This window comes from Streptomyces canarius (assembly GCF_014650735.1).
Taxonomy (GTDB): Bacteria; Actinomycetota; Actinomycetes; order Streptomycetales; family Streptomycetaceae; genus Streptomyces; species Streptomyces olivaceoviridis.
In genome coordinates this window covers 1-114,028 of record NZ_BMVN01000003.1, presented here as the reverse complement: position 1 = coordinate 114,028, position 114,028 = coordinate 1, and the positions used below count along the sequence as shown (strand labels likewise).

Genomic DNA, 114,028 nt, shown 5'->3' with positions numbered 1-114,028 from the left:
GGGTGCGCAGCACGATGCCGTCGTCGCGGAACAGACTCATGGCTCCATTCTCGCCCATGCCGGGGGCGGCACCGCCGCGCGTATTGGTGGCACCACTACTTTGCGTACGCACTTGTTACCGGCTGTCGGGGGGCCAAGGATGGACGCATGCCCTCGTCGACAGATTCCGTCAGCCGCGTCAGCAGCGTCAGCGGCGTCCGCCAGGTCAGCCAGGCCGGCCAGGTCAGCCAGGTCAGCCACGAGGAGTTCCGTGCCACGCTGGGCCGGTTCACCACCGGTGTCGTGGCGGTGACCGCGGTTCGCGCGGGCGATGCCGCGCCGGTCGGTCTCGCGGTGAATTCCTTCACCTCGGTGTCCCTCGATCCCGCACTCGTCCTCTTCTGCATCGCCCGGACGAGCACCAGCTGGCCGCGGGTGCGGGCCGCGGAGCGCTTCTGCGTCAACATCCTCGGCGCGGACCAGCGCGAGCTGAGCAGCCGCCTGGCCACGAGCGGCGCCGACAAGTTCCGGGGCGTCCGGTGGAGCACCACACCGGCCGGGACGCCCGTGCTGGACGGCGCCATCGGATGGCTGGAGTGCTCGGTGGAGGCCGAGTACCCGGCCGGGGACCACGACGTCGTCATCGCCCGTGTCCACCGGCTCAGCAGCCGTGAGGACGGGGCGCCGCTGGTCTTCTACCGCGGGTCGTACGAGCGGCTGGCCGCCTGACGCGGCGCGGCCCGATCATCCCTCCGGACCAACAGTTAGTGGGTTGACCCTTCATGACACAGAGCACCGGTTCCCCCCGGCCCCTCGGAGTCGGCATCGTCGGTCTCAGCGCCGACGGCGGCTGGGGTGCCCGCGGGCACCTGCCCGCGCTCGCCGCGGTGGAAGGATTCGAGCTGCGCGGTCTGACGGCGTCCTCGCCCGAGGCCGCGCGGCGCTCGGCCGAGAAGTACGGGGTGCCGCTGGCCTTCACCGACGTCGCCGAGCTGGCCGCCCACGACGACATCGACCTCGTCGTGGTCTCGGTCAAGGTGCCCCGGCACCGCGAGCTGATCGAGCCCGCGCTGGAGGCGGGCACGATGGTGCTGAGCGAGTGGCCGCTGGCCGTCGGGCCCGAGGAGGCGGAAGCGCTGGCCGCGCTCGCCGAGCGGCGCGGGGTGCGCACCGCGGTGGGCCTCCAGTCCCGTTCCGCCCCGGCCGTGCGGTACCTGCGGGACCTGGTGGCCCAGGGGTACGTGGGCGAGGTGCTGTCCACCACCCTGGTGGGCTCCGGCGGCGGCTGGGGGCCGGTGGTGGCCTCCCGCGGCGCGTACACGGCCGACCGGGCCAACGGGGCCACGCTGATGACGATCCCGTTCGGGCACACCCTGGACGCGCTGACGATGTGCCTGTCGGGCTTCGCCGGGCTCACGGCCACCACGGCCACGCGCCGCGGCAAGGTGCGGGTCGCGGAGACCGGGGAGTCGCTGCCGCAGACCGCGGAGGACCAGATCGCCGTGTCCGGTGTGCTGGAGAGCGGCGCGGTCGCCTCGCTGCACTACCGGGGCGGTTCCAGCCGGTCCACCAACCTGCTGTGGGAGATCAACGGCACCGAGGGCGACCTGGTGGTCACCGGGGACACCGGGCACCTCCAGTTCGGCCAGTTCACCCTGCGGGGCGCCCGTGGCGACGAGGAGCTGTCCGTGCTGCCCGTCCCCGACGCGTACGAGCTCGTGCCCGGGGTGAGCGGTCCGGCGTCGCCGGTCGCGCACGCCTACGCCCAGTTGCGCGCCGACATCGAGGAGGGCACCCGGACCGTGCCCGACTTCCGGCACGCGGTCGAGCACCACAGGCTCCTGGACCGGATCGCGCGCGCCGCCGAGACGGGCGTCCGTCAGTAGCGGCACCGCGCACAGGGAAGTCCCCCGGACCGTCCGGTCCGGGGGACCTCGCCGTGCGCCGGGGGGTCAGGGTGCCGCGCGGTCGCCGGCGAGCAGCGTCCGGCAGGCTCCGACCAGGCGCGCGGAGACGTCCTCGGCGTGGTCGAAGAGGTAGAAGTGCCCGCCGGGCCAGAGGTGACAGCCCATCGGCCGCCGGGTGTAGGCCGACCAGCGGCGGAGCAGGTGCGGGGGCGCCAGCGGGTCGTCCGCCCCGCCGAACACCGACAGGGCCGTCCGCAGCGGCGGGCCGTCGACGTACGCGTAGCTTCCGGCCACCTCCAGGTCCTGGCGCAGGGTCCGTGCCACGAGTTCGGCGAGGGCCGTGCGGTGGTCGGTGCCGGCGGGTGTGCCGCCCAGGCCGTGCAGGTACCGGAGCACGCGGTGGGCCGGCCAGCCGGCCGGGGCGGCGGCGCGGGCGCCGGCCTCGCCCGTGGGCGGCGGGACGGCCGACACCCCGAGCCAGCAGGGCCCGAGGGCCTCGGCCTCCAGCCGCCGTACCAGCTCGAACGCCAGCAGGGCCCCCATGCTGTGGCCGAAGACGGCGTAGGGGCCGGTGAGTTCGGGACGCAGCGCGTCGCACAGATGGTCCACGGCCTCGCCGGCGGTACGGCACCGGGAGCGGGCGCGGTCGAGCAGCCGGCCCGGCAGGTCCGCGCCGAGCACCCGCCACCGGCGCGGCAGATGGGGCAGGAGCGGCGCGAACCCCCGGGCGGAGCCGCCCGCGTGGTGCAGCAGCACCAGGGTGAAGGGCGGCTCGTGGCCGGACGGGGTGGTGACGTCGTAGACGGGCATCTCAGGCGACCAGCTCTCCGAGGAAGGTGTCCTGCTTGCCCAGGGGCATGGGTTTCTCCTTGTACAGGCAGTCCATGGGGAGCCAGTGCACCCGCAGCCGGGCGCCCGGGGGCTGGTCGCGGAGTGCGGCGGCGGCCGTGTGGCGGGGGCCGCAGGGCACGTCGTGGAGGGTCCACCGGGCGGGGTGCCGGCCGCTGTCGGCGCCGAGGTAGTCGGCGGACAGGTCCCGGGCGAGCCCGGTGCCGATGCCCTTGAGATAGGCCTCCTTGCGCGTCCACAGCTGCCCGAAGGCGACGGCGCCGACGCCGTCGGGGCGGGCGAGCAGCTCGCTCCGCTCGTCGGGGTGCAGCGCGGGGGTGCACACCCGGACGGTGTCACGGGAGGGGATCTTCTCGACGTCCACGCCGATGGGCACGGTGGACACACCGATGAGGGCCATGCCGGCGCTGTGGGACAGCGAGAAGTGCAGCGGGGACCGGGGGGCTTCGAGTACGGGCCTGCCGTGCGGTTCCCCGCAGCAGGGGCAGGGCGCCCGGCCGAAGCGCAGTTGTCGCGGTCCGGTGTCCAGGTAGGCGCCGAGCAGCCGGCGCAGCGCGATGTGCACCGACGAGTACAGGAGGCGGCCGGCCTCGCGGCGGCAGCTGCCCGCCCGCTGCCGTTCGGCCTCGTCGAGTTCGGTCAGGTCGAGTTCGCCGGTGCAGGTGCCGAGCCGGGGCTGGCGCAGCAGCCACAGGTCGGCGTCGCCCGCGGCGGGGAGGGACAGTTTCACGCTGACGGGGCTCCTGCCGTGGTCGCGCCGAGCAGGTCCACGAGACGCAGGGTCAGCACGTGGGTGTTCTCGGCTCGCAGGATCGTGGGGAGGTCCGGCGCGACGCCGAGGGCCGCCCGGATCCGCCGTCGCAGCTCCAGGCCGCTCATGGAGCCGACGCCGAGGTCGGTCATGGTCTGGTGCCGGTCGACCGTCGCTGCCGGGCAGTGCAGGACGCGGCCGATCTCCTGGCACAGGTAGTCGCCGATCAGGCGCTCCTGCCGGGCGGGGCTCGCGGCTGCCAGTTCGGTGCGGGTGGGCGGGGTCACGTCGGCCGGGAGGGCGTCGTCGTCGGGTGCGCCGGACTCGTCCGGGTCGCCGGGGGCGGTCCGGAACCAGTCGAGCAGTGTCTGATCCACTGTGCCGCAGCCTCCGTTTCGGGGTGTGGGTGAGCGGTGCGCCGCCGCGTCCGGGACGGACACGGCGGCGCATCCGGGGGGTCGGTGGCGCTGCGCGTCAGGCCGCGGTGGCGGCTGCCTGCGCGGGCAGTTCGTGGGCGAAGCCGCAGCGCAGCCGGACGCCGGCCAGGCCCGCCTTGATCTCGACGCTGCGCCAGATGCCGCCGCGCAGGGGCAGCAGCCGCTTGCCGGTGAGGGCGGCCTCGGCGACGGCCGGCGTGTCCGGTCCGCCGGGCACCGGGGAGCCGTCCCGCGGTGCCTCCAGGACCGTCTGCATCATCCACAGGGTGTTGCTCTCGGCCCGGCTGATCGAGTCCAGCTCGTACATCAGGACCTGGACGAGCTGGAGGTTGACCACGAAGGCGTCGATGAGGGAGACGGACGGCTGGGTGTCGCCCTCGATGCCCTCCCGGCCGGCGTCCGGCTCCGGCGCGAAGTGCACGTCGGCCCGGGCGGCGAGGGCGTCCAGGTCGACGCGGACGTCACGGATGAAGTGCCGCCGGTTCTTGAAGCCCTCGCCCCAGAAGCGTTCCGTGCCGGGGCCGAGCGCCTTCTCCAGGCTCTCGTGGCGTGCCTCCTCCACGGTGCGGGTGGCGATGTCGTGCTCGATCTCGCACCGCACGCGCAGATTGCCCACGGTGCAGTCGTGCACGGACAGGTGCCGGGCGGACCCGGGGAGCTCCTCGGTCCGCACCAGGCGGGCCGCGAGCGGAATGTCCGTCAGCTCCTCCTGGGGCGCGCCGCCGGCCCGCAGGACGACCTTGCGCAGCCGCATCCGGGTGCGGGCCGCGCCGTCGAGTCCGTAGCCGTGGGCGAGGTGGAGTTCGGCGAGCTGGACGCCGAGGACGAGCGCGTCGACGGTGCTCAGGTGGGGCCGCAGATCGGTGCCGTCCTTCTTGCGGGACCAGTCGGCGGGATAGGTGACGTCCACCGTGGCGCGCACGCCCGCGTCGGGTGCGTCGGCCGGGGTGACGACGACGTCCCTGACCCGGTATCCGGCGCGCTGGTAGCCACGGGAGAAGAAGCGGGTCTCGCTCGGGCCGAGGTAGTCGTCGATGGACGGGAGCGACAGCTGCTGGCCGGTTCCCACGACTCACACCCCCGCCGAGGCGGCGCGTATCGCCTCTTCGTAGACGTCGATCAGCTCGCCGACGGTGCGGACGTCGGTGATGGAGCGGTCCTCACCGAACGGGTCGACGCCGAGTTCGGCCTCCAGCTGGAGCAGCAGCTGGGCCAGCAGCAGGGAGTTGAGGCCGGCCGTCAGCAGCGGGTCGTCCAGGGAGTAGCCGGCGCCGCCCTCCTCGTCGAGCAGGACGCTGTCGATCTCGCGCTGGACGGCTGCCCTGATGCCGGACGTCCGCGTGTTGTTCAGCATGTGATGCCTCCATCGATGACAAGGGTGTGTCCGGTGATGAACCGGGCCTCGGGCGAGGCGAGGAAGAGGACCGCCTCGGCGATCTCGTCCACGGTTCCCAGGCGGCCCAGCGGGGTGCGGTGCTGGATCTTCTCGCGGTTGCGCGAGGTGACGTCCGCGGTCATGTCGCTGTCGAAGAAGCCGGGCGTGACGGTGTTGACCCGGATGCCCAGGGGGCCGAGTTCACGGGCCAGGGCGCGGCCGAGCCCTTCGAGGCCGGCCTTGGCCGCGGCGTACACGGCGACGCCCCGGTAGCCGCGGATGGCGTTGATGGACGAGACGTTGACGATGGTGCCGCCGCCGGTGCGCGTCATGACGCGGGCGCAGGCCTGGGCCAGGTGCATCGGCGCCAGGAGGTTCGCGCCGACGAGGTCGTTCATCCGGGCGGGGGCGCCGGTCAGGAAGAGCTCCTGGTGGAGCACGCCCGCGTTGTTGACCAGCAGGTCGATCCGGCCGAAGCGCCGTGCGCTGTCGCGGGCGAACTCCCGCAGCCCGGCGAAGTCCGTCAGGTCGGCGGCTGCCCAGTGGAAGGACTCCGGGTGCTTGCCGGCCATCGCCTCGGTGAACTCGTTGGGTCTCCGGCTGAAGGTGGCCACGCGCCGGCCGTCGGCGAGGAGCCGTTCGACCAGGACCCGGCCCAGTCCCCGGCTGCCGCCGCTGACGACGGCGACGGGCGCGCCGGGGGCGCCGGGCCCGTCGGGCGCGGGCCCGGCGGGGTGGGCGGCCGGGTTCACGCCGCGCTCCGGATCTTCTTGAAGCGGTCGGAGTGCTGGTCGTCGTCGGTGACCTCGACCAGCAGCGGCACCTTGTAGGCCTCCAGCCGCCGGGCGCAGTACGTGCGGACGCGGCGGGCCACCTCCCGGGGGTCGGCCGGCTCGGTGAGCTTCACCCTGGCCTGCACCACCTGGCCGGTGATGTGGCTGTGCCGGCCGGAGACCGTGGCGTCGGCGATGATGTCCATCTCCAGCAGGACGTTCTCGACCTCGCTGGGGTAGACCTTCTCCCCTGCCACGTTGATGATCTCGGACTTGCGGCCGAGGATGCGGACGTAGTCGCCGTCGGTCTCCACCGCGTCCTGGGTGTTGAAGTACCCCTCCTCGTCGAAGGGCGCGGGCGCGTTCAGGTAGCCGAGCATGGCCATGTCAGAGCGGATCCACAGGATGCCGTCGCGGATCCGGTAGTCGAAGCCTTCTCCGCCGAGCTTGACCCAGAGGCTGTCGTTGTCGCGGGACCGGGTGGACAGGATGCCCAGCTCGGACAGGCCGTAGGTCTGCTTCAGACGGACGCCCGGCAGCGTGGCGTCGAGCCGCTGGAGCACGCCGAGCGGCATGGGCTCGGTGCCGTAGGTGATCAGTTGCAGGGTGCTGAGGTCGTGGCGCGTGTAGGCGCGCGAGATGAGCAGCATGTTGAGGAACGTGGGCGTGGTGGGCAGCACCTGGATCCGGTGGGCGGCGATCGCGGCGCACACCGTGTCGGGGGTGCGGTCGTCGATGGTGACGAGCGCTCCGCCCTGGCTGAGCGTGTGCAGCAGGGTGTTGATGCCGCCGATGTGGTCCAGGTTCAGAAAGCCGAGGGTCCGCTTGGGCCTGCGGGCCTCGCCGTACTTGCCCAGCACCTTGGCGAAGTCCAGGACCGTCGCCTTGCTGCGGCCGGTGGTGCCGGAACTGAACAGCACCAGGCCGGGGGTCCGCGCCGCGCGCAGCCGGCCGTACAGGTCGTGGCCGGCCGTGCGGCCGGTGGCCTCGAACCGGTGCCGGCCGCCGAGGGCGTCGACGGTGATGACGGCTTCCACCTCGGCGATGTCCAGGAACTCGGACCGCTTGGCCGGGGGCAGCCGGGTCAGGGGTACGACGACGGTGCCGCGGTCGATCAGGGCGAGCAGCCCGGCGCAGGCCTCGACGCTGCTGGCGCCCTCCAGGGCGACCACCTGTCCGGGCCGCACCTGCCGCGCGTCGAGGAAGGTCTTCCACTGGTCGGTCAGTTCCAGCAACTGGGCGTAGCTGTGGCTCCGGCCGTCGAAGACGATCGCGTCGGCGTCACCGAAGCTGTGCATCCGTTCGAAGAACCAGGCAGTCATGCGGTCTCCGGCATCTCGTAGCGGGTGGGTGAGGTGGGGGCGAAGGACGAGTGAGAGGAGTGGAAGGCCGGGCGGGTACGGGCGGCGGCACCGGGGCCGGTCCGCGGCAGCGGCAGCGCGGGCGGGGGGAGGGTGCCGGGCAGCAGGGGCCACCCGTGGGCGCGCGCCGAGGTGCGCAGCCGCTCGTCGCCGCCGACGACCACGGCGGAGCCGACGGCCTTGAACATCGGCAGGTCAAAGACGTGGTCGCCGTACGCGACGCAGTCGTCCGGGGCGGCACCGCGCCGGGCGAGGACGGTCCGGACGGCCTCGGCCTTGGCGGCGCCGATCATCGGCGGCCCCTTGAGGTCACCGGTGTGGCGCCCGTGGACGATCTCCGGCTCGGTGCACCAGACTTCCTCGACGCCCAGGTCGGCGGCGATCGGCCGGAGCGGCGCCGGGAACGACCCGGACACCAGGACGACGTGGTCGCCCCGCTCCTGATGGCGGCGCAGCGCGGCCAGGGCCGGCTCGTGGTAGTAGCCGCCGGTGGACAGCTCGGCCGCGAACCACGCGTCCGCCACACCGGCGAGGACGGCGGCGTCCACACCCTGAAGACCGCTGAAGTAGGCCCGGTTGGTGGCCTCCCTCGGACAGCCGATCGCGGCCATGGCCTTCAGCTCGCGGCGCCGCTCCTCGTACACGCGCGGCGGGTGGCCCATGGCGGCGAGGTAGAAGGCGAGGAGACGGAACATGCTGCCGGACGTGGTCAGGGTGCCGTCCACGTCGAAGAAGGCGACTCGCGTGCGGTTCATGGGTCGGTACGCTCCTGAGGTCTGGGGGCGAATGGGCCGGCCGCGCGCCGAAATCTCCTCCACCCGATTTCCGGGGCTCCGCTCACATTTCCTTTGACGGGCCGGGTGTCCCCGGCCGGAGGGAATGCGGCCGACGGGCGGAAGAAGACGCCGTGGGCCGTTCCGGCCTGCTGCCGGGCGCGTCGGCCAGGGGTCCGCCGGTTCCATGAGCACCGCCCCGGGCGATGTTCCGGCGCATGTCAGGAATCATTTCACCGGCGGCCTCCCGGCCCCAGACTTCAATGTCACCGGCTTCCCCGACGCCATCACCGAAGATGCTGCCGCCCGCACCAACACGTTCGTCCCGCGGCACTTCACCACCGGCAGAACACGGAAAAGCGGGCCCGGCACGGGAATTCCCCCGTGCCGGGCCCGCCTTTCGGGCCGGAACGCGTTATGCGGTTTCTTCGGACAGCGGCTCCCAGCGCGTCCCGCCCTCGCCGTGCACGACGCGTCCGAGCTGTCCCCGCGCGAAGTGGTTGGCGAAGGCCAGGGTGTCCGGGCGCGTCAGCTCGGCCAGCATCTCCCGCCGCGTGCGCACCGCCTGCTCGGGCAGGGCGTCCATCGACACCCGCCAGTCGGGGCGGGCGAGTTGGGCGGGGCTGTGGAAGACGTCCCCGAACGCGATCACCCGCCGCCCGCCGGCCGAGACGACGTACGCCGTGTGGCCGCGCGTGTGTCCGGGGGCGGGCCATGCGGTGACGCCGGGGAAGATCTCCTGCCCCGGGGTCACCGGGAGACCGACGGTCTTCGGGGGTGCCGGCCAGTCGGCCCATTCGTCCGCGGAGGCCAGCAGCGTGGCCCGCGTGAACGGGGAGGGTCGGTCCGGGCCGGGCCGGAGCGCCCATCCGATGTGGTCGTCGTGCAGGTGCGTGAAGGCGACGGCCTCGATGTCGGCGGGGTCGCGGCCGGCCTGGGCGAGGGCGTCGGGGAGCCGTCCGCCGTGGAGGGCGCCGATGGTGTCGATGGTGTCCTCGGCCGGGATGTCGTGCGGCCCGAACCCGGCGTCGAGGAGCAGGGCCCGGCCGTCGTGCTCCACGAGCAGGCTCGCCACGGACGTCCCGAGGTAGCCCTGGTCGTCCAGGAGGCCGGCGTGGTCGCCCGCCCAGTCGCGGTCCGTCGAGTCGGGCAGCCAGCGCCGCGGGTGCAGTTGCACCGCGCCGTCGGGGACGACCGTGACGGTGTGGTCGCCCAGGCGCAGCGAACTCAGCGCGGCGGGTGAGGAGTTGAGCCCGGTGGGGAACGGCATGGTGATCCTTCGGTGGGTGACGTCTGCGGGGCCGCCCGGGGAGGCCGGAACCGGTGTCCGGCCTCCCCGGACGGACCGTCAGACCGCCTCGTTGGCCCGGACGGGGGTCTCGGCCGGTACCGGCGTCTCCTTGACGGCCGCGGCCGGCTTCGGCAGGGCCAGTGCCAGGCCGACGGTGAGCAGGATCAACACGGCCGAGGTGAAGGTGGCCGCCTGGAGCCCGTCGGACAGCTCGGCCGGGGCCGGGTCGGAGCCGCTGACCGCGTTGGAGACGGCGACCAGCACGGCCAGACCCACGGCGGCACCGACCTGCTGGCCGCTGGTGGCCAGGCCGGACGCCAGGCCCTGGAGCTTCTCCTCGACCCCCGTGGTCGCCGCGGAGAACATGGCGGTCCAGATGACGCCCTGCGCGATGCTGAAGATCACGATGCCGGGGACCATCTGCGCGTACGTCGAGCCGTTGCCGAGGAAGGCGGCGAAGACGGCCGTACCGACGGCGCCGACGAGCAGGCCGATGACCAGGGTGCTGCGCACGCCGATCGCGGTGGACATCCTGCCGCCGATCACGGTGCCGACCAGGATGCAGGCGCACGGCAGGATGAAGGCCAGACCGGTGGCCAGGGCGCTCCAGCCGCGCACGGTCTGGAGCGCGAGCGTGATGAAGTACGCGCTCGCCCCGAAGGTCGCCATGAACGCGAACGTGATCATGGAGCCGAGGCGCAGGCTGCGGAAGGAGAACACCCGCAGCGGCACCAGCGGGTCGGCGGTGCGCGACTCGATGACGACGAAGCCGACGATCAGCGCCGCCGCGGCGACGAAGCTGACCAGGGTGACGGGCGCGGCCCAGCCGATCTCCGGCCCCTGCACCAGACCGAAGACCAGCAGCAGGGCACCGCCGGTGACGGTGATGCCGCCGGGCAGGTCGAAGCCCTGACGGCGCTCGGTCGGCTGGTCGGCGGGGATCGCCTGGAGTCCGAGCAGGGCGACGCCCAGGGCGAGGGGGACGTTGACGAAGAACACCGCGGCCCAGCCGAACGCCTGCGTCAGCACACCGCCCAGCAGCGAGCCGACCACCATGCCGCTGCTGCCGGTGGCACCCCACACGCCCAGGGCGCGGTTGCGCTCGGGGCCCTCCTCGAAGTTGCTGGTGAGCAGGGACAGGGTGGCCGGCGCGAGGAAGGCGCCGCCGATGCCCTGCACCGCTCGGGCGGCGACCAGGACCCAGGGGTCCGAGGCCAGTCCTCCGAGCACGGAGGCGAGCGCGTAGAGCGCCAGGCCGGTCAGGAACATCCGGCGCCGGCCGAGCAGGTCGGACATGCGACCGCCGAGCAGCAGGAAGCCGCCGAACGCGACGGCGTACGCGCCGATCACCCACTGGAGCTGCTGGTCCGAGAAGCCCACGCCGGAACCGATGTCCGGAAGGGCGACGAACACGATGCTGTAGTCCAGGGCGATGATCAGCTGGGCCAGCGCCAGGGCCGCCAGGATGAGCCCTTTGTGACGCGCGGAACCAGACGAAGTCATGGCTCTGTGTACCTCTCTGAATAGAGCGGAAGGCAGGGAAGGGACGGGCCGGACCGGACGGCACATCCGTCCGGCGGGCCACCGAGCCAGCGATACTTCTAGCTCGGATACTACTAGCTCGAACTATCCGAGTCCGAAGCTAGGGCTTGGTGGGGAACTTCCGCAAGGGAAGATCTAGTTCGAATGTTTTCAACTCGCACGATCCGACCGGCCCGGTGTCCGAAGCCGCCGGGTACGATGGCGCCATGGCGCACTCGAACACACCCGGCCGGCTCGCAGACGGCGACGTGTGCAGCCTGGTCAACGCCCTGTCACAGGCGATCGAACGGCACACCCGGCAGGTCTCCGACCGGTTCGGCCTCACCTCGGCGCAGGCGGTCGCGCTGCGCGAGCTGCCCGAGCCGCGGACCCTGCGCGAGCTGGCCCGGCGGATGCACTGCGAGGCGTCGAACGCGACGTTCGTCGCGGACCGGCTGGAGGCCATGGGCCTGCTGGAGCGCCGGCCGCACCCGACCGACCGGCGCGCCAAGCTGCTGCACCTGACGCCCGAGGGGGCCGCGCTGCGCAGGAAGGTCGTCAGGCAACTCCAGGTCGACTCGCCGATCGGGCGGCTCACCGACGAGGAACAGACGACCCTGCGCGACCTGCTGGCCCGGGCGGCCGACTGAGCGACCCCGCACCGGTCCCGGGCGGGCGCCGCCGGCGGCAGCCGCCCGGGCGGCCGGTCAGGCAGGCACCGTCGACACGGTGAGGGCCGGCGACACCTCCCGGATCCAGTCGCCGATCCGTTCGGCGTCATCGCCCGAGTGCGGCCGGAGCAGGATCAGCTGACGACCGGGGCGACAGGACAGGTCGAGACAGACCTGGTGCAGGGACACCTGTCCCAGCCCCGGATGGCGCACCACCTGGGTGATGCCCGAGCCGTCGCTGATGCGGTGCTGGTCCCACAGGTCGGCGAAGAACGGGCTGCGTTCGCGCAGGCGGCCCACGAGCGAGGCGAGCCGGGGATCGCCGAGGAACTCACCGCTCCGCGTGCGGAACCGGGCCACCGCGTCGGCCGCGTCCCGCTCCCACAGGGGGAACCGGCTCCGGGCGCCCTGGTCGAGGAAGAGCATCTCCAAGTAGTTCGCGTGTCCCCCTTCGACGCCCAGCAGACGCTCGGCGGCGGTGTTGGCGGCCGTGATGTCCCAGTAGCGGTCGAGGAAGTACGCCGGGCCGGGCAGGAAGCCGTCGACGATCTCGGCGCCGAGCAGATCGTCGTCCTCCACGCCGGCCCGGGGGCGGCGCGGCGCGGTGTAGCCGGCCAGCCGCATCACATACAGACACTGCGCCTCGTCCAGCCGCAGAACACCGGCGATGGCCGCGAGGATCTCCGGGGAGACGTTCTTGGCCCTCCCCTGCTCGATCCACGCGTACCAGGACGCCCCGATACCCGCCAGCATGGCCACCTCCTCGCGGCGCAGACCGCTCAGCCGGCGGGATCCGCCGCCCGGCAGTCCGACCTGCTCCGGAGTGACCTCCGCACGCCGGGCCGCCAGGAAGCTGCCGAGTTCGGCGAACCTCAGGTCGGCCGGCTTGGCCGCCGCCGGCGCCTGGACGGCGTCCCGCCGCGGGGCGGGTACCGCCTCCCGGCGCTTGCGGCGGATCACTGACAACGCGACGCCGGCTGCCGGAGATCCAGTACCAGTCATCATGGTGCCCCTCCTCCGTGTACAACGTTCGCGCCCCCCGTCTCGGTGCGCTCACAACATAATAGGGACCGTTATTTTTTCAGAGGTATGAAGAGAGTAATATTTTTTATTTTTGCGCACCCTTGACCATCGATCAGGGGAGTCGGACCCGCTCGGTTCGCGCCACCGTGCTGACCTCGGGGTTGCGGGCGGACGCACGACGCATAAAGATAACGAGCGCTATCATTGTTCGACTGGTGTGCGGGTCTCCGCAGCCGCGGGAACAGCCCACCGAACGTGCGGAGGCCAGGGAGCATGGTCAGTCAGGAGCGGGCCGAGCGGACGCGAGGGCGTCTGCTGGAGGCCGCCGCCAGGGAGTTCTCCCTCCAGGGGTACAGCGGTACGTCGCTCCAGCGCGTCAGCAGGTCCGCGGGCGTCACCATGGGCGCCCTGACCTTCCACTTCCCCACCAAGCCGGCCCTGGCGGAAGCCGTGCACGCCCAGGGGTCCGAGATCACCCGCGAGGCGGTGGCCCGCACCGGCGCGCAGCCCGCGGAGGAGCCCGACCACCCGCTCCTGCAACGGGTCATCCGCATCGCGCACGCCGTGGCGGCCCTGCTGTGCGAGGAGCCGACCGTGCGGGCCGCCGGCCGGCTGACCCGGGAACGGGTGCCCGGGCCCGCGGACTGGACCGACTCCTGGCTGCCCGACGTACGCGGTCTGCTGGGCCAGGCGAGCCGGGAGAAGGAGCTGCGCACCGGCGTCGACCCCGAGATCGTGGCACTGCTCCTGCGGTACCTGGTCCTGGGCGTGCTGGACTCCCCCCAGCCCGCCGAGGACTGCGCCTCCCACCTGTCCCGGCTGAACGCGGTCTGGGCCGTCCTGCTGACCGGCCTGGTCGGCACCGCGGTGGACACGGCATCGGCGGAGGACGCGGCGGGCTGAACGACCCCGGCAGGCGCCCCGGACAGGATGCCGCCACGCCCACCCGCCGACCCGGTCGGCCGTCATGTCCGGGGACCGGCGCGGGCTGGGGGTGGCGGCGGGCCGAGTGTCCTGGTGGGCGGTGGCGACGGGGTCATCCGATCGGAGCCGGCCGGCCCGCCGCGCACGGCGCCGCCACGGACCCCGCCCGCCACAGCCATCACCCGGCACCCGCACCCCGGCCACCCGCCCAGCGCCACCACCGTTCGGACGACCCGCCGCGCACGACGGTCCGCCCGTCGACTGCCGCTCGGTGGGGACCCGTCGCAAGCCACCCGTGGGACGGGCCGGGGCCGGGCCCGTCAGACCGCGCTGCACCCTCCGTCCACCGGGACGGCCGCGCCGGTGACGAAGGACGACTGGTCGCTCAGGAGCCAGGCGGCGGCTCGGGCGATCTCCAGGGGGTCGGCCATGCGCCGCTGGATGGCCCGGGAGACGCCCGCGGTCTCCACCTCGGGGTGCCGCTCGATCACCGCCTCCATCAGTTCCGTCCGCGTGGTGCCGACGACCAGGGCGTTGATCCGGATGCCCTGGTCGCCGTACTCGGCCGCCGCCGCCCTCGTCAGACCGATCAGCGCGTGCTTGGCGGCGACGTACGGGGCCGCGGCCCCGGTGGCGAACTGCCCGGCCGTGCTGGAGGTGTTGAGGATGGTGCCGCCCTGGTGGGCCAGCATCGCCGGGATCTGGTAGCGCATGCAGTTCCACCCGCCGCGCACGTTGACGTCCATGATCTGGTCGTAGACGTCGTCGGTCAGCTCGTGCAGCCGCACGCCCGCCGTCCCCCAGCCGGCGTTGTTGAACGCCGCGTCCAGGGAACCGAACGAGGCGACGGCGGTGTCGACGACGCGGCGCACGTCCTGCGCCGATGTGACGTCCCCCGGGCACGGCAGCGCCCGGCCCCCCTCCGCACCGATCTCCGCCGCCAGCTTCTCCAGCTTCTCCTCGCGCCGCGCCATGAGGACGACCGCCGCCCCCTGCGCCGCGAGATGGCGGGCCGTCGCGGCGCCGATGCCGCTGGACGCCCCCGTGATCATGACCGTCTTGCCCGTGAACACGTTGTTCCCCTCCCCGTTGTTTCCGGACAACCGGTTCGGTCCCCGCCGAACCGGCCCCTCCCTGTCATGCCCGAGTCAGATGAACTCCCGGACGTGATCGGTGGCCCATTCCCCGAAGGTCCGCGGTCGCCCTCCGAGCAGCCGCGCCAGCGTGCCGTCGTCGCACGCGCCGGCCGCTCCCCCGGCCCGCCGCCGTGCGCCGGACACCAGCGCCTCGGCGATCCGCTCGCCGTAGCGGCGGCTCCAGCCGGCGCGGGCCTCCTCCTCCGCGACCTCCTCGAACACCAGGCGCCTGCCGAGGACTTCGGCGAGGACACCGGTCTGCTCGCGCGGCGACAGCGCCTCCGGGCCCGCCAACGCGTAGGTTCGGCCGGCATGCTGAGGGACCGTCAGCGCGGCCACCGCCGCCACGGCGACGTCCCTCGGGTCGACACAGGCCGTGCGTGCCGCCCCGCCGAAGGCCCGTACGACGCCCCGGTCACGGATGGACGGCGCCCAGGCGAGCGCGTTCGACATCGGCGTGCGGATGCGCAGTACGGTCCAGGACAGCCCGCCGGCGCGCAGCAGTTCCTCGCTCCGCCGGTTCCAGCGGGCGACCAGGTCGTCGGCGCCCGGGTCGGCGACACCGCACCAGGAGAGCTTCACGACGTGCCGCACCCCGCCGGCGCGGGCGGCGGCCAGGACGCGCTCGTCGTCCTCCGGGCGCAGCGGGTTCGCCGTGACCACGAAGACGGCGTCGGCGCCGTCGAGCGCGCGGCGCAGCGACTCCGGGTCCGTGTAGTCGCCCCGGACGGCCGGGCCGGGCAGTCCGAGCGCCGCGGCCTTGCCCGGGTCCCGTACGAACAGGCTGTGCCGTGTTCCCGCGCGCTCCGCGAGCAGCCGTGCCACATGACGTCCGACGGCTCCGGTGGCACCGGTGACGACGATCCCCGGGCCGGCGGTCCCGGTGGCGGGTCCGCCGGTGCGCGACGGGGCGGGCGCACCGGGCGTCGTCACGCGGACTTCCCGCGCGCCTCGTCGAGTCGCATGCGGTTCAGCGCGCTAGGGGTGGCGATGGTGGGCAGCAGCACGTTCCACATCTCCGTCACTCGCTGGGGCAGGTCGCGGCGACCGCTCTCCAGGTGGGCATGCATCTGTGCGCCGGTGCACGCGTTGACGACCAGGCGTGCCACCGCGTTCACGTCGACGTTGGCGCGAACTTCACGCTCCTTCTGGGCGAGGGCCAGGTCCTGCGCCATCACCTCGGTCCACTGCTGGTGCGAGTTCTCCTCCGGACCGATGAACAAGTCCTGCTCCATGACGAGGCGAGCTCCGGCCAGCAGGAAGGGATCGTCAAGCAGCTTGTGAGCCCATGTCAAGGTGATATCGATGGCGTGCTGGAGGCCGCGGGACTCGTACGGCGGCGTCACGCGGTCCGGCTGGCTGCGCACGATCTCCCGGGCCAGGGCCTCCTTGTTCTCGAAGTGGAAGTACATCGCCCCGAGCGTCAGACCGGCCCGCTGCGTGATCTTGGTGACGCTCGCGCCGGCGAACCCGCACTCCGCGAACACTTCGGCGGCGGCGCGCGCGACGAGCGCGCGGGTGCGCACCGCACGCTCCTGCTTGACCTCCCGTTTGCCCGTGAGTTCAGCCATCGACCAGCCCTCCGAAGTCACCCTCGACAAAAAAAAGAACTATCTCTATCTTACGACGTGGCTCCGGCCGGCACCACGCTGTCACCCACCTTTGCGCATCCTCGCGCCGACACCTTGTTCGGGGGACTCTGATGGCTACGCCCACCAGGCAGAGAATCGTCTCATCCCGCTCCTCTGCCTCCGATGTCAAGCAGTACGCAGGCAAGGTCGACCTCACCGAAGCACTGGTCACCGACTGGCACCCGGTGACCGATCGCACCCACGCGGTGACCGTCGAATGGCCCGCGCACCACCCCTTCTACACCACCACCCCGCAGCGGCACGGTCTGCTGTTCTTCATCGAGAGCGTCCGCCAGGCCCTGGCCGTGGCGAGCCATCTCGGACTCGGCGTGCCCCAGGGCTACCGCATGGGCTGGGAGAGGCTGACCTGCACGGCCTCGCCCGAGGCCCTGGCCACCGGCCCGGACCCGTCCGTCGTCCAGCTGACGATCACCCACGACGACGTCGTGCGGCGCAAGTCGGGCGTGTGCCGGCTCACCGCCCGGGTGCAGGCCACCCGGAACGGACTGCCGCTCGGCACCGCCCACATCGGCTACACCGCCTATCCGCCGGCCCTCTACGACCGACTGCGCGGCGCTCGCGCCGACGCCCAGGCGGCCTTCGCCCGCGCCCTGCCGCCGGGGCCCGCCGTCGAACCCGCGCTGGTGGGCCGTACCGACGCCCGCGACGTGACGCTCGCCCCGGACACGTCTGCCGGCCCGGACACCGCCGCCGGTCCGGGCGGCGCCCCGCGCCGGTGGGCCCTGCGGAGCGACACCGGTCACCGCATCCTCTTCGACCACCCCCACGACCACATACCCGGCATGGTCCTGCTGGAGGCCGTGATCCAGGCCGCCCACGCCGACGCGGCCCCGCGGGCGGCCGTCCCGGTGGAACTCGACACCGTCTTCCACCGCTACGTCGAGTTCGACCTGCCGTGCGCCATCGTCACGGACGACACCGGGACGGACGAGCCCGGCCGGCGGTGCCGAAGGATCAGCGGCGTCCAGGACGGGCAGACCGCCTTCACCACGCTGATCACCAGCATCGTCCCGGACCCGGCACCGCTCCCCCGCGCCCGGCGGGCCGGGACGGTCGCCGGCTGAACCCCGGCACAGCGCACCCGTACCCGGGAAGCCGCGGTGGCTCCACGCCACCGCGGCTTCCCCCGTTTTTTCACGGCTCCGCTCCGCGCCACAGCCGGCCCGGCTGCTTGTTGGTGACAGCAATCGTGTGTGTGGTGATGGGCTCGCCGACGCTGTTGAATTTGGAGTCTGGGTCATTCCGGCGGCTGTTGCCATGATTCTTCTGTCCCGCTCAGCCCGACCCGAATTCCCACGAGGAGACAGAGATGAATCTGTCCATTTCCGGTACCTATTCCGTCGGCAAAACGCTCACCAGCATGGCGCTCGCACACCTCACCGGCATTCCGCGCACCTCGGCCCCCACCATGCGCGAGCTGCTCCCCATATCGCTCCCCGGCAAGACCCTGGAGGAGTGCAACGGCGCCGAGCTGATCATGCTGATCACCCGGCGGATCCAGGGCCGGGCGGTCGCCGAGAGCCACCTGCCGAACGGATTCATCTCGGACGGGTCCGCCCTGCACGAGTGGTCCTACGCGACCGTGCGCGTCAAGGTCGGCATCAACCCGAACGAGTCGGTGGACCTGGACAACGTCGAGATGACCGACGAGGTCCGGTTCTACGCCGAGGTGATGAAGCAGATCGCCATTCCGGCGAAGCAGCACACCAAGCAGTCGTACGACGCATTCGTGCACCTGCCCATCGAATTCCCCATCGTCGAGGACGGCCACCGCCCGGTGAACGAGCGCTTCCGGCAGCTCGCGGAGGAACTCCTGCTGAAGACGCTGGAGGAACTGGAAATCCCGGTGCACGTGGTCGGCGGGACCATTCCGGAGCGGCTGGCCAAGATCGTCGACATCTTCGGGTTCACGCCCGTCATGAGCATCGAAGAGGCCATCGACCGGGCCGAGGACGAGTACTCCAAGATCGACACCCGCAACGAGCTGGAGCGGCTGGCCGACGTCGCCGCGTAAGCCGGACCGCAGAGCGCATCGAAGAACGCATCGCAGAGCGCATGCGAAGAACGCGTCGCAGAGCGCATCGCAGAAGAAGGAGAGAGACCACGTGAGAATCGCATTCGTCGGCGCCTACGGAAACGGCAAGACGACCCTCACCACCGAACTGTCCGAGCGGCTCGGTCTGGAGCGGGTCCACGGCAGCGCCATGCGCGACCCGGCCGGCGGCACCCCCAAGGCGCTGGAGGAGACCAACGAGCCCGAGCTGATCCAGCTCGCGGTGCGCCGCTTCACGGAGCGCGCCGTGGACGAGGCCCGGCTCCAGGACGGTTTCCTCTCGGACGGCTCGGTGCTGCACGAGTGGGTCTACAGCAAGGTGCGGCTCGCCGTGGGCCGTTACCCCGAGCCGTCGGTCACCCTCGCCGACGTGCACGCCTCGACCGGCCCCTACGAGGAGGTCGTGGACCAGCTCGCCCTGCTGGGCAAGGAGCACGCCACGGCGAACTACGACGTCGTCATCCACTGCCCGGTGGAGTTCCCGCTGCCGCAGGGCGTCGACCCGATCAGCGAGCGCTTCCGCACCCTGTCCGACGAACTGATGCTGGAGATCGTCAAGACGCTCGACGTCCCGCTGCACATCGTCACGGGAAGTCTTGAGGAGCGGATCGAGCAGGTCCTCAAGATCGCCGGCCTGCCGCAGACCGCGTAGCGGACCCGAGCGCCAGCAGGCCCACCGCCGGCGTCGTCCAGCTCCGTCCACCTCCGGGCGACGCCCTCATTCCCCCCTCCCCCCTTGGCTGCCCCCGTTCACGGCAAGGAGAGCACCGTGCACAGCGGAATCGGAGTGTTCCTTTCCCCCCTCCACGCCCCGGGTCAGGACCCCCACCTGACCATTCGGCGTGACCTCCAGCTCGTCGAGCACCTCGACGAGCTGAACTACGACGAGTGCTGGTTCGGCGAGCACCACTCCCTGGCCTGGCCGACGATCGGCGCCCCCGAGACGATCATCGCTGCCGCCGCCGAGCGGACCCGGCAGATCAAGCTGGCCAACGGCGTCGTGCCGCTGCCCTTCCACCACCCGTACAACGTCGCGACCCGTGCCCTGATGCTCGACCACCTCACCCGGGGCCGTTACATCCTCGGCGTCGGCCCCGGCGCCACCCCGAACGACTCGCACCAGTTCGGCGTGGCGCAGGACGACCTCAAGCGCATGGCGAGCGAGGCGATCCCCGTCGTCCGGGAACTGGTCAACGGCGAGGAGAGGGTGAGCGCCAAGACCGACTGGTTCGTGCTCCAGGACGCCAAGATGCAGCTGCCCCGCTACAGCAAGCCGGGCATCGAGATGGCCATCTCCAGCATCGGCACCCCCAACAGCCCCAAGGCGGCCGGGCAGTTCGGCCTGAGCCTGGTGTCCTGGGGCGCCCCGCCGCCCGGACTGCCGGCCGTGGACCTGGCCCAGCAGTGGCGCTACGCCGAGGAGTCCGCCGAGGAGCACGGCAACACCATGGACCGGGCCACGTGGCGCGTCGTCGTGCCGCTGTACATCGCCGAGACCCGCGAGCAGGCCTACCAGGACGTGCGGCAGGGCTTCTCCGAGTGGCTGTGGGGCTACTGGGGCAAGGCCGCCGGCTTCGACGTCGCCGCCGGCATGGAGGGCGTCAAGTCCTCGCAGGTGCTGGAGGCGGGGGTCGAGCAGGGCCTGGCGATCGTCGGCTCCCCCGAGGACGCCGTCGCCGCGATCGAGCGGCTCCAGGAGCAGACCGGCGGCTTCGGCACGTTCCTCGTCTACGCCATGAACTGGGCGTCCTTCGAGAAGACGAAGCAGAGCTACGCGCTGCTGGCCGAGCAGGTGGCCCCGCGCTTCTCGGGCTCCACCGCACGCGGTGACGAGTCCATCCAGTGGAGCGTCGACAACCGCCACGTCTTCCCCCACACCGAGGCCCGCCGCGCCCGGGAGGCCCGGGAGGCGCAGACGGTCTGACCGCCGAGCCGCTCCCCCACCCACCGCAGACCGACAGCCCCGTGGACGGGCGCTGTCGGTCTGCCGCGTCGTACCCCCAGGGCGCCGCGGACCCCCCAGGGGTGCGACCTCTGGCGCATCCGCCATTCGTGTGCGCCGTCTTGACCGCCCCCGGGGGCCCTCCTATGGTCGCGCTACCGACCGGACGTAGGACGTAGGACGTCGTACCTCACCTCCCACCCCTCCCCTCACCCGCTGGAGGACCCGTGCGCGACGACGACGTGAACCCCGGCGTACCGGCACCGCCGCGCCGGCAGTTCCTGAAGTACTCGGGCGCGCTCGGCGCGACCGCCGCCCTGTCCCCCGCCCTGGCCGCCTGTTCCGCCGGTCCGGAGTCGACGAACGACACCGGAGGCGGCGGCAGCGGCAAGGACCGGACGCTGACCGCCGTGATCGGGTACGGCAACGACGGCAGCTGGGACCCGACGCAGACCGCGTCGGCGTTCGCGATGGCCGCCAACAACCACGTCTACGAGGGGCTGCTGGACACGGACCCGATCACCCGGGAGCCGTATCCGGCACTGGCCACCGCGATCCCCGCCGACCCGTCGGCCACCACCTGGCGGTTCCCGCTCCGCTCCGGCGCCACCTTCCACGACGGCAAGCCCGTCACCGTAGACGACGTCGTGTTCGTCTTCGACCGGATACTCGATCCGGACACCCAGACGCTCGCCAAGGGGTTCTTCGCCCCCTGGCTGGACTCCGTGCGGAAGGCCGACGCCCGGACCGTCGAACTCGTCCTCAAGTTCCCCTTCCCGGACGGTCTGTCCCGGCTCACCCTCGCCAAGATCATGCCCCGGCACGTCTTCTCCCGGCCCGGCGCCTGGGACGACGCGATCAAGGGGCTGGCCGTGGGCTCGGGGCCGTACCGGCAGACCGCGCACCACCCGAAGTCGAACACCACCTTCGAGGCGTTCGCCGCCTACAACGGTCCCCGCAGGCCCGCGTTCCGGAAGATGAACTGGCTGACCATCGTGGACGCGGCACCACGCGTCGCGAAGATCTCCGGGACCGGCGCCGGCGCGCAGATCGCCGACAACATCCCCTACGCCAACATCCCCCGGCTGGAGCAGGGCGGGCTGAAGGTCGCCGGCGGTGCCGGGATGAACAACCTCTTCCTGATGTTCAACACCCGGCACGAGCCCTTCGACGACGTCCGCGTCCGCCAGGCGCTGCACTACGCCATCGACACCGAGAAGATGGTGCGGGTCGCTCTGAAGGGCCACGGCAGGCCCGCGTCCTCGTTCCTCAACGAGGACAATCCCGGCTACCGCCGGGCCAGGACCGTCTACGACCACGACCCCGACAAGGCCAAGGCCCTGCTGAGGGCCGCCGGGGTCACCGACCTCACGGTCGAGATCCTCGCCGTCAACGTCAGCTGGATCGTGGACTGCCTGCCGACCATCAAGTCCTCCTGGGACGCGATCGGCGTGCGGACCACCCTGGCGCCGCAGGAGACCACGGCCGTCTTCACCAAGATGGACCAGAAGCAGGACTACCAGGTGGTCGCGGCGGCCTCCAACCCGAACCAGTTCGGGCGCGACGCCGACCTGATCATGCACTACAACTACGGGCCCGAGAACCTGTGGATGCGGTACACGCGGTGGGCCGGCCACCCCGTCGCCCAGCGGCTGTTCAAGGACATGGACCGGGCGACCCGCGAGCCGGACCCCGCGAGGAAGAAGGCGATGATCCAGGACTACATCGACGTCGTCGCCGAGCAGGCCGTGCTCTACCCGGTCGTCCACAACGAGCTGATGACCGCCTGGGACCCGCGCGAGCTCAGCGGGATACGGGCCCAGCCGTACCCGGGGATCAACGTGCTCCAGGCCAAGTGGAGCTGACGGCATGACGGCCGTCGTACGGATCCTGCTGCGCCGGGTCGCCCTGCTCGTGCCCCTGCTCCTCGGCATCGTGCTCTTCGTGTTCCTGGTGATGCGCTTCTCGGACGTCGACCCGGCGTCCGCGTTCTTCCAGGGCGCCAACCCGACCCCCGGTCAGCTCCACGACTTCCGGGAGCGCAACGGGCTGCTGGACCCGCTGCCGCTGCGGTACGTCCACTTCGTCGGCGACCTGCTCCACGGCGACCTCGGCACCAGCGCCCTCACCCGCGCGCCCGTGGTCGACCAGGTCACCACCGCGCTGCCGCTCACCCTCCAGCTGACCTTCCTCGGTCTCGCGCTCGCGGTCGTGCTGGCGCTGGCGGGCGGGGTGACGGCGGCGGTGTACCGGGACCGGCCGGCGGACCAGGTCATCCGGGTGGTCTCCCTGGTCGGGGTGGCCGCGCCCGGCTTCTGGCTGGCGCTGCTGATGATCCAGTACCTGGCCGTGGACCGGGGCTGGTTCCCGACCGGCGGCTACGTCAACCCCGCCGACTCCCTCGCCGGCTGGCTGAGGACCATGGCCCTGCCCGCGTTCGCGCTGTCCCTGCCGGTCGCCGCCCAGCTCACCCGGATCGTGCGGACCTCCGTGGTGGAGGAGCTGGACAAGGACTACGTCCGGACGGCGATCGGGAGCGGGCTGCCGCCCCGGGTCGTCGTCGGCCGGAACGTGCTGCGCAACGCGCTCGTCAATCCCCTCACCGTGCTCGGGCTGCGGGTCGGCTACCTCCTCGGCGGTGCCGTCGTCATCGAGACCATCTTCTCGCTGCCCGGCATGGGGAAGCTGATGATCGACGCCGTGCAGAACGGCGATCCGGCCGTCGTGCAGGGGGTCGTGCTGACCACCGCCACCGGGTTCGTCGTCGTCAACCTCGTCATCGACATCCTGTATCTGCTGGTCAACCCACGCTTGAGGGCGGCCTGATGGTCACGCGCGCGAACCTCGGCAAACGGCTCTCCCGGCCCGGCGTCCGGCTGCGCGGCTGGCGCCGGCTGCCGCCGCTGTCCAGGGCCGCCGTCTGCTTCCTGGCCGTCGTCATCGTCGTCGCCGTCCTCGCCCCCGTCCTCGCCCCGCACGACCCGCTCGACCAGCAGGACCCGGTCGGCGGGGACGGGGCGCCGTCGGCCGCGCACTGGCTGGGGCAGGACAGCCTCGGCCGGGACGTCCTCAGCCGGCTGATGTACGGCGCCCGCTGGTCCCTCGCCATCGGGCTGGGCGCGACCGCGCTCGCGCTCGCCGTCGGTGCCCTCGTCGGGGCGCTGGCCGCCACCTCCCGCAAGGCGGTGGACGAGACGCTGATGCGCTGCCTGGACGTGGTGATGGCGTTCCCGGGCATCGCGCTCGCGGCCGTGCTGATGGCCGTGTTCGGCGGCGGGATCGGCGTGCTGATCTGTGCCATCGCGTTCCTGTTCACCCCGCCCGTGGCGCGGGTCGTACGGGCCAATGTGCTGGACCAGTACGGCGAGGACTACGTCACCGCGGAGCGGGTCGTCGGCGCCCGCACCCCGCACATCGTGCTGCGGCACGTGGCCGTCAACTGCGCCGCGCCGGTGCTGGTGTTCTGCACGGTCCAGGTCGCCGAGGCCATCGTGTTCGAGGCGTCGCTGTCCTTCATCGGCGCGGGCGTGCGGCCACCGGACCCGTCCTGGGGCAGTGTCATCGCCGACGGCAAGAACATGGTGCTGACCGGCGGCTGGTGGGCGACCGTCTTCCCCGGGCTGCTGATCCTGCTCACCGTGCTGGCGCTGAACATCCTCTCCGAGGGCGTCTCGGACGCGTGGGCGGCGCCCGCCCCCCGCGAGGTGGAGGCTCCCGCGCGGGGGGCGCTCCCGGCGGACCGGCTGGAGGTCCCGGAGCCCGGCACCGGCGAGGTGCTGCCGCTGCCCGGTCTCACGCAGGCCGCCCGGCGGCTGCGCTCCCGGGCCCGGCCGCTGCCGGACCGGAGCGGACAGCCGGTGCTCGCCGTGGAGCACCTCGCCATCGGCTTCCCGGACCGGCACCGGGGCGTGGACATCGTGGCCGGGGTCGGCTTCGCGGTGTACCCCGGTGAAGTGCTGGGGCTGGTGGGCGAGTCGGGCTGCGGGAAGTCGCTGACCGCGCTGACCGTCATGGGGCTCCAGCCCAGGGGCGCCCGGGTCGCCGGCCAGGTCCGGTTCGGGCAGCGGGACCTGCTGGCCGAGCCGGCGCGGGTGCGGCGGCGGCTCCTCGGCCACGAGATGGCCATGGTGTACCAGGACGCCCTGTCCTCCCTGAACCCGGCCATGACCGTCCGGGCCCAGCTGAAGCAGCTCGTCCGGCGCGGGGGCGGGCGCGGTCCGCGCGAGCTCATGGAGCTGGTCGGCCTGGACCCCGACCGCACCCTGCGCAGCTATCCGCACGAGCTGTCCGGCGGGCAGCGCCAGCGCGTGCTCATCGCCATGGCCCTCTCCCGCGACCCGAGGCTGATCGTCGCCGACGAGCCGACCACCGCCCTGGACGTCACCGTGCAGGCCCAGGTCATGGAGCTGCTGCTCCGGCTGCGGGCCGAGCTGGGCTTCGCGCTGATCCTGGTCTCGCACGATCTGGCGCTGGTCGCCGACATCACCGACCGGGTGGCGGTGATGTACGGCGGGCAGATCGTGGAGACCGGGGTGACCGCCGACGTGGTGGCGGCACCGGCCCACCACTACACGCGCGGGCTGCTCGGCAGCGTGCTCTCGCTGGAGTCGGCCGAGGAGCGGATGACCCAGATCAAGGGGGTCGTACCCGCCCCGGCCGACTTCCCGGCGGGCTGCCGGTTCGCCGACCGGTGCCCGCTCGCCACCGAGGTGTGCCACACCACCGCCCCGGTCCTCGCGGGCACCCCCGCCCACACGGCCGCCTGCCACCACCCGGCGGTGGAACTGGCGTCGGCACAGAGCGAGGAGGCCCTTCAGTGACCGCTGTCGTGGAGGTGCGGGACGCGCACGTCGTCCACCGGGCGCGCAGCGGCGGCCTGTTCCGGCGCGACCGGGTGTACGCCCTGACCGGCGCCGGTCTCTCGGTCGCGCCCGGTGAGACGGTGGGGGTGGTCGGCGAGTCGGGGTGCGGGAAGTCGACGCTGGCGAAGGTGCTGGTGGGCATCGAGCGGCCGGTGTCCGGGACGGTGGCGTTCCGGGGCCGGGACCTGTGGGCGATGCCGGCCGCCGAGCGCAGGAGCACGGTCGGCGCGGGCACCGGCATGATCTTCCAGGACCCGTCGACCGCGCTGAACCGCCGGCTGACGGTCCGCCGGATCCTGCGCGACCCGCTGGACGTCCACCGGCGCGGCACGCGGGCCGAACGGGAGGACAGGGTGCGGGAGCTGATGGCCCTCGTCGGCCTGCCCCGGGCGCTCGCCGACGCCCTGCCCGGGCAGCTCTCCGGCGGGCAGCGGCAGCGCGTCGCCATCGCCCGCGCGCTCGCCCTGGACCCGGACCTGGTCGTCGCCGACGAGCCGACCAGCGCCCTGGACGTCTCGGTCCGCGCGCAGATCCTCAACCTGCTGCTCGACCTGAAGGAGCGCCTCGGCCTCGCCCTGGTGTTCGTCTCGCACGACATCCAGACGGTACGGCGCATGAGCGACCGGGTGATCACCATGTACCTCGGCCGGATCGTGGAGGAGACCCCGGCGGGCCGGGTCACCGACGCGGCCCGGCACCCGTACACCCGCGCCCTGTTCTCGGCCACACCGGGCCTGCTGGACCCCGTCGACCCGATCCCGCTGACCGGGCCGGTCCCCTCGGCGACCCGCCCGCCGAGCGGCTGCCCGTTCCGCACCCGCTGCTGGAAGGCCGACGAGGTCTGCGCCGCGTCGATGCCGGACTTCTCGGGCGCGTCACGGCCCGGACACCGCTATCGGTGCCACCATCCTGTCCAGGAGGACCAGCCGACCCGTGACCTAGCGCGCCAGGAGCCGTGAATGACCCTTCCGACCCCGCTCACCGGTGTCGTCCCGCCCGTCTGCACGCCCCTGACGCCGGAGCGCGAGGTGGACGTGCCCTCACTGCTGCGCCTGGTGGACTTCCTGGTGGAGGCCGGGGTGCACGGGCTGTTCCTGCTGGGCTCGACCTCGGAGGCGGCCTTCCTGACGGACGCGCAGCGCGCGCGGGTGGTGGCGGCCGTGACCGCGCACGTGGGCGGTCAGCTGCCCGTGCTCGCCGGGGCCATCGACATGACCACCCCGCGTGTCCTGGAGCACGTCGCGGCGGTCACCTCGGCGGGCGCGCGGGCCGTCGTCGTCACCGCGCCCTTCTACGCCCGCACCCACCCGTCCGAGATCGTCCACCACTACCGCCGGATCGCCGCCGCCAGCCCGGTCCCGGTGATCGCCTACGACATCCCCGTCGCCGTGCACACCAAGCTCCCCGCCGACCTGCTGCTGGGCCTCGCCGGGGACGGCGTCCTGGCCGGGGTCAAGGACTCCAGCGGGGACCTGGCGGCCTTCCGGGAGGTGGTCGCCGGCGCCCGCGCCCACCCCGGGTTCAGCGTGCTGACCGGCTCGGAGCTGATCGCCGACGCCGCGCTGGCGCTGGGCGCCGACGGGGCCGTGCCGGGCCTGGCCAACGTCGACCCGCACGGCTATGTGCGCCTCTACCGCCAGTGCCGGGCGGGCGACGCGGAGGGGGCGCGCACCGAACAGGAGCGGCTGTGCGCGCTGTTCGGGATCACCGGCGTCGGGGACCCCGCGCGGATGGGCGGCAGTTCGGCGGCGCTGGGCGCGTTCAAGGCGGCACTGCACCTGCGCGGGATCATCGACTGCCCGGCGACCGCGGAGCCGCAGGTACCGCTGTCCGGCGCGGAGGTCGAACAGATCGGCAAGCTGCTGGCGGCGGCGGGCCTGCTCGGCCTCGACGGCTAGGCGGTCTCGCGGACCCCGCCACCGGGCCCCGGAGCACCCAGGCGGAGTCTGCGGAACTCCAGGGACTCGTACGGGCCCCGGACGCCGGTCTCGTAGAGGACGCCGATCGTGCCGGGGGCGAGCTGGACCAGGTCGGAGTAGGCGGCCGGGTGGTCGGAGAGGGTGAGCAGCCTGCGGAAGGTGCGGCCGGCGTCCGTGCTCGCCCAGAGGGCCGGGGCGCGCCGCGCGGTCGGCACGGAGGGCGCGGAGAACAGCAGGGGCGCGCCCGGGTCGCGCGGCTGGAGGACGCTGCCCTGGACCACCGGGACGGCGTTCAGGGCGGGCTGGACGGCGTAGGGGCGGTCCAGGGTCCGGCCGCCGTCGCCGGAGTAGGTGTCGAGGCGGTTCCCGGGGGCGGTGCCGTTCTGGTCGCGAGAGCTGAAGTAGACGCGCCCGTCGGGGAGTTGGGCGGCGCTGGTCTCGTTGGCGTTGGTCACGCCGTCGTGGCCCGCGTCCACGAACCCCAGGTGCCAGGTGCGGCCGGAGTCGTCGCTGTAGAGGGCGTGTCCGCCGTAGTACCTGGCCTCCTGGCCGGTGTCCCGGGAGCCGGCGGGCGGGGCCGTGGAGTGGTCGGCGGGGATCAGCAGACGGCCGGCGTGGGGGCCGCGGGTGAGGGCGACGGCGTGACCGGGGCCGGTGGCGTACCAGCGCCAGCCGGGCCGGGTCACCCGGGCCGTGATGTCCCGGGGGGCGGTGAAGCTGCGGCCGTCGTCCCGGCTGCGCTGCACGAAGACCCGGCGGCCCTGCTCCGGGGCGACCTCGCCGCGCATGATCCGCGCCTCCGTCACGGTCCCCGCGTTGGCGCAGGTGACCAGGACGACGGCGCCCGTGCGCGGGTCGACCACGGGTGCCGGGTTGCCCCGGGTGTGGCCCCGCCCGGCGGCCACCACGGTCAGCGGGCCCCAGGTGCAGCCGCCGTCGGCGGAGCGGCGCAGGACGACGTCGATGTCACCGGTGTCTCCCGCGCCGTCGCGCCGGCCCTCGGCGAAGGCCAGGACGGTACCGTGCCGGGTCTCCACCACGGCCGGGATGCGGTAGACGGCGTACCCGCCGCGCCCGGACACGTACGGCACCGAGGAGGCGCAGTCGGCGGGCGCCGCGTGGGCGGGCAGCCCGGCGGTGAGCGGGGCGAGGAGCGCCAGGCTGGTGAGGAGGGAGCGGCTGCGCGGGGTCACGCCCTGATGCTCCCCACGATCACCGGGACGGCCTTACTCCGTCCGGGTGATCAGGACGGGCGGCCGGGACGGGTGGTCGTCGGGACGCGTGGCCGGGACGGGTGGTCAGGACGGGGTCCGGGCCGCGGCCAGCAGCCGGGTCACGTCGTCGGAGCAGATGGTGAGGGCCGCTCCGACGGTGGCGAGGGCGTCGCGTTCGGCGGGCGTGTAGGGGCCGTCGGCGAGGGCGATGCGGGCGGCCTGGAGCAGCAGGGACTCGCGTCCGGCCGGGGCCAGGTGCGGGGCGAGCGGGTCCAGGGACTCGTGCAGCTCTATGGTCAGCCCGGCCCCGCACGGCTGCTCGAAGTACCGGCCGGTGTCGGCGGCGAGGGCGTCGACCAGGGCGGCCAGCTGGTCCTCGGTGCACTCGGCGAAGCCGGCCGCGCGGACCGTCGCGGCGGCCGTCTCCAGGGCCGTACGGGAAGAGGTGCCGCCCGCGGCGAGCACGGCGAGGGCGACGGTGTGCACGGCGTCACGGAGCATCACGGAGAACCGGCGGGTGGTGGGGTGGTCCAGCACCTCGGTGCCGAAGTGGTGCCCGCAGGCCGCGCACTCCACGACCGGTCCGGCCGTCCCGCGCGGCAGCACGGGCACGCCGAGCAGGGTGAGCCGGCGTCGTCCGGTGAGCCGCTGGTAGTTGCGGTCGCCGCCGCAGCCCGGGCAGAAGAACTCGCCGTCCCCCACGGGTGTCCATGCGGTGCGGGTGCCCAGGATGCGCGCAGCCTTGGCGGCACGGTCGTCTCGTCCCCGTACTGGCAGCACGTCGCACCTCCGTAACCGCACGGCAACATCGCCGCGCTGGCGTGATGTTAGCCACATCACCGAGGTGGAGTCAGTACCCCGTAAGAGACCTTTCTGTGACCTGGGGGGCGCGTTGGCCGGAAACAGACGATCCCCGCCCACCGGTGCACGGCGGGCGGGGACCTGTGAACGCCGGGCGGGGCAGCGTCCGGAAGGGGCGCGGGGAACGGCGCGACCGGCCACGACGGCGCCGCGCCCGCCCGACAGCCGATGCCCCCGGTCCGCTGCCCGGCGAAGCGCTAGCGTGTCGCGCGGTTCACCGCGGAGACGACCGCCTTCAGCGACGCACGCGTCGTGTTCGCGTCGATGCCGATGCCCCACAGGACCTTGTCGCCGATCGCGCACTCGATGTAGGAGGCGGCCTGCGCGGAGGCGCCCTCGCTCATCGTGTGCTCCTGGTAGTCCAGCAGGCGTACGTCGATGCCGATGGACTGGAGGGCGTCGAAGAAGGCCGAGATCGGACCGTTGCCGGAGCCGGTCAGGACCCGGTCCTCGCCGTCGACGGTGGCCTCGACGGTGAGGGTGTCCACACCGTCGGTGTCGGTGGTCGACTGGCCGGTCCTGACCTGGATGCGGCCCCACGGGTTCTCGGGGTTCGGCAGGTACTCGTCCTGGAAGACCGCCCAGATCTCCTTCGGCGTGATCTCGCCGCCCTCGGCGTCGGTCTTCGCCTGGATGATCTTCGAGAACTCGATCTGCATCCGGCGCGGCAGGTCGAGCTTGTGGTCGTTCTTCAGGACGTAGGAGATACCGCCCTTGCCGGACTGCGAGTTGACACGGATGACGGCCTCGTAGGAGCGGCCGACGTCCTTCGGGTCGATCGGCAGGTACGGCACCGCCCATTCGAGGTCGTCCACGGTGACCCCGCGAGCCGCCGCGTCGGCCTCCATGGCGTCGAAGCCCTTCTTGATGGCGTCCTGGTGGGAGCCGGAGAAGGACGTGTAGACCAGGTCGCCCACGTACGGGTGGCGCGGGTGGACCTCCATCTGGTTGCAGTACTCCCACGTACGACGGATCTCGTCGATGTCGGAGAAGTCGATCTGCGGGTCGACGCCCTGGGAGAACAGGTTCATGCCCAGGGTGACCAGGTCGACGTTGCCGGTGCGCTCGCCCTGGCCGAACAGGCAGCCCTCGACGCGGTCGGCGCCGGCCATCAGGGCCAGCTCGGCGGCGGCCACGGCGGTACCGCGGTCGTTGTGCGGGTGGACGGACAGGCAGACGTACTCGCGGCGGGAGAGGTTGCGGTGCATCCACTCGAAGCGGTCCGCGTGCGTGGACGGCGTCGAACGCTCCACGGTGGCGGGCAGGTTGAGGATGATCTCGCGGCCCGGACCCGGCTGGTAGACGTCCATCACCGCCTCGCAGACCTCCAGCGCGAAGTCCAGCTCGGTGTCGGTGAAGATCTCCGGGGAGTACTGGTAGCCGAACTCGGTCTCCGGGCCCAGCAGCTTCTCGGCGTACTCCATCACCAGGCGGGTGCCGTCGACGGCGATCTGCTTGATGTCGTCCTTGGAGCCGCGGAAGACGACCCGGCGGAAGACCGGGGCGGTGGCGTTGTACAGGTGGACGGTGGCCCTGCGCGCGCCCTTCAGGGACTCCACGGTCCGCTCGATCAGGTCCTCGCGGGCCTGGGTGAGGACGGAGATCGTCACGTCCTCGGGGATCGCGCCCTCTTCCTCGATGATCGAGCGCACGAAGTCGAAGTCGGTCTGGCCGGAGGCGGGGAAGCCGACCTCGATCTCCTTGTAGCCCATGGCGACCAGCTGGTCGAACATGCGCCGCTTGCGATCGGGCGACATGGGGTCGATCAGGGACTGGTTGCCGTCGCGCAGGTCGGTGGAGAGCCAGCGGGGGGCGGCGGTGATCCGCTTGTTCGGCCAGGTGCGGTCCGAAATGTCGACCTGCTCGTAGCGGCCGTACTTGTGGATCGGCATGGGGCTGGGCTGCTGGCGGTTGGCCATGATGGCGTGGGCTCCTCAGGATGTCCGGATATCCGAGTGGACGGCCGACGACGCAACGCCAAGCTCCGCGGGGAGGGAGTCGGCCTCGACTACAGGCCCTCGCCGCGGCAGCTAAGAAGAAGCAGCCAGAAATGCATGATGTTCCGCAGCCTAGCCGAGCCGTTCCGGGTACGCGGGCCTGTCCCAGTATGCGGGACCGCACGGCAAAACGGGACAAAAAGTGCGCTGCACCACATCGCTCTACCACACGGTCACGATCTGTTGCGCGTGGTGTCCTGGTATTTCACCAATCATGGTGGCAGGTAGTGACAGTGACGTCACACAGTGCAATGGTGCGGACATGACGACCAACGGGGGCTCCCAGCCCGTCTTCTGCACGATCGTGCCGCCGCACGTCCTCGACAGGCTCGCCCGCAACGAGGACCCCGCGCTCTCCGGCCCGGCCCGCCGGTCCCTGGAGCACGACGCCTACCAGCGCACCAAGCGCCGCCTGACCACGGTGCTCGGTGCCGCCATCGCCGCCCCGCCCGCGGGCGCCGCCGCCGACAAGCCGCACCGCACCGTCTACGACGCCGGGCACACCCAGGACCTGCCCGGCACCAAGGTCCGCGAGGAGGGCTCCGAGCCCGGCTCCGACGCCACGGTCAACCGCGCCTACGCGGGCCTCGGCGCCACCTTCGAGCTGTACCTCAAAGTTTACGGCCGGCACTCCATCGACGACGGCGGGATGCCGCTCGACGCCACCGTGCACTTCGGCGAGAACTACGACAACGCCTTCTGGAACGGCGAGCAGATGGTGTTCGGCGACGGTGACAACGAGATCTTCCTCGACTTCACCATCCCGGTCGACGTCATCGGGCACGAGCTGACCCACGGCGTCACCCAGCACACCGCGAACCTGGAGTACTACGGCCAGTCGGGCGCCCTGAACGAGTCGGTCTCGGACGTCTTCGGCTCGCTGATCAAGCAGTACACCCTCGGCCAGACCGCCGCCGAGGCCGACTGGCTGATCGGCGCGGGGCTCCTCGCGCCGCGCGTCACCGGCACCGCCCTGCGCTCGATGAAGGCCCCGGGCACCGCCTACGACGACGACGTCCTCGGCAAGGACCCGCAGCCGGCGAAGATGGAGGACTACGTCCGCACCGGCCGCGACAACGGCGGCGTGCACATCAACTCCGGCATCCCCAACCACGCCTTCTACCTGGCCGCCACCGCCCTCGGCGGCTACGCCTGGGAGAAGGCCGGGCAGATCTGGTACGACGTGCTGACCGGCGGCGAGCTGAAGGACGACGCCCTCTTCGCCGACTTCGCCACGCTGACGGTGAAGGCGGCCCGGGAGCGGTACGGCGCCGGGGACGAACTCCAGGCCGTGCAGAAGGCGTGGGAACAGGTCGGGGTGCGGACGCTGTAGTTCCGTACTACACAGAGACCCATGCGTATTCGAGTGCGGCGCACGGGCGGTTTCGCGGGCATCGAGCGCCGGGCCGAGGTGGACACCTCGGGCCGGCCCGACGCCCACGAGTGGCAGTCCCTGGCCGAACGCGCCCTCGCGTCCGGCCGGGGCACCCCTCCGGCGGGGGTCCCGGACGGCTTCAGCTACGAGATCACGGTGGACGGCCGCACGGTGTACGCGGCGGATCCCCGGCTGACCGAGGCACAGCGGGAGCTGGTCTCCCGGGTGCTGAAGGAGGGCGCGTAACGGCCGTGCGGCGCACGGGCGTTGACTTCCGTCACCGCCGGTACGGATGATCCGGCCATGGCGACTGACGCAGGCACGGCGATGCCCCGGTTCCCGCCCGGCTTCCTGTGGGGGGTGTCGACCTCCGCCCACCAGATCGAGGGCGCGGCCGAGGAGCGGGAGCCGTCCGTCTGGGACGTGTTCACGGCCGGGTCAGGGCGGGTGAAGGACGGCTCGACGGCGGCGGTGGCCTGCGACCACTACCACCGCTACCGCCAGGACGTGGCCCTCCTCGCCGGTCTCGGCGTCGGCGCCTACCGCTTCTCGGTCTCCTGGCCCCGGGTGAACTCCCCCGGCGGCGCGGACTTCTACGACCGCCTGGTGGACGAGCTGTGCGCGGCCGGCGTGCGGCCGGTCCCGACCCTCTTCCACTGGGACCTGCCGGCGGACCTGGACTGGCTGGACCGGGACACGGCGGCCCGGTTCGCCGACCACGTGTCGGTGGTGGCGGACCGGCTCGGCGACCGGGTACGGACGTGGATCACCCTCAACGAGCCCGCCGAACACACCCTCCTGGGGCACGCGATCGGCGCCCACGCCCCCGGCCGGCGGCTGCTCTTCGACGCCCTCCCGGTCGCCCACCACCAGCTCCTCGCCCACGGCCTCGCGGTACGGGCCCTGCGCGCGGCCGGCGCCACGGACATCGGCATCGCCAACTCCCACGGCCCGACCTGGCCCGCCTCCCGGGAACCGGCGGACCTGGAGGCGGCCGGCTTCTACGACCTGCTGCTCAACCGGCTGTTCGCCGAGCCGGTCATCCTGGGCGCGTACCCCGAGGGCATGGGCGAGCTCATGCCGGGGGACGTCGAGGCCGACCTCAAGGTGATCGCCGAGCCGGTCGACTGGTACGGCGTCAACTACTACGCCCCGACGCGGGTGGGCGCCCCGCAGGGCACCGACACCGAGTTCGGCGGGCTGACGGTGCCGGCCGGACTCCCCTTCTCCGTGCGGGAGATCGAGGGCCGGCCGGTGACCGACTTCGGCTGGCCGGTCGTACCGGAAGGACTGACGGAACTGCTCACCGGGTTCCGCGAGCGCTACGGCGACCGGCTCCCGCCCGTCGTCATCACCGAGAACGGCTGCTCCTACGAGGGCGTCGACGACCAGGACCGCATCGCCTACCTGGACGCCCACGTCCGGGCCCTGCACCGGGCGATCGAGGCCGGCGTCGACGTGCGCGGCTATTTCGTGTGGTCCCTCATGGACAACTTCGAGTGGGCCGAGGGCTACGCCCGCCGGTTCGGCCTGGTGCACGTGGACTTCGAGACGCTGGAGCGCACGCCCAAGTCCTCCTACCACTGGTTCCGGGAGCTGCTGCGGGCCCAGGGCTCGTCCTCATAGGGCTCCGGCGTCCCGCGCGGCCCACAGGGTCGGGAAGTAGGGCCGGTAGCCCAGCTCGCGGCGGATGCGGTCGGTGGAGGCGATGCCGTACCAGGGGTCGGGGTCGGGTCCGTCCGCCGGTGGTTCCGCGCCCAGGAGCTGGTGGATCTCCAGCACGGTGACCGGGGCGTCGTCGGCGATGTTGTAGACGCGGCTGTCGGCGCCGGGGGCGTACAACAGGCGCAGCAGGCCCTGGGCGGTGTCGGCGACGTGCACCAGGTGCTGCCGCTTGGTGGCCGGCTGGGTCGCGGTCCAGCGGGTGATGCCCGGCAGGTGCGGGTCGCCCTCGCCGTAGACGAAGCCGAGGCGGCCGATCCGGACGTCCAGCCCGTCCAGCGCCAGCAGCCCCCGCTCGGCCTCCAGCTTGGACTCCGGGTACGTCATCCACATCGGGCCGCCGGGCACGGTGGGGTCGTCCTCGACGTGCGGCCGGCCGCGGCCGGTGCCGTACACCAGGATGGTGCTGGCCTGGACGAACCGCCGTACCCCGCAGGCGACGGCCGCCCGGCCCAGCTCCACCGCGGCATCCCGGTTGACGGCCCGTATCTCCTCGTCCGGCACGCCCCGGAAGGAGGCCGCGATGTTCACGACGGCGTCCGCTCCGGTGAGCGCCTTGCCGAGGACGTCGGTGTCGCGCAGGTCGCCGACGACGACCTCGGCGCCGCGCTCGGCGAGGGCGGCGGCGCGGGTCTCGTCGCGGACGATCACCCGCACCCGCTCGCCGGGCCGGGCCTGGGCGAGCAGGCGGGGGACGAACCCGCGGCCCACCTGTCCGGTGGCGCCGGTGACCAGGGTCAGCATGGCGGTACTCCTTCTCGATCGCGTCTCGTTCGGTGCGCCCAGCCTCGGCGGCGGGCGGCGCCGACGAAAGAGACCTCCTGATCGGGGGATCGACAGTCCCTGGATAAGCCGGCCGGTCTGCCGCAGCCTGGAGGGGTGAACCGAGCCGAACTCGCCGACTTCCTGCGCCGTGGCCGCGCCCGACTGGAACCGTCCGACGTGGGCCTGGCGCCCGGCGCCCGCCGCCGCACCCCCGGGCTGCGCCGGGAGGAGGTGGCGGCGCTGGCCGGGATGTCGGTCGACTACTACACGCGCCTGGAGCAGTCCCGGGGCCCGCGCCCGTCCCGGCAGATGCTCACGGCGCTGGCGCGGGCGCTGCGGCTGACCGACGACGCACGCGACCACCTGTTCCACCTGGTGGGCGAGGAGCCGCCGCGCCGGGACGTGGCCTCGGCCCATGTCCGGCCGGGGCTGCTGCTGGTCCTGGACCGGCTGTACGACTCACCGGCGCAGGTGGTCACGGACCTCGGCACGGTGCTGGCGCAGAACGCGCTGGCCAAGGCGCTGGTCGGGGACGTGCTCGCCGGCCCGCCGCCCGAGCGGAATCTCACCCGCCGCTTCTTCCTGGACCCCACGGCTCGCGCGCTCTTCCCGCCGGAGGACCTTCCGGCACACGCCCGGGACCACGTGGCCGCCCTCCGGGCGGTGGCCGCGGCCCGCCCCGACGACCCGGAACCGGCCGCCCTGGTGGCCGAACTCCGCGCGAAGAGCGAGGAGTTCGCCCGGCTCTGGGAGGAGCACGAGGTGTCCCTGCGCCGCCCGGGTACGAAGCGCTTCCTGCACCCGGTGGTGGGCCTGCTGGAACTGGACTGCGAGGTCCTGCTGAGCCACCAGAGCCACCATCACCTCATCATCCACACGGCCCGGCCCGGCACCGAGTCCCGCGAGAGGCTGGAGCTGCTGCGGGTGGTGGGCACGCAGGACATGACCCCGACGGAGGCCGTCGGTTAGAAGCCCAGCCTGCGCAGCTGCTTGGGGTCGCGCTGCCAGTCCTTGGCCACCTTCACGTGCAGGTCCAGGAAGACCGGCGTCCCCAGCAGCGCCTCGATGTGCTTGCGGGACTTGATGCCGACCTCCTTCAGGCGCTTGCCCTTGGGCCCGATGATGATGCCCTTCTGGCTGGGGCGCTCGATGTAGACGTTGGCGTGGATGTCCAGCAGCGGACGGTCGGCGGGCCGGTCCTCGCGCGGCAGCATCTCCTCGACGACGACCGCGATGGAGTGCGGCAGCTCGTCCCGGACGCCCTCCAGCGCGGCCTCCCGGATCAGCTCGGCCACCATCACCTGCTCGGGCTCGTCCGTCAGGTCGCCCTCGGGATACAGGGCGGGCCCCTCCGGCAGCAGCGGGACCAGGAGGTCGGCCAGGAGGTCCACCTGCTTGGACCCGACCGCCGACACCGGCACGATCTCCGCCCACTCGATGCCCAGTTCCTTGCCGAGCTGGTCGATGGCGATGAGCTGTTCGGCGAGGGCCTTGGAGTCGACGAGGTCGGTCTTCGTCACGATGGCGACCTTCGGGGTCTTCCTGATCCCCGCCAGTTCCTTCGCGATGAACCGGTCGCCCGGACCGATCTTCTGGTCCGCCGGCAGGCAGAAGCCGATCACGTCCACCTCGGCCCAGGTGGTGCGGACCACGTCGTTGAGGCGTTCGCCGAGCAGCGTGCGCGGCTTGTGCAGGCCGGGGGTGTCGACCAGGATGAGCTGGGCGTCGGGCCGGTGCACGATGCCCCGGACCGTGTGCCGGGTGGTCTGGGGCCGGTTGGAGGTGATCGCCACCTTCTGCCCGACCAGAGCGTTCGTGAGGGTGGACTTGCCCGCGTTGGGGCGGCCCACGAAGCAGGCGAAGCCGGCGCGGTGGACGGTCTCGGCCGGCTGCTCGGAAGTCTGGGTACGCACGCTCATGCCGCCCATTCTCCCTGATCCACAGAGCGGCGCCGCACCACGGCCACCGCGCACCCCGGACGGTGAGCTCCCGGAAACCCGCACGCAACGAAACGTCACGGAAACACACCCGTACGCGACCGGAAACGCACACCGGTGACCCTCTGACGCAGCCCCCACCCGTTGGAGACGCCCGTGACCTTCGCCGCAGCCCATGTGAGCACCGGGGACACCGCCTGGCTGCTCGCCGCGACCGCCCTCGTCCTGCTCATGACCCCGGGCCTGGCCCTGTTCTACGGCGGCATGGTCCGCACGAAGAGCGTCCTCAACATGCTGATGATGAGCTTCGTGTCGATCGCCCTGGTCACGGTGGTGTGGCTGGCGGCCGGCTACTCCCTCGCCTTCGGGGACGACAGCGGCGGCGGGCTGATCGGCGGTCTCCACCAGGCCGGGATGCGCGGGCTCGGCCCGGACAGCGTGCACGGCACGGTCCCGGCCGTCCTGTTCGCCACCTTCCAGCTCACCTTCGCGATCGTCACGGCCGCCCTGGTCAGCGGCGCGGTCGCCGACCGCACGAAGTTCTCGGCGTGGCTGGTCTTCGTACCGCTGTGGACGCTCCTGGTATACGTTCCGGTCACTCACTGGGTGTGGGGTCCGGGTGGCTGGATCCTCGACAGGCTGGGCGCCCTGGACTTCGCGGGCGGTCTGCCCGTCGAGATCACCTCCGGCGCCTCCGGACTGGCGCTGTGCCTCGTCCTCGGCCCCCGCCTGGGCTTCAAGAAGGACGCCATGCGCCCGCACAACCTGCCCATGGTCGTCCTCGGCGCCGGGCTGCTCTGGTTCGGCTGGTTCGGCTTCAACGCCGGCTCCGCGCTCGGCGCGAACGGCCTGGCCGCCGCCGCGTTCCTCAACACGCTCGCCGCCGGCTGCACCGGCCTGCTCGGCTGGCTCTTCGTCGAGCAGCGGCGCGACGGCCACCCGACCACCCTGGGCGCCGCCTCCGGCGCGGTGGCCGGCCTGGTCGCCATCACCCCGTCCTGCGGCACGGTGTCCCTGCTCGGCGCCCTGGTCGTGGGCCTCGCCGCCGGTGTGGTCTGCTCCTACGCCGTGAGCTGGAAGTTCAAGCTGAACTACGACGACTCCCTGGACGTCGTCGGCGTCCACCTGGTCGGCGGCATCATCGGCACCCTGCTGATCGGCCTGTTCGCCGAGAAGGCGATGACCGGCGGGGCGGAGGGCCTGTTCTACGGCGGCGGGCTCGCCCCGCTCGGCAAGCAGCTCCTCGCCGTGGTCGTCGTCGCCGTGTACGCCTTCTCGGTGACGTACGGGCTGGGCAAGCTGCTCGACAAGGCGCTGGGCCTCCGGGCGAGCGAGGAGCAGGAGCACACCGGCCTCGACCTTACGGTGCACGCCGAGACCGCATACGATCACGGCGTCCTGGGCCACGGCGCCCCGGTCGGCGCTTCCGTCCGCTCCCCCTCCGCCCAGAAGGTCACGTACCAGGCATGAAGCTCATCACCGCGATCGTCAAGCCGTACCGGCTGGACGAGGTCAAGACCGCCTTGCAGGAGCTGGGGGTGCACGGGCTGACCGTGACCGAGGCGAGCGGCTACGGCCGGCAGCGCGGCCACACCGAGGTGTACCGGGGGGCCGAGTACCGCGTCGACCTGGTGCCGAAGGTGCGCATCGAGGTCGTCGTGGAGGACGCCGCCGCCGACGACGTGATCGACGCGATCGTCAGGGCCGCGCGGACGGGGAAGATCGGCGACGGGAAGGTGTGGGCCGTTCCCGTGGAGACGGTCGTCCGGGTGCGGACCGGCGAGCGCGGGCCCGACGCGCTCTGACCAGCAGCGCCCCGGTCAGCACACCGGCGGTGAACACCAGCCCCGCCAGGAGCCAGGGCAGCGCGAGGAAGGCGGCGCTCGCCGACTCCCGGGTGTCCTGGGCGCTCGCGGTGAGCGTGACGTCCCCCCGGTCGAACTGGGGTGCCCCGCGCCAGGTTTCGGTGAGCCGCACCCGCTGTCCCGGCAGCAGCTCGGCGGGCACCCGGGCCGACCGCCGGTCGAGCAGCGTACGGCCGAACAGCCCGCGCGCCTTCAGCTCCACCCTGGGGCTGAGGGTGACGTTCCCGGTGTTGCGCAGGGTGTAGGAGATGGTCGCCGTGCTCTCGCCGAGGCCCGGGACCAGCGGCTGACGGCGGCTGATCCGCAGGTGCTCGACCGAGAGCGCGGGCAGCGCGGGCCCGCCGACCCGCAGGTAGACCCGGGCGCCGACGGCCCGCCGCACCCCGAGCGCGAGCCTTCCGCCGCCGCGGTCGACGTGTTCGTCGAGGGCGACGATGGCACCCGGATGGTCTCCGGGCTCGGCACCGTCCGGGACGCGCAGGGTGAAGGGCACGGTGACGGTCCGGTGCGCCGGCACGGTGATCCGGGACTTCGCGGGCCTGGCCCAGGCGCCCACCCCGCGCATCCTCTCCTTCAGCGTCCGCACCGCGAACCCGCCGTCCCGGGCGGTGTTGTAGGCGTCGGCCGCGTACAGCCGGAAGGTGAGCGGCCGGCCGGTCCGGTTGCGGACGGCGACCTTGTCGGTGAGGGTCTGGCCGGGCTCGGCGGAGAGGGTGAAGTAGGGCCGCGCGGCGATCTTCGAGGCGACCGGGTAGACGGACCAGCCGCCGTTGTCGGCGGCACGGGCGGGCGCGGACTGCCATGCCAGCGTCAGGCCCAGGAGGAGGACGTACAGCTTGCGCATGGGTGCGGACCCCCACGGACGGGTGTGAGAGGGGAACGGGCGGGTGCGGACGCCCGCACGCTCAGGTGAGCGTCAGCGTGAGCACGCCGGAGTACGCGCCGGGAGGCGTGAACGCCGGTACGTCCAGGGACAGCCCGGCGTCGACGGTGAACTCACCGCCGGTGAGCGTGCCGTTGGGGGTCGACGCGAGGGTCGCCCCCGCGCTGCCCACGGTGCCCGCCGAACCGGCCTCGCAGGTGCTGGGGCTGCCCGCCTTGGCCGTGCAGGCAGGGGTCCAGCTCAGATGTCCGGCGTCGATCCTGGCGCCGGGCCCGGTGAAGTCGGTGACCTTGCCGGTCAGGGACCAGCCCGCGGGCCCGCCGCGGAAGTCCTTGACGGTCACCGTGTTCAGGCTGCCGGTCGAGGCCCCGCCCTGGCCGAAGTCGACCGCCGACAGGGCGACGGAGTCCCCGGCCTGGGACATGGACAGGGTGCCCGCCCTGACGGTGGTGGTCAGCTTCTGGCTGCCGGCCGGGACGGGCGTGGTGTCGTTGACGACGTAGGCGGCGGGTCCGGCGCCCTTGTCCGCGTTCCAGGAGCCGCCCTCGTAGGCCACGATCCCGGTCGTCGCCTTGTCGTTGACGACGAGGGAGCCGCTGAAGGAGCCCTGGGCGTTCGCGGTCACGGTCGCGGTGTCCGCGGTCTGCGTGTCACCGGCCCGCCCGGCCAGGGTGACGGTGGCGCCCGGCGTGAAGTCCGTCCCGCTGACGGTGACACCGGCCCCGGGGTCGCCGGAGGCGGAGCCCAGCGAGATCGCCCGGGTGTTGGCGGGCGTGCCGTCGGTCGCGGTGACGGTCTGCGACACCGGGGCGGGCGGGGTGATGACCGTGCAGGGGGTGTCCAGCTCCAGGATGTAGCTGGTGTGGATGTTGTAGCCGCCGGGCGAGAGGGTGATCTGCCCGGCCTTGGTGACGGTGAACGTGCCGGTCATGGAGAAGGACGGGAAGGCGGCCTTCCCCGGCACCGGCGGGTTCTTCTTCGGCCCGGCGACGGTGACGTCACCGCTCTGGGCGCCGCCGAGCGTCACCTTGCCGGTCGGGGTCATGATGTCGGCCGGCAGGGCCAGGTCGGTGGGGTTGCTGGCGGCGGCCGTGACCACGGTGTAGGTCACGGTGACCGTGTCGCCGACCTTGGGACTGGTCTTGTCCACCGACACGTTCGCGGTGGTGGTGCCGTCGATCGGCGGGATGCCGGCGATGTCCGGCGGGATGCAGTGCGTGGCGAAGTCCACGTTCGTGCCGGCGGCGCCGGCCGGACAGGCCAGCGCGCTGCCCGCGGTGACCGCGAGGGCGGTCGCCCCGAGCAGTGACGCCCAGCGCCACCGTCGGGCTCTTCGGGGTGTCGGACCCATGGGCCCCCTCCTGAGGGTTGCGGGCGCAGCGGCTCGTCTGCGCCGACAGGGGGCATTGATGTGGAGCCGGGGTGAGAAGTCAATGGAGATGCCGCAGAAATCTGACGGATCATCAGTTTCTGCGGCATCAGGGGTGGTATGGCACGATCCGGAACGGATCGCTCAGCCGGGGGTCAGCTGAAGACGAACGGGCCGGGTGACTGCTTGGCCGAGGCGGTACAGGTCACGGTGATGCCGAAGATGACCATCTTGAGCGAGCCGCCGTACGCCTCCAGGCTGTCACCGGAGGCCACGGTGCCGCTGAGCGGGCCGACGGTGACCGAAGCGCCGCTCGCCATGGCCGGGTTCTTCGTCCCGCTGAAGACGGTGGTGCCGCCGCTCGCCTTGACCATGGTGAGCGTGGAGGCGATCGAGTCCTGGGCCACCGCGACCGGCGTCTTGATCGCGGTGGAGGTGAGGGTGAGGGTGGCCGAGCCGCCGTTCTGGGTGGCGGTGAGCGTGGCCGCGCCACCGCCGAAGATGCCGCAGCTCGCGGTGATGGTCGCCGACTGGGGAGTGACGGCGGTCGCGGTGGGCGCGAAGGCGAGTCCGGTGACCGCGAGGGCCCCGGCCGCCAGTGCCGCACCTGTTGCCGTGCGCTTGCCTCTCATGGGGATCCGCTTCCCTTTCGTGTGGGGAGTGCCGTGGGGACGGCCGACGGACGAGAGGCCTCGGCAGGCGGGTGCGGGCACGCTGCACGGGGGTGCGGATCTGACGGTCCGTCGGATGGTACGGGCCCATTGACCCGCGCCCGGACGCCCGCAACAAGGCTGAATTCCAGCCGACCTGCTGTTCGGTCGGCGGCTTCCGCGCGGAGGGGGTCAGCCGGCGGAGACGGTGACCCACACGGTGCCGTCAGGGGAGGCCAGCAGCACCGGCGTCCCGGCACCGCCCAGGTCGGCGACAGCGGCCAGGTCCTCCGCCGGCACGGCCTCCGCCTCGCTCACCACGGCCGCCGCCTCCAGGGACGCGGCCCCCGACGCCACGGCCATGGCGACCGCCGTCCGCAAGGCGCTCAGCTTCAGCGAGGGGAGCCCCACCGACCCGGCGACGTACGTCCGCCCGGTGTCGTCCCGTACGGCCGCCCCCTCGGGCACACCGTTGCGGGCCCGCGCGGAACGGGCCAGGGTGACGATCTTGCGGTCCTCGGGATCAAGCGCGTTGCTCTCGGTCATGCCCCGAGCATACGAAGCCCGGAAGGGCCGCCCGGCACGGGTGCGCTCACGGGCGGTCGAGCCGCAGCCGCTCGGCCCGGGGCAGACCGGCCACCACCAGGTCGTACGAGTCCTCGATCAGCTCCCGGACCAGCCGGTCCGGGAGCCCACCGTCGACCGTCACGGTGTTCCAGTGCCGTTTGTTCATGTGCCAGCCGGGGACGATCAGCCCCTCGTGCTCGCCGCGCAGCCGGATCGCGTCCTCCGGGTCGCACTTGAGGTTGACCGTGAGGGGCCGCGCGTCCAGGTGGGTCAGGGCGAACATCCTGCCCAGCACCTTGAAGACCGAGGTCTGCGGGCCGAACGGGAAGTCCTCCACCGCCGCGTTGAAGGACAGGCAGAAGGCGCGCAGCTCCCCGGGCGTCACTCGGCCGTCTCCTCCTCGACGACGGGCACGGGCACCGGCTCCACCAGCACCGTCACGATCTTGTTCCGGCGGCCGGCCGCGGCCTCCGCCGTCAGCCGCAGGCTGCGCCCGTCGGGCAGTTCGACCCCGGCGGAGGCCCCGGCGATGGGCACCCGGCCGAGCGCCTTGGCGAGCAGCCCGCCGACGGTCTCCACGTCCTCGTCGTCGTACTCCTCCAGGCCGTACAGCTCGCCGAGGTCGGTGATGTCCAGGCGGGCGGTGACCCGGAAGCGGTCGTCGCCGAGGTCCTCCACGGGCGGGATTTCCCGGTCGTACTCGTCGGTGATCTCGCCGACGATCTCCTCCAGGATGTCCTCGATGGTGACGATCCCGGCGGTGCCGCCGTACTCGTCGATGACGACGGCGACGTGGTTGCGTTCCTTCTGCATCTCGCGCAGCAGGTCGCCGGCGTTCTTGGTGTCGGGCACGAACACGGCCGGGCGCATCGCCGTGGACACCAGGTCGCCCTCCGCGTCCCGGCTGATGTGCGTCTTGCGGACCAGGTCCTTGAGGTACACGATCCCGACGATGTCGTCCTCGCTCTCGCCGGTGACCGGGATGCGGGAGAAACCGGAGCGCAGCGCGAGGGTGAGGGCCTGCCGGATGGTCTTGAAGCGCTCGATGGTGACCAGGTCGGTCCGCGGCACCATGACCTCGCGCACCAGCGTGTCGCCCAGCTCGAAGACCGAGTGCACCATCCGGCGCTCGTCGTCCTCGATCAGCGACTCCTTCTCGGCGAGGTCGACCAGCGCCCGCAGCTCCGCCTCGGAGGCGAAGGGCCCGCGTCTGAAGCCCTTGCCGGGGGTGAGCGCGTTGCCGATGAGGATCAGCAGGGAGGGGATGGGGCCCATGATCCGGGCCAGCGGCAGCAGCACGTAGGCCGCCGCGGTCGCGGTGTTGACCGGGTGCTGGCGGCCGATCGTGCGCGGGGAGACCCCCACGGCGACGTAGGACACGAGGACCATGACCCCGATGGCGACCAGCAGCGCCTGCCAGGTGGCGGCGAACTCCTGGAGGCAGGCGTACGTCACCAGGGCCGCGGCGGCCATCTCGCAGGCCACGCGGACCAGCAGGGCCACGTTCAGATAGCGGGTGGGGTCGGAGGCGAGCTGGGCGAGCCGGGCGCTGCCCCGCCGGCCGGACTTCACGGCCTCCTCGGCGCGGAAGCTGGAGACGCGGGCGAGGCCCGCCTCCGCGCAGGCGGCGAGCCAGGCGACGACGACCAGCGCGATCGCGCCGATCACGATCTGCGGAGACATACGGCCCGCTTACGAGACGGTCGGTGCCGGGGACGGCCCGGTCAGACCGTGCTCGGCCCGCCATCCGTCCACGATGGCGGCCTGGAGCCCGAACATCTCCGCCTTCTCGTCGGGCTCCTCGTGGTCGTACCCGAGCAGGTGCAGCACGCCATGGACGGTGAGCAGCTGGAGCTCCTCGTCCATGGAGTGCCGCGTCGGGGCTTCCGCCCCCTGCTTCGCGGCGACCTCCGGGCACAGCACGATGTCGCCGAGCAGCCCCTGCGGCGGCTCGTCGTCGTCCTTGGACGGCGGGCGCAGCTCGTCCATCGGGAACGACATGACATCGGTGGGGCCCGGCAGGTCCATCCACTGGATGTGCAGCTGCTCCATGGCGTCGGCGTCCACGACGATCACCGAGAGCTCGGAGAGCGGGTGGATGCGCATCCGCGCGAGCGCGTAGCGGGCGATGTCGAGGATCGCCTGCTCGTCTACCTCGGTGCCGGACTCGTTGTTGACGTCGATCGACATGGTCGTGCTGGTCTACTTCCCCTTGGTGCCCTTGGCGCCGGACTTGCCACGGACGCCCTTGGGGGCGCCGTTCTCGGTGCCGTACTTGCTGTCGTACTTCTCGTACGCGTCGACGATACGGCCCACCAGCTTGTGCCGTACGACATCGTGGGAGGACAGCCGGGAGAAGTGGACGTCCTCGACGCCCTCCAGGATCTCCTGCACCTGCCTGAGGCCCGACTTCTGCCCGTTCGGCAGGTCGACCTGCGTCACGTCACCCGTGATCACGATCTTCGAGTCGAAGCCGAGGCGGGTGAGGAACATCTTCATCTGCTCGGGGCTCGTGTTCTGGGCCTCGTCCAGGATGATGAAGGCGTCGTTGAGCGTGCGACCGCGCATGTAGGCGAGCGGCGCGACCTCGATCGTCCCGGCCGCCATCAGCCGCGGGATCGAGTCCGGGTCGATCATGTCGTGCAGCGCGTCGTACAGCGGGCGCAGGTACGGGTCGATCTTCTCGTAGAGCGTGCCGGGCAGGAAGCCGAGCCGCTCGCCCGCCTCCACCGCCGGACGGGTCAGGATGATCCGGTTGACCTGCTTGGACTGGAGGGCCTGCACGGCCTTGGCCATGGCCAGGTAGGTCTTGCCGGTACCGGCGGGGCCGATGCCGAAGACGATCGTGTGCTTGTCGATCGCGTCGACGTACCGCTTCTGGTTGAGGGTCTTCGGGCGGATCGTACGGCCACGCGAGGACAGGATGTTCTGCGTCAGTACCTCGGCCGGGGTCTCCAGGCCGTCGCTCGTCCCTGCCTCGCTCGCCTTCAGCATGGCGATCGAGCGTTCCACTGCGTCCTCCGTCATCGGCTGCCCGGTGCGGAGCACCAGCATCATCTCTTCGAACACGCGCGAGATGAGGGCGACGTCGACCGGGTCGCCGACCGCGCTGATCTCATTGCCCCGGACGTGGATGTCGGCCGCCGGGAAGGCCCTCTCGATCACGCGCAGGAGGGAGTCGCCGGAACCCAGCACGGTCACCATGGGGTGCTGGGCGGGGACGGTGAACTGCGCTCTCGCCTGCTCCTGCGCGGGGGTATGAGCTGTGGGTGTCTGTGTCATGGGCCGGCTCTTAAGGCCTGCGCTTCCTCCTCGTCACGGCCGCGTAGCTGAGGGCGGCCTCGCACTGTCCAGGGTACGACGGGGGGCTGACAACACCGTAGGGCTTTTCATACGACCGTTTCCCGACGGGGTCCGGAAGGCGGAGCCCCCTGGTGCGTCAGCCGGACCGGCGGAACCCGATGGTCGGCACGGCCCGCCGCAACGGCCACGGCCGGTCCAGTTCCTCCGGCACCAGGCCCTCAAGGAACTCGTACCGCCGAAGCGCCGCGTGCGACTGCCCCGGCAGGGACTGCACGCGCCGCCACCACGCCCCGATCTCCGACCACCCCGGCGCCGACAGCGACCCGCCGAACTCCTGCACCGACAGCGCGGCCGTGAGCCCGGCGAAGGCCAGCCGGTCGGCCAGCGGCCACCCCGCCAGGGACCCGGTCACGAACCCGGCGACGAACACGTCCCCCGCCCCGGTCGGATCCAGCGCCTCCACCTCGATCGCCGGCACCTCCGCCGTCTCCCCGGTCCGCCGGTCCACCGCGTAGGCGCCGTCGGAGCCCAGCGTGACCACGGCGACCGGCACGTACGCGGTCAGGGCGTGCGCGGCGAGCCGCGGACAGTCGGTGCCGGTGTACCGCTTGGCCTCCTCCGCGTTGGGCAGGAAGGCCTCGCAGTGCTCCAGGTCGGCCAGCCCGGACAGGTCCCACGCGCCCGTCTCGTCCCAGCCGACGTCGGCGAAGATGCGGGTGCCCGCGCGGGCGGCCTGCGCGATCCAGGGCGCGCTGCGGCCGGGCGTGAGGGAGGCTACGGCGGCCCGCGCCCGGGGCGGCGGGGCGGTGGCGCCCTCCTGGAGGAGCGCGGCCTGTTCCGGCGGTTCGTGCCCGTGCGAGACCATGGTCCGCTCGCCCTCGTAGGCCATGGAGACGGTCACCGGCGAGTGCCAGCCGGGCACGGTCCGCGAGGCGGACAGGTCGATGCCCTCGCCCTGCTCCAGCGCGTCCCAGCAGTACTCGCCGTAGTGGTCGTCGCCGAAGGCCGCCGCGAGGGAGGTCCGCAGGCCGAGCCGGGCCAGGGCGGCGGCCATGTTGGCGACCCCGCCGGGGCTGGAGCCCATGCCCCGGGCCCAGGACTCGGTGCCGCGCACCGGCGCTGAGTCCAGGCCGGTGAAGACGATGTCGAGGAAGACCGTGCCGGTGAGGTGGACGTCCCAGGGCGGGTCACCGGGGGCGCGCAGCGCGGCCAGCGGATCGACCTGGATCTGGCAGCGCGCTGCCTGGGTGAGGTGTTCCGGTTCCTCTCCGGTGAAGATGTGCGACGGCGTCACGGTGCGCTCCCTGGCGTGGTGCGGTTCTGGCCAGTGTGCACCAGGTCACGCACCGGGATGCCGTGCGGCGCCGGGTCACCAGCGGGGCATCGCCGGTGTCCGCCAGTCCGGTTCGGCCGTGCGCATCGCCGCCGCGTCGTCGCGGTCGCGCAGCGAGCCGTCGTCCTCGGCCCACCTCCGGTGCAGCCGGGCCAGTTCGTCCCGGTCCAGTTCGACACCGAGGCCCGGCGCGTCGGACACCGCGACCCGGCCGCCGTCGAAGGCGATCCGTTCGGTGAGGACGTCCTCGGACTGCCAGGGGTAGTGGGAGTCGCAGGCGTGGTGCAGGTTGGGGACCGTGGCCGCCACCTGGGTCATCGCGGCGAGGCTGATACCGAGATGGGTGTTGGAGTGCATGGACACCCCGACCCCGAAGGCGGCGCAGATCGCGGCGAGGTGCTGGGTGTTGCGCAGTCCGCCCCAGTAGTGGTGGTCGGAGAGGACGACCTGCACGGCACCCTGCGTGAACGCCTCCTCGATCTCGCCGAAGGTGGTGACGCACATGTTGGTGGCGAGCGGCACGTCCGTGCCGCTCGCCACCCGGGCCATGCCGGGCGTGCCCAGCGTCGGGTCCTCCAGGTACTCCAGCACGTCGCCGAGTTCCTTCGCGACCTTCAGCGAAGTCTCCACCGACCAGGCGCCGTTGGGGTCGAGCCGCAGCGGGTGTCCGGGGAAGGCCGCGGCGAGGGCGCGGACGGCGGCGATCTCCTCGTCGGGCGGGAACACCCCACCCTTGAGCTTGAACGAGCCGAAGCCGTACCGCTCCCGGAGCCGGCGCGCCTGTTCCACCACACCGGCCGGGTCGAGCGCGGCACCCCACTCGTCCGGCTCGGCGGGGACCCCCGCCGGGTGCCGGTCCCACTTGTAGAAGAGGTAGGCGCTGTACTCGACCGCGTCCCGCACCTTGCCGCCGAGCAGCGCGTGCACGGGCAGGCCGAGCGCCTTGCCCTGGGCGTCGAGGCAGGCGACCTCGAAGGCGGACAGCACGGACAGCCGCAGTTTGTCGGCGGTCTGCACCCCGCGCAGCCCGCCCGCGTCCGTCTGGCCCTCGACCCGGGAGGCGTCCACGGCGAGGTCGATCCCGAACAGGCCGTTCACGTCCATGACCGACCGTCCGGGGAGCCGGTCGGCCAGCGGCCGGGCCAGCTCCAGGTACTTGGTGTCGCCGTAGGTCTCGCCGAGCCCGGTGGTCCCGTCGACGGTGACGATCTCCACGATCAGCCGGGGGGTGTACGGCTGGTGCACGCCCTGGGTGTTGAGCAGCGGCGGGTCGGCGACCAGGATCGGCGTCAGCCGCACCTCGGCGATGGTCAGGTCACGGGTCACGGGCGGGCTCCTACGGGGTCGGATCCGGCGGCGAGGAAGTCTCCAGACCGGCGAGGCCGGTGGGCGAGGGGTCGACCATCTTCCCTTGTGAATGACATCCACATATGAGAACAGAGGCTAGACACTCCTACCCTCGCGCACCACCCCCAAACGCAACCGTGGTCCGGATCACACCCACCGGGCTTCTTCCGGAACCGCGTGCTTGATACAACTTGCTCGCGCGTTCCTGTCCGTCGACGGCCGCAGCCCATCCCCCTTCTTCCGAGCCGCACTTCTCGCCTGCCCTGGGAACGCCCGTGTCCGCCCCCCGCACCCTGCCCTGGCCCCTCGTCGCCCTGTTCGCGGCCGGGTACCTCGCCCCCTACCTGCTGCCCACCACCGTCGGCAGACTCGACAGCGGACTCCCGCTCAGCGCGACCCAGGCGGGGGCCATCGGCAGTGCCCTGCTGCTGAGTTCGGCGACCGCCGGCTTCCTGCTGGCCTCCCGGGTCGACCGGACCGGCCCCCGCCTCCTCGCCCGCGCCGGCCTCGCGCTCGCCGCCCTCGGCTACGGCGGCGCCGCCCTCACCGGCGCCGTACCGGCCGTCGTCGCGGGCGCGGTCGTCGGCGGCCTGGGCTCCGGCACGGTCACGGCGGTGGCCGCGAGCGGCATCGCCGGGCAGCGTGACCCGCACCGGGTCACCACCCTCGGCCTGCTCGGCGTCTCCGCCCTCGCGGGCGCCCTGTACCTGACGATCCCTCACCTGGGCCCCGGCCACGGCCTCCCGTTCGCCGCCCTCGCGCTGGCCGCGCTCGCCGTCTGGCCGCTCACCGGCCGCCTGTCCGGTCGCACCGCCCCGGCCCGCACGGCCGTCGGGTACGACCGCCTCCCCCACCCGCGCGCCGGCCTGCTGCTGGCCGCCGCGATGCCCTGCTGGTCCCTCGCCCAGAACGCCCTGTGGGGCGTCAGCGGCCGGATCGGCCTCGACCAGGCCCACCTCACCGAGGTCACCGTCGGCGCGGTCTTCGCGGTCGCGCTCGGCGCCGGGCTCCTCGGCGTGGTGGGCGCGGGCGCGCTCGGCCCGCGGCTGGGCCGGGCCCTGCCCATCGGCGCCGGCAGCGCCCTCATCGCGGGGTGCGTCGCGCTCAGCGCGGCGGCCACGGACCTGCTCGCGTTCGCGGCGGGCGAGATCGCCTGGAACCTGCTCTACCCGGTCGTGCTGTCCTACGTCATCGCCCTGGCCGCGTCCCTGGACCCGCGGGGCCGCTGGACGGTCCTGGTCGGCTCGGCGTCCTCGCTGGGCACGGCGGCCGGGCCGCTCGCGGGCAGTGTGCTGGCGGCCGGGGCGGGCTTCCCGGCGATGGGGCGGGTGCTCGGCGCCGGGCTGCTGCTGATCGCCGTACCGATGACGGCGGTGGCGCTGCGCACGGGCAGGCGCTCCCTGCCGGCCGCCGACATCCCGGTCGTCGAAGTCCCGGTAGCCGAAGTCCCGGTCCTCGGAATCCCGGTCGTCGAGGTCCCGGTGGAGACGCCCGCCGTGCCCGCTCAGGGTGCCTACGAGACGGCGTCCCCGAACTCGTACGCGTCGACCTCGGCGAGATAGCGGGCCCTGCGCTCCTCGTCGTCCTCCAGGAAGGAGGCGAGGAACGAGTTGCGGGCCAGCTCGCGCAGCCGGTCCCGCGACAGCCCCAGGGCCTCGTGCACGGCCGCGACGTTGTCGCCCGCGTACCCGCCGAAGTACGCGGGGTCGTCGGAGTTGACCGTGCACAGCAGGCCCGCGTCGAGCATGGCGGGCAGGGGATGGTCGGCGAGGGTGTCGACGGTCCGGAGCCGGACGTTGGACAGCGGGCACAGCGTGAGCGGAATCCGCTCCCGCACCAGCCGCTCGACCAGCGCGGGGTCCTCCATGCAGCGCAGGCCGTGGTCGACGCGCTCCACGCCGAGCACGTCCAGCGCCTCGGTGATGTACTCCGGCGGCCCCTCCTCGCCGGCGTGCGCGACCCGGCGCAGCCCGAGCGCGGCGGCGGCCTCGTACACCTCCCGGAACTTCACCGGAGGGTGCCCGACCTCGGCGGAGTCCAGGCCGACCCCGGTGATCCGGTCCAGGTACGGCTCCGCGGCCTGAAGGGTGGCCAGCGCCGACTCGGCGGACTCGTCCCGCAGGAAGCACATGATCAGCCGGGTGGAGACACCGTGGTCGGCCTCGCTGCTGCCGAGCGCCCGCCACAGCCCCTCCACGACCGTGCCCATGGCCACGCCCCGGGCCAGGTGGGCCTGCGGGTCGAAGAAGACCTCCGCGTGCCGCACGCCCTGCGCGGCGGCCCGCGCGAGGTAGGCGTTCGCCAGGTCGGCGAAGTCCTGCTCGGTGCGCAGGACGGCCATCAGCTCGTAGTAGAGGTCCAGGAAGGACTGGAGGTCCTCGAACCGGTAGGCCTCGCGGAGGGCGTCGGTGTCCGTGTACGGGAGGGTCACGCCGTTGCGGGCCGCCAGCTCGAAGGCCAGCTCCGGCTCCAGCGTGCCTTCGATGTGGAGGTGCAGTTCTGCTTTCGGGAGGGGCATCAAAGCATCGTACGGGTGTTTTACCGCCGTTTCGGAACCGGCACCCGCAGCAGGTCGTAGGCCACGGTCAGCTCCCCCGCGAACCCGGCCGCCCGCGCCTGCCGCTCGAACTCCCCCGGGTCGGTGTAGCGCTGGCTGAAGTGGGTGAGCACGAGGTGCCGCACCCCGGCGTCCCGGGCCACGGCGGCGGCCTGCCCGGCCGTCAGATGCCCGTGTTCGATGGCGAGTTCCACGTCCTCGTCGAGGAAGGTGGACTCGATGACGAGCAGGTCGCAGCCCTCCGCGAGCGCGTGCACGCCGTCGCAGAGCCGGGTGTCCATGACGAACGCGAACCGCTGCCCGCGCCGCACCTCGCTGACGTCCTCCAGCGTCACGTCCCCGAGCCGGCCCTCGCGCTGGAGACGGCCCACGTCGGGGCCCCTGACACCGTGCGCGGCGAGCCGGTCGGGCAGCATGCGGCGGCCGTCGGGCTCGATCAGGCGGTAGCCGTAGGACTCGACCGGGTGCGAGAGCCTGCGGGCCTCCAGGGTGTACGACCGGGTCACCGCGAGGATGCCGTCGGCGGCGACCGGGGCCTCGGTGAGGCCGACGGTCTCACGGTAGGCGGTCGCGTAGCGCAGCCGGTCGAAGAAGCGCTGCCCCGAGCGCGGGTAGTGCGCGGTGACCTCGTGCGGCACCTGGTCGAGGTTGATCCGCTGGATGACCCCGGCGAGGCCGAGGGAGTGGTCACCGTGGAAGTGCGTGACGCAGATCCGGTTCAGGTCGTGGGCGGCCACCCCGGCGCGCAGCATCTGCCGCTGCGTGCCCTCGCCGGGGTCGAACAGGAGGCCCTCGCCGTCCCACCGCAGCAGGTAGCCGTTGTGGTTGCGGTGCCGGGTCGGGACCTGGCTGGCGGTGCCGAGGACCACCAGTTCACGGACGGACACGGCTGCCTATCCGGGCGGCCACTGGAGGCCACGGCCGCCGAGGACGTGGGCGTGGGCGTGCCAGACGGTCTGGCCGGCGCCGCTGCCCGTGTTGAAGACGAGGCGGTAGCTGTCGAGCTTCTCCTCGTCGGCGACGGCCTTGCTCTCGGCGAGCACGTCGGCCGCGATCCGCGGGGCGCCCGCGGCGAGCTCGGCCGCGTTCTCGTAGTGGGCCTTGGGGATCACCAGGATGTGGGTCGGAGCCTGCGGGTTTATGTCCCGGAAGGCTACGGTCGTCTCGGTCTCGCGGACGATCGTCGCCGGGATCTCGCCCGCGACGATCTTGCAGAACAGGCAGTCGTTCTGCGGCTCTCCGGCCATGGGTGTGCCTCCTGTGATCAATACGGTGGGCATCGTAGTCGGTCAGGTGGGCATGCCCGGCGGTGTTTTCGCGGGACTGCTCTCCAGCGCCTCCAGCGCGAGCCTGATCGCCTCGTCCAGTTGGGCATCGCGGCCCGCCGCCCAGTCCTGGGGCCTCTGGACGACCTCCACGTCCGGGTCCACCCCGTGGTTCTCCACGTCCCAGCCCACGCCCTCCAGCCACATCGCGTACTTCGGCTGGGTGACCAGGGTGCCGTCGAGCAGGTGGTAGCGGCTGTCGATGCCGATGACGCCGCCCCAGGTGCGGGTGCCGACGACCGGGCCGATGCCCAGGGCCCTGATCGCCGCGTTGACGATGTCGCCGTCGGAGCCGGAGAACTCGTTGGCGACGGCGACGACCGGGCCGCGCGGGGCGTCCAGCGGATAGCTGGTGGGGCGCATGCCGCGCGGGAGGTCCCAGCCGATGATGCGGCGGGCCAGCTTCTCGACCACGAGCTGGGAGGTGTGGCCGCCCCGGTTCTCGCGGACGTCGACCACGAGGCCTTCGCGGGCCACCTCGACGCGCAGGTCGCGGTGGATCTGGGCCCAGCCGGGGGCCTGCATGTCCGGGACGTGGAGGTAGCCGAGCCGGCCCGCGGAGGCCGCGTGGACATGGGCGCGGCGATCGGCGACCCAGGCGTGGTAGCGCAGGGGCTCCTCGTCGGCGATGGGGACGACGACCGTGTGCCGGGGTTCGCCGCCGCCGGCCGGGGAGACGGTCAGCTCCACCGGGTGGCCGGCCGTGCCGACGAGCAGCGGGCCCGGACCCGCCACCGGGTCGACCTGGTGGCCGGCGACCGCGATGATCGCGTCACCGGGACGGACCGCGGCGCCGGGCGCGGCGAGCGGGGAGCGGGCCTCCGGGTCGGAGGTCTCCGACGGCAGGATGCGGTCGATGCGCCAGCTGCCGTCCTCGTGGCGGGAGATGTCCGCGCCCAGCAGGCCGTGCCGGGCGCGGCGGCCGGAACCGCCGCGCGGGATGACGTAGGCGTGCGAGGTGCCCAGTTCGCCGTGCACCTCCCAGAGCAGGTCGACCAGGTCGCTGTGGGTGGCGAGGCGGGCCAGGAGCGGGCGGTAGCGGGCGAGGACGCCGTTCCAGTCGGTGCCGCCGAGGTCGGGGCGCCAGAAGTGGTCGCGCATCAGGCGGCCGGTCTCGTCGTACATCTGCCGCCACTCGGCGGCCGGGTCGACGGTCTGCCGGACCCGGGCGAGGTCGACGGTGACGCTGGTGTCGCCGTCGTCGTCGGTGCCGGTTCGGCGGTCGCTCGGTACGACCCGGAGCCGGCCGTCGGCCCACAGCAGGACGCGTTTGCCGTCGCCGCTGACCTCGAAGTGGTCGGCGTCGGAGGCGAGGTGCTCCAGGCGGCGCTGGGCGAGGTCGTAGCGCTCCAGCTCGGTGTGCGGGTCGGGGTCCTCGGGGTGGGCGCGGGAGGCGCCGAGGACACCCTGCACGGGGTGGCGCAGCCAGAGGACGCCGTCCTTGGCGGCCCGGAGCGTGGAGTAGCGGCCGGCCTCGACCGGGAAGGGGACGATGCGGTCGGCCAGGCCCTCCAGGTCGATGCGGGTGGTCGGTGTGCCCTCGCCGTCGGGGGTCTCGTCCTTGTCGGAGGTCTCGAAGGGGCGTCCGTGGCGCTGCGGGCCGAACGGCGAGGGGGTGGTGGCGGCCAGCGTGATCAGGTGCGGGCGGGCGCCGACCACGAACGCGAGGTCGAAGACGTGCTCGTCGTAGACCGGGTCGAAGGCGCGGTTGGAGAGGAACGCGAGGTGTTTGCCGTCCAGCGTGAAGGCGGGCGCGTAGTCCTGGAAGCGCAGCGGGGTCGCCTCGGTCACCGACAGGTCGGTGGTGTGGGCGACGCGCAGCTGGGACAGCGGCCGGGGGCCGGGGTGGGACCAGGCGAGCCAGGCGGAGTCGGGGGAGAAGGCGAGGCCGGAGACCTCGCCGTCGTCGCTGCGGTCGACCTCGCGGACCTCGCCGGTCTCCCGTTCGACCATCAGCAGTCTGCCGTCGTGCGCGGCCACGGCGGCCCGGCTGCCGTCGGGTGCCATGGCCAGCTCCAGGACCCGGCCGAGCTGTCCGGCGGCGAGCCGGCGCGGCGGGGCGCCGGGCACGGTGCCGGTCGCGGGCGCGAACTCCAGGGCGTCGTCGCCCTCGGCGTCCGTCACCCACACCACCCACTCCTCGCCGTCGGCGCGGAAGACGCGCGGCGTCCGGGCGCGCACGCCGGGGGTGGCGGCCAGGGCGCGGGCCGGGCCGGAGCGGTGGGTGACCCAGTGGATGCCGCCGCGCACGCAGACGGCGCTGCCGCGCGCGGTGTGGTCGGGGGCCGCCTCGCCGAACCAGCGGGAGGCGTTGACGGGGTACGGCCGCAGGTCGACGCGGGGTCCGCCGAGCCGTACGTCCAGCCGGCGCGGCTCGGCGCCCTCCAGGTCGTCCAGCAGCCAGAGTTCGCCGGCCGAGCTGTAGACGACGCGGGTGCCGTCACCGGCCGCGTGGCGGGCGTAGAAGCTGTCGAGCGGTGTGTGCCGGCGCAGGTCGGAGCCGTCGGCGAGGGAGGAGTAGAGCGCGCCGGTGCCCTCGTGGTCGGAGAGGAAGGCGATGCGGTCTCCGGCCCACACCGGGCACTCGATGTTCCCGTCGAGGTCCTCGTGCAGCCGGACGAACTCGCCGCTGCCGTCCCGGTCGATCCACAACTTGCCCGCCGTGCCGCCCCGGTAGCGCTTCCAGTGCGCGGCCTCACGGCCCATCGGCGCGGACAGCAGCACGGTGGCCGGGCCGAGGGCCACATCGCCGACGGGGCCGTACGGCAGGGTCTCGGCGGGGCCGCCGTCCAGCGGGACGGCGTGCGCCCAGGTGTGCCGGAAGCTGTGCCGGCCCTGCGCGCCGAGCGCGAGCACCCGCCCGTCCGGGGTCCAGCCGCGCACCTCGGTACGGCCGTTGCCCCAGTACGTCAGCCGCTCGGCGGGACCCCCGTCGACCGGGGCGACATGCACCTCGGGGGCGCCGTCCCGGGTGGAGGTCCAGGCGAGGTGCCGGCCGTCCGGCGATATCCGGGGCCGGGTCACCGGCATGTTGTCGGCACTGACCCGCCAGGCCCGGCCGCCGTCGACCGGCGCGAGCCAGACGTCGTCCTCGGCGACGAAGGTCACCAAGTCGCCGTGCGGATGGGGGAATCGGAGATAGGCGGAGTCTGCCGTGGTTCCCGTCGAAGCACCCTGAGTCACGCCGTCACTCTACGCAGCGACGGGTGCGCCCGCTCCCGGTTTCGGATCACTTGCCCGGCACGGGCCAGACGGTACGGGTGACGGTGACGGTCACGGTCGGCCGTCCTCCGGTGGGCGGCCGGTACGTCGGCACGGGCGGGGCGGAGCAGTTGCCGAGCCCGTTGACGCGGAACACCTGTCTGCCGTCGACCTTGGCGGTCAGGTCCCCGCGCACACAGGCACCGTCGACGGCCCTGGTCACCAGCCCGGTGACGACGATCTTCCGCCGGTCGTCCGTCTCGCCCTGGCAGTCGACGGAGACGACGGTGGTCTCGCTCGGCGCGGGCGAGCCGCCGCGGGCGCCGCCGTCATCGCGGTAACCGCCGGTGCACGTGAGCCAGCCGACGTTCACGTGCCGGTGCTCCAGCGCCGCGGTCGCGGTCTGATCGGTGGTGTAGGCGACGGTCGCCGACCCGAGCCCTCCACCGGGCTGACAGGCCACGACAGCCCCGCCGCCCACCACGACGAGTCCCGCCACGGCCACCACTCGCGCCCGACGCCGTATCCACCTCGAATCCCCCATACAGGGCAGCGTGCCACCGGCCCCCACCGCGGGGAAGCCCGGATACGGCCACTCACCCGTTCGGGGGGCCGGCCGTCTACGCCGGCCGCATGCGCAGTCATCACAGGCTCAGGCGGCTCGTGGTGGCGGACGGCACCGTCTACCGGTGGACCGTCCGGCACAAGCACGCGGACCGCGACGCCTGCCGGGAGGTGCTCTCGCTGTACCGGGACGGTGTCCCCACCCGGATCGTCTTCCGGGCCGGCGAGGTCGGCTCCGGCCGCTATGTCTCCGACGGCTACTGGTACGCGGGCTGCGTCCTGGACGGCCGCGGCAACCTGCTCAACCTGCGCGAACCCCGCGTCGTCCGGGCCGTCGTCGACGAAGTGGAGCGGCGAGGGCTGCTGGCGGGGCGCGGCGAGGTGGACGGCTGGGAGCTGTTCCGCCCGGTCGTCGAGGTCGTGGACGCCGTCGAAGGCGCCCGGGCCGCCACGGCGGCGGACGTCAGCCGCGCAGCAGCAGCCACTCCTGGAGTTCGACCAGGTTGCCCTCCGGGTCCTTGAGGTGGGCCACGCGCATCCGGTCGGTCATGGGGGCCGGCCCGTGCAGCAGGGCCGCGCCCCGGGCGGTGATCTCCGCGCAGTAGGCGTCGAGGTCGTCGACGCGCAGGACGACCAGGGACCGGTGGCCGGTGGCGGTGTCGCCCAGCTCGGCCAGGAGCCCGGCCATCATCGCGCGGTCCTGGAGCGCGATCCCGGCGGAACCGGCGTGCGGGCTGAACTTCTCGTACGGCCCCTCCGCCGCGCCGGACTGCGGCCTGAGGCCGAGGACGTCGGCGTAGAAGCGGTAGCAGGCGGCGAAGTCGGTGACCAGGAGCCGGACTTGGGCGAGTTCCACGGTGTCCCCAGGGCGTCAGGACCAGCGGCCGGTGCGGCCCAGCAGCAGGGCCGCGGCGGCGGTGCCGGCGGTGGAGGTGCGCAGGACGGTGGGGCCGAGGACACAGGCCTTCGCGCCCGCCTCCTCGAAGAGCGCCAACTCGTCCCGTGACACACCGCCTTCGGGACCCACGACCAGGACGATCTCGCCCTGGGCGGGGAGTTCGGCGGTGGCCAGGGGCTCGCTGACGTGGTCGAAGTCGGAGTGGAGCACGGCGGCGAAGTCCGCCGCGCCGAGCAGCGCGGCGACCTGCTTGGTGGCGGCCAGGTCCGCGACCTCCGGGAAGCGCAGCCGGCGGGACTGCTTGCCGGCCTCCCGCGCGGTGGCACGCCACTTGGCGAGCGCCTTCGCCCCCCGCTCGCCCTTCCACTGGGTGATGCAGCGCGCGGCCTGCCAGGGCACGATCGCGTCGACGCCGGTCTCCGTCATCGTCTCCACGGCCAGCTCGCCGCGGTCGCCCTTGGGCAGGGCCTGGACGACGGTGATACGGGGGCTGGGCTCGGGCTCCACCGGGAACTCGAACGGCTCGACCACCAGGTGGTCCTTCCCCGACACGCTGACGACGACCCCGGCCGCGCCCCGGCCCCTGCCGTCGGTGAGCACCACGTTCTCGCCCGGCTGCAACCGCCGTACGGAGACCGCGTGCCGTCCTTCCGGACCCTGGACGTCGACGACCGAGCCGGGGCCCACGCCCTCCAGCGAGTCGACGACGAACACCGGCGCGGTCATCGGGGACCACCCCCGGCCGACAACGCTGTCCGGGCCTCGGCGAGTTCGGCCGCCAGCACCTCCACCAGCCGGCCCGCGGGCAGTTCCCGGGCCATCCGGTGTCCCTGCCCGGCCCACATCGCCATGCCCTGCGCGTCCTCGGCCTTGGCGGCGGCCTTGCGCAGCGGCGCGGTGAGGTGGTTGACCTCGGGGTAGGCGGCGGGGGCGTACCGGCCGTGCTCGCGCAGGAAGCGGTTGACCAGCGCGCGGGCCGGGCGGCCGGTGAAGGCACGGGTCAGCTCGGTGCGCGGGAACAGCGGGTCGGTCAGCGCCCGCTTGTGCAGGGGGTGCGCGCCGGACTCGTGGGCGGCGACGAACGCGGTGCCCAGCTGGGCCGCGCCGGCGCCCGCCGCGAGGGCCGCGGCGATCTGGCCGCCGCGCATGATGCCGCCGGCGGCGACGACCGGGATGCGCACGGCCTCCCGGACCTGCGCCACCAGCGACAGCAGGCCGATGCCGGCGCCGTCGTTCTCCGGGAGGTCACGGTGGGTGCCCTGGTGTCCGCCGGCCTCCACGCCCTGCGCGATCACCGCGTCGGCCCCGGCCCGCTCGACCGCGCGTGCCTCCTCCGCGGTGGTGGCGGTGACCAGGGTGAAGGTGCCGACGCGGTGGAGCTTGTCGAACACCTCGCGGGGCGGCACGCCGAAGTGGAAGGAGACCACCGGTACCGGGTCGTCGAGCAGGACGGCTAGCTTGGCGTCGTAGCCGTCGTCCCGGCCGCTGTCCGGGTCGCCCAGCTCGGTCTCGTACCAGGCGGCCTCGCCGGCCAGCTGGTGCGCGTAGAGGTCGACCGCCCCGGACTCCGCGTGCTCGGGCTGCGGCACGAAGAGGTTCACGCCGAAGGGGCGGCTCGTGAGCCCGCGCATCTGCTTGATCTCCTGGTACATGCCGTCGGCGGTCTTGTACCCGGCGGCGAGGAACCCGAGGCCGCCGGCCTCGCAGACGGCGGCGGCGAGCTGCGGGACGGAGACACCGCCCGCCATGGGAGCCTGCACGATCGGGTGGGGGAAGAGATCGGTCAGCGCGGAGGACATGACCGCATGTTGTCACGTCCTTCGGACAAGTCCGAATCCGGGCATCCCCCGGCACACGCCAACGACGTACGGGGTACCGAAGCACCCCGTACGTCACCGATCAGCGCCCGTTGAACGCGTCCTTCAGGCGCGAGAACAGCCCCCGCTGCCCCGGCTGACCGTGCCTGCCCGGGGGACGACCCCCGGACCCCCGGCCACCCCGCAGCCCACGTCAGCGCCCGTTGAACGCGTCCTTCAACCGCGAGAACAGCCCCTGCTGCCCCGGCTGGAACTGGCCCTGCGGCCGTTCCTCGCCGCGCAGTTTGGCCAGCTCGCGCAGCAGCCGCTCCTGCTCGGGGTCCAGCTTGGTCGGCGTGGTCACCTCGACGTGCACGACCAGGTCGCCCCGGCCGCCGCCGCGCAGGTGCGTGACGCCCCGGCCGTGCAGCGGGATCGACTGGCCGGACTGGGTGCCGGGCCGGATGTCGACCTCCTCCAGGCCGTCCAGCGTCTCCAGCGGCACCTTCGTGCCGAGGGACGCCGCCGTCATCGGGATCGTGACCGTGCAGTGCAGGTCGTCGCCGCGCCGCTGGAACGTCGGGTGCGGCAGCTCGTGGATCTCGACGTACAGGTCGCCGGCCGGGCCGCCGCCGGGGCCGACCTCGCCCTCACCGGCGAGCTGGATCCGCGTGCCGTTGTCGACACCGGCCGGGATCTTCACGGTCAGCGTCCGGCGCGAGCGCACCCGGCCGTCGCCGGCGCACTCCGGGCACGGGGTCGGGACGACCGTGCCGAAGCCCTGGCACTGCGGGCACGGCCGCGAGGTCATGACCTGGCCCAGGAAGGACCGGGTGACCTGGGAGACCTCACCCCGGCCGCGGCACATGTCACACGTCTGGGCGGACGTGCCGGGCGCCGCGCCCTCGCCGTTGCAGGTGTTGCAGACGACGGCCGTGTCGACCTGGATGTCCTTGGTCGTCCCGAAGGCCGCCTCGTCCAGCTCGACCTCGATCCGGATCATCGCGTCCTGGCCGCGCCGGGTGCGCGAGCGCGGCCCGCGCTGCGACGCCGTACCGAAGAACGCGTCCATGATGTCGGAGAAGTTGCCGAAGCCGCCGGCCCCGAAGCCGCCCGCGCCCGCGCCGCCCGACTGGGAGAGCGGGTCGCCGCCGAGGTCGTAGACCTGCTTCTTCTGCGGGTCCGACAGCACCTCGTAAGCGGCGTTGATCTCCTTGAACCGCTCCTGGGTCTTCGGGTCCGGGTTGACGTCCGGGTGCAGCTCGCGCGCGAGCCGGCGGAACGCCTTCTTGATCTCATCCTGCGACGCGTCGCGGCGCACGCCGAGAACGGCGTAGTAGTCCGTGGCCACTTACGACTCCGCCAGGATCTGTCCGACGTACCGTGCCACTGCGCGTACCGCTCCCATCGTTCCCGGGTAGTCCATGCGGGTCGGTCCGACCACGCCGAGCTTGGCAACCGCCTCGCCGCCCGAACCGTAGCCGACCGACACGACGGAGGTGGAGTTGAGTCCCTCATGGGCGTTCTCGTGGCCGATGCGCACGGTCACACCCGGATCCTTCGCCTCGCCGAGGAGCTTGAGGAGCACGACCTGCTCCTCCAGGGCCTCCAGGACGGGCCGGATCGTGAGGGGGAAGTCATGTCCGAAGCGGGTCAGATTGGCGGTGCCGCCGATCATCAGCCGCTCCTCGTTCTCCTCCACGAGTGTCTCCAGAAGAGTGGAGAGCACCGTGGAGACCGTACCGCGGTCCTCCGGATCGAAGGCGTCCGGGAGGTCCTCGACCAGCTTCGGCACGTCCGTGAACCGGCGGCCGGCGACCCGGCTGTTGAGCCGCGCCCGCAGATCCGCCAGCGATGCCTCGCCGAACGGCGCCGGGCAGTCGACCATCCGCTGCTCGACCCGGCCGGTGTCCGTGATCAGCACGAGCATCACGCGCGCGGGAGCCAGCGACAGCAGCTCCACGTGCCGGACCGTGGACCGGGTCAGGGACGGGTACTGCACGACGGCGACCTGCCGGGTGAGCTGCGCGAGCAGCCGCACGGTCCGCGCCACGACGTCGTCGAGGTCGACGGCGCCCTCCAGGAAGTTCTGGATCGCCCGCCGCTCCGGCGCGGTCATCGGCTTCACGCCCGCGAGCTTGTCCACGAACAGCCGGTAGCCCTTGTCGGTGGGGATCCGCCCCGCACTGGTGTGCGGCTGGGCGATGTACCCCTCGTCCTCCAGGGCCGCCATGTCGTTGCGGACGGTCGCCGGGGAGACGCCGAGGCTGTGCCGCTCGGTGAGCGCCTTGGAACCGACCGGCTCCTCGGTGCCCACGTAGTCCTGGACGATGGCGCGCAGTACCTGAAGCCTGCGTTCACTCAGCATTCGCGCGCACCTCCAGCACGTCGTCCCCTCGTCCGTTCGGGTTCGCCCCTTTGGCACTCTTCCCGTGCGAGTGCCAGCGTTCCCCGGCCCAGTGTACGGCTGCCGGGTACACCCTGGGCAAGGTCGGGCCGCCGTACCGGCTCGTACCGCTAGCGTCGCGGGTATGACCGTGACTTGGGAAGAGCTGGGGTGGGAGCGGCTGGCCGCGGGGGTGGGCCGGTGCCGGCTGCCGGGCTGGGACTGCACGGCGGGGCTGGTCCTCGGGGAGGGTACGGCACTGCTCGTGGACGCCGGTTCGAGCCTCGCGGAGGGGGTCCGGCTGCGCGGCCAGGCCGAGGAGCTGGCGGGCGGCCGTGTGACCCATCTCGCGCTCACCCATCCCCACTTCGACCACGTCTTCGGCGCCGCCGTGTTCGCCGGGGCGGAGGTGTACGGGGCGGTGGGCCTGGACGCGGTGTTCGCGTACGAGCGCGCGGACCTGCGGCTGGACGCGGTCCGCAACGGGCTGCCGGTGGCCGACGCCGACGAGGCGGTGGACGCGCTGGCCCCGCCCCGCCACGCGGTCTCCGGCGAGTGGACGCTGGACCTCGGCGACGGCCGCCAGGCACTGCTGGCCAACGTGGGCCCCGGCCACACGGCGCACGACCTGGCCGTGCTGGTGCCGGGCGAGCCCGAGGTGGTGTTCTGCGGCGACCTGGTGGAGGAGTCCGGCGAACCCCAGGCGGGCCCCGACGCGGTCCCGTCCCGCTGGCCGGACGCGCTGGACAGGCTGCTGGCACTCGGCGGCGAGGACGCTCTGTACGTGCCCGGTCACGGCGCGGTGGTGGACGCGGGGTTCGTCCGCCGCCAACGGGACGCCCTGGCAACGCGGTTCGGCGTGATCTGAGCGGCTCCCGAGGGCTGGACCGGCGTGTCGTGAGCGTTCGGACCCGGCTTCTCCTATCGTCATCCGAATGCGCCCACCCGTCTCCCGCCACCGCCCTTCCAACGAGGGTCCTTCGGGCCCGCGCCCTCGTGTGTACTCCGCCGACCTCACCCCGCCGTGGAAGAAGCCCAAGCCCGTGCCGGAGGTGCCGGCCGAGCCGGGTCTGGTGGTGGAGGAGCCCGGCACCGGGTTCTGCGGCGCGGTGATCCGCTGCGAGGCGGGCACGGTGACCCTGGAGGACCGCTTCGGCAAGCACCGGGTGTTCCCGCTGGAGCCGCGCGGCTTCCTGCTGGAGGGGCGCGTGGTGACGCTCGTCCGCCCCGCCGCCTCGGCCCCGCGTCCCACCCGTACGGCGTCCGGCTCGGTCGCCGTCCCCCAGGCACGCGCGCGCGTGGCCCGTGCCGGACGCATCTACGTGGAGGGCCGGCACGACGCCGAGCTGGTCGAGAAGGTGTGGGGCGACGACCTGCGGATCGAGGGGGTGGTCGTGGAGTACCTGGAGGGCGTGGACGACCTCCCGTCGATCGTGGAGTCCTTCGCCCCGGGCCCGGACGCGCGGCTGGGCGTCCTGGTGGACCATCTGGTGCCGGGGACGAAGGAGTGGCGGATCGCGGAGTCGGTGACGAGCGAACACGCGCTGGTCGTCGGCCACCCGTTCATCGACGTCTGGCAGGCGGTGAAGCCGGCGTCGCTGGGCATCGAGGCGTGGCCGGCGGTGCCGAAGGGCCAGGACTGGAAGACGGGCGTGTGCCGGGCGCTGGGCTGGCCGGCGGAGAACACCGGCGCGGTGTGGCAGGCGATCCTGAAGCGGGTGGGCTCCTACAAGGACCTGGAGCCGGAGCTGCTGGGGCGCGTGGAGGAGCTGATCGACTTCGTCACGGGTAGCGGTGGGGCCTGACGTCCGGCAACGTCCCGAACTCGCTGGTGTCGAGTTCGAGCCCGAGAGCGTCCAACGGGACTGGATCCCCGAACTTGATGATCTCCTGGCTGAGATAGTCGGCGTCCTCCCCCTGGCCCGTCGGCTTCGTCAGCAGAACGCAGTGGGCCATGATCGGGTCGACGATGAGGTACGCGGGGATCTTCCCCGCCGCATAGATCGAGCGCTTGACCACGTAGTCCTGGTGGACGCTGTACTTGGAGACGACCTCCAGCACCATGGTGATCAGTTGGCTGGGCAACAGCCGCCCGGAGCTGGGCAGCACTTCGGGCGAGAGAACCACCAGGTCGGGCACCGGCTCGCTGGATTCACCGGCGATGTCGACGTCCTGTGTCTGAAGGGGATACCACCGCTCAAGGGGCATCTGCCGCTGCGTGTGCAGCACGATCAGGTTGTGCACCAGATCAGGGCCGGCCATCATCACGATGACTCCTCGGAGAAGCTCAGCCTTGACACCCTCGGGAGGCTCGAACTCGTCGAGGTACTTGGCCATTCCACGCTCGTCCACAGCGGTCATCTCCGTGGCCTCCACATCCGCCGCGTCCTGTCGGCGGCAGCCTACGAACCAGGTTAGGGACCGAACCGGCGTTCCGGGGGGATCCACCCGCCGGGGTGATCAGTCCACCAGGTCCCGCACCACCGCGTCCGCCAGCAGCCGCCCCCGCAGGGTCAGCGCGGCCCGCCCCTCCTGGTACGGCCCCTCCTGGAGGAGCCCGTCCGCCAGCGCGCGCCGGGACGCCGCGAGCCCCTCCTCCTTCAGCAGGGACAGCGGGACCCCTTCCCGCAGCCGCAGCTCCAGGAGGACGCGCTCCACGCGCCGGTCCTCGCCGGACAGCAGTTCCCGGCCCGCTCCCGGCGACTTCCCCGACGCCAGCGCCGCCGCGTACGCGCCCGGGTGCTTGACGTTCCACCAGCGGACCCCGCCCACGTGCGAGTGTGCGCCCGGCCCGGCGCCCCACCAGTCGGCGCCCCGCCAGTACAGCTCGTTGTGCAGGCAGCGGCCCGCCTCGGAGGTGGCCCAGTTGGAGACCTCGTACCAGTCGAAGCCCGCCTGGCCGAGCATCTCCTCGGCGATCAGGTACCGGTCGGCGTGGACGTCGTCGTCGGTCATCGGGATCTCGCCCCGGCGGATGCGGCGGGCGAGCTGGGTGCCCTCCTCCACGATGAGCGCGTAGGCGCTGATGTGGTCGGGTCCGGCGCCCAGGGCGGCCTCCAGGGACGCCCGCCAGTCGTCGTCGCTCTCCCCCGGCGTGCCGTAGATCAGGTCGAGGTTCACATGGTCGAAGCCCGCCGCCCTGGCCTCCGCCACGCACGCCTCCGGGCGGCCCGGGGTGTGCGTCCGGTCGAGCACGCGCAGCACGTGCCGCTTCGCGCTCTGCATGCCGAAGGAGATCCGGTTGAAGCCGCCCTCGCGGAGGGTGGCGAGGTACGCGGGGTCGACGGACTCCGGGTTCGCCTCCGTCGTGATCTCCGCGTCCGGCGCCAGCCCGAACTCGTCCCGGATCGCCCCCAGCATCCGTACGAGATCGTCGGCGGCCAGCAGCGTCGGCGTACCGCCGCCGACGAAGACCGTACGGACCTCGCGCGGGTCGTCGCCCAGCACCTTCCGGGCCAGCCGGATCTCGTCGGCCAGCGTGTCCGCGTAGTTGTCGCGGGAGGCCAGCACCCCGCCCGTGCCGCGCAGCTCGGTCGCGGTGTAGGTGTTGAAGTCGCAGTAGCCGCAGCGGGTCGCGCAGTACGGGACGTGCAGGTAGAAACCGAGCGGGCGGGCGGCGGCCCCGGCGAGCGCGTGCGCGGGCAGCGCGCCGTCGGCGGGGACGGGCTCGCCGTCGGGGAGTGCGGAAGGCATGCCTTCCATTGTCCAGCACCGTGGGCGTTACTCCGCCTGGAGCACCAGCAGGGCCAGGTCGTCCTCGGGCAGGCCGCCGCCGAAGTCGTGGACCAGGCGGCGGATCCTTTCAGCGATGAGCTCGGCGCCGAGCCCGGCGCAGCCGGACAGGGCGCGGGCGAGGCCGTCGCCGTCGTCGAACTGGCGGGTGCCGGAGCGCCGCTCGGTCACGCCGTCGGTGACGCAGAGCAGGCTGTCGCCGGGGCGCAGGTCCAGGGTCTCGCTGGTGTAGGTCTCGTCCTCGACCACACCGAGCAGGGTCTGCGGGCGGGCGGCGGTGCGCACGGTGCCGTCGGGGCTGAGGACGAGCGGCAGCGGGTGGCCGGCGGAGGCGAGGGTGCAGCGGACCCCGCCGTCGTACGGGGTCAGCTCGCCGTAGAGGAGGGAGAGGAAGCGGGTCTGCGGGCCCTCCCCGGTGGCCAGCGGCCGTCCGCCGACGGCGACCAGGGCGCGGGCGGCGGCGTCGGCGGCCTCGGTGGCGTCGTCCAGGAGGAGCTGGTTGAGGCGGTCCAGGACGTCCGCGACCCGGTAGCCCTCACGGGCCAGCAGGCGCAGCCAGGGGCGGGCGAGGCCGATCACCACGGCGGCCTCCGGGCCCTTGCCCTGGACGTCGCCGACCGCGAAGCACCAGCGGCCGTCGCCCGCCGGGAACAGGTCGTAGAAGTCGCCGCTGGGGCCGCCCTTGTCGCAGGGCTCGTAGACCAGCGCGCTGCGCACGCCGGGGATCTCGGCGACGGCGCCGGGCAGCAGACCGCGCTGGAGGACGGCGCTGATGGTGGCCTGGCGGGCGTACTGGCGGGCCGCGCCGATGGCCAGGGCCACCCTGCGGCTGAGGTCCTCCACCAGCCCGGTGATCTCGTGCGGGAAGCCCGTCGGCCCGCACCGGCCGATGACCAGCGTGCCGAGCGGCCGGCCGCCCGCGATGAGCCGGTACGACAGCGCCGTCCCGTCGGCGCCCTGCGGGCCGAGCGCGTGGCCGGGCCAGGGGTAGGCGTCGGGGCCGGAGCGCAGCCCGCCCGGCGGGCACGGCGGCTCCTTCTCCAGGGCGCACCGCAGCTCCTCGATGCGGGCCTCGCTGGCGTGCCAGACCCGGGCGGGTCCGCCGCCGGCACCGCCGCGGACGGTCGCCTCGTCCTCCAGCCAGACCGCGCACCAGTCGGCGAGCCGGGGCACGATCAGCTGGCCGGTGAGCGCGGCGACCAGGTTCTCGTCCAGTTGTCCGGCGAGCAGGTCGGAGGCCTCGGCGAGGAAGGACAGGGCGCCCCGGCCGAGCCAGTCCCGGTCGCCGTCGGCGCGGTGCGGCTGCGGGGCGAGGTCCTCGGCGACCTCCAGGGCGGGGTCGGGGGCGGGTCCGTCCAGGGCCTCGCTGCCGCCCGGTGGCAGACGCGCCCAGACGGTCTTGGCGCCGGTGCGGTAGGTGACGCCCCAGGACTCGGCGAGCGTGGCGACGAGGCGCAGGCCGCGCCCGTACTCGGGGGTGTCGTACGGCCCCTCGCCGCTCGTGGCGTCCCGCGGGGCGCGGGACGGGTGCTGGTCGCGCACCTCGACGACGAGCGCGCCGGTGTCCTCCAGCTGCCACTCGACCTGCACCTCGGTGCCGGCGTGCACGACGGCGTTGGTGACCAGCTCGCTGACGACGGCCATGGCGTCGTCGGCGAGCCGCGCGCAGACCCCGGGCATCCCGTCCAGCGCGGCCCGCACGAGCGCGCGGGCCGAGCCCGGGGCGAGGGGGCTCCCGGGCAGCGTGGCCCGCCCCCGCGTCTCACCGGGCTGGACGCCGCTCTCCCGTTGCGTGGGTATGGCCGCCATATCCATGCGGTCAGGGTGACAGACGGGGGGCGCCCATAAGCACCGAGTCACGGAAGTGACCAGAAGACGGAACGTTTCGGGCGCGGGTGAGCATGAAAAGGGGCGCGGAACGCGTCACTGTGCGGCTCCACCACGTGGGCGCGAACCACCACGCCGCACTCGCAGCCGCGGGCGGTCCCGAGCCACCCCTCCGAGACCGCGCTACGCCTCCCTGGCCCCCGTGTACATCTCCTCGATGAGGTGCTTGTACTCCCGCTCCACCACCGGCCGCTTCAGCTTCAGGCTCGGCGTGATCTCCCCGTGCTCCACGTCGAGGTCCCGCGGCAGCAGGCGGAACTTCTTGATGGTCTGCCAGCGCTGGAGCCCGGCGTTGAGCTCCCGCACATACCCGTCGACCATCTCCACCGTCTGCGGTGCGGCGACGATCTCGGCGTACGACTTCCCCTCCAGCCCGTTCTCCTTCGCCCACTCCTGGATCGCGATCTCGTCCAGGGCGATGAGGGCGGTGCAGTAGTTCCGGTCGGCGCCGTGCACGAGGATGTTGGAGACGTACGGGCACACCGCCTTGAACTGCCCCTCCACCTCCGCCGGGGCGACGTACTTGCCGCCGGACGTCTTGATGAGGTCCTTCTTGCGGTCGGTGATGCGCAGGTAGCCGTCGGGCGACAGCTCGCCGATGTCCCCGGTGTGGAACCAGCCGTCGGACTCCAGCACCTCGGCGGTCTTCTCGGGCAGCTTGTGGTAGCCCTCCATGACGCCGGGGCCGCGCAGCAGGATCTCGCCGTCGTCGGCGATGCGGACCTCGGTGCCGGGCAGCGGCTTGCCGACCGTGCCCGTGCGGTAGGCCTCGCCGGGGTTGACGAAGGAGGCCGCGGAGGTCTCGGTGAGGCCGTAGCCCTCCAGGATGTGGATGCCGGCGCCGGCGAAGAAGTAGCCGATCTCCGGGGAGAGCGCGGAGGCGCCGGAGACGCAGGCCCGCAGCCGGCCGCCGAAGGCCTCGCGGAGCTTGCCGTAGACGAGGCCGTCGGCGACCTTGTGCTTGGCGGCGAGCCCGAACGGCACGGAGGCGGTGCCGGTGCGCCGGAAGTTGTCCTGGCTGGCCTTGGCGTACTCGCGGGCGACCTCGGCCGCCCACTGGAAGATCTTGTACTTGGCCGCGCCGCCCTCGCGGGCCTTGGCCGCGACGCCGTTGTAGACCTTCTCGAAGATGCGCGGCACGGCCGCCATGTACGTCGGCCGCACCACCGGCAGGTTCTCGATGATCTTGTCGACCCGGCCGTCCACGGCGGTGACGTGCCCGACCTCGATCTGTCCGGAGGTGAGCACCTTGCCGAAGACGTGCGCGAGCGGCAGCCACAGGTACTGCACGTCGTCCATGGTCACCAGGCCGGTCGCGGCGATGGCCCTCGCCATGTAGGCCCAGTTGTCGTGCGGCAGCCGCACGCCCTTGGGGCGGCCGGTGGTGCCGGAGGTGTAGATGAGGGTGGCGAGCTGGTCCTTGGTGATCACGCCGACCCGCTCCTTGATCAACTGGGGGTGCTGCTCCAGACAGGCGGCGCCGCGCTGCTCCAGATCGGCGAGGGTGATCACCCAGTCGTCCGTCTCCACGCCGGCCGGGTCGAGGACGACGACCTTCGTCAGGTCCGGCAGCTCGGCGCGCTTCTCGGCGGCCTTGGCGAGCTGGGCCGCGTCCTCGGCGATCAGCACCCGGCTCTGGGAGTCGGAGAGGATGAACGCGGACTCGTCGGCGTTGGTCTGCGGGTAGACGGTGGTGGTGGCACCGCCGGCGCACATGATGCCGAGGTCGGCGAGGATCCACTCGACGCGGGTGGAGGAGGCGAGCGCCACCCGCTGCTCGGGCTCGACCCCCAGGTCGATGAGCCCGGCCGCGATCGCGTACACCCGGTCGGCCGCCTGCGCCCAGCTGAGTGACTGCCAGTCGTCGGGGCCCTGCCCGGCGGACGGCGGGACGGGGTAGCGGTAGGCCTCGGCGTCGGGTGTCGCCGCCACGCGCTCCAGGAAGAGGGCCGCCACGGACGGCGGACGGTTCTCGATCAGGGTCTGTGTGTCGCTCACGACATCCTCCGGGGCCCGCGACGGTGCGGCTGGCTCGGTGCGGCTGGGTTGACTCACGTGACTCGGTGCGGCTGGGTTAACTCACGGTGGGGTTCCGGGCTTGTTTAACTCACGAGTAACTATCGAGCAGGGATCAGGGTAAGGGGCGACCGCCCGCTGCGTAAGGGGCCCCGGCCTGTCACTTTCCACTCAGAGCGACGTTACGCACGCGTAGGGGCCCGCCGCACTTTCGCACGACGGGCCCCACATGCCCGGTTTACGGGCGTCACCGGTTGTTACCTCTGGTTACTTCTTGCCCTTGGCCGACCCCGCACTGTCATCGCTGGACAGCACGGCGATGAAGGCCTCCTGCGGAACTTCCACGGAACCCACCATCTTCATCCGCTTCTTGCCTTCCTTCTGCTTCTCCAGCAGCTTCCGCTTACGGGAGATGTCACCGCCGTAGCACTTGGCGAGGACGTCCTTGCGGATGGCGCGGATGGTCTCGCGGGCGATCACCCGGGAGCCGATGGCGGCCTGCACCGGCACCTCGAAGTTCTGCCGCGGGATCAGCTCCTTGAGCTTGGCGACGAGCCGCACGCCGTACGCGTACGCCTGGTCCTTGTGGGTGATCGCCGAGAACGCGTCCACCTTGTCGCCGTGCAGCAGGATGTCGACCTTGACGAGGCTGCTCGACTGCTCGCCCGTGGGCTCGTAGTCCAGCGAGGCGTACCCGCGCGTCTTGGACTTCAGCTGGTCGAAGAAGTCGAAGACGATCTCCGCGAGCGGGAGCGTGTAGCGGATCTCGACCCGGTCCTCGGAGAGGTAGTCCATGCCGAGCAGCGTGCCGCGCCGGGTCTGGCACAGCTCCATGATCGCGCCGATGAACTCGGTGGGCGCCAGGATCGTCGCCCGCACGACCGGCTCGTACACCTCGGCGATCTTCCCCTCGGGGAACTCGCTCGGGTTGGTGACGGTGGCCTCGGTGCCGTCCTCCATGATCACGCGGTAGACCACGTTGGGGGCGGTGGCGATCAGGTCGAGGCCGAACTCCCGCTCCAGCCGCTCCCGGATCACGTCCAGGTGCAGCAGGCCGAGGAAGCCGACGCGGAAACCGAAGCCGAGGGCGGCGGAGGTCTCCGGCTCGTAGACCAGCGCCGCGTCGTTGAGCTGGAGCTTGTCCAGCGCCTCGCGCAGCTCCGGGTAGTCGGAGCCGTCCAGCGGATACAGACCCGAGAAGACCATCGGCTTCGGGTCCTTGTAACCGCCGAGCGCCTCCGTCGCGCCCTTGTGCTGGCTGGTGACGGTGTCACCGACCTTCGACTGCCGGACGTCCTTCACACCGGTGATGAGGTAACCCACCTCACCCACGCCCAGGCCGTCCGCCGGCAGCATCTCCGGCGAGTTGACGCCGATCTCCAGCAGCTCGTGCGTGGCGCCGGTCGACATCATCCTGATGCGCTCGCGCCTGTTGAGCTGGCCGTCGATGACACGGACGTAGGTCACGACACCCCGGTAGGAGTCGTAGACCGAGTCGAAGATCATCGCGCGGGCGGGGGCGTCGGCGACCCCGACCGGTGCCGGGATCTCCTTGACGACCTTGTTCAGCAGCGCGTCCACGCCGAGCCCGGTCTTCGCGGAGACCTTGAGCACGTCCTCCGGGTCACAGCCGACGAGGTTCGCCAGTTCCTCGGCGAACTTCTCCGGCTGGGCGGCCGGCAGGTCGATCTTGTTCAGCACCGGGATGATCGTGAGGTCGTTCTCCATCGCCAGGTAGAGGTTGGCGAGGGTCTGCGCCTCGATGCCCTGGGCGGCGTCGACGAGGAGGATGGTCCCCTCGCAGGCGGCGAGCGACCGCGAGACCTCGTAGGTGAAGTCGACGTGCCCCGGGGTGTCGATCATGTTGAGGATGTGGGTCGTTCCCTGGTCGGGGCCCTCGGTCGGGGCCCAGGGCAGACGCACCGCCTGGGACTTGATCGTGATGCCGCGCTCGCGCTCGATGTCCATCCGGTCGAGGTACTGAGCACGCATCTGCCGCTGCTCGACCACACCGGTCAGCTGGAGCATCCGGTCGGCGAGAGTGGACTTGCCGTGGTCGATGTGCGCGATGATGCAGAAGTTGCGGATCAGAGCCGGGGCGGTACGGCTCGGCTCGGGCACATGGTTAGGGGTCGCGGGCACGCAGGGTCCTGTCTCTTGAGGCGCCTTATGCCTCGGGTCGGATCGTTACGTAGTCTCCATGGTCCCACGCGGAGGGACCGGGGGCCGTTTTGGGCCGTCCGGAGGGCCACTGGTACTGTAGATGGCTGTGCCTCATGCCCTCTCAGCGCGAGGCACGACAGGTAATTTTGGATCACCGGTACGGGACCCCCGCGGCCCCGCGCCTGAACCTGAAAAGGCTCCTTCGTGGCGAACATCAAGTCCCAGATCAAGCGGATCAAGACCAACGAGAAGGCTCGGCTGCGCAACAAGGCCGTCAAGTCCTCCCTGAAGACCGCGATCCGCAAGGCCCGTGAGGCCGCTGCCGCGGGTGACACCGAGAAGGCCACCGAGCTTCAGCGCGCTGCCGCGCGTGCGCTCGACAAGGCCGTCTCGAAGGGCGTCATCCACAAGAACCAGGCCGCCAACAAGAAGTCGGCGCTTGCTTCCAAGGTCGCGTCCATCAAGGGCTGAACCCCTTTCTGATCTGACCGCCGGAAGGACCCAGAGCGGGCCCTCTCTCATCCGCTCCCGTCCGGCATCCCGAGCCTGTTCGCGGCCTGCGTTCGCCACGCGGGAACGGGCTCACCAGCTTGAACCGAGGACCCCGGTCCCCTCGCCCTTCCCCAGGGCCGGGGCCGGGGTTTTCGCTTGCCTGGGAGTCGGCTTCTTGTGCCGGGGCGAGGTCGGCCCGGGGGGGGTCGGGTCGGTCGGGTGTTCAGGGCGTTGGTGTTCAGGGCGTTGATGTTCGGGGCGTTCGGGCGCCCGGGGCGTTCAGGGTGCAGCCCATGGGTTGGCTGTCCCTCCCCGCGCCCCCCTTCCCGGGCTCGGTCCCGGCGGTGTCTATCCGCGTCCGCGGGAGCGGGCGGCGCGGGCGATCGTCACGACCGCCTTCTCCAACGCGTACTCGGGATCGTCCCCGCCTCCCTTCACACCGGCGTCCGCCTCGGCGACCGCCCTGAGCGCCACCGCGACCCCGTCCGGCGTCCAGCCCCGCATCTGCTGCCGTACCCGGTCGATCTTCCACGGCGGCATGCCCAGCTCGCGCGCCAGATCGGCCGGCCGGCCGCCCCGGGCCGAGGACAGCTTCCCGATCGCCCGCACGCCCTGCGCCAGCGCACTGGTGATCATCACCGGCGCCACGCCCGTCGCCAGCGACCATCTGAGTGCCTCCAGCGCCTCCGCCGTCCGGCCCTCCACGGCCCGGTCGGCGACCGTGAAGCTGGACGCCTCGGCACGCCCGGTGTAGTACCGCCTGACGACCGCCTCGTCGATCGTCCCTTCCACGTCGGCGACCAACTGCGAGACCGCCGAGGCCAGCTCCCGCAGATCGCTCCCGATGGCGTCGCAGAGCGTCTGGCACGCCTCGGGCGTGGCCGACCGTCCCGACGAACGGAACTCCCCCCGCACGAAGGCCAGCCGGTCCGCAGGCTTGGTCATCTTCGGGCAGGCCACCTCCCGCGCCCCCGCCTTGCGCGCGGCGTCCAGCAGCCCTTTGCCCTTGGCGCCGCCGGCGTGCAGCAGCACCAGCGTGATCTCCTCGGCGGGCGAACCGAGGTACGCCTTCACGTCCTTGACCGTGTCGGCGGACAGGTCCTGCGCGTTGCGTACGACCACGACCTTGCGCTCGGCGAAGAGCGACGGGCTGGTCAGCTCGGCGAGTGTGCCGGGCTGTAGCTGGTCCGGGGTCAGGTCACGTACGTCCGTGTCGGCGTCGGCGGCCTTGGCGGCGGCCACCACCTCCTGCACGGCACGGTCGAGCAGGAGGTCCTCCTGGCCCACGGCGAGGGTCACCGGGGCGAGAGGGTCGTCATTCGCAGTCTTCCTGGCCATCGCTTACAGCATCCCACGCGGCACTGACACCGAAGCGCTCCCGGCACCCTGACCGGTCCCGGAGCGGACCCTGAGTGCGGCTCGGGGACCGGCCCCGACGCGAGCGCCGCGCCGGGCTCGCGGTCACGGCTCCTCGCGCCAGCCGTCCCACTCCCCCGCGAACGCGTCCAGCGCGGCGGGGTCGAGCCGCTCGCTCTCGTCCCGCAGCACCACCAGCCACTGGGCGTCCTCGGCGTCGTCCTCGCCGGCCAGGGCGTCCCGGACCAGCCGGGGCTCCTCGTCGATCCCGAACCGCTCCCCGAGCGCCTCGGCCGCCTCCTCGGCGGCGTCGCGGTCGGGCAGCACCAGCACATGTCTCACATCACTCACGGGGCCATTCTCCGGCACCGGGGGTGAGGCGAAGGGGCAGGTCAGTCCCGGGGAGCGAGACGTACGACGAGGCTTCAAAAGCACGTTCCATGCCTCGGCCACTCGGCCCCTCGGCACGTTCCGCACGTCAGCCCTTCGGCCCGATCCGCATGCCAGTCCCTCGGCCCGCCGCACCTCGGCTCCTCGGCCCGCTCCCCGCCTCGGTCCAGTCCGCATATCAGCCACACGGCCCGCTCCGCACCTCAGCCCTTCGGCACGATCTGCACGTCGAGGTCGACCCGGATGCTCGGTCCGACCACCGCGATGCCCCTGGCCAGCATGGACTGCCAGCTGACCGTGAAGTCGTCCCGGTGCAGCTCGGTGGTGGCCCGGCAGGCGGCCCGCACCTCGCCCTCCATGCCGTTGCCGAGCCCGAGGTACTCGGTGTCGAGCGTGACCGTGCGGGTCACACCGTGCAACGACAGCGCCCCCGTGACCGCCCACCGGCTGCCGCCCTTGTGCACGAACCGGTCACCGTAGAACTCCAGCGTGGGGAACCGCCGCACGTCCAGGAAGTCCCCCGACCGCAGATGGTCGTCGCGCATCCGGACCCCCGTGTCGATGGACGCCGCGTCGATCACGACGTGCATCGCCGACCGTTCCACCCGCTCGGCGATCCGGACCACCCCGGCGAACGAGTTGAACCGCCCGTGGATCCGGGCCAGCCCGATGTGCCGGGCGGTGAAGCCGATCGAGGAGTGCACGGGCTCGATCTCCCAGTCACCCGGCGCCGGCGGTTCCGGCGGATGGGCCACCTGCAAGGTCACATCGCCCAGCGAGGCGAGGGAGTTCTCGCCGACCAGCGCGATGGCCCGGTACGGCGCGTAGCCCTCCGCCGACACCGCCAGCCGGTACTCCCCTGCCGGCACCGTGGCCAGGAACGAACCGTAGGGGTCCGTACCACCGGTCACCACCCTGCGGCCCATGGGATCGCTGACCGCCAACTCGGCCCCTCCGACCGGCTCGTTGACCGGGTCGACCACCCGGCAGCTGAGCACTCCGGCCTCCGGCGGTGTCCGGACCGCCGCCAGGGGACTCATCCGTTGTATCCGGTTCGTCCGGTTACCCAGCCAGCGGCCGAACATCTACGACACCCCTGTACGCCTCGACATCATCTGTTGCCGAAGATCCATTCGATCACCGATGCGGCTTTCGAGGCAACACGGCCCACATCACGGGAATCCAGCACATGCGCCGGAACTGAGCGGAATCAGCCCTTCAGGCCGAAGTGCGCACCGTCGGCAGACAGCTCAACTCGATACCGAAACGCTCCCGGTAGAGCGTCAGCACCTCCTCGTCCGTCTCCAGCTCCCGTGTCTCCTGCGTGCCGTCCACGGTGGTCGTCCTCAGGCTGCGCCCGCTGAGCGTGATCCTCCCTCCGTCCTCCGTGAGCCGCGAACAGACCAGCGACCGGGTGAAGTGCGACCGCGGCGACGTGCTGTGCCACCAGGCGCCGGCCGCGAAGTCCCCGAGCGCCCTGGGGCGGGTCTCCAGCCGGTACTGCGGCTTGCCGTCCCGCACGACCTCCAGGTCCCCGGTGCCCGGCGCGGCACCACCACGCACCCCGGCCGGGTCCGGCCCCGCCTCCACCACCCGGAACCTGCCACCGGGGTCGTCCTGCTCCCCGCGTTCCGCATAGGCGAGCGGACAGTGGCTGTGCGCCCCGAACCCGACGTCGGCGAGCCAGGTGTCCCCGTCCGCCGCCCGCACCCGCAGCGCCAGGTGGTCGTACGGGATCCCGAGCCGCCCCTCGTCGCCGTACACGCGTCCCGCGAGCAGTTCGACCTCGTAACCGAGGGAGGTGAGCAACGTCCCGAACGCGCCGTTCAGTTCGTAGCAGAAGCCGCCCCGCCGGGCCTCGGTCACCTTGTCCAGCAGCCGCTTCTCCTCCAGGGTGATCTCCTCTCCGAGGTGGACCGACAGGTTCTCGAAGGGAACGGTCCGCAGATGGCGCAGGTGCAACTCGCGCAGCGCCTCGCTGGTGGGCCGCGGTGGGCGCGCGAGGCCGAGTCGGCGGAGATAGGCGTCGATCTGTACCGAGGTCATGGGCCCAGTCTGCTCCAGCCCTTACCCGCCCTCACCGGGCCGGGCTTCTCACCCTTCTCTCGCAGCCGGCCCTTCTCCTCCCCTTCTCTCTGGGCCGGCCCTTTCTCGTGCTCGCCGGCCGTCCCCGGTCGTCTCCGGCCTCTCCCGGCGTCTCCCTTCATCGTCAGTCCTCTCTCACCACCCCCATCCGTCCACCCCTCCCTCCGGCCCCGGTGACGGCGAGCGCCCCGTCCCGGTCGGTGCGCAGGACCACCGCGCCGCCGGCCCGCAGCGCGGCCGTGGTCGTCGGGGCCGGGTGACCATAGGGGTTGCCTGTACCGGCGGACACCAGCGCCACCCGGGGCGCCGCGAGGCGCAACAGCTCCGGCTCCTGATAGGCCGAGCCGTGATGGGCCACCTTCAGGACGTCCACTCCGGCCAGGTCCGCCGCCGCCGGGGACCGCACCAGCGCCTGCTGGGCCGGGGGTTCCAGATCCCCGAGCAACAGCAGCCGCAGCCCGCCCGTGCGCACGAGCAGTGCGACGCTGGCGTCGTTCGGACCCTCCGGCTCCCACCCGGTCCCCGCGCCCTGTCCTACCGGGGGCACGCGCGGGCTCCGTGACGGCGATGGCGCTTGCGATGGCGGCGGTAGCGATGGCGGTGGCGGTGGCCACAGCACCCGCCAGGTGAGCGGTCCGGTGCGCCGCTCCTCTCCCGCGACGGCGGTCGTGACCGGGATGTGCCGCTCGGCCGCCTCTCTTCGGACGAACTCCGCCTGATCCGCGGGCTCCGCGAACGCCGTGGTCTCGATCGCGGCCACCTCGCGGCCCCGCAGGACGCCGGGCAGGCCCGCCACATGGTCGGCGTGGAAGTGGGTGAGGACGAGGAGGGGAACACGAGTGACGCCCAGCCGTCGCAGGCAGTCGTCGACCAGTGCCGAATCGGGTCCGGCGTCCACCACCACGCCGGCACCCTCGCCCGCCGCCAACACGGTCGCGTCGCCCTGCCCGACATCGCACATCGCGAACCGCCAGCCCGGTGGCGGCCAGCCCGTGATCACCCGGGTCAGCGGCGCCGGCCGCGTGACCAGCAGCACGAGCAGCACCGCGAGCAGCCCGCACCACGCCGGGTGCCGCAGCAGTCTCCGGCCGGCCAGGACGACGGCCACGGTGACCACCGCCAGCGCCAGTGCGCCCCGCCAGTTCCCGGGCCAGTCCACTCCCGCGCCCGGCAGCGCCGCCCCGGTCCGGGCGACGCCGGCGATCCACCGCGCCGGCCAACTCGCGCACCAGGCCGACAGCTTGGCCACCGGCATCGCCACCGGCGCCGCCGCGAGCGCCGCGAACCCCAGGACCGTCGCCGGTGCCACCGCCACCTCGGCCAGCAGATTGCACGGCACCGCCACCAGGCTCACCCGGGCCGACAGCACCGCCACGACGGGCGCGCACACGGCCTGCGCTGCGGCGGCGGTCGCCAGTGCCTCGGCGAGCCGCGGGGGCACGCCACGCCGCCGCAACGCCTCGCTCCAGCCCGGCGCCAGCACCAGCAGCGCACCGGTGGCCAGCACGGACAGCAGGAAGCCGTAACTGCGGGCCAGCCACGGGTCGTACAGCACCAGCAGCAGGACGGCCGTGGCCAATGCCGGCACCAGTGATCTACGGCGTCCGGTGGCCAGGGCGAGCAGCGCGACCGCGCCGCAGGCGGCGGCCCGCAGCACACTGGGTTCGGGCCGGCAGACGACCACGAAGCCCAGTGTCAGCGCCCCCGCGAGCAGGGCCGTCGCCCGCAGGGAGAGCCCCAGGCGTGGCGCCAGGCCGCGACGCTCGGCCCGTTGGGCCAGGCCGGGCGGGCCGATGAGCAACGCGAGCAGGACGGTGAGGTTGCTGCCGGAGACGGCGAGCGTGTGCGCCAGGTCCGTCTCCTCGAAGGCGTGGTCCAGCTCGGGCGTGATCCGCGAGGTGTCCCCGACGACCAGCCCCGGCAGCAGCGCCCGCGCGTCTCCCGGCAGGTCTTCGGTCGCGTCCCGCAGGCCGGCTCGGAGCCGACCCGCCCAACGTTGTGGCCCGCTCGGCCCGGCCACGGTCCGCGGCTCCGGACGGCCGCGCACCCGTAGCACGGCCGCGATCCGGTCACCGCCCGTCAGTGCAGGCGCCAGCCGCCCGGCCACCCGCAGCCGCGTGGACGGCAGCAGCCCGAGCCAGGCGGCCCGCCCGGCCGGCACGCTCTGTCCGGCGCGGTCCGGTGGCGGCCCGGATCTCCGGCCTCCCGCGGCACTCTCCTCCGGTGCCGGGACATCCGGGTCGACGATCAACAGCACGGGCGTTCGCGTCCGCGCACGTCTTCCGTCGGCCTCCTCGACGTCGCGCACCTCGGCCCGGGCCAGCACCGCCGCGGGTGCGGCGTGATCACCGCGCACGTGTGGCCTGCTCAGCCAGGGATCGCCGCTCACCTCGACCTCGGCGGTCACGGTCGCGTACCGCCGGGCCAGCTCCGGCACCGGCCCACGACGCACATCGGCCCCGTGCAGCCCGGCGGAGGCGGCTGCCGCGGCGACACAGAGCAACACCGCGGCGACGGCGGCACGCGCCCATCCGAACCGGGCACGCACCCACCGGACCCGCTCCGCCCAGCAAGCCCTCTCCGCACAGCGGCCCTGCCCCGTCACCGCCGTCCCTGTCACCGCCGTCCCTGTCGACACCGTTCCCGTCGACGCCGTCCGCCGAGCAGCGACCGCGTCATCGGCCGGCGGACCCGTCTCAGTCCGTCCGGCCCCGCCCGCCCCTCCCGGCCGCCGCACCGACAGCAGGAGCACCCCGCCGACCAGGCAGACGGCGGCGGTCACCGCGGCCCAGGCCCCCGGCGCGTCCACGGTCAGGGCCGCCGTGGCCCAGGCCGCGAGTGCGGGCGGTACCAGACGCAGGTCCATGGGACCGCTCCGGTCGGTGCGCGGGGTGCCGTCCCGCTCGGGCTCGGAGCGCGGGCCGGTCCCGTCGAGCACGCGGCTCATGGCCGTACCAGATCGCGCAGATCGGTGAATCGGCGGTCGCCGATGCCGTTGACCTCGCGCAGTTCGTCCACCGAGCGGAAACCGCCGTGCTGGGTGCGGTAGTCGACGATGTGCTGGGCCAGTACCGGGCCGACCCCGGGCAGGGTGTCGAGCTGGTCCACCGTGGCCGTGTTCAGGGAGACCGGCGCCGGCGGGCCCGTGCCGGTGGATCCGGTGAGCGACCCTCCTGCCGGGGCGGGCGGAGCGGCGGCGCCGGCGGGGATGCCGACAACGACCTGTTCGCCGTCGACCAGGAAGCGGGCGCGGTTCAGTCCTTCCGTGCTCACGCCCGGCCGGACCCCGCCCGCCGCCCGCAGCGCGTCGGCCACCCGGGCGCCGGCCGGCAGCCGCCGGATTCCCGGCTCCCGGACCTTGCCGCTGATGTCCACGACGATCTCCGGGCCCGGTGTCGCCGACGTGCCCGTGGCCGGTCCGGCGGTCGCTCCCCCACCCTTCTTGGTGAAGGGCGCCTGGGCACGCACCACCTGAGGGGCGCTCACCTGCTGGGGCCGGCCTGCCCAGAAGTGCTGCACGGCGAACACAGCGGCGGCCACGAGCACCACGGCGAGCGCCACGGCTCCCCGCCGCTCCACTCCGTAGCGGGCCTGGAGCCACACCGGCATCCGCTCGCGCAGCGCCAGCCCCGCCCGCTCCCGCCGACCCGGCGCGGCCCCGGACTCCTCCGACACCGGCTTCGATTCCGACACCGATTCCGACACCGGCTCCGGCTCCGGCTCCGGCTCCGGCTCCGGCAACCGCACCCCACCACCCGGTTCAGGCGCGGCGACAGTCGCCGCCCGCTCCCGGTTCCCGCCCGACACCGACGTGGTCGCGGTCACCGTCCGCCTGGAACCCGAACGCGGACTCAGGGCGGGTGCCAGGCCCGTCACCGTTGCCGTCGGTGTGTCCCCGGAGCCGTCCCGGACCGGCGGCGCGTTCCCCGACTCCCGCCACTGCGCGGCCCGTTCCCCGAAGAGGAGTTCCGCTCGGCGGCGCAGTTCCTCCGCCGGTGCGGACGGGCGACGGCGGGCATGGCGGCGGCCGGTGGGGCGGCGCTGCCGGACGCGGCCGTCGGAGGCGGGGGCACGGCCGGGGCCGCTGGTCGCGGTAGCTGTGCGTGAGCGAGATCGAAGTGCCATGCGACGAGGATGGGGCATTCCGCCCGACCTCGATGATCTTGGTGAATTCCCGTGGACAACCGCCCGGTTGTGGACAACTCCGCCACTCACACGGGTGAAGCCGGACGGCCCTCGGCCTCACCGGGAACAGGCCGTACCCGGGACCACCGTTGTCAGCGGGGCGAGACGACCGCGCCCAGCAGTCCGGGCCCGGTGTGCGCTCCGATCACCGCTCCGACCTCGCTGACATGCAGGTCGGCCAGGCCCGGCAGGCGCGCGCGCAGCCGGTCGGCGAGGGCGGCGGCGCGGTCGGGGGCGGCGAGATGGTGGACGGCGATGTCGACCTCGGCGCTGCCCGCCCGCTCGGCGGCCAGTTCCTCCAGGCGCGCGATCGCCCTGGACGCCGTACGGACCTTTTCGAGCAGGTCGATGCGGCCGGCGTCCAGCTGGAGCAGGGGTTTGACCGCGAGCGCGGAGCCCAGCAGTGCCTGCGCGGCACCGATACGGCCACCGCGGCGCAGATAGTCGAGGGTGTCGACGTAGAAGAAGGCGGAGGTGCCGTCGGCGCGCTTCTCGGCGGCCGTGACGGCCTCGTCCACCGTGCCGCCCGCTTCCGCGACCTGGGCCGCGGCGAGCGCGCAGAAGCCGAGCGCCATCGCGACCATTCCGGTGTCCACCACCCGCACGGGCACCGGTGCCTCGCGCGCCGCGAGGACCGCCGCGTCGTAGGTGCCGGACAGTTCGGCGGACAGGTGCAGGGAGACGATGCCGCACGCGCCGGACTCGGCGACCTTGCGGTAGGTCTCCGCGAACACCTGGGGGCTGGGGCGGGAGGTGGTGACGGGGCGTCGCTTCTGAAGTGCCTGGGCCAGGGAGCGGGTCGAGATCTCGGTGCCCTCTTCCAGGGCCTGGTCGCCGAGGACCACGGTCAGCGGGACCGCGGTGATGCCGTGACGCTCCATCGCCCGGGGCGGCAGGTAGGCCGTGGAATCGGTGACGATCGCGACATGGCGGGACATGAGCTGGAGGTTACCTGGCGTAGTGCTCCCTCGGCAGCCCGGCCCCTGTCCCGCGGTCCGGGTGCGGCTCGCTCAGGTGGTGCTCTCGGGGCGGGGCTTCTTCTGCCACGGTGCGGTGGGGCGCCATGACGGCGGGGCGATCGCCTCGGGGGCGGGCTCCTCGGCGGCGGGGGCCCCGGGCGCCTTCGGCCAGGTCTGTTCGGCGGCCCGGCCGTCGGCGGTGGCGGGTGCGTCGGGCCACGGCGGGGGTGCCTGGCCGGGCTCGGCCCGCGTCCAGTGGCGCAGGGCGTCCGCTTCGATGTCGATCTGTGCGCTGAGGGTGCCCAGGTCGTCGTCGGCGAAGCGGCGGGCCCGGTCGCGGACGGCCCAGCGCAGGGAGTCCGCGGACTTGGTGATCCGCTCGGTGCGGCTGCGCAGTTCGGGCAGGCGCGCGGTGAGCGTGGCCCGGTCCGGCTCGGACTCCAGACGCTTGAGGTCGGCGTCCAGCTCGTGTCCGTGTGCGCTGAGCCGTTCGAAGAGGCCGAGGGACTCCTTCAGCGACTCGTCCTCTGCCACGCCCGCGTGCAGCGCGTCCTGGGTGGCGCGCATGGACGTGCGCAGCGCGAGCCGCAGCTGGGCGATCTCGCCGGCGGGTCCGATCTGTGCGAAGGACTTGGCGCGCAGGGTGTGGTCCTCGACGGTGCGGCGGGCCTGCGCGATGGTCCGGTCCACACCGCGCTTGGCGGCGCCGACCGCCTTGAGCGTGGCGTACGCGCCCAGGGCGACGAACAGCAGGAAGAGCAGGGCGAACACGGTCAGCACGACTTCCATGACGCTCCTCCTCCGGTCGGCACGGCACAAGCCGCTGTGCTCTCCACGGTAAACGCAACGGGCAGGCCCGGAGTTCCGCGAGAACCCCGAACCTGCCCGTAGGGGACTACCCCGAGCCGGTGAAAATCCTCCGGTTGTTACGCGGGGACGATGTTGACCAGCTTCGGCGCCCGCACGATCACCTTGCGGATGCCCGCGCCGTCCAGCGCCGCGACGACCTTCTCGTCGGCCAGCGCCACCTTCTCCAGCTCCTCCTCGGAGATGGTGGGCGGCACCTCCAGCCGGGCCTTGACCTTGCCCTTGATCTGCACCACACAGGTCACGGTCTCGTCCACGACGTAGGCCGGGTCGGCGACCGGGAAGTCCTGGTGGACGACCGAGTCGGTGTGGCCCAGCTTGCGCCACAGCTCCTCGGCGATGTGCGGGGCCAGCGGGGCAACCATCAGCACCAGCGGCTCGGCCACGGACCGCGGCACGGCGGCGCCGGCCTTGGTCAGGTGGTTGTTCAGCTCGGTGACCTTGGCGATGGCGGTGTTGAAGCGCAGGCCCTCCAGGTCCTGGCGCACGCCGTCGATCGCCTTGTGCAGGGCGCGCAGGGTCTCCTCGTCGGCCTCGGCGTCGGTGACGGTGACCTCGCCGGTGTTCTCGTCGACGATGTTGCGCCACAGCCGCTGCAACAGCCGGAACTGGCCGACCACCGCGCGCGTGTCCCACGGGCGGGAGACGTCCAGCGGGCCCATGGCCATCTCGTACAGGCGCAGCGTGTCGGCGCCGTACTCGGCGGCGATCTCGTCCGGAGTCACCGCGTTCTTCAGGGACTTGCCCATCTTGCCCAGCAGCCGGCTGACCTTCTGGCCCTGGTAGTAGTAGGCGCCGTCGCGCTCCTCCACCTCGGCGGCCGGCACCGCGATGCCACGGCTGTCGCGGTAGACGTAGGCCTGGATCATGCCCTGGTTGAACAGCTTGTGGAACGGCTCCGCGGAGGAGACGTGCCCCAGGTCGTACAGGACCTTGGACCAGAAGCGCGCGTACAGCAGGTGCAGCACGGCGTGCTCGGCGCCGCCGACGTACAGGTCGACGCCGCCGTGCGGCCGGCCCTCGCGCGGACCCATCCAGTACCGCTCGATCTCCGGGTCGACCAGCTTCTGGTCGTTGTGCGGGTCCAGGTAGCGGAATTCGTACCAGCAGGAACCGGCCCAGTTGGGCATGGTGTTGGTCTCGCGGCGGTACTTCTTGGGGCCGTCGCCCAGGTCCAGCGTGACGTTGACCCATTCCTCGTTGCGCGACAGCGGCGTCTCGGGCTTGGTGTCGGCGTCGTCCGGGTCGAAGGTGCGCGGGCTGTAGTCCTCGATCTCGGGCAGCTCCAGCGGCAGCATCGACTCGGGCAGCGCGTGGGCGGTGCCGTCCTCGTCGTAGACGATCGGGAAGGGCTCGCCCCAGTAGCGCTGGCGGCTGAACAGCCAGTCGCGCAGCCGGAAGTTGACGGTGCCCTCGCCGATGCCCTCGCGCTCCAGCCATTCGGTGATGCGCGTCTTGGCCTCGACCACGCCCAGGCCGTTCAGCCGTACGTCGTCGCTGTCGGAGTTGACGATCTTCGCGTCGTAGGAGACGAAGGCGTCGTCCCAGGTGGACGGGTCGGTGCCGCGGCCGTCGGTCGGCTCGACCACGCAGCGGATCGGCAGCTCGAAGGCGCGCGCGAAGGCGAAGTCGCGGCTGTCGTGCGCGGGGACGGCCATGATCGCGCCGGTGCCGTAGCCCATCAGGACGTAGTCGGCGATGAAGACCGGGACCTGCTCGCCGTTGACCGGGTTGGTCGCGAACGCGCCGGTGAAGACGCCGGTCTTGTCCTTGGCCTCGGCCTGGCGCTCGACGTCGGACTTCGAGGCGGCCTGCGCGCGGTAGGCGGCGACGGCCTCGGCCGGGGTGGCGTGGCCGCCGGTCCACACCTCGTGCGTGCCCTCGGGCCACGCCTCGGGGGTGAACTTCTCGACCAGCGGGTGCTCGGGGGCCAGCACCATGTAGGTCGCGCCGAACAGGGTGTCCGGGCGGGTGGTGAAGACCGTGATGCGCTCGCCGTCGATCGGGAAGTCGACGCGGGCGCCCTCGCTGCGGCCGATCCAGTTGCGCTGTTGCAGCTTGATGGCCTCGGGCCAGTCCAGCTCCTCCAGGTCCTCCAGCAGCCGGTCGGCGTAGGCGGTGATGCGCATGTTCCACTGGCGCAGCTTGGCCTTGAAGACCGGGAAGTTGCCGCGCTCGGAGCGGCCGTCGGCGGTGACCTCCTCGTTGGCCAGCACGGTACCCAGGCCCGGGCACCAGTTGACCGGCGCGTCGGAGGCGTAGGCCAGGCGGTACTCGCCCAGGATGTCGGCGCGCTCGGTGGCGGTCAGCTCGTTCCACGCGCGCGTGGAGCCCGGGATCGCCCGCTCACCGGACTCGAACTGGGCGATCAGCTCGGAGATGGGGCGGGCCTTGCGCGCCTTCTCGTCGTACCAGGAGTTGAAGATCCGCAGGAAGATCCACTGGGTCCACTTGTAGTAGTCCGGGTCGATCGTGGCGAACGACCGGCGCTTGTCGTGGCCCAGGCCCAGCCGGCGCAGCTGGGACTTCATGTTGTTGATGGCGGCCTCGGTGGTGATCCGCGGGTGCTCGCCGGTCGCGACGGCGTGCTGCTCGGCGGGCAGGCCGAAGGCGTCGAAGCCGAGGGTGTGCAGGACGTTGTGGCCGGTCATGCGCTGGAACCGGGCGTAGACGTCGGTGGCGATGTAGCCCAGCGGGTGGCCGACGTGCAGGCCCGCACCGGAGGGGTAGGGGAACATGTCCATGATGAACTTCTTGGGCTTGGCGACCAGCTCCGGGTCGCCCGCCAGGTCGCCCGTGGGGTTCGCCGCCGCGTAGGTGCCGTCCGCGTCCCAGAAGTCCTGCCAGCGTGCCTCGATCTCGGCAGCCATGGCGGCCGTGTAGCGGTGCGGCGCGGCCTCCGCCGACGCGGCGGTGGCAGCGGGGTTCGTCTCGCTCATGATCCTCAAAGCTCCATCGATCGTCTCTGCCTGCGGCTGTGACATCCAAAGAAACGAAAAAACCCCTCGCACAGGAGGGGACGCCGCGCCGATGCCGACCTCACGGGTGGACCGGGGTCGGTACTGATCAGCGCGGCCCGCTAAGCAGAAGGCGTACGGCACGCATGGCGTTAGGGTACCGCAGCCCTTGAGCAAGCTGCGAGGCGCTTCCGTATCCCTGGTGGACATGTCACGAAGCCCGCCGGAACCGAACGAAGGCCAACGATCACTTCGCGTTACGTCCCCTACGGGACACCTCCCCCAGTCGCATGGTCCGTTGATAACAGCGCAATAACTCAAACCCCGTACTGATCGGTATGGCGCCACTTAGAGTGCGGCAGCGGGACCGCTTTCCCGAAACTGCTCGGAGTTGCCCCCATGAACCCTCGTCGTAGTACCAGCTCGCTCCCCAAACCGGGCCGCTCGGCCTATGGGGTGGCGTCCGCTGTCGTCCTGCTGCTCATACCCGTGGTCGTGCTGGTCGGAGGCAGCCAGTTCCGCGAGTTCCTGAACTTCGGCGCGGGCGTGCTGTCCCTCGTCTCGCTGAGCTGCTCGGTGATCTGGGGCCTGTTCGCCCAGGACCGGATCTTCCTCAACACGCGGCAGCGGATCATCGGCCAGGCGGTGCACCGGACGACCGCGGTCGCCTCGATCGCGTTCCTGTTGCTGCACATCACCACGAAGATCGCGCTCGGTCACACGAAGCTGATCGCCGCGATCATTCCGTTCTCGCTCGGCGTCACCGGAATCGCCGGCCTGGTGGGACTGGGCTCGCTCGCGGGCCTGCTGATGATCTTCGTGGGCATCACCGGCGCCCTGCGCAGCAATTTCGCCACCCCGGCCCCGGTCGCCGCCCGCTGGCGGGCCATGCACATGCTGGCCTACCCGGCCTGGTGCGCGGCGCTGGTCCACGGCCTCTACGCGGGTCGCTCGGCCAAGCCGGTCTTCGTGATCCTCTACAGCCTGTCCCTGCTCGGCGTCATGGGCGCCCTCGCGCTGCGCGCCGCGCCGCGCCCGGTCAAGCGGAAGGTCGCCGACCGGCTGGTGGCCCTGTTCGGCAGCTCGGAGCGGCCCGGACTCGACGAGCTGGACGCGAGCCGCTCGCGGGTGGCCGAGTCGGCGCTGCCCGGCTTCGACAGCCGGCGCGATCCGCGCACGGCGACCGCCGAGACGGTGGCATCCCCGCTCTACCAGACCCCGGCCGCCCCCGCCGCCGGGCCCGACGCCGGCTTCGCGGCTGCCTACCGCGCGGTCTCCACGCCGGGCCGCCCCCAGCAGCCCTACCTGGCCGACCGGACCGCCCGCATGGACGTGCCGATGGATCTGCGGCCCACGGAGGCCGTCCCGCGCGTGGACGGCCCCTCCAGCACCTCCGGCAGCTGGCCGATCCCGTCCCCGCCACCGGTCGGCGAGGCCCCGCCGTCCGCGTACGACCCGCTCCAGGACACCGGATACACCATCCCGGTCTACGGCAATCCGGGCACGCCCGGATACGGCGGAAGTGACGTGTACGACACCGGTGAGACGAACGGCCTCTACGGCACGTACAACCCGACTGACACGTTCAACAGCGGTCCCGCCACCGAAACGCTGCCCGGCTCGTCCTACGAGACACCGGGCTCGGGCGAACCTTGGAACACGCCTTCCGGAGGCTTTAAGTGAACGAGGCCCTGCCCGACGTCCCCGAAGTCCGCGTGGTCGGGCTTCCCCAGCTCACGTCGGGCTTCGACCTTGTGGAGCGGCTCGATCTGCCCATGCACCTGAAGGTGCACGGGCCGCTCGACCCGCTGGGCGGCGAGCAGCTCGCCCAGCTTGCCGAAAGCATCAACCTCAAGGGCCGCGGCGGCGCCGGCTTCCCCTTCCACAGGAAGCTGCGCTCGGTCGCCGAGTCGGCGATCAAGCGCGGGGTGCGGCCGGTCGTCGTGGTCAACGGCAGCGAGGACGAACCGGCCTGCCGCAAGGACACGGTGCTGATCAACCGCGCCCCGCACCTCATCCTCGACGGCGCGCTGCTGTGCGCCGAGGCGCTCGGCGCGCGCACGCTCGTCATCGGCGTCACCCGGGAGTCCACGCAGCGCTCCATGGAGGCCGCGCTCGCCGAACGCGGGCTGAGCAACAGCCGCAGATCGGCGCTGCGCGCGTGGGTGCAGCGCAACCCGGTGCGCATGGTGACCGGCGCCGCCGCCTCGCTGATCCGCTCCGTCGACGGCGGCCCGGCGATCCCGCCCGGCCGCAAGATCAGCGCCTCGCAGAGCGGCGTGGGCGGCGCGCCCACGCTGCTGTCGAACGCGGAGACGTTCGCGCAGCTGGCCATCGCCGCCCGCATCGGCCCGGAGCGCTACGGCAACACCGGTCTGTACGACGAACCGGGCACCGTGATGCTGACGGTGTCCGGCGCGGTCGCCCGTCCCATGGTGATCGAGGTCCCCACGGGCGTACCGCTGCGCTACGTGCTGCAACTGGCCGGCGCCCCGCCGGTGCCGCAGGGCGTGCTGACCGGCGGCTACCACGGCAAGTGGATCGACGCGGCGACCGTCAACGAGGCGATCGTCTCCCGCAACTCGCTGGACGCGGTGGGCGGTTCGCTGGGCGCGGGCGCGATCCTGCCGATCAGCCAGGAGACGTGCCCGCTGGGCGAGTCGCTGCGGGTCGCGCAGTGGCTGGCCGAGGAGAGCGCGGGCCAGTGCGGGCCCTGCTACCTGGGGCTGCCCGCCGCCGCGCGCGGGATGGAGGACATCCTGAACGGCGGCGGACCGGCCGCCCTGGAGGCGCTGAAGCAGGTCGCGAAGAACGTGAAGCGGCGCGGGGCGTGTTCGCACCCGGACGGCTCGGCGATGTTCCTGGAGTCGACCATCAAGGCGTTCACCGACGACCTGGCCGCGCACATCCTCGGGAACGGCTGCGGACGGCCAGTGGAGGGCGTCCTGCCGCTCTTCGAGGGGGGCAGGGCCCCCACGGGCGTGCCGGGCGGCGCAGAGCCCGCGGAGAACGGAGCCAGCCGCCAGAAGATCTACGTCGACTGGACGCTCTGCCGGGGTCACGGGCTGTGCGCGGACATCCTGCCGGAGGTGTTCGAGCTCGGCGCCGACGGCTTCCCGACGGTGGCCCAGGCGCAGGTGCCGCGCTACGCGGAGGCCAAGGCGCTGCGCGCGGTGCGCCGCTGCCCGGCGCTGGCCCTGCGCATCGAGGAGGACACGCGCGGGCAGGCGCCGTCGCGCAACCTGCCGGTCCTCTCCCAGGGCCGCGGCCGGCGCGCGCTCGGCCGCTGAGCACACGCGAGGGGGCGGGTCGCCCGCACGGGTGGCCCGCCCCTTCCGCTCGGCCACGCCGTGCCGCAACACGCCGAAGGCGGACCATCCGTCGGGATGGTCCGCCTTCGACTTCTGTGGAGCTAAGGAGAATTGAACTCCTGACCTCCTGCATGCCATGCAGGCGCTCTACCAACTGAGCTATAGCCCCTTGTTCTGTTGTTTCGCCCGGTTCCCCCGGCGACGACGTAAACATTACAGGGCGGAGGGCGCAGCACAAAATCGGTTTCGGACCCGCACCGATACGCCCGCTAATGTCGGTTTTCATGGCCATGATCGCGTCGCCCTCAGTCCACCGCAGGGTCCCGGTCGCGCTGGGCGTGTGCCTGGTGTCCTTCGCGGCCTTCTGGGCAGCTCAGCGGGCCGCGCACGTGTCCATGATCGATCTGATGGTCTACCGCGCCGAGGGCGCCACCGTGCGCGCCGGCGGCGATCTGTACGCGTTGCGTGCGACGGCCGCCCGCCTGCCCACCACCTACCCGCCGTTCGCGGCCCTGCTGTTCACCCCGCTGCCCCTGCTGGACACCGCACTCCTGCGGGCGCTGGCGACGGCCGGGAACCTCGCGCTGCTGGTGGTGTTCGTCCGGCTGTCGCTGAAACTCGTCGGCCACGCGCGCGTGGAGACCGCGTGGTGGGTCGCGGCGCCGGCCGTGTGGTGCGAGCCGGTGTGGACGACCGTGCGCTACGGCCAGATCAACCTGCTGCTGGCCGTCCTGGTGCTGTGGGACCTGACCCGCCGTCCCGCGGGCGGGTCCGACCGCTGGACGGGGGTGGGCCTCGGGCTGGCCGCTGCCGTCAAGCTGACGCCCGCGCTGTTCCCGGTGTTCCTGCTGGCCACGGGCCTGGTGGCCCGCCTGAGGGGCGGTCACGGGGAGCCGTGGCTGCGGCACGCGCGCGGGGCGGCCGTCGCGTTCGCCGGGGCGACGCTGCTGGCGGCGGCCGTCCTGCCGTACGACTCCTGGCGGTTCTGGACGCAGACGCTGTTCCGCGCGAGCCGGGTCGGGCATGCCGAGGACACCGCCAACCAGGCCCTGCGCGGCGTCCTGGCCCGCCTTCTGCACACACCCGAGCCGGGAGCGCTCTGGACGGCCTGCGTGGCCGTGGTGGCCGTCCTGGGCCTCGCCGTGGCCGTCCGGGCGGAGTTGCGGGGGCAGCGGGCCTGGGCGGTGTGCGTCTGCGCGGTCACCGCCCTGCTGATCAGCCCGGTCTCCTGGACCCACCACTGGGTGTGGTGCGTGCCGCTGGTGCTGCTGCTGTGGACACGCGGGCGCCGGGCGGCGGCCCTGGGCACCCTGCTGGTGTTCTGCTCGTACGCCCCGTGGTGGGTGCCGCACGGGACCGGGCGGCCGGAACTGCACCAGTCGGGCGCGGAGTTGACGCTGTCGGCCGTCTACACGGGCGTCGGCGCGGTCTTCCTCGCGCTGGCCCGGACATCGTTGCCGAAGGCCGGGCCGGGCGGGGTCCGCGTCAAGCCGTGACGAACTGGTAGAACCTCTTGAGCGTGCAGTGCTCCTCCAGGAGGCGGCCGTAGATCGGCTCGCCCTCCAGTTCCCGGTATGTCTCGATCGGGTCGCCTTTTATGATCAGCGCCCGCGCGCATTCCTCGCACCAGTACTGGTAATCGGGATTGATCGGCTCCATGTCACGCACGATCGGGGTACCGCTCCCGCACCAGTCGCACTTCCGCCTGTGTGCACCCATCGATCAGCTCCAGCTGTGGCCGCAGGCCGTGCACACGTAGGAGATTCCGCCGTTGTCGCCGAGGACCTGCGCCACATGCGCGGAACCGCAGGAAGGGCAGCTCAGCCGGGTGGTCGTATCCCGTATCAACGCCGCACCGAGGAGGTGGCCGACCTCCTCAAGGATGCTCGCAGGCATCGCTACTCCCTCCCGTCGGGCCGCGCCCCCTTCCGGCCGTTTGATTCTGCCACGACCGGACCGATACGGTCAGCGACGCCTCAGTACCAGTCCGGACACGGCTCCCACCGCGGCCGTCCCGGCCGGCGCCCAGAAGCGCTCCGGGAACGCCTCCGCGGAGGAATACGGGCGCGGCGCCCCGAACGACTCAAGCCGCGGTCGGCGAACGTGCTGTGGACGCGCAGCCGGACGCAGAAGATCCCGCCCCCTGCGGGGACGGGATCCTCATCACCGATCTCTGACAACTCGACGGAGTGTCGATCAGTGGAGCTAAGGAGAATTGAACTCCTGACCTCCTGCATGCCATGCAGGCGCTCTACCAACTGAGCTATAGCCCCTTGCGTTCTTCCCGCTCGGCGGGGCGAACAAGAAGAACTTTAGCCTGTGACCTGCCAGAAAGTGAAATCCGGGGCCGGGGGGCTCGGGACGGTCAGACGTCGTCGCCGAGGACGGGCTCCGGGAGGGTGCCCGCGTTGTGCTCCAGCAGGCGCCAGCCGCGGGCGCCCTCGCCGAGCACGGACCAGCAGCAGTTGGAGAGCCCGCCGAGGCTCTCCCAGTGCAGGGCCTCCAGGCCGAGGAGCCGGCCGATGGTGGTGCGGATGGTGCCGCCGTGGCTGACGACGACGAGCGTGCCGTCCTCGGGCAGCTTCTCGGCGTGCCGCAGCACCACGGGGGCGGCGCGGTCGGCGACCTCGGTCTCCAGCTCGCCGCCGCCGCGGCGGACCGCCTCGCCGCGCTTCCAGGCGGCGTACTCCTCGCCGTGGCGGGTGATGATCTCCTCGTGCGTCAGCCCCTGCCAGACGCCCGCGTAGGTCTCGCGCAGCCCCTCGTCGCGGGTGACGTCGAGGCCGGTGAGGGCGGCCAGCTCGGCCGCCGTGTGCGCGGCCCGTCGCAGGTCCGAGGAGACGATCGCGTCGGGCCGCAGGGAGGCGAGCAGCCGGGCGGCGCGGCGGGCCTGGCCGATGCCCGTCTCGGTCAGCTCGACGTCCGTGGTGCCCTGGAAGCGGCGCTCCACGTTCCAGGAGGTCTGGCCGTGCCGCCACAGGATGATGCGGCGGCCCCGGCCCTTGCGGTCGGTCACCTCTCCGGTGGCGCTCATCACCACGCCCCGCCGGGTTCCTGGTCGGCCTCGGCGGCCTGCGCCCTGGCGTGCTCCTCCGCCTTGCCGCGGGTGGCCTTGGCGTCGGCGGGCAGCTCCAGCTCGGGGCAGTCCTTCCACAGCCGCTCCAGGGCGTAGAAGACCCGCTCCTCGCTGTGCTGGACGTGGACGACGATGTCGACGTAGTCGAGCAGGATCCAGCGGGACTCCCGGTCGCCCTCGCGGCGGACCGGCTTGGCCCCGAGGTCCTTCAGGAGGCGCTCCTCGATCTCGTCGACGATGGCCTTGACCTGGCGGTCGTTCGGCGCGGATGCCAGCAGGAAGGCGTCCGTGATCGACAGCACGTCGCTCACGTCGTAGGCGATGACGTCGTGGGCGAGCTTGTCGGCCGCCGCCTGGGCGGCGGTGTTGATGAGCTCAAGGGAACGATCGGTGGCGGTCACTACATGGCTTTCCGTCGGCGGTCTTTTGTCATCAAGGGTCTCACGGACCGCCCGGCGCACCCCACGTGATTACGGCATCACGTGGGGTGCCCCCGGCCGCGCGCCGGTGCGCGGGCGGCCCGGGGTCAGGAGGAGGACGGCTCGTAGTCGCCGCCGAGGATCACCGAGACATCGGCGCCGGAGGAGACGCTGCCCTTGGTCACGGAGCCGGCGGGCAGCCCGAGGGTCTTGGCGACCTCGGTGGCGTTCGCCTTGTCGGCGGCGTCCGCGTAGAGCACCTTCGAGGCGGTCTGGGTGCCGGAGGCGGTGCCGCCCTCCAGGAAGGTGAAGCCGCCGTTGAGGAGTACCACCCGGGCCTTGTCCGTGTCGTCCTTCACGCCGGTGGCGTTCTGGACGGAGACCCGGACCGAGGAGCCGGCGTCGGGGCTCTTGGCGGTGCCGCCGAGGATGTCCTTCACCACGCTGTCGCTGGTCTGCGCGGTGAGGGTGCCGTCGGACTGCACGGGCAGCAGGGCGGTCCTGTAGTCGCCGCTCTTGGCGAGGTCGGCGAGGTTGGCGAGGAAGCCGCCGAGGTCCTTGTCGGTGAGCGGCGGGTCCAGGATCTGCGCGAGGGTCTGCACGGTGGTGGTGGCGGACGACGGGTCGGAGGACATCTTGCGCAGCACGCCCTGCATGACCTGGCCGAACCGCTCAAGCTGGGCGTTCTGGGACTCGCCGGCGGCGCGGTAGGTGGCGTAGGCGACGGCCATCTTGCCGCTGAGGGTCTGGCCCTGGCCCTTGTGGACGAGCGGGGCGGTGCCCTTCTTCTTGGTGTCCGGGTCGGGCACGTCGGTGTTGGTGTCGATCTCGATGTTGCCGACGAGTTCGACGAGGTTCTCCAGGTAGGGGGTGTCGAGGCGCCAGGTGCCCTGGATGCTGGTGCCGAGGACCGTGTCGAGCTGGCCGCGGGTGCCGGAGGCGCCGTCGTCGTCCACGGACTTGGCGAGGGTCGTGGTGGAGCCGTCGTCGTCGGTCAGGGCGAGGGAGTTGGGCAGCAGGACCGTGGTGCCCTGCTTGGTGGTGGTGTTGTCGACCAGCAGCGCCGTGGAGGTGCCGCCCTTGCCCGTGTTGTGCAGGTGGACGACGATCACGTCGCGTTTCTGGGCGGTGACCGGCGTGGCGGTGCCGGTCTTGCCGTCGGACGAGGACAGGCCGGGCAGTTTCCCGGCGAACCAGAGGTAGCCGACACCGCCGACCACGACGAGGGCCAGGACGACGAGGAGGGCGATGATCCGGCTCCGGGCGCGGCGGCGGGCCTCCTCGCGGCGCTCGGTGCGGTTCTCGGTGAACTTCAGCCAGTCGATGACGTCCTCGGAGTCGCCGTCGGGCTCCTCGGCGAAGGCGAACTGCTCGGTGTGGTGGTCCTCTTCCGCCGTGGGGGGCTCGGTGTCCCCCGGCGTGAGGGTGTCCTGCGGGATCCGGGTGTCGTCCGGGACGCGGGTGTTCTCCGCGGGGCCGGCCTGGTGCGGGATGTAGGCGGTCTGCTCGGTGATCCGGGGCTGCTGTCCGCTGCTCGCCGCCTGCCCGTAGGGGTCGTAGCCCGTGGCCTCCTGGGTGCCGGTGGCGTACGGGTCGTACGGGGCCTGGGTGCCGTAGGGGTCGTAGGCGTCGTAGGCGTGCGGCTGTTGGACCGGGCCGTAGGAGGGCGCCTGCTGCGAGCCGGTGGCATAGGGGTCGTAGCCGTGGCCCTGCTGCTGGGCGTACGGGTCGTGGGCCGTCTGCTGGGACTGGGGAGCCTGCTGTGCCGGGACCTGCCCGTACACGGGCCGGCCGTACTCGTCGTAGCCGACGACTTCGTACGGGCCGCCGCCGTAGCCTGCGTCACCCGTGTCGTATCGGTCGTTCACCGGTGCCCCTCTCGGCTCACTCGCCGCGGTACAGCTCGCGCTTGTCGATATAGCGCACGACTCCGTCCGGCACCATGTACCAGATGGGGTCCCCCTTGGCGACTCTCGCACGGCAGTCTGTGGACGAGATGGCGAGCGCGGGCACCTCGACGAGCGAGACTCCGCCTTCCGGCAGGCCCGGGTCGGTGAGGTTGTGGCCGGGGCGGGTGACGCCGATGAAGTGCGCGAGGGAGAACAGTTCCTCCGAGTCGCGCCAGGTCAGCAGCTGGGCGAGGGCGTCGGCGCCGGTGATGAAGAAGAGGTCGGTGTCGGGGTTGAGGGCGCGCAGGTCGCGCAGGGTGTCGACGGTGTACGTGGGGCCGCCGCGGTCGATGTCGATGCGGCTGACGGAGAACTGGGGGTTCTCGGCGGTCGCGATGACCGTCATCAGGTAGCGGTCCTCGGCCGGGGAGACGTTGCGGTGGGACTTCTGCCACGGCTGGCCGGTGGGGACGAACACCACCTCGTCCAGGTGGAACTGCGCGGCGACCTCGCTGGCCGCCACGAGGTGCCCGTGGTGGATCGGGTCGAACGTTCCGCCCATGACGCCGAGGCGCCGTTTGCCCGTGTGGGCGGGGCCGTTGCCCGGTCCGCGCTGCGGGTGCTTCACCGTGTCGTCGGCGCTCTCGTGCGCCGGACCGGTAGGCATGTCCTGCTGTCCCATGCGTGCAGACCCTACCGGCCCGGCCTCGGACGTCCGGCCGGGGACGGGTTCCCCGCTCAGCGGTCGCGGTTGAAGCGCGTGGTGATCCACAGCAGGAGGAGCAGGATGAACAGGGCGCCGCCGCCGGTGAGGGCCGGGTTCAGGCTGTTGTGGTTTCCGCCGTGCTGCTCGCCCTCGGCGGCAAGGGTGACCAACTGGGCTGCTGCGCTGTGGAAGCTCATCTTCGGCAGGACCTATCGCGTGTGGGCGGAATAAAGATGTCGGCTCATCGTAAGCGGGCGGCCGTGCGGCGATCACGCCGACTCCGCCGTTGGGACCGCAGGACGCCGGCGGCCCACGCGTGGCGGGAGCGCTCGGTGCCCGGCGGCGGGGAACTTTCGCCGCTCGTCAGTCGTCCTTCCGCTTGTAGCCGCGCAGCAGGAACCAGGCGGTCAGTACACAGCCGAGGACCATCACGACCAGCACGACGCGGAGCAGGTTTCCCGACCCGTGCTGCTGGACGGCGCTCGCGGCGGCTTCGGTCAGCCAGGCGGCTGCGGGGTGGTGCTCCATGACGTGGACTCCTTCAGGGGTGTACTGCCCGTCCAAGGTATCTCCGCCTAGGCTGGGCCCCGCCTCGGGGGCACAGTGGGCACTCACACGCACATGGGGGAAGACATGTCCGACGACGGCCACCAGCACACGGGGCACGAGCGGGTGCCGGGCAGGCAGCGCAGGCGCTTCCCGGGGATCTCCACGCGCGCGTACGAGCACCCCGCCGACCGCTCGGCCCTGGTCGCGCTGCGCAAGCTGAGCGGGTTCGACACCGTTTTCAAGGCGCTCAGCGGGCTGCTGCCGGAGCGGAGCCTCAGGCTGCTGTTCCTGTCCGACTCGGTGCGGGTCTCCGAGCGCCAGTTCTCGCATCTGCACGACATGCTGCTGGACGCCTGTTACATCCTGGACCTGCACAAGGTCCCGCCGATGTACGTCACGCAGGACCCGCAGCCGAACGCGATGTGCATCGGCCTGGACGAGCCGATCATCGTGGTCAGCACGGGCCTGGTGGAGCTGCTCGACGAGGAGGAGATGCGGGCGGTCGTCGGGCACGAGGTGGGGCACGCGCTGTCCGGGCACTCGGTGTACCGCACCATCCTGCTGTTCCTGACGAGCCTCGCGCTGAAGGTCGCCTGGATCCCGCTGGGCAACCTGGCGATCATGGCGATCGTCACGGCGCTGCGGGAGTGGTTCCGCAAGTCGGAGCTGTCCGCCGACCGGGCGGGTCTGCTGGTGGGCCAGGACGTCCGGGCCTCGATGCGGGGGCTGATGAAGATCGCGGGCGGCAACCACCTGCACGAGATGAACGTGGACGCGTTCCTGGAGCAGGCCGACGAGTACGACTCCGGGGGCGATCTGCGCGACTCGGTGCTGAAGATCCTGAACGTGCTGCCCCGCTCGCACCCGTTCACCACCGTGCGGGCCGCCGAGCTGAAGAAGTGGGCCGAGTCCCGGGACTACCAGCGGATCATGGACGGGCACTACCCACGGCGCGGCGAGGACGGGGACGCCTCCGTCAGCGACTCCTTCCGCGAGTCGGCGGCCAGCTACGCGAGCGATGTGAAGACCTCCAAGGACCCGCTGATGAAGCTGGTCACGGACCTCGCGGGCGGCGCGGGCGATCTGGGCGGCCGGGTCCGGCGGGGCTTCGACGGCTTCCGGAGCCCGCCGCCGGCCAAGGGGGACGCCCCGGGTGGCGGCGAGGAGTAGGCGCCAGGCCCGGCAGGGGGGACTCCCGGCAGGGAGAACCACCGCTTCCGGCGCCGTCCCCCTCCGCGCCTCTCACACCTTCGGCTGGGCCGCCGTGGCCAGCGTCCCGCACAGGGCCGTGGCGCTGTCGGTCTCGTAGGGATTGGTGCCCGCGGGGCCGCCCGACCGGGCCGTCTGGCCGGCCAGGAGGGGACGGAGGTAGGCCGAGGCGTCCTCGGCGCAGGCGAGGGGGCCCGCCTGGACGTAGGACGTGACCAGCTGCACCTGGTGGGTGCGCAGGTCGTCGCGGTCGAAGCGGAAGGTCACCTCGCGGCGGACGGTGAAGAGGGAGGCGGGGGCGCCGGCGGCGGCGCCGGTGGGGCGCAGGGCGTAGACGAAGGTGTGGTCGGCGCTGACCTCCAGGGTCGCCGAGTCGGCTTCGGCGGCGTGCAGGCTGCCGAAGACGCGGATCCTGCCGTCGGCCAGCTGGGCGCGGGCGGGGTCGATGCGGACCACCCAGCCGGTGGCCGCGTGCCGGCCGTCCGCCGTCGGGTGGTCGAGGCTCTGGTCGAACTGGTCGAGCTGGTCGGAGTCGATCAGGGCCCGGGCGGGGCTGACCTCACGGCCGCTGAGCACCTCGGGGTAGAGCGAGGAGCGGACGATGTAGTCCTTGGCGGTGGTGAGGGCGGTGACCACCTGGCTGTCGGAGAAGTGGGCGGTGCCGCGTGAGGCGGGCAGGGGTATTCCCTCGGCGCCGGCCTCGTACGGGGCGGCGGGGCTGCGCGCGTAGAGCCTCTCGGGGTCCGCGGTGCCGGGCACCTTGCCCTGGGGGGCGAGCGGGATGACGGTCATCCGGAGGGATTCCACGGGCCGCCGGGTCTGCGGAGAGCCGTAGGGGTGGCGGACGCCCATGTAGATCGCGGTGGCGAAGGCGACGGCGATCAGCAGGACGAGGACGAGGACCTGCCGGGTGAGGCCCCGGTGCAGGGGCGGGCGGCGGCGGACGGCGGGGGCGTGGTCGGCCAACCGCTCCTCGGCGGAGAACTCCTGGAGGCGGGCAGCGCGGACGAACGATTCGTCGAAGACGACGGATCGGTATTCGTCCTCCGCACCGCCGGGGCCGCCCTCGGGTGTCCCCTCCGGTGGGTCTCCAGGCCCGCCCATACTTTCAGAGTAGGTCTCGTGAGCCCCGGGTAAACGCCTCGCTCCGCGACAACTTCTGACAGGTTCTCACCAAGCGCGGGCGGGGTGCTCAGGGAGAGGGCGGAATGGCCGAGACGGCCGGCCGGGAGCGGTCGGCGGCGGGGCCGGGGGCGGACGCGCTGCCCTGTTCGAGGCCGGTGGAGGCGGGGGCGGGAACGCGGTCGCGGGTGCCCGAGGAGCCTCCCCGGTAGACGGCGGCGAAGGCCAGGGCGACCATGCCGATGCCCATCACGACGGCGAGGACCCAGGCCACGGGCCGGTGCCAGCGGACCTGCTTGCCGTAGGCACCGAAGGGGCCCTGGTGATCGCCGAGGACGTAGGTGTCGTCCAGCTCGTCATCGTCGTGGTCTCGGCCGAACGCGCCCCCCTCGGGGCCGTAGCCGTCGTAGCGCTCGCCCCGGGCGCGGGCGCGTCGGGCCTCGGCCTCGGATGCCTCGGCTCTGGCCTGGGCCGCGGCCAGAAGGCGCTCCACGGCGGTGGGCTCGTGGAAGGTGGCCGCCTGTACGAAGGCCTCGTCGAGGACCACGGAGGCGAACTCTTCGTCCGACACCCCGTGGTCGTGGTCATCGTCGGGCTCCCAGCCGTCAGGGAACGGCGTGCCCCCCACGTCCTCCGGCACGTGTACAGAGTAGACCTGGGGGGTCAATTTGGGCAGACGGTACGGACATTCGTCTGCCTGGTGAGACGCCTCGGGGGCCGGGCCGCAGGACGGCTCGCCGGACGGGGTCCGGGACAGCGGGACCGCGGCCGGACGGGTGAACCTCAGCGGCGGACGTGTCCGTCGCCGGTGACGATGTACTTGGTGCTGGTCAGCTCCGGCAGGCCCATCGGGCCGCGGGCGTGCAGCTTCTGGGTGGAGATGCCGATCTCGGCGCCGAAGCCGAACTGGCCGCCGTCGGTGAAGCGGGTGGAGGCGTTCACGGCGACGGTGGTGGAGTCGACCAGCTGGGTGAAGCGGCGGGCGGCCTGCTGGGAGGTGGTGACGATGGCCTCGGTGTGGCCGGAGGTCCACAGCCGGATGTGCTCGACGGCCTTGTCCAGCGAATCCACCACCGCGGCGGCGATGTCGTACGACAGGTACTCCGTCTCCCAGTCCTCGGTGGTCGCCTCGACCACGGTGGCCTTGGAGTCCTTGGCGTGGGCCATGACCCGCTCGTCGGCGTGGACGGTGACGCCGGCCTCGGCGAGGGCGTCCAGGGCGCGCGGCAGGAACTCGGCGGCGATGTCCTGGTGGACCAGGAGGGTCTCGGCGGCGTTGCAGACGCTGACCCGCTGGGCCTTGGAGTTGATCAGGATCTCGACGGCCATGTCGATGTCGGCCTGGGCGTCGACGTAGACGTGGCAGTTGCCGGTGCCGGTCTCGATCACGGGGACCGTGGACTCGTTGACCACGGTCCGGATCAGGGAGGCGCCGCCGCGCGGGATGAGGACGTCGACCAGGCCGCGGGCGCGCATCAGCTCGCGGACGGAGTCGCGGCTCTCCCCGGGCACGAGCTGGACGGCGTCGGCGGGCAGCCCGGCCCCGCCGACGGCGTCGCGGAGCACCCGGACGAGGGCGGAGTTGGACTCGTAGGCGGAGGCCGAGCCACGCAGCAGGACGGCGTTGCCGGACTTGAGGCAGAGGGCGGCGGCGTCCACGGTGACGTTCGGGCGGGCCTCGTAGACGATGCCGACGACGCCGAGCGGGACGCGGACCTGGCGCAGGTCGATGCCGTTGGGGAGGGTGGAGCCCCGGACGACCTCGCCGACCGGGTCGGGCAGCTTCGCGACGTCACGGACGTCGGAGGCGATGGCGCGGACCCGCTCCGGGGTGAGGGTGAGCCGGTCGACGATGGCCTCGCTGGTGCCGTTCTCCCGGGCCTTGGCCACGTCCTTGGCGTTGGCCTCGACGATCTCGGCGGTCCGGACCTCCAGGGCGTCGGCGATGGCGAGCAGCGCGTCGTCCTTCACGGCGCGCGGGAGCGGCGCGAGGTCGGCGGCGGCGGCCTTGGCCCGGTAGGCGGCCTGGGTGACCGGGGACATCGAGTCGTACGGCGAGAGCGTGGTCATGAGGGCAGGGTAGTGCGCGGGGCGCGGCGGTTCAGCGGTCGTCCCACACCCCGAGACACCCCAAAAGGGGTGAACCTTCCTGGGCGGGGGAACGGCCGGCCGCTCGCTCCGGCCCGGCGCACCCGCTCGGCACCCGCTCACCCGAGCCCGGCTCGCCGCCCCGGCCCGCCCCGTCCCCGCTCAGAACGGGTGCACCCCCACCGGTGTCGCCGGGGCGGGGCCGTAGCCCTCGGCGATGCGGTGGTGGTAGGTCTCCCGGTCGATGACCTCCAGGCCGACGATCTCCCAGGGCGGCAGGCCCGCGCTCTGCCGGTGCTCGCCCCACAGGCGCAGCGCCACGGCGGCGGCGTCGTGCAGGTCGCGGGCCTCTTCCCAGTACCGGATCTCGGCGTGGTCGGTCGCGTATCTGCTGGTCAGCAGGAAGGGGTGGTCGTGGGCGAGCTGTTCCAGGGCCCGTCGCAGTTCGGGCAGGGGGACCTTCTCGCCGGAGACGCTGAGGGTGACGTGCCACAGCCTGGGCAGGTCCTTGGGCTCCTCATAGGTGTCCCCGGCCGCGACGCTCGTCAGAGCACCGCGGGACGCCGCCCCCGGGCGCGCTCGTCTCACGACGGCCTCCTTCACGCATGGCACGCACGGCTCGCACGGCTCATATGGCTCACACGGCTCGCATGCTCGTATGACTCGCTCGGCCCCTTGACGGAACCCGTCCCTTCAACATGTCCCCCAGACAAAGTTGAGCAGGCCGCAGGGCTCCGCGTGGTGGTTTTACGGAACGTCCCCCACCGGGGTCGCGCCGTACGCCCCGTTCTACGAGCGGTTCCGCGAGCTTCAGGTGTGCAGGAGGACCAGGTCGTCCCGGTGTACGACCTCGCGTTCGTACGCGGGGCCCAGCTCGCGTGCCAGCTCGCGGGTCGAACGCCCGATCAGCCGGGGGATCTCCTTGGCGTCGAAGTTGACGAGTCCCCGGGCCACCGCGTGGCCCGTGGTGTCCCGCAACTCGACGGGGTCGCCTGCGCTGAACTCGCCCTCGACGGCGGCGATCCCGGCGGGCAGCAGCGAGGTGCGCCGCTTGACGACCGCGTCCACCGCGCCGTCGTCCAGGATCAGGGCGCCCTGCGGGGTGGAGGCGTGCTGGAGCCAGAGGAGCCGCTCGGCGGAGCGCTTGCCGGTGGCGTGGAAGTAGGTGCCGGTGTCGCCGCCGGCCAGGGCCTCGGCCGCATGGACGGCGCTGGTCAGCACCACCGGGATGCCGGCGGCGGCGGCGATCCGGGCGGCCTCCACCTTGGTGACCATCCCGCCGGTGCCGACACCGGCCTTGCCCGCGCTGCCGATCTCGACGCCGGCGAGGTCCTGCGGGCCCTTCACCTCCGCGATCCGGGAGGTGCCGGGCCTGCTGGGGTCGCCGTCGTAGACGCCGTCGACGTCGGAGAGGAGGACCAGCAGGTCGGCGTGGACGAGGTGGGCGACGAGGGCGGCGAGGCGGTCGTTGTCGCCGAAGCGGATCTCGTCGGTGGCGACGGTGTCGTTCTCGTTGACGATCGGGAAGGCACCCATCGCGAGCAGCTGGTCCAGGGTGCGGGAGGCGTTGCGGTGGTGGGCGCGGCGGCTCATGTCGTCGCTGGTGAGCAGGACTTGGCCGACGCGGACGCCGTAGCGGGCGAAGGAGGCGGTGTAGCGGGCGACGAGCAGGCCCTGGCCGACGCTGGCGGCGGCCTGCTGGCGCGCGAGGTCCTTGGGCCGGCGGCGCAGACCGAGCGGGGCGAGGCCGGCGGCGATGGCGCCGGAGGAGACCAGCACGATCTCCTTCTCGCCACCGCTGCGGATCTTGGCGAGGACGTCGACCAGCGCGTCGACGCGGTCGGCGTCCAGGCCGCCCGCGGCGGTGGTCAGCGAGGAGGAGCCCACCTTGACGACGATCCTGCGGGCCTCGCCCACGGCCTGCCTTGCCCTTGCCACCTGCGGTCCGTCTCCTTCACGTGCGCGTTCCGGCACCGTGCTTCCCGGCGTCCTCAATCTACGGGAAGCCGGGCGCGGCGCGCCCGCGCTGCTCAGCCGTCGGACAGTCCCGGGCCCGGCCCGCCGGCGTCGTCCCGGCGACAGGTCCCCATGGACGGCCGCCGGGCCGGGATCGCCCCCGTCCTCGCCTCGGAGACGTCACGTCCGGCCGGTCCGGCGACGCCGTCGACGCCTTCGCGGGTGCCGTCGCGGCAGGGGACCGCCCTCGCCGATGGCGCCCATCTCCAGCCGGACGGCACCGCCTTCGTCCGGGCTCCCCGGGCCCACTCCCAACTGGTGGACCCGCGCGCCGGTTTCGGCCGGCGCCGGGCGGGGCGGTACGGCCGCGTTCGCGGCGGTCTGCGACCATGGACCCCATGCGCAGAAGAGGTTCGGCACGGGCAGGGTTGGGCGGGGTCCTCGGTGGGCTGCTGGTGATGTCGGTCGCGGCGTGCGGCAGTTCGGACCACGGGAGTGCGGCCTCACGGGACCGGTCCGACGACACGCAGCCGCACAGGACGGTCCTCAAGCGCGTACCCGGCGTCGGGGACCGGCTGTGGCGGCAGGTACCGGCCGACTCCCGCCAGGTGGTCGCGGTGTACGGCGCGGGGAAGGACTCCCCCGACTCCACCGTCGCCCTCTTCACCAAGCACGGCGCCGTCTGGAAGCAGGAACGCTCCTGGTCGGCGCACAACGGGCGGAAGGGCTGGACGGCGGACCATCACGAGGGTGATCTGCGCAGCCCCGTGGGGGTGTTCACGCTCAGCGACGCGGGCGGCGTCCTCGCCGCCCCGGGGGCCAAGCTGCCGTACACCCGGTCCTCGGCCTTCCAGGCGCCCCATTACTGGAAGAAGGCGTACTGGCACGACTTCGACTACGTCATAGCCATCGACTACAACCGCGTGAAGGGCACCGCGCCCAATGACCCGACGAGGCCGCAGGGCCAGTCGAAGGGCGGCAGCATCTGGCTGCACATGGACCACGGCAGCGGCACTTCGGCGTGCGTGAGCCAGTCCGAGTCGGCGATGCGGTACCTGCTGCGCACCCTCGATCCCCGGCTGCACCCCGTCGTGGTGATGGGCGACAAGGCCGAGCTGAAGGCCTGACGGGACCTCAGGGCGCGGCCGGTCCGCGCCCTGGGCGGGTCGGGGGAATCAGCGAGAGCCGGGTCGCGGCCTGCGCCCGGCTCCGCGGCCGGCCGCTCAGGCGTGCCGGTGACGCCACCCCAGCCACGCGGACTCGATCATGTCGTCCAGGCCGAGACGGGCCGTCCAGCCCAGTTCCGCGTGGATGCGCTCCGCCGAGGCGACCACCCTCGCCGGGTCTCCGGGGCGGCGGTCGGTCACCTCGGGCGTCAGCCGCTCGTTGCCGGTCACCTTCAGGATGCGGTCCACCATCTCCCGGACCGAGCTGCCCTCGCCCCGGCCGATGTTGAGGACGAGCGAGGTCCCCTCCGGGGCGTCCCGCAGACGTGCCGCGGCGGCCTGGTGGGCGGAGGCGATGTCCTGGACGTGAATGTAGTCACGCACGCAGGTGCCGTCCGGCGTGTCGTAGTCGTCGCCGAAGATCCGCGGTGCCTCGCCGGCCTCCAGCCGCTCGAACACCATGGGGATGAGGTTGAAGACACCCGCGTCGGACAGCTCGGGGGCGGCGGCTCCGGCCACGTTGAAATACCGCAGGGACACCGCCCGGATCCCGTGGGCCCTGGCCGCGGCGGCGATCAGCCACTCGCCGACCAGCTTGGTCTCGCCGTAGGGGCTCATGGGGAGGCAGGGGGTGTCCTCGGTCACGAGGTCGACGTCCGGCATGCCGTAGACGGCGGCGGACGAGGAGAAGACGATCCGGCCGACACCGGTGGCCGCCATCGCCTCCAGCAGGGTCTGGAGCCCGGTGACGTTCTCGCGGTAGTAGTGGAGGGGCCGCTCCACCGACTCCCCCACCTGCTTCTTGGCGGCGATGTGCACCACACCCGTCACGGCGTGGTCACGCATCGTCCGCTCCAGGAGGGCCTGGTCCAGCACGCTGCCCACGACCAGCGGGACATCGCCGGGCACCCGGTCGGCACTGCCGGTCGACAGGTCGTCGTAGACGACCACGTGCTCGCCGTTCTCCGTCATGGCGCGCACCACATGCGCACCGATGTACCCGGCGCCGCCCGTGACCAGCCAGCTCATTCCCGTGCCTCCTCGGTCTGTGTCGGTTAGGAGAGCAGACTCGTTCATGGCCTACGGAAAATCGAGTCGGGTAATTTCGGACAACTGCGGCAAAAACCCGGCGTGGTGAGGCGGGGTGAAGTTCCCCTACGATCCGGGTGGGACAATGTTCCGAGCAAGTAAAGGTCCGGCCTCCGCGGCTGTTCCGCGCCGCGACCGCCCCGCTACCTTGCTCACGGAAACATCAAGTGAATCCTTTACTCTGATGCGACGGCGCGCTGCGCCGCCGGCGGGCGGAGCGTGCTCTGGCCTCGGCCCCACGCTCTCGTGATCAGTCTCGGAACAGGTTGTAAGGATGCCCAGACTCTCTCTCGTCATCCCTGTCTACAAGGTGCAGGGCTACCTCGCCGAGTGCCTGGACTCGGTGCTCGGGCAGGACTACACGGACTTCGAGGTCATCGCGGTCGACGACTGCTCACCGGACGGTTCGGGCGCCATTCTCGATGAATACGCGGAGCGGGACGCGCGCATTCACGTGATTCACCTCACGGAGAACGTGGGGCTGGGGCGTGCGCGCAATGCGGGCATGGAGAAGGTTCAGGGCGATTACGTCCTCTTCCTGGACAGTGACGACACTTTGACCGGCGGCGCGCTGCGGGCGATAGCCGAGCGGCTGGAAGCCGCCGGGGACCCCGAGATCCTCGTCTACGACTACGCCCGCAGCTACTGGGACGGCCGGGTCCGCCCCAACCAGCGCGCCGAGCTGCTCCAGCCCGACGGGCCGGAGGCCTTCCCGCTCTCCGAGCGGCCGAAGCTGCTGGACCTGCTCCAGATCGTCTGGAACAAGGCCTACCGCCGGGACTTCGTCCTCCGTCACGAGCTGACCTTCCCGCCCGGCTACTACGAGGACGCCCCCTGGACGTTCTGCTCCATGATCAGCGCCGAGCGCATCGCGGTGCTGAACCGGGTCTGCGTGATGTACCGCCAGCGCCGTGAGGGCGGCAACATCCTCAAGACGGTCAGCCGCAAGCACTTCGACGTCTTCGACCAGTACCGCCGCGTCTTCGACTACCTGGACGCCCATCCCGAGTTCGCGCAGTGGCGCGGACCGCTGTTCCGCAAGATGGTCGACCACTTCCTCACCATCCTGGACCGGCCCGACCGGCTGCCGGCCGACGCGCGGGCGGAGTTCTTCCACCGCGCCTCCGCCGACTACCGCGCCCGGCTCCCCGAGGGCTTCCAGCGGCCGGGCGGCGGCCGTGGCCACAAGTACGCGCTGCTGGAGAAGGACGCGTACGCGGCGATGGCCGGTGCCACCGCCGCCGTGAAGCTCCGCAAGGCGGTCAGGACCCGCACCCGTACGGCCGTCAACCGGTCCAAGCGCAGCGCGATGGGCGTCTACTACCAGTCGCAGCTCCGGCTGCCGCTGGACGAGAACCTGGCGCTCTTCTCCGCCTACTGGAGCCGCAGCGTCTCCTGCAACCCGGCCGCCATCGACGCCGAACTGGCCCGGCTCGCCCCGCACGTCCGCCGGGTCTGGGCGGTCCGGCCGGACGCGGTGGACAAGGTGCCCGAGGGCGTGCGGTACGTCCGGGTCGGCTCCAAGGAGTACTGGGCCGCGCTCGCACGCGCCAAGTACCTGGTCAACAACGTGAACTTCGCCGACAGCGTGGTCAAGCGCGAGGGCCAGATCCACCTCCAGACCCACCACGGCACCCCGCTGAAGACCATGGGCCTGGACCAGCGCAAGTACCCCGCCTCGACGGACATGGACTTCGACAAGCTCCTGGAGCGCTGCGACCGCTGGGACTTCAGCGTCAGCTCCAACCGCTTCTCCACGGCCGTCTGGGAGCGGGTCTACCCGTGCTCCTACGTCTCGCTGGAGACCGGTTACCCCCGCAACGACGTCCTCGTCAACGGCACCTCGGACGACGTCCGCCGGGCCCGCGCGGCCCTCGGGCTCGCCGACGGCGCCCGGGCGCTGCTGTACATGCCCACGCACCGCGAGTACCAGCCCGGCTTCGTGCCGAGCCTCGACCTCGCCCGCCTCGCCGACGAGCTGGGCCCGGACGTGACCCTGCTGGTGCGCGGCCACTACTTCTACGGCGGCTCGGCCCACGTGGCCGAGCTGCGCCGCAGCGGGCGGATCGTCGACGTGTCGGGGCACTCCCGGGTGGAGGAGCTGTACCTCGCGGCCGACGCGCTGATCACGGACTACTCCTCCGCGATGTTCGACTACGCCGTCCTGGACCGGCCGGTCATCATCTACGCACCCGACTGGGACATCTACTCCGCCGTGCGCGGCACCTACTTCAACCTGCTCCAGGAGGCGCCGGGCGCGGTGGCCACCTCGCAGGCCGAGCTGATCCACCTGCTCGGCTCGGACGAGTACCGCGGGCCGGACGCGACCGCGCGCCGCGACGCCTTCCGCCGCCGGTTCTGCGAGTTCGACGACGGACGTGCCGCCGAGCGCGTGGTGCGCCGCGTCTTCCTCGGCGAGACGGAGCCGCTGCCCTTCGTGCCGTTCGCAGAGCGTTCCCACGCACCGGCCCCCGCCCAGGCGCTCGCAGCCGTCGAGCGGGCCTGACCCCCGAGAAGGAGATCGACAAGCATGGCCCCTCGGCTCAGTGTCATCGTCCCCATGTACGACGTCGAGCACTATCTGCCGGCCTGTCTCGACTCGCTGGCGGCGCAGACGTTCGAGGACTTCGAGGTCCTCATGGTGGACGACGGCTCACCCGACAGCTCGGCGGCGATAGCCGAGTCCTACGCGGAGCGTGACCCGCGGTTCCGGCTCATACGCAAGGAGAACGGAGGGCTGGGGGCCGCCCGCAACACCGGCATCGCCCACCTGTCCCCCGAGTCGGAGTTCCTGACGTTCGTCGACAGCGACGACCTCGTCCCGCCGGACGCCTACCGTCTGATGGTGGGCAGCCTCGACGAGACCGGCTCCGACTTCGCCACCGGCAACGTCTTCCACCTCAAGGGCGAGAAGACCTGGCAGGTCCCGCTGATGCGGATGCTCGCGGGCGAAGCACGCCAGCGCACCCACATCTCCGAGTACGCCAAGCTCGTCGCCGACCGCATCGCCTGCAACAAGGTGTTCCGCCGGACGTTCTGGGAGAAGCACGGCTTCGCCTTCCCCGAGGGCCGCCTGTACGAGGACACGCCCGTCACCATGCGGGCGCACTACCTCGCCGAGGCCGTCGACGTCATCTCCGAGCCCTGCTACTACTGGCGGCTGCGCGAGGGCGAGTCCGCCCCCTCCATCACGCAGCGCCGTACCGACCCGGCCGGTGTGCGCGACCGGGTCACCTCCGTCCTGGAGATCAGCGACTTCCTGGGCAGCCGGTCCGGCGAGACCTTCGCCCGCCTCAAGCTGGAGTACGACACCCGCGTCCTCGTGGACGACCTGCGGCTGTTCCTCAACGTGGTGCCCGACGGCGACGAGGAGTACCGCGCCGAGTTCCTGCGCTCGGCCAACCGCTTCCTGGACCACATCGACCCCAAGGTCGTCATGGCCCTGCCGACGCACCTGCGGGTGCAGTGGCTGCTGGTCCGCAAGCACCAGCTCGACGAGCTGATCACCCTGCTGGCGTCGCAGCGGCGCAAGGAGGCCATCGAGGTCACCGGCCTGGTCCGCAAGTACGCCTCCTTCCCGGCCCTGGCCGACGCCGACCTGGACGTCCCGCGCAAGGCGCTGCGCATCGACCGGGACCTGCGCATGCGCGCGCCGCTCCAGGACGTCCGCTGGTCCGAGGGCAAGCTGGTGCTGGGCGGACACGCCTGGATCGACAAGATCGACCTGCCCTCGAAGCGCTCCTCCGTCAAGGTCCTGCAACTGCGCAAGGACAAGTCCCGCCGCCGCATCGTGCTGCCCACCCGGAACGCGGAGTCCCCCGAGCGCACCACCGACTCCGGCCAGGACCGGTACAACTACGACTGGGCCGGCTGGGAGGTCACCATCGACCCGGCGAAGCTGCGCAAGGGCGGTGAGTGGCAGGAGGGCCTGTGGCACGTGGGCCTCGGCCTGTACGCCTCCGGCCTGGTGCGCCGGGCCGCCGTGCAGTCCAGCGGTGGCGCCGCCTGCAACTTCCCGCCGTACCGCTGGCTGGACACCGACTTCCGGATGCTGCCGTCGGTCGAGCGCGGTGCGCTCAAGCTGCGCATCGAGAAGGTCCGGGCGCTGATCACCGGCTGGACCATGGAGGGCGACCGGCTGCGGGTGACCGGCGACATCCGGGTCCCCCTGCACACCGGCGAGCGCGTGGCGCTGCGGGTGAAGAACCAGAAGGGCGCCGAGGTCCACGAGTACCCGGTCGACGTGACCGGGGAAGGCGGCGCGCACCGGTTCTCGGTCGAGATCCCGGTGGCCGACGTGGCGCTGGTCTTCCACGAGGGTGTCGACGCCCTGACCCGGCCCGAGAAGCGCATCTGGTCCACCGTGCTGGTGGCCACGGACCCCAAGGGCACCCAGCGCCAGTTCAGCACGGTCCTCCAGGAGGGTCTGGCCGACGGGCGGTACGACCTGCCGGCCTCGCTGGGTGAGCACGCCGACCAGGGCGAACTGGCCGTGATCGGCGGCCACAACGGGTACCTCAAGCTGGCCGGCCGCACCCGGCGGGCCGTGATCGACCGGGTCGCCCTGGAGGACGGCCGGATCACCATCTCCGCGCGCACCGACGCCCGGCTCACCGGCTCCCGGCTGCTGCTCAAGCCCCGGGCCCGGTTCGAGGAGCGCTTCGTGGAGCCGCGCTGGCTCGAGGACGGCCGTTTCGAGGTCGCCTTCGACCCGTCCACGCTCGGCGGCAACGGCGACGTGCCGCTGCGCGCGGGCCGCTGGAACCTCTTCCTGCGCCCGGCCGACGGTGAGGGTCCCGACGTACCGTTCGTCACCGACCGGCTCGCGGCGGCGCAGTTCCCGCTCCGTGCCGAACTCGGTGGCCGCCGCTACTGGCTCGAGAACCGCTGGGCCGACTTCCCCCAGCTGAACTGCCGTTCGGAGCTGGACGACCTGGAGCGCGGCCCGTACCGCCAGCGGCAGCTCCGCGAGGAGGTGTACGCGCCCCTGCGGCAGCAGCCCCTGAAGGACCAGGTCTTCTACCTCAGCTACAACGGCAAGCAGTTCTCCGACAGTCCGAAGGCGATGTACGAGGAGCTGGTCGCCCGCGGCTCGCAGCTGAAGCACCTGTGGGCCGTGCGCGACGGCCAGGTCCTCCTGCCGGAGGGTGTGGAGCGCGTCCGCATGTGGGGCCGCGAGTGGTACGAGGCGCTGGCCTCCAGCCGCTACATCGTCACCAACGGCCACCTGCCGGACTGGATCGAGCGGCGCCCCGGCCAGGTCATCGTCCAGACCTGGCACGGCACGATGCTGAAGAAGATCGGCCACGACATCGACACGCTGCACTTCGACCGCCGCTACCAGGAGAAGCTGGCGCTGGAGGCGAAGCAGTGGAGCCTGGTGGTGTCCTCCAACCGGTTCAGCACGCCGATCCTGAAGCGCGCCTTCTCCTACGACGGGGAGATCCTGGAGGCGGGCTATCCGCGCAACGACTACCTGTACTCGCCGGAGAAGGACGCCATCGCGGAGCGGGTGAAGAAGCAGCTCGGCCTGCCGAAGGGCAAGAAGGTCGTGCTGTACGCGCCGACCTGGCGGGACGACCAGGCGCACAGCCAGGGCCAGTACCTGTTCGACCTGCGGATCGACATCGAGGACGCGCAGCGACGGCTGGGTGACGACCACGTCCTGCTCATCCGCCGCCACTCCAACGTGGTGGACGCGGTGCCGGGTGCCGGCAACGGCTTCGTGTGGGACGTGTCGGAGTACCCGGACATCGCCGAGCTGTACCTGGCGGCCGACATCATGATCACGGACTACTCGTCGGTCATGTTCGACTACGCCCACCTGAAGCGGCCGATGCTCTTCTTCACCTACGACCTGGAGCACTACCGGGACACCCTGCGCGGCTTCTACTTCGACTTCGAGCAGGACTCGCCCGGTCCGCTGGTCTTCACCTCGAAGGAGCTGATCGACGCGCTCCTGGACATCGACGAGGTGTCCGCCGAGTACCGGGACCGCTTCGACCGCTTCCACCACCTGTTCTGCGACCTGGACGACGGCCACGCCTCGGCGCGGGTCGTGGACCGGATGCTGGAGCAGGCCAAGGAGCTCTGAGCGGGCACGGGAGAAGGGGCGGGGCCCGGAGGTTCGACCTCCGGGCCCCGCCCTGTGCCGTCCGGGAGGACGGCGGCCGGTCAACGCCCCCGGCGCAGACGCCGCTTGAGCGCCCTGAGCACACGGGCGGGGGCGTACCGGCTGCTTCCCCCGCTCCGTGCGGGCGCCGGCCCGGCGGCGCTCGCGGGCCGCTGCTGCGGCTTCGGCTCCGGCTTCGGCTCCGGCCTGGGGACCAGCGTGGTGAGGGCGGTGAGTTCCTCGACGAGCCCCTGGGAGATCAGCAGGCAGCGCAGCCGGGAGAGCGGCGGAAGCTGGTCCACGAGCGTCTGCGGCATGTACGCGCGCACCAGGTCCCCCGCCAGCTTCACGTGCAGGTCGCGGACTTCCTCGGGCAGGCCGGCGAAGCGCCCGTCGAAGCGGCCGAGGATCTCCAGGGTGAGCCAGCGGTACAGCAGCTTGTCGCGCCGGGCGCCCGGCGGGACGTGCGCCGCCACGATGGTCAGCACCTCACGCACGTTCGCGTAGAAGGGGGCGGGGTCCGGGACCTCCTGGGTCAGGTGCGGGAAGTCGTCCCGGCGGACCAGGTAGTAGCAGTCGTAGTCGGACACGACCGAGATCGACCGCGCGTGCAGGTAGGCGGGCACGACGAAGACCTGTTCCTCGGCCAGCCGCAGGCCCTCCGCGAACCGCAGTCCGTGCTCCTCGACCAGCGAGCGGCGGAACAGCTTGTGCGCGGTGAGGGACCAGACGCCCTTGGAGGTGAAGATGTCACCCCCGTCGACGTTCTCCCGGAACGGGGTGACCGGGGCCTTGCGCCCCACACCCTTGATCTTCCCCAGCACCACGTCGGAGTCGTTGCGCTCGGCGGCGGCGACCAGGCGTTCCAGCGCCTCGGTGCCCAGGTAGTCGTCGGGGTCGGCGAAGAACAGGAACTCGCCCCGGGCCATCCCGATGGCCCGGTTGCGGGGGCCGCCCGGTGCGCCGGAGTTCTCCTGGTGCACCACCCGGACCCGGCCGGGGTGGCGTTCGGCCCAGGTGTCGAGCAGATCACCGCTGCCGTCGGTGGAGCCGTCGTCCACCGCGACGATCTCGATCTGCTCGAACCCGATCGACTGACCGGCGATGGACTGCAAGCACTCCGGCAGATGGCCGACAGCGTTGTAGACAGGAATGATCACGGACACGACAGGACGGTCGGCGGGCGCGGAGCCCATATGTCTTCCCCCCACGGGACACGACGTACAAGCGGTGGGGAGCGCCGGTCAAACGCTCCCCCTCCGCAACGGTCATGTCACCGTAACGCCCGCCACACGTCGGCCCGATGTCACCCGTACGACGATCGGCGCGAAGTTGTGTAAAGGTGCTGTAACAGCCGAAGCACCCCTCCCGCGCGCCCGGGACGGCTCGCCTAGAAGGGCTCGAAGTCGTCGAACTCCTGCTCGGAGTCGTCCCGTTCGGCCTGCCGGTCCCTGCGGCGCTGTGCCGCGGGCCGGGGGGCGTCGAAGCGGTGGTCCTCGCCGCGGCGGCCGAGCATCTCCGCGCCGGCCATGGCCGTCGGCTCCCAGTCGAAGACGACCGCGTTCTCCTCCGGACCGATGGCGACGCCGTCACCCGCGCGGGCGCCCGCCTTCATCAACTGCTCCTCCACACCAAGGCGGTTGAGCCGGTCGGCGAGGTAGCCGACGGCCTCGTCGTTGTTGAAGTCGGTCTGGCGGACCCAGCGTTCGGGCTTCTCGCCACGCACCCGGAACAGCGGCTCGCCGCCGACCTCCTCACGGGTGACGGTGAAGCCCGCGTCGTCCACGGCCTTGGGCCGGATGACGATCCGGGTCGCCTCCTCCTTCGGCTTGGCGGCGCGCGCGCCCGCGACCAGCTCACCGAGGGCGAAGGTCAGCTCGCGCAGTCCGATGTGCGCCACCGCCGACACCTCGAAGACGCGGTAGCCGCGGGCCTCCAGGTCGGGGCGGACCATCTCGGCGAGGTCCTTGCCGTCCGGCACGTCCACCTTGTTCAGGACGACGATGCGGGGCCGGTCGCCCAGGCCGCCGTACTGCCGCAGTTCCTCCTCGATGACGTCGAGGTCGGAGGCGGGGTCGCGGTCGGACTCCAGGGTCGCGGTGTCCAGCACGTGCACCAGCACGCTGCACCGCTCCACGTGCCGCAGGAACTCCAGGCCCAGGCCGCGGCCCTGGCTGGCGCCGGGGATGAGACCGGGCACGTCCGCGATGGTGTAGACGGTGGAACCGGCGGTCACCACGCCCAGGTTCGGGACCAGCGTGGTGAACGGATAGTCGGCGATCTTCGGCTTGGCCGCGCTCAGCACGGAGATCAGCGAGGACTTGCCGGCGCTCGGATAGCCGACGAGGGCCACGTCCGCGACGGTCTTCAGCTCCAGGACGATGTCCTGGAGGTCGCCGGGCTCGCCGAGCAGCGCGAAGCCGGGCGCCTTGCGGCGGGCGGAGGCCAGCGCCGCGTTGCCGAGGCCGCCCCGGCCGCCCTGGGCGGCGATGTACGAGGTGCCGTGGCCGACCAGGTCGGCGAGCACGTTGCCCGCCTTGTCCAGGACGACCGTGCCGTCCGGCACCGGCAGGACCAGGTCCTGGCCGTCCTTGCCGGAGCGGTTGCCGCCCTCGCCGGGCTTGCCGTTGGTGGCCTTGCGGTGCGGGGAGTGGTGGTAGTCGAGCAGCGTCGTGACCGACTGGTCGACCGTCAGGATGACGTCACCGCCCCGGCCGCCGTTGCCGCCGTCGGGGCCGCCGAGCGGCTTGAACTTCTCACGGTGGACGGAGGCACAGCCGTGGCCCCCGTTACCCGCGGCGACGTGCAGTTCGACGCGGTCCACGAAGGTGGTCATGGTTCAGTGCCTCCAGAAGGAACGTCCGGGTATGTCTTTGGGGTAACACGCGAAAGGCGGACCCGCCTTCCCGACCGGGAAGTGAGGTCCGCCTCGCGAAAAGCTTCCGATCAGCCGTCTCAGGCGACCGGAACGATGTTCACGACCTTGCGGCCACGGTGGGTGCCGAACTGCACCGAACCGGCCTGGAGGGCGAACAGCGTGTCGTCGCCGCCGCGGCCGACACCGGCGCCCGGGTGGAAGTGGGTGCCACGCTGGCGGACCAGGATCTCACCCGCGTTGACGACCTGACCGCCGAAGCGCTTCACGCCGAGCCGCTGGGCATTGGAGTCGCGACCGTTCCGGGTGGACGATGCGCCCTTCTTGTGTGCCATTTCTCCTCAGTCCCTTACTTCGCAGCCGCGGGGATCTCAGTGACCTTGATCGCCGTGTACTGCTGGCGGTGGCCCTGACGACGGCGGTAGCCGGTCTTGTTCTTGTAGCGCAGAATGTCGATCTTCTGGCCCTTGTGGTGGTCCACGACCTCGGCCTGGACCTTGATGCCGGCCAGCACCCACGGGTCGCTGGTCACGGAGTCGCCGTCGACAACGAGCAGGGTCGAGAGCTCGACCGTGTCGCCAACCTTGGCAGTGGAAATCTTGTCAACCTCAACGATGTCGCCGACAGCAACCTTGTGCTGGCGACCACCGCTGCGCACGATGGCGTACACGCGGATCTCACTTTCGCTCGAAGAAACGGCACCCCCGCAGGCCAGTCGCCCGGGAAACCCACGGGCAACCTCTCCCGGCCAACCGTGTGCCCGGGAGGAAGAGGTTTACGGGGATGTGGCGTGTTCAGTGGACACGCCGACGGTCAAGGTTACGGGCCCTGACCGTAGGGGTCAAACCGGGCCCGGCTCAGCCGGCGACCGCGGCCACGTAGCCGGCGTACGCCTTCCTGATGCCCTCCGGGGACAGCTCCAGGTGCTCCAGGATCGTGTAACGGCCGGGCCGGGTCCGCGGCGCGTACTCCACGGCGCGGACGAACTCGTCGTCGCCGAACCCGATCTCCTCCGCCACCACCGGCAGCCCGTGCCGGCGCAGCACCTCGGCCATCAGCAGGGCGTGCTCGGTGTCGCCGCGCAGGTGCATGGCGAAGGCGGCGCCCAGTCCCACCTGCTCGCCGTGGCTCGCCGCCCGCTTGGGGTAGAGCAGGTCGAGCGCGTGGCTGATCTCGTGGCAGGCGCCGGAGGACGGGCGGGTGTGCCCGGCGATCGACATGGCGATGCCCGACAGCACCAGCCCCTCGGACAGCACGGTCAGGAACTCGTCCTCGCCGCACCCGCCCGGGTGCCGCAGCACGGCCTCGCCCGCCTGGCGGGCCATGGCGGCGGCCAGGCCGTCGATCTTCTCCCCGTTGACGCGGTTGGCCAGCTCCCAGTCCGCGACCGCGGAGATGTTGGACAGGGCGTCACCGATGCCGGAGCGCACGAACCGCATCGGCGCCTCACGGATCACGTCCAGATCGATGAGGAGGGCGATGGGGGTCGGTACCCCGTAGGAGCCACGGCCGGCGTCGTTGTCCAGGATGGAGACGGGCGAGCAGATCCCGTCGTGGGAGAGGTTGGTGGCGACGGCGACCATGGGCAGGCCGACGCGCGCAGCGGAGTACTTCGCGCAGTCGATGACCTTGCCGCCGCCGAGACCGACCACCGCGTCGTAGTGACCCGACTTCATCTCGTCGGCCAGCCGGACGGCGTCGTCCAGGGTGCCGCCGCCCACCTCGTACCAGACCGCCCCGGGCAGCGAGGGGGCGAGGCGCTCGCGCAGCCGCGCCCCGGAGCCGCCGCTGACGGCGACGGCGAGCCGCCCGGAGTGCGAGATCCGCTGATCGGCGAGAACACTCGCCAGGTCGTCGAGGGCACCCGCGCGGATGTCCACCACGACCGGCGAGGGAATCAGCCGGGTCAGTACTGGCACGCGATCACCCGTCCGCGCGCGAGGTCGTCGTGGTTGTCGATCTCGACCCAGCTGACGTCGCCGATCGGCGCCACGTCGACCTGGAAGCCGCGGTCGACCAGCTCCTGGTACCCGTCCTCGTAGTACAGCTGCGGGTCCCGCTCGAACGTCGCCCGCAGCGCGTCGGCCAGCTCCTCGGCCGCGTCGCCCTCGATCAGGGTGACGCCGATGTACTCACCGGTCGCCTCGGCCGGGTCCATCAGCTTGGTGATCCTCCGGACGCCCTTCTCGGGGTCCACGACGACCTTCATCTCCTCGTCGGCCAGGCTCTTCACCGTGTCCAGGGCGAGGATGATCTTC

104 protein-coding genes, 2 tRNA genes and 1 pseudogene (1 of these 107 cut by a window edge) are annotated in these 114,028 nt (G+C 72.2%); 31 read left to right on the top strand and 76 right to left on the bottom strand.

The window, feature by feature from the left end:
* Window positions 1–40, bottom strand: partial view of a DNA repair protein RecO gene (gene recO / locus IE294_RS05195; protein WP_014672589.1) — the start only. It extends 707 nt beyond the left edge of the window; 40 of the gene's 747 nt are visible here — the first part of the coding sequence; the start codon lies at window positions 38–40; its stop codon lies off the left edge, out of view.
* A gap of 107 nt (window positions 41–147) precedes the next feature.
* Between recO and IE294_RS05190 the strand changes: the two genes are divergently transcribed.
* Together IE294_RS05190 and IE294_RS05185 are read left to right on the top strand one after the other, a co-directional pair.
* Entirely contained in the window at window positions 148–708 is a 561-nt protein-coding gene (locus IE294_RS05190) for a flavin reductase family protein (RefSeq protein WP_189882708.1), read from the top strand.
* 53 nt (window positions 709–761) lie between these two features.
* Window positions 762–1,865 (top strand): Gfo/Idh/MocA family oxidoreductase, encoded by a 1,104-nt coding sequence (locus IE294_RS05185; RefSeq protein ID WP_189882706.1) that lies wholly within the window; start codon window positions 762–764, stop codon window positions 1,863–1,865.
* Between the two features lie 66 nt (window positions 1,866–1,931).
* Here the strand turns inward: IE294_RS05185 and IE294_RS05180 are convergent, their stop codons facing one another.
* The 10 genes from IE294_RS05180 to IE294_RS05135 all read right to left on the bottom strand — a co-directional run bounded on the left by IE294_RS05180 (window position 1,932) and on the right by IE294_RS05135 (window position 10,999).
* Complete coding sequence (locus IE294_RS05180) at window positions 1,932–2,696, bottom strand: thioesterase II family protein (protein ID WP_189882704.1); 765 nt, start codon at window positions 2,694–2,696, stop codon at window positions 1,932–1,934.
* Window position 2,697: 1 nt separating this feature from the next.
* The gene (locus IE294_RS05175) at window positions 2,698–3,465 is read right to left on the bottom strand and encodes a 4'-phosphopantetheinyl transferase family protein (protein ID WP_189882702.1); all 768 of its coding nucleotides are present in this window, start codon (window positions 3,463–3,465) and stop codon (window positions 2,698–2,700) included.
* Window positions 3,462–3,863 carry an acyl carrier protein gene (locus IE294_RS05170; RefSeq protein WP_189882700.1) on the bottom strand — a complete coding sequence of 134 codons (402 nt, stop codon included), beginning with the start codon at window positions 3,861–3,863 and terminating at the stop codon, window positions 3,462–3,464. Before IE294_RS05170 ends, IE294_RS05175 begins: the two co-directional genes overlap by 4 nt.
* A gap of 97 nt (window positions 3,864–3,960) precedes the next feature.
* Window positions 3,961–4,992, bottom strand: a complete 1,032-nt coding sequence (locus tag IE294_RS05165) for an AvrD family protein (protein ID WP_189882698.1) — start codon at window positions 4,990–4,992, stop codon at window positions 3,961–3,963.
* A gap of 3 nt (window positions 4,993–4,995) precedes the next feature.
* Window positions 4,996–5,277: a phosphopantetheine-binding protein gene (locus IE294_RS05160; protein WP_189882695.1), complete on the bottom strand. Its 282-nt coding sequence runs from the start codon at window positions 5,275–5,277 to the stop codon at window positions 4,996–4,998.
* Window positions 5,271–6,050 (bottom strand): SDR family NAD(P)-dependent oxidoreductase, encoded by a 780-nt coding sequence (locus IE294_RS05155; protein WP_189882693.1) that lies wholly within the window; start codon window positions 6,048–6,050, stop codon window positions 5,271–5,273. The genes IE294_RS05160 and IE294_RS05155 overlap by 7 nt, the downstream gene beginning before the upstream one ends.
* Window positions 6,047–7,393, bottom strand: coding sequence for a class I adenylate-forming enzyme family protein (locus IE294_RS05150; RefSeq protein ID WP_189882692.1), 1,347 nt, complete (start codon window positions 7,391–7,393; stop codon window positions 6,047–6,049). Before IE294_RS05150 ends, IE294_RS05155 begins: the two co-directional genes overlap by 4 nt.
* Window positions 7,390–8,187, bottom strand: coding sequence for an HAD family hydrolase (locus IE294_RS05145; RefSeq protein ID WP_189882690.1), 798 nt, complete (start codon window positions 8,185–8,187; stop codon window positions 7,390–7,392). The genes IE294_RS05150 and IE294_RS05145 overlap by 4 nt, the downstream gene beginning before the upstream one ends.
* Window positions 8,188–8,620: 433 nt before the next feature.
* Entirely contained in the window at window positions 8,621–9,475 is an 855-nt protein-coding gene (locus IE294_RS05140; protein ID WP_189882688.1) for an MBL fold metallo-hydrolase, read from the bottom strand.
* 78 nt (window positions 9,476–9,553) lie between these two features.
* The gene (locus IE294_RS05135) at window positions 9,554–10,999 is read right to left on the bottom strand and encodes an MFS transporter (protein ID WP_189882686.1); all 1,446 of its coding nucleotides are present in this window, start codon (window positions 10,997–10,999) and stop codon (window positions 9,554–9,556) included.
* A 245-nt stretch (window positions 11,000–11,244) separates the two neighbouring features.
* On the opposite strand from IE294_RS05135, the gene IE294_RS05130 reads away from it, so the two are divergent.
* On the top strand, window positions 11,245–11,667 hold the full coding sequence (locus IE294_RS05130) for a MarR family winged helix-turn-helix transcriptional regulator (RefSeq protein WP_189882684.1): 423 nt from the start codon (window positions 11,245–11,247) through the stop codon (window positions 11,665–11,667).
* 57 nt (window positions 11,668–11,724) lie between these two features.
* Here IE294_RS05130 and IE294_RS05125 read toward each other — a convergent pair whose 3' ends face one another.
* Window positions 11,725–12,693: a helix-turn-helix domain-containing protein gene (locus IE294_RS05125; protein ID WP_229917021.1), complete on the bottom strand. Its 969-nt coding sequence runs from the start codon at window positions 12,691–12,693 to the stop codon at window positions 11,725–11,727.
* 291 nt (window positions 12,694–12,984) lie between these two features.
* On the opposite strand from IE294_RS05125, the gene IE294_RS05120 reads away from it, so the two are divergent.
* On the top strand, window positions 12,985–13,614 hold the full coding sequence (locus IE294_RS05120; RefSeq protein ID WP_189882682.1) for a TetR family transcriptional regulator: 630 nt from the start codon (window positions 12,985–12,987) through the stop codon (window positions 13,612–13,614).
* A gap of 341 nt (window positions 13,615–13,955) precedes the next feature.
* Here IE294_RS05120 and IE294_RS05115 read toward each other — a convergent pair whose 3' ends face one another.
* The 3 genes from IE294_RS05115 to IE294_RS05105 all read right to left on the bottom strand — a co-directional run bounded on the left by IE294_RS05115 (window position 13,956) and on the right by IE294_RS05105 (window position 16,342).
* Window positions 13,956–14,708, bottom strand: a complete 753-nt coding sequence (locus IE294_RS05115; RefSeq protein WP_189883334.1) for an SDR family NAD(P)-dependent oxidoreductase — start codon at window positions 14,706–14,708, stop codon at window positions 13,956–13,958.
* Window positions 14,709–14,783: 75 nt separating this feature from the next.
* On the bottom strand, window positions 14,784–15,704 hold the full coding sequence (locus tag IE294_RS05110; protein WP_189882680.1) for an NAD(P)H-binding protein: 921 nt from the start codon (window positions 15,702–15,704) through the stop codon (window positions 14,784–14,786).
* Window positions 15,701–16,342 (bottom strand): ScbR family autoregulator-binding transcription factor, encoded by a 642-nt coding sequence (locus tag IE294_RS05105; protein WP_229917020.1) that lies wholly within the window; start codon window positions 16,340–16,342, stop codon window positions 15,701–15,703. Before IE294_RS05105 ends, IE294_RS05110 begins: the two co-directional genes overlap by 4 nt.
* Before the next feature lie 131 nt (window positions 16,343–16,473).
* Here IE294_RS05105 and IE294_RS05100 point away from each other — a divergent pair, with 131 nt between their 5' ends.
* From IE294_RS05100 to IE294_RS05060, 9 genes are all read left to right on the top strand, one after another.
* A complete protein-coding gene (locus IE294_RS05100) occupies window positions 16,474–17,487 on the top strand; it encodes a ScbA/BarX family gamma-butyrolactone biosynthesis protein (RefSeq protein ID WP_189882678.1) in 1,014 nt (337 codons plus the stop codon).
* Window positions 17,488–17,732: 245 nt separating this feature from the next.
* Window positions 17,733–18,437, top strand: coding sequence for an AAA family ATPase (locus IE294_RS05095; protein WP_014672609.1), 705 nt, complete (start codon window positions 17,733–17,735; stop codon window positions 18,435–18,437).
* A 91-nt stretch (window positions 18,438–18,528) separates the two neighbouring features.
* Window positions 18,529–19,128 (top strand): ATP/GTP-binding protein, encoded by a 600-nt coding sequence (locus IE294_RS05090; RefSeq protein WP_189882676.1) that lies wholly within the window; start codon window positions 18,529–18,531, stop codon window positions 19,126–19,128.
* A 117-nt stretch (window positions 19,129–19,245) separates the two neighbouring features.
* A complete protein-coding gene (locus tag IE294_RS05085; RefSeq protein ID WP_189882675.1) occupies window positions 19,246–20,400 on the top strand; it encodes an LLM class flavin-dependent oxidoreductase in 1,155 nt (384 codons plus the stop codon).
* 245 nt (window positions 20,401–20,645) lie between these two features.
* Entirely contained in the window at window positions 20,646–22,283 is a 1,638-nt protein-coding gene (locus tag IE294_RS05080; protein WP_189882673.1) for an ABC transporter substrate-binding protein, read from the top strand.
* Window positions 22,284–22,287: 4 nt separating this feature from the next.
* Window positions 22,288–23,244 carry an ABC transporter permease gene (locus IE294_RS05075; protein WP_189882671.1) on the top strand — a complete coding sequence of 319 codons (957 nt, stop codon included), beginning with the start codon at window positions 22,288–22,290 and terminating at the stop codon, window positions 23,242–23,244.
* Window positions 23,244–25,238: a dipeptide/oligopeptide/nickel ABC transporter permease/ATP-binding protein gene (locus tag IE294_RS05070; protein ID WP_189882669.1), complete on the top strand. Its 1,995-nt coding sequence runs from the start codon at window positions 23,244–23,246 to the stop codon at window positions 25,236–25,238. Before IE294_RS05075 ends, IE294_RS05070 begins: the two co-directional genes overlap by 1 nt.
* A complete protein-coding gene (locus IE294_RS05065; protein ID WP_189882667.1) occupies window positions 25,235–26,239 on the top strand; it encodes an oligopeptide/dipeptide ABC transporter ATP-binding protein in 1,005 nt (334 codons plus the stop codon). Before IE294_RS05070 ends, IE294_RS05065 begins: the two co-directional genes overlap by 4 nt.
* Window positions 26,240–27,178, top strand: coding sequence for a dihydrodipicolinate synthase family protein (locus tag IE294_RS05060; RefSeq protein WP_189882665.1), 939 nt, complete (start codon window positions 26,240–26,242; stop codon window positions 27,176–27,178).
* Here the strand turns inward: IE294_RS05060 and IE294_RS05055 are convergent.
* From IE294_RS05055 to leuA, 3 genes are all read right to left on the bottom strand, one after another.
* Window positions 27,175–28,392, bottom strand: coding sequence for a sialidase family protein (locus IE294_RS05055; protein ID WP_189882662.1), 1,218 nt, complete (start codon window positions 28,390–28,392; stop codon window positions 27,175–27,177). The genes IE294_RS05060 and IE294_RS05055 overlap by 4 nt on opposite strands.
* Before the next feature lie 105 nt (window positions 28,393–28,497).
* Window positions 28,498–29,193: a tellurite resistance TerB family protein gene (locus IE294_RS05050; protein ID WP_189882661.1), complete on the bottom strand. Its 696-nt coding sequence runs from the start codon at window positions 29,191–29,193 to the stop codon at window positions 28,498–28,500.
* Between the two features lie 278 nt (window positions 29,194–29,471).
* Window positions 29,472–31,193 carry a 2-isopropylmalate synthase gene (leuA, locus tag IE294_RS05045; RefSeq protein WP_189882659.1) on the bottom strand — a complete coding sequence of 574 codons (1,722 nt, stop codon included), beginning with the start codon at window positions 31,191–31,193 and terminating at the stop codon, window positions 29,472–29,474.
* A gap of 340 nt (window positions 31,194–31,533) precedes the next feature.
* Between leuA and IE294_RS05040 the strand changes: the two genes are divergently transcribed.
* Genes IE294_RS05040 through IE294_RS05030 form a run of 3 tightly spaced genes read left to right on the top strand, consistent with a single transcriptional unit; the run spans window position 31,534 to window position 34,272 of the window.
* Window positions 31,534–32,604, top strand: a complete 1,071-nt coding sequence (locus tag IE294_RS05040) for a M4 family metallopeptidase (RefSeq protein ID WP_189882657.1) — start codon at window positions 31,534–31,536, stop codon at window positions 32,602–32,604.
* 21 nt (window positions 32,605–32,625) lie between these two features.
* On the top strand, window positions 32,626–32,892 hold the full coding sequence (locus IE294_RS05035; RefSeq protein WP_189882655.1) for a protealysin inhibitor emfourin: 267 nt from the start codon (window positions 32,626–32,628) through the stop codon (window positions 32,890–32,892).
* A gap of 57 nt (window positions 32,893–32,949) precedes the next feature.
* Window positions 32,950–34,272, top strand: coding sequence for a GH1 family beta-glucosidase (locus IE294_RS05030; RefSeq protein ID WP_189882653.1), 1,323 nt, complete (start codon window positions 32,950–32,952; stop codon window positions 34,270–34,272).
* Here IE294_RS05030 and IE294_RS05025 read toward each other — a convergent pair.
* On the bottom strand, window positions 34,267–35,112 hold the full coding sequence (locus IE294_RS05025; RefSeq protein ID WP_189882651.1) for an NAD-dependent epimerase/dehydratase family protein: 846 nt from the start codon (window positions 35,110–35,112) through the stop codon (window positions 34,267–34,269). The genes IE294_RS05030 and IE294_RS05025 overlap by 6 nt on opposite strands.
* A gap of 135 nt (window positions 35,113–35,247) precedes the next feature.
* Here IE294_RS05025 and IE294_RS05020 point away from each other — a divergent pair, with 135 nt between their 5' ends.
* Window positions 35,248–36,102: a helix-turn-helix transcriptional regulator gene (locus IE294_RS05020; protein WP_189882649.1), complete on the top strand. Its 855-nt coding sequence runs from the start codon at window positions 35,248–35,250 to the stop codon at window positions 36,100–36,102.
* Here IE294_RS05020 and era read toward each other — a convergent pair.
* The gene (gene era / locus IE294_RS05015) at window positions 36,099–37,052 is read right to left on the bottom strand and encodes a GTPase Era (RefSeq protein WP_014672627.1); all 954 of its coding nucleotides are present in this window, start codon (window positions 37,050–37,052) and stop codon (window positions 36,099–36,101) included. The genes IE294_RS05020 and era overlap by 4 nt on opposite strands.
* Window positions 37,053–37,226: 174 nt before the next feature.
* Here era and IE294_RS05010 point away from each other — a divergent pair, with 174 nt between their 5' ends.
* Both IE294_RS05010 and IE294_RS05005 read left to right on the top strand, forming a co-directional pair.
* Window positions 37,227–38,540, top strand: coding sequence for an ammonium transporter (locus IE294_RS05010; protein ID WP_189882647.1), 1,314 nt, complete (start codon window positions 37,227–37,229; stop codon window positions 38,538–38,540).
* Window positions 38,537–38,875 carry a P-II family nitrogen regulator gene (locus tag IE294_RS05005; RefSeq protein WP_014672629.1) on the top strand — a complete coding sequence of 113 codons (339 nt, stop codon included), beginning with the start codon at window positions 38,537–38,539 and terminating at the stop codon, window positions 38,873–38,875. Before IE294_RS05010 ends, IE294_RS05005 begins: the two co-directional genes overlap by 4 nt.
* On the opposite strand, the gene IE294_RS05000 is transcribed toward IE294_RS05005, so the two are convergent.
* The 10 genes from IE294_RS05000 to IE294_RS04955 form a co-directional block, all read right to left on the bottom strand.
* Window positions 38,769–39,779, bottom strand: a complete 1,011-nt coding sequence (locus IE294_RS05000) for a WxL protein peptidoglycan domain-containing protein (RefSeq protein ID WP_189882645.1) — start codon at window positions 39,777–39,779, stop codon at window positions 38,769–38,771. The genes IE294_RS05005 and IE294_RS05000 overlap by 107 nt on opposite strands.
* 61 nt (window positions 39,780–39,840) lie before the next feature.
* Entirely contained in the window at window positions 39,841–41,169 is a 1,329-nt protein-coding gene (locus IE294_RS04995; RefSeq protein WP_189882643.1) for a WxL domain-containing protein, read from the bottom strand.
* A gap of 173 nt (window positions 41,170–41,342) precedes the next feature.
* Window positions 41,343–41,819, bottom strand: a complete 477-nt coding sequence (locus IE294_RS04990; RefSeq protein ID WP_189882641.1) for a hypothetical protein — start codon at window positions 41,817–41,819, stop codon at window positions 41,343–41,345.
* A gap of 210 nt (window positions 41,820–42,029) precedes the next feature.
* Window positions 42,030–42,383 carry a cytidine deaminase-like protein gene (locus IE294_RS04985; protein WP_189882639.1) on the bottom strand — a complete coding sequence of 118 codons (354 nt, stop codon included), beginning with the start codon at window positions 42,381–42,383 and terminating at the stop codon, window positions 42,030–42,032.
* A gap of 46 nt (window positions 42,384–42,429) precedes the next feature.
* Window positions 42,430–42,789: an MmcQ/YjbR family DNA-binding protein gene (locus IE294_RS04980; protein WP_189882637.1), complete on the bottom strand. Its 360-nt coding sequence runs from the start codon at window positions 42,787–42,789 to the stop codon at window positions 42,430–42,432.
* On the bottom strand, window positions 42,786–44,087 hold the full coding sequence (locus IE294_RS04975) for a hemolysin family protein (RefSeq protein ID WP_189882635.1): 1,302 nt from the start codon (window positions 44,085–44,087) through the stop codon (window positions 42,786–42,788). The genes IE294_RS04980 and IE294_RS04975 overlap by 4 nt, the downstream gene beginning before the upstream one ends.
* Before the next feature lie 9 nt (window positions 44,088–44,096).
* Entirely contained in the window at window positions 44,097–44,594 is a 498-nt protein-coding gene (gene ybeY, locus IE294_RS04970; protein ID WP_189882633.1) for an rRNA maturation RNase YbeY, read from the bottom strand.
* A gap of 12 nt (window positions 44,595–44,606) precedes the next feature.
* Entirely contained in the window at window positions 44,607–45,686 is a 1,080-nt protein-coding gene (locus tag IE294_RS04965; RefSeq protein ID WP_030657027.1) for a PhoH family protein, read from the bottom strand.
* 157 nt (window positions 45,687–45,843) lie between these two features.
* Entirely contained in the window at window positions 45,844–47,001 is a 1,158-nt protein-coding gene (locus IE294_RS04960) for a carbohydrate kinase family protein (RefSeq protein ID WP_373315784.1), read from the bottom strand.
* Between the two features lie 75 nt (window positions 47,002–47,076).
* Complete coding sequence (locus IE294_RS04955; protein WP_189882631.1) at window positions 47,077–48,366, bottom strand: glucarate dehydratase family protein; 1,290 nt, start codon at window positions 48,364–48,366, stop codon at window positions 47,077–47,079.
* Between the two features lie 296 nt (window positions 48,367–48,662).
* Here IE294_RS04955 and IE294_RS04950 point away from each other — a divergent pair, with 296 nt between their 5' ends.
* Window positions 48,663–49,949: an MFS transporter gene (locus tag IE294_RS04950; RefSeq protein WP_189882629.1), complete on the top strand. Its 1,287-nt coding sequence runs from the start codon at window positions 48,663–48,665 to the stop codon at window positions 49,947–49,949.
* Here IE294_RS04950 and IE294_RS04945 read toward each other — a convergent pair.
* From IE294_RS04945 to IE294_RS04925, 5 genes are read right to left on the bottom strand one after another with little or no spacing between them, the layout of a single operon-like run.
* Complete coding sequence (locus tag IE294_RS04945) at window positions 49,901–50,905, bottom strand: adenosine deaminase (RefSeq protein ID WP_189882627.1); 1,005 nt, start codon at window positions 50,903–50,905, stop codon at window positions 49,901–49,903. The genes IE294_RS04950 and IE294_RS04945 overlap by 49 nt on opposite strands.
* 20 nt (window positions 50,906–50,925) lie before the next feature.
* Window positions 50,926–51,831: a ribonuclease Z gene (locus IE294_RS04940; protein WP_189882625.1), complete on the bottom strand. Its 906-nt coding sequence runs from the start codon at window positions 51,829–51,831 to the stop codon at window positions 50,926–50,928.
* A gap of 6 nt (window positions 51,832–51,837) precedes the next feature.
* Entirely contained in the window at window positions 51,838–52,191 is a 354-nt protein-coding gene (locus IE294_RS04935; RefSeq protein ID WP_189882623.1) for a histidine triad nucleotide-binding protein, read from the bottom strand.
* 42 nt (window positions 52,192–52,233) lie between these two features.
* The gene (locus tag IE294_RS04930) at window positions 52,234–55,452 is read right to left on the bottom strand and encodes a S41 family peptidase (RefSeq protein WP_189882621.1); all 3,219 of its coding nucleotides are present in this window, start codon (window positions 55,450–55,452) and stop codon (window positions 52,234–52,236) included.
* Between the two features lie 46 nt (window positions 55,453–55,498).
* Window positions 55,499–56,014: a hypothetical protein gene (locus tag IE294_RS04925; RefSeq protein ID WP_229917019.1), complete on the bottom strand. Its 516-nt coding sequence runs from the start codon at window positions 56,012–56,014 to the stop codon at window positions 55,499–55,501.
* 89 nt (window positions 56,015–56,103) lie between these two features.
* Between IE294_RS04925 and IE294_RS04920 the strand changes: the two genes are divergently transcribed.
* The gene (locus IE294_RS04920; RefSeq protein ID WP_189882619.1) at window positions 56,104–56,556 is read left to right on the top strand and encodes a hypothetical protein; all 453 of its coding nucleotides are present in this window, start codon (window positions 56,104–56,106) and stop codon (window positions 56,554–56,556) included.
* On the opposite strand, the gene IE294_RS04915 is transcribed toward IE294_RS04920, so the two are convergent.
* The 5 genes from IE294_RS04915 to hrcA all read right to left on the bottom strand — a co-directional run bounded on the left by IE294_RS04915 (window position 56,498) and on the right by hrcA (window position 61,096).
* Window positions 56,498–56,890 (bottom strand): VOC family protein, encoded by a 393-nt coding sequence (locus IE294_RS04915; RefSeq protein WP_189813285.1) that lies wholly within the window; start codon window positions 56,888–56,890, stop codon window positions 56,498–56,500. The two genes, IE294_RS04920 and IE294_RS04915, sit on opposite strands and share 59 nt — an antisense overlap.
* A 15-nt stretch (window positions 56,891–56,905) precedes the next feature.
* The gene (locus IE294_RS04910; RefSeq protein ID WP_189882617.1) at window positions 56,906–57,658 is read right to left on the bottom strand and encodes a 16S rRNA (uracil(1498)-N(3))-methyltransferase; all 753 of its coding nucleotides are present in this window, start codon (window positions 57,656–57,658) and stop codon (window positions 56,906–56,908) included.
* On the bottom strand, window positions 57,655–58,731 hold the full coding sequence (locus IE294_RS04905) for a nitronate monooxygenase (protein ID WP_189882615.1): 1,077 nt from the start codon (window positions 58,729–58,731) through the stop codon (window positions 57,655–57,657). The genes IE294_RS04910 and IE294_RS04905 overlap by 4 nt, the downstream gene beginning before the upstream one ends.
* A 211-nt stretch (window positions 58,732–58,942) precedes the next feature.
* Window positions 58,943–60,079 (bottom strand): molecular chaperone DnaJ, encoded by a 1,137-nt coding sequence (gene dnaJ, locus IE294_RS04900; RefSeq protein ID WP_014672648.1) that lies wholly within the window; start codon window positions 60,077–60,079, stop codon window positions 58,943–58,945.
* Entirely contained in the window at window positions 60,080–61,096 is a 1,017-nt protein-coding gene (gene hrcA, locus IE294_RS04895; protein WP_189882613.1) for a heat-inducible transcriptional repressor HrcA, read from the bottom strand.
* Between the two features lie 163 nt (window positions 61,097–61,259).
* Here hrcA and IE294_RS04890 point away from each other — a divergent pair, with 163 nt between their 5' ends.
* Both IE294_RS04890 and IE294_RS04885 read left to right on the top strand, forming a co-directional pair.
* Window positions 61,260–61,982 (top strand): MBL fold metallo-hydrolase, encoded by a 723-nt coding sequence (locus IE294_RS04890; RefSeq protein ID WP_189882611.1) that lies wholly within the window; start codon window positions 61,260–61,262, stop codon window positions 61,980–61,982.
* A gap of 67 nt (window positions 61,983–62,049) precedes the next feature.
* Window positions 62,050–62,919: a DUF3097 domain-containing protein gene (locus tag IE294_RS04885; RefSeq protein WP_373315781.1), complete on the top strand. Its 870-nt coding sequence runs from the start codon at window positions 62,050–62,052 to the stop codon at window positions 62,917–62,919.
* Here IE294_RS04885 and IE294_RS04880 read toward each other — a convergent pair.
* The 5 genes from IE294_RS04880 to lepA all read right to left on the bottom strand — a co-directional run bounded on the left by IE294_RS04880 (window position 62,897) and on the right by lepA (window position 70,891).
* On the bottom strand, window positions 62,897–63,475 hold the full coding sequence (locus IE294_RS04880) for a Uma2 family endonuclease (protein WP_189882609.1): 579 nt from the start codon (window positions 63,473–63,475) through the stop codon (window positions 62,897–62,899). The genes IE294_RS04885 and IE294_RS04880 overlap by 23 nt on opposite strands.
* A 99-nt stretch (window positions 63,476–63,574) precedes the next feature.
* A complete protein-coding gene (gene hemW, locus IE294_RS04875; RefSeq protein WP_189882607.1) occupies window positions 63,575–64,807 on the bottom strand; it encodes a radical SAM family heme chaperone HemW in 1,233 nt (410 codons plus the stop codon).
* A 27-nt stretch (window positions 64,808–64,834) separates the two neighbouring features.
* Window positions 64,835–66,655 carry a SpoIIE family protein phosphatase gene (locus IE294_RS04870; protein WP_229917041.1) on the bottom strand — a complete coding sequence of 607 codons (1,821 nt, stop codon included), beginning with the start codon at window positions 66,653–66,655 and terminating at the stop codon, window positions 64,835–64,837.
* 201 nt (window positions 66,656–66,856) lie between these two features.
* Window positions 66,857–68,731, bottom strand: coding sequence for an AMP-dependent synthetase/ligase (locus tag IE294_RS04865; RefSeq protein ID WP_189882605.1), 1,875 nt, complete (start codon window positions 68,729–68,731; stop codon window positions 66,857–66,859).
* A 285-nt stretch (window positions 68,732–69,016) separates the two neighbouring features.
* Window positions 69,017–70,891, bottom strand: coding sequence for a translation elongation factor 4 (gene lepA / locus IE294_RS04860; RefSeq protein ID WP_189882603.1), 1,875 nt, complete (start codon window positions 70,889–70,891; stop codon window positions 69,017–69,019).
* A 225-nt stretch (window positions 70,892–71,116) separates the two neighbouring features.
* Between lepA and rpsT the strand changes: the two genes are divergently transcribed.
* Window positions 71,117–71,383 (top strand): 30S ribosomal protein S20, encoded by a 267-nt coding sequence (gene rpsT, locus IE294_RS04855; RefSeq protein ID WP_189813295.1) that lies wholly within the window; start codon window positions 71,117–71,119, stop codon window positions 71,381–71,383.
* A gap of 369 nt (window positions 71,384–71,752) precedes the next feature.
* Here the strand turns inward: rpsT and holA are convergent, their stop codons facing one another.
* From holA to leuS, 9 genes are all read right to left on the bottom strand, one after another.
* Complete coding sequence (holA, locus tag IE294_RS04850; RefSeq protein WP_059261617.1) at window positions 71,753–72,742, bottom strand: DNA polymerase III subunit delta; 990 nt, start codon at window positions 72,740–72,742, stop codon at window positions 71,753–71,755.
* A 123-nt stretch (window positions 72,743–72,865) separates the two neighbouring features.
* Window positions 72,866–73,111, bottom strand: coding sequence for a hypothetical protein (locus IE294_RS04845; protein WP_189882601.1), 246 nt, complete (start codon window positions 73,109–73,111; stop codon window positions 72,866–72,868).
* Window positions 73,112–73,353: 242 nt separating this feature from the next.
* Window positions 73,354–74,235: a YceI family protein gene (locus tag IE294_RS04840; protein WP_189882599.1), complete on the bottom strand. Its 882-nt coding sequence runs from the start codon at window positions 74,233–74,235 to the stop codon at window positions 73,354–73,356.
* 133 nt (window positions 74,236–74,368) lie between these two features.
* The gene (locus IE294_RS04835) at window positions 74,369–75,196 is read right to left on the bottom strand and encodes an arylamine N-acetyltransferase family protein (RefSeq protein ID WP_189882597.1); all 828 of its coding nucleotides are present in this window, start codon (window positions 75,194–75,196) and stop codon (window positions 74,369–74,371) included.
* Window positions 75,197–75,359: 163 nt separating this feature from the next.
* On the bottom strand, window positions 75,360–78,182 hold the full coding sequence (locus IE294_RS04830) for a ComEC/Rec2 family competence protein (protein ID WP_229917018.1): 2,823 nt from the start codon (window positions 78,180–78,182) through the stop codon (window positions 75,360–75,362).
* Complete coding sequence (locus IE294_RS04825) at window positions 78,179–79,360, bottom strand: ComEA family DNA-binding protein (RefSeq protein WP_189882595.1); 1,182 nt, start codon at window positions 79,358–79,360, stop codon at window positions 78,179–78,181. Before IE294_RS04825 ends, IE294_RS04830 begins: the two co-directional genes overlap by 4 nt.
* A 152-nt stretch (window positions 79,361–79,512) precedes the next feature.
* Entirely contained in the window at window positions 79,513–80,358 is an 846-nt protein-coding gene (locus IE294_RS04820; protein ID WP_189882593.1) for a DegV family protein, read from the bottom strand.
* 72 nt (window positions 80,359–80,430) lie between these two features.
* On the bottom strand, window positions 80,431–81,168 hold the full coding sequence (locus tag IE294_RS04815) for a hypothetical protein (RefSeq protein ID WP_189882591.1): 738 nt from the start codon (window positions 81,166–81,168) through the stop codon (window positions 80,431–80,433).
* 137 nt (window positions 81,169–81,305) lie between these two features.
* Window positions 81,306–84,185, bottom strand: a complete 2,880-nt coding sequence (gene leuS / locus IE294_RS04810) for a leucine--tRNA ligase (protein WP_189882589.1) — start codon at window positions 84,183–84,185, stop codon at window positions 81,306–81,308.
* Window positions 84,186–84,602: 417 nt separating this feature from the next.
* Between leuS and IE294_RS04805 the strand changes: the two genes are divergently transcribed.
* Window positions 84,603–85,886, top strand: coding sequence for a ferric reductase-like transmembrane domain-containing protein (locus IE294_RS04805; RefSeq protein ID WP_189882587.1), 1,284 nt, complete (start codon window positions 84,603–84,605; stop codon window positions 85,884–85,886).
* Window positions 85,883–87,493, top strand: coding sequence for an NADH-quinone oxidoreductase subunit NuoF family protein (locus IE294_RS04800; RefSeq protein ID WP_189882585.1), 1,611 nt, complete (start codon window positions 85,883–85,885; stop codon window positions 87,491–87,493). Before IE294_RS04805 ends, IE294_RS04800 begins: the two co-directional genes overlap by 4 nt.
* A 117-nt stretch (window positions 87,494–87,610) precedes the next feature.
* On the opposite strand, the gene IE294_RS04795 is transcribed toward IE294_RS04800, so the two are convergent.
* Window positions 87,611–87,683, bottom strand: a tRNA-Ala gene (locus IE294_RS04795).
* A 115-nt stretch (window positions 87,684–87,798) separates the two neighbouring features.
* Between IE294_RS04795 and IE294_RS04790 the strand changes: the two genes are divergently transcribed.
* Window positions 87,799–89,010 (top strand): glycosyltransferase 87 family protein, encoded by a 1,212-nt coding sequence (locus IE294_RS04790; protein ID WP_189882583.1) that lies wholly within the window; start codon window positions 87,799–87,801, stop codon window positions 89,008–89,010.
* On the opposite strand, the gene IE294_RS04785 is transcribed toward IE294_RS04790, so the two are convergent.
* From IE294_RS04785 to IE294_RS04745, 9 genes are all read right to left on the bottom strand, one after another.
* Window positions 89,000–89,233: a hypothetical protein gene (locus tag IE294_RS04785; RefSeq protein WP_030653820.1), complete on the bottom strand. Its 234-nt coding sequence runs from the start codon at window positions 89,231–89,233 to the stop codon at window positions 89,000–89,002. The genes IE294_RS04790 and IE294_RS04785 overlap by 11 nt on opposite strands.
* 3 nt (window positions 89,234–89,236) lie before the next feature.
* On the bottom strand, window positions 89,237–89,410 hold the full coding sequence (locus IE294_RS04780) for a hypothetical protein (protein ID WP_014672673.1): 174 nt from the start codon (window positions 89,408–89,410) through the stop codon (window positions 89,237–89,239).
* 304 nt (window positions 89,411–89,714) lie between these two features.
* Window positions 89,715–89,787: transfer RNA gene (locus IE294_RS04775), tRNA-Ala, on the bottom strand.
* A 92-nt stretch (window positions 89,788–89,879) separates the two neighbouring features.
* Window positions 89,880–90,548 carry a histidine phosphatase family protein gene (locus tag IE294_RS04770; RefSeq protein ID WP_189882581.1) on the bottom strand — a complete coding sequence of 223 codons (669 nt, stop codon included), beginning with the start codon at window positions 90,546–90,548 and terminating at the stop codon, window positions 89,880–89,882.
* Complete coding sequence (gene rsfS / locus IE294_RS04765) at window positions 90,548–90,991, bottom strand: ribosome silencing factor (RefSeq protein ID WP_014672675.1); 444 nt, start codon at window positions 90,989–90,991, stop codon at window positions 90,548–90,550. The genes IE294_RS04770 and rsfS overlap by 1 nt, the downstream gene beginning before the upstream one ends.
* Before the next feature lie 125 nt (window positions 90,992–91,116).
* Entirely contained in the window at window positions 91,117–92,877 is a 1,761-nt protein-coding gene (locus tag IE294_RS04760; protein ID WP_189882579.1) for an LCP family protein, read from the bottom strand.
* A 16-nt stretch (window positions 92,878–92,893) separates the two neighbouring features.
* Window positions 92,894–93,580, bottom strand: a complete 687-nt coding sequence (nadD, locus tag IE294_RS04755) for a nicotinate-nucleotide adenylyltransferase (protein WP_189813310.1) — start codon at window positions 93,578–93,580, stop codon at window positions 92,894–92,896.
* A gap of 56 nt (window positions 93,581–93,636) precedes the next feature.
* The gene (locus tag IE294_RS04750; protein WP_014672678.1) at window positions 93,637–93,801 is read right to left on the bottom strand and encodes a hypothetical protein; all 165 of its coding nucleotides are present in this window, start codon (window positions 93,799–93,801) and stop codon (window positions 93,637–93,639) included.
* Between the two features lie 166 nt (window positions 93,802–93,967).
* Window positions 93,968–94,132: a hypothetical protein gene (locus IE294_RS04745; protein ID WP_189882577.1), complete on the bottom strand. Its 165-nt coding sequence runs from the start codon at window positions 94,130–94,132 to the stop codon at window positions 93,968–93,970.
* Window positions 94,133–94,237: 105 nt separating this feature from the next.
* Between IE294_RS04745 and IE294_RS04740 the strand changes: the two genes are divergently transcribed.
* A complete protein-coding gene (locus tag IE294_RS04740) occupies window positions 94,238–95,323 on the top strand; it encodes a M48 family metallopeptidase (protein ID WP_189882575.1) in 1,086 nt (361 codons plus the stop codon).
* Between the two features lie 72 nt (window positions 95,324–95,395).
* On the opposite strand, the gene IE294_RS04735 is transcribed toward IE294_RS04740, so the two are convergent.
* The 5 genes from IE294_RS04735 to proB all read right to left on the bottom strand — a co-directional run bounded on the left by IE294_RS04735 (window position 95,396) and on the right by proB (window position 100,489).
* Window positions 95,396–96,466, bottom strand: coding sequence for an SCO2583 family membrane protein (locus IE294_RS04735; protein ID WP_189882573.1), 1,071 nt, complete (start codon window positions 96,464–96,466; stop codon window positions 95,396–95,398).
* Window positions 96,467–96,554: 88 nt separating this feature from the next.
* Entirely contained in the window at window positions 96,555–97,124 is a 570-nt protein-coding gene (locus tag IE294_RS04730; protein ID WP_444545310.1) for an SCO2584 family spore wall biosynthesis protein, read from the bottom strand.
* 143 nt (window positions 97,125–97,267) lie between these two features.
* Window positions 97,268–98,554: a glutamate-5-semialdehyde dehydrogenase gene (locus IE294_RS04725; protein WP_189882570.1), complete on the bottom strand. Its 1,287-nt coding sequence runs from the start codon at window positions 98,552–98,554 to the stop codon at window positions 97,268–97,270.
* A 180-nt stretch (window positions 98,555–98,734) separates the two neighbouring features.
* The gene (locus IE294_RS04720) at window positions 98,735–99,160 is read right to left on the bottom strand and encodes a DUF8830 family protein (RefSeq protein ID WP_189882568.1); all 426 of its coding nucleotides are present in this window, start codon (window positions 99,158–99,160) and stop codon (window positions 98,735–98,737) included.
* Between the two features lie 222 nt (window positions 99,161–99,382).
* Window positions 99,383–100,489 (bottom strand): glutamate 5-kinase, encoded by a 1,107-nt coding sequence (gene proB / locus IE294_RS04715; RefSeq protein WP_189883314.1) that lies wholly within the window; start codon window positions 100,487–100,489, stop codon window positions 99,383–99,385.
* A 437-nt stretch (window positions 100,490–100,926) separates the two neighbouring features.
* On the opposite strand from proB, the gene IE294_RS04710 reads away from it, so the two are divergent.
* On the top strand, window positions 100,927–101,655 hold the full coding sequence (locus IE294_RS04710; RefSeq protein ID WP_189882566.1) for a hypothetical protein: 729 nt from the start codon (window positions 100,927–100,929) through the stop codon (window positions 101,653–101,655).
* Window positions 101,656–101,751: 96 nt separating this feature from the next.
* On the opposite strand, the gene galE is transcribed toward IE294_RS04710, so the two are convergent.
* Entirely contained in the window at window positions 101,752–102,723 is a 972-nt protein-coding gene (gene galE / locus IE294_RS04705) for a UDP-glucose 4-epimerase GalE (protein WP_189813318.1), read from the bottom strand.
* Between the two features lie 334 nt (window positions 102,724–103,057).
* On the opposite strand from galE, the gene IE294_RS04700 reads away from it, so the two are divergent.
* Together IE294_RS04700 and IE294_RS04695 are read left to right on the top strand one after the other, a co-directional pair.
* Entirely contained in the window at window positions 103,058–105,289 is a 2,232-nt protein-coding gene (locus tag IE294_RS04700) for a bifunctional glycosyltransferase/CDP-glycerol:glycerophosphate glycerophosphotransferase (protein ID WP_189882564.1), read from the top strand.
* Window positions 105,290–105,313: 24 nt separating this feature from the next.
* On the top strand, window positions 105,314–108,877 hold the full coding sequence (locus IE294_RS04695) for a bifunctional glycosyltransferase/CDP-glycerol:glycerophosphate glycerophosphotransferase (RefSeq protein WP_189882562.1): 3,564 nt from the start codon (window positions 105,314–105,316) through the stop codon (window positions 108,875–108,877).
* An 80-nt stretch (window positions 108,878–108,957) separates the two neighbouring features.
* On the opposite strand, the gene IE294_RS04690 is transcribed toward IE294_RS04695, so the two are convergent.
* From IE294_RS04690 to IE294_RS04665, 6 genes and pseudogenes are all read right to left on the bottom strand, one after another.
* A complete protein-coding gene (locus tag IE294_RS04690) occupies window positions 108,958–110,061 on the bottom strand; it encodes a glycosyltransferase family 2 protein (RefSeq protein WP_229917017.1) in 1,104 nt (367 codons plus the stop codon).
* Between the two features lie 224 nt (window positions 110,062–110,285).
* Entirely contained in the window at window positions 110,286–111,731 is a 1,446-nt protein-coding gene (gene obgE / locus IE294_RS04685; protein WP_189882559.1) for a GTPase ObgE, read from the bottom strand.
* Between the two features lie 119 nt (window positions 111,732–111,850).
* Window positions 111,851–112,105: a 50S ribosomal protein L27 gene (gene rpmA, locus IE294_RS04680; protein ID WP_010041940.1), complete on the bottom strand. Its 255-nt coding sequence runs from the start codon at window positions 112,103–112,105 to the stop codon at window positions 111,851–111,853.
* 14 nt (window positions 112,106–112,119) lie between these two features.
* A complete protein-coding gene (rplU, locus tag IE294_RS04675) occupies window positions 112,120–112,440 on the bottom strand; it encodes a 50S ribosomal protein L21 (RefSeq protein WP_006132815.1) in 321 nt (106 codons plus the stop codon).
* Window positions 112,441–112,627: 187 nt separating this feature from the next.
* Window positions 112,628–113,689: an iron-containing alcohol dehydrogenase family protein gene (locus IE294_RS04670; protein ID WP_189882557.1), complete on the bottom strand. Its 1,062-nt coding sequence runs from the start codon at window positions 113,687–113,689 to the stop codon at window positions 112,628–112,630.
* Window positions 113,677–114,028, bottom strand: a pseudogene (locus IE294_RS04665) (phosphocholine cytidylyltransferase family protein); the annotation flags it as partial. The gene IE294_RS04670 and the pseudogene IE294_RS04665, both read right to left, overlap by 13 nt.

Coding starts and splice junctions, on each gene's coding strand:
- IE294_RS05190 (WP_189882708.1), top strand. CDS start 148: ATGCCCTCGTCGACAGATTCCGTCAGCCGCGTCAGCAGCGTCAGCGGC.
- IE294_RS05185 (WP_189882706.1), top strand. CDS start 762: ATGACACAGAGCACCGGTTCCCCCCGGCCCCTCGGAGTCGGCATCGTC.
- IE294_RS05180 (WP_189882704.1), bottom strand. CDS start 2,696: ATGCCCGTCTACGACGTCACCACCCCGTCCGGCCACGAGCCGCCCTTC.
- IE294_RS05160 (WP_189882695.1), bottom strand. CDS start 5,277: ATGCTGAACAACACGCGGACGTCCGGCATCAGGGCAGCCGTCCAGCGC.
- IE294_RS05150 (WP_189882692.1), bottom strand. CDS start 7,393: ATGACTGCCTGGTTCTTCGAACGGATGCACAGCTTCGGTGACGCCGAC.
- IE294_RS05145 (WP_189882690.1), bottom strand. CDS start 8,187: ATGAACCGCACGCGAGTCGCCTTCTTCGACGTGGACGGCACCCTGACC.
- IE294_RS05140 (WP_189882688.1), bottom strand. CDS start 9,475: ATGCCGTTCCCCACCGGGCTCAACTCCTCACCCGCCGCGCTGAGTTCG.
- IE294_RS05135 (WP_189882686.1), bottom strand. CDS start 10,999: ATGACTTCGTCTGGTTCCGCGCGTCACAAAGGGCTCATCCTGGCGGCC.
- IE294_RS05130 (WP_189882684.1), top strand. CDS start 11,245: ATGGCGCACTCGAACACACCCGGCCGGCTCGCAGACGGCGACGTGTGC.
- IE294_RS05125 (WP_229917021.1), bottom strand. CDS start 12,693: ATGATGACTGGTACTGGATCTCCGGCAGCCGGCGTCGCGTTGTCAGTG.
- IE294_RS05120 (WP_189882682.1), top strand. CDS start 12,985: ATGGTCAGTCAGGAGCGGGCCGAGCGGACGCGAGGGCGTCTGCTGGAG.
- IE294_RS05105 (WP_229917020.1), bottom strand. CDS start 16,342: ATGGCTGAACTCACGGGCAAACGGGAGGTCAAGCAGGAGCGTGCGGTG.
- IE294_RS05100 (WP_189882678.1), top strand. CDS start 16,474: ATGGCTACGCCCACCAGGCAGAGAATCGTCTCATCCCGCTCCTCTGCC.
- IE294_RS05095 (WP_014672609.1), top strand. CDS start 17,733: ATGAATCTGTCCATTTCCGGTACCTATTCCGTCGGCAAAACGCTCACC.
- IE294_RS05075 (WP_189882671.1), top strand. CDS start 22,288: ATGACGGCCGTCGTACGGATCCTGCTGCGCCGGGTCGCCCTGCTCGTG.
- IE294_RS05070 (WP_189882669.1), top strand. CDS start 23,244: ATGGTCACGCGCGCGAACCTCGGCAAACGGCTCTCCCGGCCCGGCGTC.
- IE294_RS05060 (WP_189882665.1), top strand. CDS start 26,240: ATGACCCTTCCGACCCCGCTCACCGGTGTCGTCCCGCCCGTCTGCACG.
- leuA (WP_189882659.1), bottom strand. CDS start 31,193: ATGGCCAACCGCCAGCAGCCCAGCCCCATGCCGATCCACAAGTACGGC.
- IE294_RS05040 (WP_189882657.1), top strand. CDS start 31,534: ATGACGACCAACGGGGGCTCCCAGCCCGTCTTCTGCACGATCGTGCCG.
- IE294_RS05035 (WP_189882655.1), top strand. CDS start 32,626: ATGCGTATTCGAGTGCGGCGCACGGGCGGTTTCGCGGGCATCGAGCGC.
- IE294_RS05030 (WP_189882653.1), top strand. CDS start 32,950: ATGGCGACTGACGCAGGCACGGCGATGCCCCGGTTCCCGCCCGGCTTC.
- IE294_RS05025 (WP_189882651.1), bottom strand. CDS start 35,112: ATGCTGACCCTGGTCACCGGCGCCACCGGACAGGTGGGCCGCGGGTTC.
- era (WP_014672627.1), bottom strand. CDS start 37,052: ATGAGCGTGCGTACCCAGACTTCCGAGCAGCCGGCCGAGACCGTCCAC.
- IE294_RS05005 (WP_014672629.1), top strand. CDS start 38,537: ATGAAGCTCATCACCGCGATCGTCAAGCCGTACCGGCTGGACGAGGTC.
- IE294_RS05000 (WP_189882645.1), bottom strand. CDS start 39,779: ATGCGCAAGCTGTACGTCCTCCTCCTGGGCCTGACGCTGGCATGGCAG.
- IE294_RS04995 (WP_189882643.1), bottom strand. CDS start 41,169: ATGGGTCCGACACCCCGAAGAGCCCGACGGTGGCGCTGGGCGTCACTG.
- IE294_RS04990 (WP_189882641.1), bottom strand. CDS start 41,819: ATGAGAGGCAAGCGCACGGCAACAGGTGCGGCACTGGCGGCCGGGGCC.
- IE294_RS04985 (WP_189882639.1), bottom strand. CDS start 42,383: ATGACCGAGAGCAACGCGCTTGATCCCGAGGACCGCAAGATCGTCACC.
- IE294_RS04975 (WP_189882635.1), bottom strand. CDS start 44,087: ATGTCTCCGCAGATCGTGATCGGCGCGATCGCGCTGGTCGTCGTCGCC.
- ybeY (WP_189882633.1), bottom strand. CDS start 44,594: ATGTCGATCGACGTCAACAACGAGTCCGGCACCGAGGTAGACGAGCAG.
- IE294_RS04965 (WP_030657027.1), bottom strand. CDS start 45,686: ATGACACAGACACCCACAGCTCATACCCCCGCGCAGGAGCAGGCGAGA.
- IE294_RS04945 (WP_189882627.1), bottom strand. CDS start 50,905: ATGCCCCTCCCGAAAGCAGAACTGCACCTCCACATCGAAGGCACGCTG.
- IE294_RS04935 (WP_189882623.1), bottom strand. CDS start 52,191: ATGGCCGGAGAGCCGCAGAACGACTGCCTGTTCTGCAAGATCGTCGCG.
- IE294_RS04925 (WP_229917019.1), bottom strand. CDS start 56,014: ATGGGGGATTCGAGGTGGATACGGCGTCGGGCGCGAGTGGTGGCCGTG.
- IE294_RS04920 (WP_189882619.1), top strand. CDS start 56,104: ATGCGCAGTCATCACAGGCTCAGGCGGCTCGTGGTGGCGGACGGCACC.
- IE294_RS04910 (WP_189882617.1), bottom strand. CDS start 57,658: ATGACCGCGCCGGTGTTCGTCGTCGACTCGCTGGAGGGCGTGGGCCCC.
- IE294_RS04905 (WP_189882615.1), bottom strand. CDS start 58,731: ATGTCCTCCGCGCTGACCGATCTCTTCCCCCACCCGATCGTGCAGGCT.
- hrcA (WP_189882613.1), bottom strand. CDS start 61,096: ATGCTGAGTGAACGCAGGCTTCAGGTACTGCGCGCCATCGTCCAGGAC.
- IE294_RS04890 (WP_189882611.1), top strand. CDS start 61,260: ATGACCGTGACTTGGGAAGAGCTGGGGTGGGAGCGGCTGGCCGCGGGG.
- IE294_RS04885 (WP_373315781.1), top strand. CDS start 62,050: ATGCGCCCACCCGTCTCCCGCCACCGCCCTTCCAACGAGGGTCCTTCG.
- IE294_RS04880 (WP_189882609.1), bottom strand. CDS start 63,475: ATGACCGCTGTGGACGAGCGTGGAATGGCCAAGTACCTCGACGAGTTC.
- hemW (WP_189882607.1), bottom strand. CDS start 64,807: ATGCCTTCCGCACTCCCCGACGGCGAGCCCGTCCCCGCCGACGGCGCG.
- IE294_RS04870 (WP_229917041.1), bottom strand. CDS start 66,655: ATGGCGGCCATACCCACGCAACGGGAGAGCGGCGTCCAGCCCGGTGAG.
- holA (WP_059261617.1), bottom strand. CDS start 72,742: ATGGCCAGGAAGACTGCGAATGACGACCCTCTCGCCCCGGTGACCCTC.
- IE294_RS04840 (WP_189882599.1), bottom strand. CDS start 74,235: ATGTTCGGCCGCTGGCTGGGTAACCGGACGAACCGGATACAACGGATG.
- IE294_RS04835 (WP_189882597.1), bottom strand. CDS start 75,196: ATGACCTCGGTACAGATCGACGCCTATCTCCGCCGACTCGGCCTCGCG.
- IE294_RS04830 (WP_229917018.1), bottom strand. CDS start 78,182: ATGAGCCGCGTGCTCGACGGGACCGGCCCGCGCTCCGAGCCCGAGCGG.
- IE294_RS04825 (WP_189882595.1), bottom strand. CDS start 79,360: ATGGCACTTCGATCTCGCTCACGCACAGCTACCGCGACCAGCGGCCCC.
- IE294_RS04820 (WP_189882593.1), bottom strand. CDS start 80,358: ATGTCCCGCCATGTCGCGATCGTCACCGATTCCACGGCCTACCTGCCG.
- IE294_RS04815 (WP_189882591.1), bottom strand. CDS start 81,168: ATGGAAGTCGTGCTGACCGTGTTCGCCCTGCTCTTCCTGCTGTTCGTC.
- leuS (WP_189882589.1), bottom strand. CDS start 84,185: ATGAGCGAGACGAACCCCGCTGCCACCGCCGCGTCGGCGGAGGCCGCG.
- IE294_RS04805 (WP_189882587.1), top strand. CDS start 84,603: ATGAACCCTCGTCGTAGTACCAGCTCGCTCCCCAAACCGGGCCGCTCG.
- IE294_RS04790 (WP_189882583.1), top strand. CDS start 87,799: ATGGCCATGATCGCGTCGCCCTCAGTCCACCGCAGGGTCCCGGTCGCG.
- IE294_RS04785 (WP_030653820.1), bottom strand. CDS start 89,233: ATGGGTGCACACAGGCGGAAGTGCGACTGGTGCGGGAGCGGTACCCCG.
- IE294_RS04780 (WP_014672673.1), bottom strand. CDS start 89,410: ATGCCTGCGAGCATCCTTGAGGAGGTCGGCCACCTCCTCGGTGCGGCG.
- IE294_RS04770 (WP_189882581.1), bottom strand. CDS start 90,548: ATGAGCGCCACCGGAGAGGTGACCGACCGCAAGGGCCGGGGCCGCCGC.
- nadD (WP_189813310.1), bottom strand. CDS start 93,580: ATGGGACAGCAGGACATGCCTACCGGTCCGGCGCACGAGAGCGCCGAC.
- IE294_RS04750 (WP_014672678.1), bottom strand. CDS start 93,801: ATGAGCTTCCACAGCGCAGCAGCCCAGTTGGTCACCCTTGCCGCCGAG.
- IE294_RS04745 (WP_189882577.1), bottom strand. CDS start 94,132: ATGGAGCACCACCCCGCAGCCGCCTGGCTGACCGAAGCCGCCGCGAGC.
- IE294_RS04740 (WP_189882575.1), top strand. CDS start 94,238: ATGTCCGACGACGGCCACCAGCACACGGGGCACGAGCGGGTGCCGGGC.
- IE294_RS04735 (WP_189882573.1), bottom strand. CDS start 96,466: ATGGGCGGGCCTGGAGACCCACCGGAGGGGACACCCGAGGGCGGCCCC.
- IE294_RS04725 (WP_189882570.1), bottom strand. CDS start 98,554: ATGACCACGCTCTCGCCGTACGACTCGATGTCCCCGGTCACCCAGGCC.
- IE294_RS04710 (WP_189882566.1), top strand. CDS start 100,927: ATGCGCAGAAGAGGTTCGGCACGGGCAGGGTTGGGCGGGGTCCTCGGT.
- galE (WP_189813318.1), bottom strand. CDS start 102,723: ATGAGCTGGCTGGTCACGGGCGGCGCCGGGTACATCGGTGCGCATGTG.
- IE294_RS04700 (WP_189882564.1), top strand. CDS start 103,058: ATGCCCAGACTCTCTCTCGTCATCCCTGTCTACAAGGTGCAGGGCTAC.
- IE294_RS04695 (WP_189882562.1), top strand. CDS start 105,314: ATGGCCCCTCGGCTCAGTGTCATCGTCCCCATGTACGACGTCGAGCAC.
- obgE (WP_189882559.1), bottom strand. CDS start 111,731: ATGACCACCTTCGTGGACCGCGTCGAACTGCACGTCGCCGCGGGTAAC.
- rpmA (WP_010041940.1), bottom strand. CDS start 112,105: ATGGCACACAAGAAGGGCGCATCGTCCACCCGGAACGGTCGCGACTCC.